Source organism: Actinomadura madurae (assembly GCF_900115095.1).
Lineage (GTDB): Bacteria > Actinomycetota > Actinomycetes > Streptosporangiales > Streptosporangiaceae > Spirillospora > Spirillospora madurae.
Map to the genome: position 1 here is coordinate 1 of NZ_FOVH01000010.1, position 113,633 is coordinate 113,633.

Genomic DNA, 113,633 nt, shown 5'->3' on the forward strand with positions numbered 1-113,633 from the left:
TTCGGGCGCGTTCTGGTGTCCATCCGCGACAACCCCGCCCGCGCCCGCGCCCTGGGCTATCCGGTGGACCGGTACCGGCTGCTGGCCTTCGTGCTGTCGGCCGGGCTGTCGGGCCTGGCCGGGGGCGTGTTCGCGGTCGGGCACGGCTTCGCCTCCCTGGAAGGGGTGTACTGGACCACCTCCGGGCAGGCGGTGATGATGGTCATCCTGGGCGGCATCGGCACCCTGTGGGGCGGCGCCATCGGCGCGGCCCTGGTCGTCCAACTCCAGGACTTTTTGGCCACCGCCGGATTCCAGGAAACCGGAATCGTCACCGGATCCATCTTCATCGTCATCGTCCTGCTGTTCCGCCGCGGCATCTGGGGCACCGCCCGCCACCTCCTGACCACCCGCCACCCACCCACACCCGACCAACCCGCACCCGAAACCAAAGAACCCGTCGACACCCCAGCCTGACCCGCGAACGCGCGGGTCAGGCCGGTCCTGATCGTGCGGTCCGGGCGCGCCGTGCGTCAGGCCGCGGGCACGGCCACCCGGATGGCGAGCAGCTCCGCCTCCCGGGCGGCCTTGCGGGCGTGCTCATGGAAGTCGGGCGCGGCGCACGCGAAGAGCGTGCGGCCGTCGGAGCCGCCGAGCGCGCAGGCGAAGACGTTGATGCCGAGGCTCAGCTCGTCGGTGATCTCGCCGCCGTCCGTCACGCGGATCAGCCGGGCGCCGAGCGCGTCCGCCACCCACAGCCCGCCGCCGGCGTCCAGGCAGGCGCCGTCCGGGGCGACCGAGACGCTGGCCAGCATCCGCTCGACGGACCGGTCGGTCGGCAGCGGCCCGAACCGGGCCCACGTGCGCCGGTTGACGAGCCGGCCGTCCCCGGTGACGTCGAACGCGCTGATGCGGTCGCCGAACGTCTCGTTCACGACCAGGACGCCGTCCGCCGTGATCGCGCTGCCGTTGGGGAACCAGAGGTCGTCCGCCACCTCGGTCACCTCGCCGCCCGGATCCACCCGGTGCAGGGCCGCCGGCTCCAGCGGCGCGCCGTTCATGAGGTCGAAGCCGAAGTTGCCGACGTACGCCCGGCCCTCGGCGTCGACGACCATGTCGTTGAGGTGGCCCGCCGCGTGCCCGCTCAGGTCCGCGTGGACGGCGAGCGAGCCGTCCGCCTCGCGCCGCAGGATCCTGCGGTCGCGCATGGAGACGATGAGCAGCCGGCCGTCCGGAAGCCAGCCCAGCCCGGACGGCTGCTCGGGGACGTCCGCCTCCACCTGGAGATCGGATCCGTCCTCGCGCACCGAGTACACCTGGTGCGTGTAGAAGTCGGAGAACCAGAGGCGCTCGTCACGCCAGCGCGGCGCCTCCAGGAAGGCGAAGTCGCTGAGCACAGTGCTCGCCTTGGTGGACATGTTGCCTCCTGCGGTTGTGGATGCCGGGACCTGGCCGCGTCACACTGAGATACCCCCGTCCACCGGCAGCACGACGCCGGTGATGTAGGAGGCCTCGGCCGAGGCGAGGAACGCCACGGCGCCGGCGATCTCCGAGGGGTCGGCGAAGCGTCCCATCGGGATCGACGCGGTGAGCCGCTCCAGCGTCTCGGCCGGGACGGAGTCGATCATGCGGGTCTGCGCGTTGGGCGAGATCGCGTTCACCGTGATGCCGAACCGCGCGAGCTCCTTGGCCGCCGTCTTGGTGAAGCCGATGATGCCGGCCTTGGCCATGGCGTAGTTGGACTGCCCGGGATTGCCCCGCAGCCCGGTGAAGGAGGTGACGTTGATGACGCGCCCGCCGCCCTGCCGCCGGAAGTGGGGGACCGCGGCGCGGGTGAACCGGAACGTTCCGCCGGCGTGGACCGCCATGACGGCCTCGTAGTCCTCGTCCGTGAGCTTCCACAGCACGCCGTCGCGCAGGATGCCCGCGTTGTTGACCAGCACGTCGATGCGGCCGGACTCCGCGACGACCCGCTCCACGACCTCGTTCACCCGCGCGGTGTCTGAGACGTCGGCGACCAGCCCCGTCGCGCCGGTCTCAGCCGCCGCGAGCTTGACCTCCTCGGCGTCGGAGTCGACGAGGTACACCGTCGCGCCCGCGTCCCGGAAGTGCTGCCCGACGGCCCGCCCGACGCCGCGGGCGGCGCCGGTCACGACGACGGTCCGGCCGGTGAAGTCGAAGGTCAGGTTCGACATCACGACGCCTCCTCCCGGACGGTCACGGCGGCGGGCAGGGGACGGGGCGGGCTACTGGTCGTCGGCATGCTGCTCCTGCTGGTGTGCGGCGAACTGCTCTCTGAGGGTCGTCTTGGAGAACTTGCCGGTCCCGGTCTTGGGGATCTCGGCGAGGATCCGGATCCGCTCGGGGATCCACCAGGAGGCCACCCGGCCGGTCAGGTGCTCCCGCAGGCCCGCCGCGTCGAGGTCGCGCCCGGGGGCGAGGACGACGCAGGCGAGGGGGCGCTCGCCCCACCGGGCGTCCGGCACGCCGATGACCGCCGCCTCCACCACGTCGGGGTGGGCCATGATCTCGTTCTCCAGGGCGCCGGAGGAGATCCACTCGCCGCCCGACTTCACCATGTCCTTGGTGCGGTCGACGATGCGGACGTAGCCGTACCGGTCGATGGTCGCGACGTCGCCGGTGCGCAGCCAGCCGTCCTCGGTGAACTGCGACTCGCCCGGATCGGCGCCGAAGTAGCGGGACGCGACCGTGGGCCCGGCCACCTGGAGCTCGCCGGGCGTCGTGCCGTCGTGGTCGACGCGGCCGCCGTCCTCGCCGACCAGCCGCAGCTCGGTGAGCGGGAGGGACGGGCCGGGAGCGGCGAGTATCGCCCGCCGGGCGCCCGCGTCGAGCCCGTCGTGCACGGTCGCGAGCCGGGCGGAGGCCACCACCGGGCTGGTCTCGGTCATGCCCCACGAGCTGCTGAGCGGGACGCCGGTCGCCTCGTGCCACTCCCGCGCGAGCGCGTCCGGTACCGGGCTGCCCCCGGACACGACCTTGCGCAGCGACGAGACGTCGACCTGCCCGATCAGCGGGAGGAGGGAGCGCCAGATCGCCGGCACCCCGGCCGTGAACGTCACGCGGTGCCCGGACATCTGGCGGGCGAGCGCCGCCGAGTTCATCGCGGGGCCCGGCAGCACGAGGTCGGCGCCGGCGAGCGCCGCGGCGTAGGGCAGGCCCCACGCGTTGACGTGGAACATCGGCACGATCGGCATCACGACGTCGCGCTCGCCGATCCCGAAGTTGTCGGTGCCGAGGATCAGCAGCGTGTGCAGGACGATCGAGCGGTGGCTGTAGAGCACGCCCTTGGGCCGCCCGGTCGTGCCCGAGGTGTAGCAGAGGCTCGCGGCGTCGTTCTCGTCGATCGCGATGGGCGGTGCCTCGCCGGGCGTCTCCGCGAGGAGCGCCTCGTAGTCGATGATCCGGGGGTCGTCCGGTACCTCCTCGGTGCCGCCGTCGTCCATCAGCACGACGTGCCGCACGGCCGGGGCCTTCTCCACCAGAGGCCACACCGTGGCGATGAGGGAGCGGTCGACGAACAGGACGCCGTCCTCGGCGTCGTTGAGGATGTAGGTCAGCTCGGCGGCGAACAGCCGGTGGTTCAGGGTGTGCAGCACCCGGCGACCGCTCGGCACCCCGAGGTAGAGCTCGACATGGCGCTGGGAGTTCCAGGCGAACGTGCCCACGCGGGCGCCGCGCGGCACGCCGAGGACGTCCAGGGCGGCGGTGAGCCGGCGCGCGCGGGCGACGACCTGCCCCCAGGTGGCGGTGGTCTCGCCGTCGGCGGTGGCGGTGACGACCCGCTTGTGCGCGAACATCCGCTCGGCGCGGCGCATGAGGACGGGGACGTCGAGAGACCGGTCCTGCATCAGACCGTGCATGGAACCTCCGGCACCGCGGCGGGAGCTGGTGCTTACTAAGCGCATAGTTAGCGTCGCGGCGGTCGCTTGTCAACAGGTGGGACGGGACGGGGAACGGCCTACTTCGCGACCAGCTTCAGCGCGAGTTCGGCGTAGAAATCACCGAGCTGCTCCGGCGAGTCGGGGCCGTCGAGCCGGTACCAGCGGACGAGGTCGATGCTCAGCGAGAGCATCGCGCGGGCGACCCGCTTGACGTCGACGTCCGCGAAGGACCCGTCGCCGACCCCGCGGGCGACCGCGTCGCGGAAGAACTCGTTGGTCCGGTGGCGCAGCTCCAGGATCTCCTCGTAGTGCTCGGCCGTCAGCCCGGTCAGCTCGATCTGGCAGACGCGCGCCGCCACGTGATGGCGGGCGTGCCAGATCGTGTACGCCGAGACGATGGCGCGCAGCCGGTCGGCCGCCCCTTCCAGGGCCAGGATGGCGGGATCCTGGACGTGCGACAGGACCCGTTCGTGGCTGACCCGGATGATCTCGAACAGGACCAGTTCCTTCGAGGGGAAGTGAACGTAGAGCGCCGCGGGGCTGAGCCCGACCCCCTCGGCGATGTCCCGCGTCGTCGTCGCGTGGAAGCCGTTGGCGGCGAAGCAGCGCACCGCCGAGGTCAACAGGTTCCGCTGCACCGTGCCGAGCTCGGCGCGCCACAGATCGGGGGAGTGGTCCTGCAGCCGGGGATCGTCCGCCAGGTCCTGTGCCGTGAACCTGGCCTGCCGTTTGGCCATCCGCGACCCTCGCCTCCTTCACGTGCCCGGCACGGTACCGATGCCGCTCGGCGGGCCCGGCGGACGCGGTCCGCGGCGGCCCCTGACGTCCGCATCCTAGCGGCTGACTATGCGCTTAGTTATAGTGGCGTGTACCGCGTTGACGGGAGAAGGTGTGAACAGGCCCAGTTTTCTCCGGCTTCTCGTCGACGGGGCGCCGCTGCCCCTCTACGACGAGGTCCTGAACCGCATGGTGGCGGAAGCCGCCTCTTCCGCCGAGGTAGCGGACCTCCAGGCGGAGCATACGCTCGCCCTCCACCTTCGCGACACGCTGGAGAAGCGGCATTCCCGCCAGGAACAGCAGCGGGCGCTGGTCGAGTGCGCGAAGGAGCTCGCGGAGGACCGCAGCGACCCCGACACGATCCTGACCCTGATCGTGAGCCAGGCGCAGCGGCTGCTCGGCTGCGACATGGCCTATCTGAGCCTGAACGACAACGAGGAACGCGTCACCTGCATGCGGGTGATGGTCGGCGCGACGTCCTCGGCCTGGAAGGACGTCCGGATCCCGTTCGGCGCCGGCGTCGGCGGCAGGGTCGCCGCCACCGGCACGCCGTTCTCGACGCCCGACTACTTCAGCGACGAGCGCCTGGCGCACGATCCGGACGTCGACGCCTCGGTCAGGGCGGAGCGGCAGGTGTCGATCGTCGGCGTGCCGCTGCGCACCGGCACCGTCATCGGGGTGCTCTTCGGGGCCAACCGCACGCCGGGGCCGTTCTCCCACGACGCCATCGCCCTGCTCGGCTCCTTCGCCGACCTCGCCGCGTCCGCGATCGACCGGGCGCGGGAGAGGTACGAGAAGGACCGGGCGCTGACCGCCCTGCGGCAGCGGACGGTCGACCAGGAGCGGGCGGTCGCGGCGCACGACCAGAGCATGGACATCGTGCTGCGCGGCGGCGGTGTCCAGGAGGTCGTGACCGCGGTGGGCGACCAGCTCGGCGGCGTGCTCGCCATCTTCGACGAGTTCCAGACGCCCGTCGCCTGGACGCCCGGGGCGCCGCCGGAGGCCCTCCAGGCGATGGCGGTCGCGGCGGGCGGCCGGCCGGGCGGCTCCTCCGGCGTCACGCGGGACGGGACGTACTGGGCCACCGGCCTCGTCGCCGGCGGCGAGAACCTCGGCACCCTGGTCTGGGCCCCGCCGGCGGCCCCCGCCGGGGTCGGCGACCTGGACCGGCGCCTGCTCGGGCGGGCGGCCGTCGTCGCCTCGCTGCTCCAGCTGTTCGGCCGCAACCTGGCCGCCGCCGAGGCCCGGGTGCGCGGCGAGCTGCTGGACGACCTGCTCACGCCCAACCCGCGCACGTACTCCTCCCTGGCCGAGCGCGCCCTGCGGATCGGCTACCAGCCGCAGAAGCGGCACGCCGTCGTCGTCGCGCACATCCGGGCGGAGAAACGGCACAGCCTCGCCTCGGTGGCGTCCGACCTCGCGGCCGCCCGCGACGGGCTGAGCACCGTGCGGGACGGTCTCGCGGTGCTGGTCATCCCCTCCGACGACCCGTCGCTCACCGGCCGCCAGATCTCGCGGTCGATGACCACGCGGCTGAGGTCGCCGGTCACCGTCGGCGCCGCGGGGCCGGTCGACGACCCGGCGGACCTGCCCGCCGCCTACGCCGAGGCGCTGGCCTGCGCCCAGGCGCTGCTCCGGCTCGAACGCACCGGCTCCGCCGCCACGGCCGACGACCTCGGCTACGCCGGTCTGCTCCTCGGCGACGGCGCGTCCGCGGCCCGGTTCGTGATGCGGACGCTGGGCCCGGTCATCCAGCACGACGAGCAGCGCTCGACCGTCCTGATGGAGACGCTGGACACCTACTTCGCCACCGGGCAGAGCCTCGTCGCGAGCGCCAAGCGGCTGCACATCCACCCGAACACCGTCACGCAGCGCCTCGACCGGGTCAAGCGCCTCCTCGGCAAGGACTGGAACAGCCCGGACCACACGCTCGAAGTGCAGCTGGCGCTCCGCCTCCACCGCCTCAGCCGCGACCTCGACGACTGACCGCGGGCGGGGGCGGCCGGTCGGTGACCGAGGCGCTTCCCCCCCGGTCAGCGGCGTGCGCCTTCGGTGCAACGATGATCTCCCCGCCCTCCGGCCGCCGGAGGGGCGGCCCAGGGGGATCGCCCGCGCGAGCTGCGGCGGCGGGCCCGGAACGCCGCGACCTTCCTCCTCAGCACGTCGTCCGTCCTCGCCGGCCCCGCGGCGAGGAACTCCTCGCCCGCCTCGGCGCGGTCGGGCTCCAGGCGCGGGGTGGTGCCGCGGTCGGCGATCCGCGCCGAGGTGATCGTGAGTTCGTAGTGGGCCCACACCATGGCGGCGTTGACCAGCCGCCGGGGGGTGGCGCGCACGAGATAGACGTCGGACAGCGCGGTGACGATCAGCAGGACGGGCGCGCCGCCGTCCAAGTTGACCGCCGTGGGGTCCGTCGGCCAGACCGCCACGCGCAGGTGCCGGTCGTCGACGGCGCGCAACTCGCCCCAGTCGGGCACGCAGACCTGGGGCGGCCCGTCCGCGCCGCAGGTGATCATGACGACGGGTCGCTGGTGGGAGGGGGAGCTGGTGATCGCAGTGACGGCGGCTGGGAGTACCCCGTGGCGTTCGATCATACGTTCGATATTACCGCAGAGGGGGGACATCGCGGCATCGGCGCGACGGTGACAGTTCTGGCGACGGCCGGCGATGCTCAGGGCACCGAAAGGTCGTGCGCGCCGCCGCGGGGCCGGTCGCCATCGGTGGTCGCCGCGGCGGTGAGGTAGTCCTGGAGTTCGCGGTGCCGGAACTGGTAGGTGGCACCGCTGACGCGCAGCAGCCTCGCCTCGCAGGCCCAGTCGAGGAAGGTCCACAGCCGCAGCGGGAGCAGGCCGCGGGCGGCCGCGACGATCAGGCCGATCATGGTGCGGGACCAGGCGATCGCGCCGAAGGCGAGGCCGAACGCCACGCCGCCGATGAGCGCGCAGGCCAGGGACGTGAGGACGTCCTGGTTCATGACGAACACCAGGAAGGCCGCGACGCCGCCGGTGAGGCCGAACGCGACCCCGATCATCGGGTTGCGGTGCAGGGCCTCGCGGGGGTGGGCCAGCTCGGCGTCCTTGCTCCAGCCGCCCGTGGCGATCTTGAAGGTGATGCCGAGCGCGACGGCCAGGGCGAACGCGCCCGCGACCCCCGCGGCAAGGGGGAGCGGGTCGGCGTGGGCGAGGCGGACCGGCGGCAGCCCGGTGAGGGCGCCGCACAGGCCGAAGCCCAGCAGGGTGAGCGGCTGGGCGCGGACCGCCTCCGGCACGGTCATGCGCTCGGCTCCCCGCCGCCCGATCGCGGTCAGCCCGATGACCGCCCCGAACACCGTGCCGCCGGTCGCGCCCGCGGCGGCGGCGAAGGCGGGACCGAAGACGTCGCCGCCGGTCAGCGCGAACCCGGTCAGTCCGCCCAGCACGCCGGCCGGGGCACCGGCGAGGGCGCCGAGCAGGCCGCCGGTCACGCGCCGCCGGTAGGGCACGCTGGTGCGCCCGCCGGCGGCGGTCGGCCACGGCGACAGGGCCAGGCCGGTCGCGGTCGCCACCCAGCCCGCCATGAGCGCCAGGGTGAGCCCCGCCTCCGGGACGGGGACGCCGAGCGGGTCGCCGGGACGGTCGAGGGCCGAGCCCGTCCAGAACGCCAGCATCGCGACGACCGCGAGGGCCGCGCAGCACAGGCCGTGCAGGGCCCGGATCCGGCGCCGGCCGCCGATCGGCCACAGCAGGTGCGGGACGATGTCGATCGCCGTCAGGCCGGACGGCGGCCGGTCCGTCTGGGCGGCCTGCCACTGGAGGTGGGCGGCCAGGCGCACGAGCCACGAACGCACCTGTTCGGGACGGTAGGGGACCCCGTGGGTGGTGCGGGGCGTCAGCCGGGTCGCCGCGGGGATGTAGGCGTCCAGGAGCCTGCGGGTGATCCGCGATGCCTCGGTGTAGGGGTCGCCGGCCGGGTCGGCGCCGAGCAGCTCGGCCGGGTCGGCGCCGGACTCCACGGCGGTCGCGGTCAGCAGCAGCCGCCACGGGGTGGCCAGGGCGGTGTGGACCGCCTTGCCCGCCGGGCCCGACAGGGCCGCGAGGATGCCGTCCCGGCCCGTCCGGTGCGGGTGGCCGTCCGGCCAGCGGGCGCGCAGGTAGGTGTCGATCTGCTCGATCGTCAGGTCGTGCAGGTGGATCCGGACCGCGCCGTCGAGCCCGGCCCGCGCCTCCGACAGCTCGGCGTGGCGGTCGGCCCGGCAGGTCACCACGGCCGCGCCGGGCCGCCGTCCGGAGAAGTCGCTGTACCGGTTGAGCTCGGTGAGCAGCCCGATCGCGCGGCGGGGCGGGCCGGTGGCGGGTTCGGGGTCCAGCTCGTCCAGCCCGTCCACGACCGGCAGCACCCGGCGGTCCCGCACCAGCCGCTCGGCGTCCCCGGACGAGAGCCCGAAGTCCTGCACCAGCTGCTCGCTCAGCCATGACTCGAACGGGGTGCCCGGGGTCCACCGGGCGGCGTTCAGGCGTACCGGCACCATCGCGCGGCCGTCCGCAGGCCCGCCGGACGTCATGAAGGACTCCAGGAGCTGCAGGACGAGCTCGATGGCGAGGACCGTCTTGCCCGCCCCCGACTCGCCCACGACGAGCAGGCGTTTCGAGGGCAGGCCGGTGAAGACGCGGCCGATCGAGGAGAGGTCGTCCGCCACCTCGGCCGCGGCTTCCCGGGGGAGCGGTCCCGTGTCCGGTCCGAAGGAGACCGGCGCGATGCTGTAGCCGCCGAGCAGGCCTTTGCGCGCTCTGTCCTCCTCGCGGACCACCCGGCGCGCCAGCAGTTCCAGGGCTTGGTCCGGCTCGGCACGGACGATGGTCCGCTCCGCCTGGACCGTCGCGCCGACCGTCACGGGCGACTCCGGCGCGGCCTCCCGCACGGCCGCCTCTTCCCGCACGGCCGCCTCTTCCCGCACGGCCGCCTCTTCCCGCGCCGCCGGTTCCTCCGGCACCGGGCCGGGGGAGGACCCGGCGAGCACGTCTCTGGCCGCCCGCCAGCGCTGGAGCTCCCCGGGGATCAGCTCGGCCGGATGGTCGCCGTTGCGGAGGCAGGCGGTGACGAACGCCTTCACGAAGTCCCAGCGGGGCAGCTTGCCGGTCTGCCGCAGGACGTGCGAGGTCGTGCTCTTGGGCAGCGCGTCGATCGTGGTCCCGTCGGAGGACACGATCTGGCCGCCGAGGGCGCGGAGCCTGCTCAGCGACGGCTCGCCCGCCCACCGCCGCAGCAGGACGAGCGACCGGACGAAGTCCGCCGTCGTGCCGTCCTCCCGCGGACCCGGAGGAGCCGGTGGACCGGACCGGTCCGTGGTCATCGGCCCGCCCTCCTCACCAGCGACCACTCGAACTCCGCCCAGCCGCGCCCTCGCCACCGGCCGCCCTCCCGGACGGTGCCCTCCAGCGTCTGCACATGGCGTGATTCCATCAGGAAGTTGCGCGCCTCGTCGACGGCGACCAGCTCGCGGCCGACCGCGATGGGGACGAACCCGTGCTTGGGGATGTAGACCCATCGGCCGCGATCCCAGTCGTAGGGATCGAACCAATGGTGGCGGACCGTTCCCGACACCCGTGTCTCCGCTCCCGTCCGGGTCAGCGTGAACGAGCCCTCCGAGCGCAGCAGGCTCATCCGGCTGACATAGAACAGCTCCGTCCCGATGAACGCGTTGATCCGGGCGTCCCAGTGGTCGTGCACCCAGGTCGAGGAGCCGTCGCGCATCTTCCTCGCCTCCCGTTCGAGCTGCCGCTCGAACCGGCGGTGGTTCTTGCGCTCGGCCCGCTGGATCGCCTTGAAGGAGCGCAGCCAGCGCAGCGACATTGTTCTGGAGGCGCCGGCGCCGTCCATGAAGTGCTCCAGGAAGTCGCCCGCGATCGGGTGGACCTGCCTGCCCTCGTCGATGATCGAGCGGAACAGCGCGACCAGTTCCGGGGCGGGCCTGTCGGTCCGCCGCCGGAAACCGCGAAGGAACATTCCTAGCGACATATCTGCTGGTAAGGCTCGTCCGGGATGTACTGCTTCCATTCGGCGCGGGTGAGGGACCGGCCCGCGCCCGCGCAGACCGTCCCGGCGGGGTCGGCGGGCACGGCGACGTCCCACAGCCGCACCTTCTTGTCGTTGCCCACGCTGGCGAGGGCGCGCCCGTCCGGGCTGTAGGCGAGAGCCGTGACCGATCCGGTATGGCCCGTCAGCGGCGGCCCGATCTGGCGGCGTGTCCGCAGGTCCCACAGCCGCACGCTCTCGTCCACCGAGCCGGTGGCGAGGACGGTGCCGTCCGGGCTGAAGGCGGTCGTGTAGACGGCGTCGGTGTGGCCGGTGAGGGCGGCTCCGCTCTCGCGGCGGCGCGCCACGTCCCACAGCCGCACGGTGCCGTCGCCCGGCGAGGTGGCGAGGGTCCCGCCGTCCGGGGAGAACGTCAGGTCGCCGGTGAGGGCTCCGCCGACCGCGTTCGGCAGCGCGCGCCCGACCTGGCGGCGGGCGGCCACATCGAAGAACCGGACGGCGCGGTCATTGCCCGCGGTGGCCAGGAGAGTGCCGTCGGGGCTGAACGACATCGTCTCGACCGAGTCGGCGCCGCCCGGGAAGGTGATGCGGGGCCCGACCTCGCGGCGGCGGGCGAGGTCCCAGAAACCGATGACATCGCCGGTGCGGAAGGCCATGAGCCGGCCGTCGGGGCTGAGCTCGACGGCCCAGCCCTCCTTGCCCGTGTCGACGGGCGGGCCGGCCTGGCGCTGGGTGGCGGTGTCCCACACCCTGATGACGCCGCCGGCGCTCACCGTGATGAGCGTCCTCCCGCCCGGCCCGAAGCCGATCTCGAACACCGTGTTCTGACCGGACGGCGGGCCGCCGGGTTCCAGGCCGTCGCCGATCTGGCGCTGGGTCGCCACGTCCCACAGCCGCGCCGCGCGGTCGGCCTCCGTCGTGCCGGGGGCGCCGGCGCCGGGACCCGGGGCGGCGAGGGTCCTGCCGTCCGGGCTGAAGGCGACGGCGGACAGGCTGGTCATCGTCGTGCCGAGCTGCCGGTGGACCCGGGCGTCCCACAGCCACACGGTGGCCTCGTCGCCGATGGCGACGAGGGTCCTCCCGTCCGGTCCGTACTCCACCGCGCGGACGGGAAGCCGCTGATCGTTCAGTGCCGGGCCCACCTGCCGGTGGGCGACGGTGTCCCACAGCCGGAGGTAGCCGTCCTCTCCGGCGGTGGCGAGCCTCGTGCCGTCCGGGCTGAAGGCCACGCTGGAGAAGGGGCGGCCCTCAGCCGGGCCGCGCAGCGCGCCGCCGATCTGCTTGCGGGTGGAGATGTTCCACAGCCGGGCGGTCTTGTCCTTGCTCACGGTCGCCAGGGTCGTCCCGTCCGGGCTGATGGACAGGTCGTCGATGCCGTCGGAGTGCCCGGTGAACGCCTTTCCGGCCTGGCGCCGCGTCGCGGTGTCCCAGAGCCGCGCGGTGCCGTCGGCCCCGGCGGTGACCAGGTGCCTCCCGTCCGGGGTGAAGGCCACCGCGCGGATGGCGTGGCCGCCGGACTTCGTGTCGGGGGTGCCGAGGGTGGGGCCGATCTGCTCGCGGGCGGCGATGTCCCACAGCCGGGTGGTGCCCTCGTAGGTCGACGTGGCGAGAGTCCTTCCGTCCGGGCTGAAGGCCATGGTCTGCGCGAAACCCAGCAGCTCGTCGGGATCCTGGGTGTTCAGCGGGCCGCCCGACGGCTTCCGCGTGGCCACGTCCCAGAACCGGACGGTCATCTCGCAGACCACGGCCAGGGTCTTCCCGTCGGGGCTGAAGGCCACGTCGAAGCCCGCGCCGCAGCCGCCCTCCGGATGGGTGACCGGGCCGCCGAGCCGCCGGCGGGTCGCGGTGTCCCACAATTGCACGGCGCCGGTGTCGCCCCTCCCGACCGCCATGACCGAGCCGCGCGGGGCGAGCGCCAGCTCCTCGTCGGGGACGCTCCCGCCGTACCCGGGCAGGACGGCCCGCGCCGGACGCGCCGCCGCGTCCAGCATCCGGTACCGGGCCTCCGGGGTCGGCGCGATCCGCCACGCCGCCACCGCGAGCAGGGCGGAGATCACCGGGTCGTCGGCGATCTCGCTCTGCGCCGCCAGCTGCCGCGACACCGCCAGGCCGCGCTGCCGGTCGGCGTTGCCCGCGGCGTCCACCGCGGCGACGGCGGCGAGCACGGCGGCCGCCGCCAGGACCGCCAGCCCCGCCATGACCATGCCGCGGCGGCGGCTCGCCCGCCTGGCGGCCGCCGCCGACGCCGCGACGAACCCCGTCACGGTGGAGCCGGGCGGCGGGAAGCTGTCGGGGTCGCGCTCCCAGCGAAGCCGCGCGTCCTCGACCGACAGCAGCCGGGCGCCCCGGTACAGGAACGCGGGGTCACGGTGGTTCTCGTCCCACCGCTCGGCGTCCTCGACCAGCCGGTCGTACACCGCCTGCGCGGTCAGGTCGGGTTCGAGCCACTGCCGCAGCGTCGGCCAGCCGGTGAGCAGCGCGTCGTGCGCGATCTCGACGCCGTCCTCGTGCAGGGTGAGCAACCGCCGGCCGGCGAACGCCGACAGCAGCGCCTCGACCCGCTCGCGCCGCTCCGCCGAGTCCGCCCCCGCGGCGGCATGGATCTCGGCCGGGGTGGCGGCGCGCCGCGCCGCCCGTCCGCCCGCCGTGATCACCGTTAACCGGCGGAACACCCTGAGCGCGGTCTTGCGGTCCTCCGGCGGCAGGTGCGCGAGGACCTGGTCGGCCGTGCGCTGCACCGAGTCGCGGACCCGGCCCGAGTCCTCATAGCCGCGGACGGTCAGCCGGCCGTTCTCGCGCCTCTCCCACGTGTTGAGCAGCGCCTGCGACAGCAGCGGCAGGGCCCCGGGCTCGTAACGGCCCTCGGCCGTGCGGCCCTCGCCCAGCTCGCTCAGGATCAGCTCCACCAGGCCGGGCTCGAGCTCCAGCCCGGCCGCCGCCGCGGGACCGGTGACGGCCAGCCGCAGATCCGACTCCGTCATCGGCTCGACGATGACCTGGCCGTCCTGGATGGCCTCGGCGAACTGCGGATAGGCCGCGCAGCGGTCCCAGTAGTCCGCGCGCACACCGACCACCACCCCGGCGCGGCGCGGCCCCTCGGCCATGGCGTGCAGCGCGCGCAAGAACACCTGCCGCTCCCGCTCGTCGGAGACCAGGGTGAACAGATCCTCGAACTGGTCGACCACCAGCACGAAACGGCCGTCCGGGGCGGCCGACTCGGAGGGCCCGGAAGGGAGGTCCCACGGGTCGTCGCGCAAGCGCTCGCCCACCGCCTCGACCGGCCCGCCGAAGGCCCGCGTCCAGGCCTCCGCCAGCGCCCGCAGCGGCGTCGCGGTCGGTGTCATCAGCAGGCGCGGCCACAGCGCCGACCCGGCGAGCGGCAACGCGCCCTCCGCCAGCGCGGGCAGCAGGCCCGCCCGCAGCAGCGACGACTTGCCGACCCCCGATGCACCCGACACCAGCAGGATCGTCCCGCGCTCCTTCAGCCGCGGCCCCAACCGGTCGACGAGATTGCGGGTCGCCTGCACGCGCCCGAAGAACACGTCGGTCCGGTCGGCCTCGAACGGCGCCAGACCTTGATATGGGCAGACATCTCTTTCATCGGGCCGCCGGGCTTCACCGTTCCTCAGCGGTACCTGGGCCACGGCACTTCCGTGATCATCATCGTCCACCTCGGCCATGCGTCTCATTCTCGCACCGCGCGCCGCCGCGTGATCAGGGTCGTCCGATTCCGTCCAGCCGCCGTCCACGGCCGGACCGGACGGGAGGGAGCGCGCGAAACCCTAGGTCATCAGGCTGCTCGGTTCACCGCGGCCGTATTGAGGCTGTCCGAATCCGCGCAATTCCGTTCGACGCCTGATCCATACCCGCGGGGCCGCGTTCGATGGACGCGGGAGACGGGACGAAGACCGGTGAAAGAAGGGGGAGTAACCCGTCCTGATCATCGGGCACGTTATCGGGACGATGAGAATATCGACGACGGGGGACCCGCCGCGCCGGAGGACGCCGCGGCTCGGTCAGGCGGGGGTGTGAGGCCGTCAGGTGCGGCGCGGGGTGACGAGGCCGGACTCGTAGGCGAAGACCACGAGCTGGGCGCGGTCCCTGGCCCGGAGCTTGGTCATCGCCCTGCTGACGTGGGTCTTCGCGGTCGTCGGGCTGATCACCATCTGCGCGGCGATCTCGTCGTTGGACAGGCCCCGGGCCACCAGCGCGGTGACCTCGCGCTCGCGGTTGGTCAACACGTCGAGGACCGCGGGCATGGGCTCGGGGCGGCGGGTGACGTACTCGCCGATCAGGCGGCGGGTGATCGCGGGGGACAGCAGCGCGTCGCCGCGGGCCGCGACCCGGACCCCCTGCACCAGGTCGGCGGGCTCGGTGTCCTTGACCATGAACCCGCAGGCGCCGGCGCGCAGCGCGTTGAAGACGTACTCGTCCAGGCCGTAGTTGGTGAGGATCACGACGTGGACGCCGCCCAGCCGCTCGTCGGCGACGATCCGCCGGGTCGCCTCGATGCCGTCCATCACCGGCATCTGGACGTCGACGAGGGCGACGTCGGGCCGGTGCTCGACGGCGAGCGCGACGCCCCGCTCGCCGTCCGCGGCCTCGGCCACCACCTCGATGTCGTCCTCGATCTCCAGCAGCGCGCGGAACCCGCCGCGGATGAGCGCCTGGTCGTCGACGAGCAGCACGCGGATCACGCCGGTCCTCCGAGAGGCAGCTCGGCGCGGACGGTGAAGCCGGACTCGGGACGCGGCTCGGCCCGCAACCGGCCGCCGAGGGCCGTGACGCGCTCGCGCATGCCGAGCAGGCCCGTGCCGGGGACGGGCGGCGCGTCCGGGTCGGCCTCGCCGTGGTCGTCGACCCGCACGACGAGGTCCTCCTGCCGGTAGTCGATGACCACCTCCGCGGCCGCCCCGCCGGCGTGCCGGGACACGTTGGTGAGCGCCTCCTGGACGATCCGGTACGCGGCCCGGTCCACCTCGGGCGGCAGCTCCCGGGGCGTGCCGGTGACCGTCACCGTGACCGGGAGGCCGGTCGAGCGGGCCCGCTCGACCAGGTCGTCCAGCCGGTCGAGGCCGCTGGCCGCGGTCTCGCCCTCGGAGCGGTCGTGGTCGCGCAGGACCTCCAGGGTCGCGCGCAGCTCGCGCATGGCGTCGCCGCTGGCCTCCTGGATGGCGACCAGCGCGGGGGGCACGTCCTCGCCCCGCCGGTGCGCCAGGTGGACGGCCACCCCCGCCTGGACCTTGATGATCGAGATGCTGTGGGTGAGGGAGTCGTGCAGCTCCCGGGCGATGCGCAGCCGCTCCTCGCCCGCGCGGCGCAGCGCCGCCTCCTCGCGGGTCCGCTCGGCCTCGGCGGCCCGCCGCTCGGCCTCCTCCAGGTACGCCTGCCGGTGCCGGGTCACCGTCGCCGCCGCCCCGGCCGCGACGAACCAGCCGACCAGCAGCGAGGTGCTCTGGAAGTTCTGCCCGGCCCCCTCGGCGCCGGGCAGGTTCACCGCGAAGCCGGTCCCGAGGAAGACCAGGCTCGCCACCGCCGCCACCAGCTGGTGTCCGGCCCAGACCGCGGCGAACACCGCCACCATCACGGGGTAGGCGACCGCCGGACCCGGCTGGAGGTGCGCCGCGACCGCGAGCATGCAGGCCGCGCTGGCGAACAGCGCCACCAGGGGCGCCCGCCGCCAGGCGACGAGCGCGAGCGACCCGGCGAGGACGCCCGCGAAGTCCGGCGCGCCCGCGTCCGGCGTGTAGAGCAGGATGGCCGACAGCAGGACGGCCATCCCCGCGGCGAGCAGACCGTCCTGGGCGAGCGGCTGCAACCGGCCAATGAACCTCATTCGTGCAGATTAGAGCCTTTTTGTGGCGGAGTCCTCCGCAGCAGGTCGTAAGAGATCAGTACTCCCGGCGAAGTAGTCGCGCGGTCCGTACTCCCCGCGTGCCAGGCGGAGATGTCTTCCCGTGCAGGACGACCGCCGGCCGGTCCGGGGCCCACGATGTCCGGCATGACGGTCAAGGAATCGGTGGCCCGGAGCGCGGCCACCCGGACGGCCCCCCGGCCGGGGCTCACCCTCGCCGCGGTGGCCGTCGTGCAGTTCATGGTGTCGCTGGACCTGTCGGTGGTGAACGTCGGCCTGCCCGAGATCGCCGCCGGGCTCGGCTTCGGCCCGGTGGGGCTGACCTGGGTGATCCACGCGTACGCGCTGACCTTCGGCGGGCTGCTCCTGCTGGGCGGCAAGGCCGCCGACCGGTACGGCCGCAAGCGGGTCCTGCTGCTCGGGCTGGGGCTGTTCGGCCTGGCGTCCTTCGCCGGAGGGTTCGCCCAGGAGCCCGGCCACCTGGTGGCCGCCCGCGCCGCGCAGGGGATCGGGGCGGCCGCGCTGGCCCCGGCCGCGCTGGCGCTGCTGGCCGCGACGTTCCCCGGGGGCCGGGAACGCGTCCGGGCGTTCGGGGTCTGGAGCGCGACGAACGCCGCCGGCGGCGCCCTCGGCGTGCTGATCGGCGGCCTGCTCACCGAGTACGCCGGCTGGCGCTGGGTGATGTTCGTCAACGTCCCGATGGCCGCCGCCGCGCTGGCCCTGGCGTGGCGGGGCGTCGCCGCCGGACCGCCGGCCGCCCGCGGGGGCCGGCCGGACGTGCTCGGCGCCGTCCTGGCGACGGCGGGCATGACCCTGCTGGTGTTCGGCGTCGTCCGCACCGACCAGCACGGATGGACGTCGCCGGTCACGCTGGCGACCCTGGCGGCCGCCGCCGCGCTGCTGGCCGCGTTCGTCATCGTCGAGCGGACCACCACCCGCGATCCGCTGATCCGGCTCGGCCTGTTCGCCAACCGCTCGGTCACCGGCGCCAACACCTACATCCTCCTGGTGGGCGCGGCGATGGCCTCGTCGTTCTACTTCATGTCCCTCTACCTGCAGCGGGTCCTCGGGACGGGGCCGTCGCTGACCGGGATCGAGTTCGTGCCGTTCGCGCTCGGCGTCGTCGCCGGATCGGTGCTGGCCGTCCGGCTCGGCTACCGGTTCCCGCCGCGGATCCTGCTGGTCATCGGCGGGCTGCTGACGGCGGCCGGGTTCGCCTGGTTCGGCATGATCGACGCCGACGGCGGCTACCTCACCGACGTCCTCGGCCCGTCGATGCTCGCGAGCGTCGGCTTCGGGCTCTGCCTGGCCCCGGTCGTCTCCACCGGCACCACGGGCGTCGCCGCCCACGAGACCGGCACCGCCTCCGCGCTGCTCAACAGCTCGCGGCAGATCGGGGCCTCGCTCGGGCTCGCCGCCCTCGGCACCGCCGCCCAGCACCGCACCGGCCGGGCCGGCACGCCCGAGGCGCTCAACGACGGCTACGCGCTCGGCATGATCCTCGGCGCCGGGCTCCTGGTCGGCGCCGTCGTCATCGCCTTCACCGTCCTGCGGCGGACGGGCCCGGCGCCGGAGCCCGAGCACCTCGCGACGGAGGTTCAGGCATGACCGTCACCCCGATCGACCTGTTCGCGTCCCTGCTCCGCCTCCGCCAGGACGGCGGGATCCACGCCGGGCCGCGGGCGTCCGACCCCGAACCGGACGGCTGGCAGCTGACGGCCGTGCACGCCAAGACCGGCGCCGACGTCCACGCCGACCACTGGGAACTGCACCCCGAAGCCGAGGAGGTCGTGTCCTGCCTCATCGGGAAGGTGCGCCTCTACCTGCGGGAGGAGGCGCCGGGGCGGCGGGACGAGGAGATCAGGCTGCCGGCCGGGACCGCCGCGATCGTCCCGCGCGGGCGGTGGCACCGCATCGCGCTGGACGTCCCCAGCACCGTCCTCACCGTCACCCTCCCGCGCGGCAGCCGGATGGAGAAGCGATGACCGCCGCACCGCAGGCAGATCCCGGCCGCGCGGCCGGACCGAGCATGGCGGGGCTGGTGCGCCCCTTCGCACCGGCGTTCGCCGCCGTCGTGATCCTGCAGGTGATCGGGGCCGTCGCGGGCCTGGCGCCGCTGCTCGCGGTCGTCGAGCTGGGGCGCGCCCTCCTGGCGCCCGGCCCGGTCGACCACGGCCACGTCCGGCTCGTCGTGGCCGCGGGCGCGGCCGGCCTGCTCGTCCGGCTGCTGTTCACGGCCGCGTCGTCCGGGATCGGGCACCTGCTCGACGGCCGGGTGCAGCTGGCGTTCCGCCGCCTGCTGGCCGCGCGGCTCGGGCAGGCCCCGATCGGCTGGTTCTCCCGGCGCCGGACCGGCGAGCTGGCGAAGGTCGTCGGGGAGGACGTGGCCGCCGTGCACCCGTTCATCGCCCACACCCCCGGCGAGCTCATCTCCGCCTTCGCGGTGCCGCTGGTGGCGCTGGCCTACCTGTTCACCGTCGACTGGCGGCTCACGCTGATCACCTTGATCCCGGTGGCGCTGGCCGTGGCGCTGGTCCCGCTCATGATGACGCCGTCCCGGCTGCGCGAGCAGCGGGAGTTCGACGCGGCCATGGCCGGGATCGCGAACTCCGTCGTCGAGTTCGTGCAGGGCATCGCGGTGGTCAAGGCGTTCGGCGGAGGCCGGCGCGCCCACGACAGGTTCCTCGCCGCCGTGGACGGTTTCGTCGACAGCTTCTTCCGGATGGTCCGCGCCCTCGCGGGGATCGCCGCCGGGATGCAGGTGGCGCTGTCGCCGCCGTTCGTGCTGCTGGTCGTGCTGATCGGCGGGACGGCCCGGATCACGAGCGGCGCCATGGCTCCGGCCGACCTGCTGCCCTTCCTGCTGCTGGGGCTCGGGCTCACCGCCCCGGTGGAGGCGCTCGGCCACGGCTTCGACGACATGCAGACGGCCCGGCGCGCGGTCGGCCGGATCCGGGACGTCCTCGCGGTGGACCCGCTCCCGGAGCCCGCCCATCCGGCCGTGCCGCGAGGCCACCGGGTGGAGCTGCGCGACGTCCGGTTCGGGTACGACGCCGATCACGAGGTGCTGCGCGGGATCGACCTGGTGCTGGAGCCGGGGACGGTCACCGCGCTCGTGGGCCCGTCGGGCGGCGGGAAGTCCACGCTAATCCAGCTGCTGCCGCGGTTCTTCGACCCGACCTGCGGCTCGGTCGTCCTCGGCGGTGCCGACCTGCGCGAGATCGCCGGCCGGGACCTCTACCGGACGGTCTCCTTCGTCTTCCAGGACGTCCGCCTGCTGCGCGCGACGGTCGCCGACAACATCGCGCTGGCGGTGCCGCACGCCGGCCTCGACGCCGTCGTCCGCGCCGCCCGGCTGGCCGGCGTCCACGACCGGATCCTCGAACTGCCGCGCGGGTACGACACCGTGATCGGCGAAGAGGCCGGGCTGTCGGGCGGCGAGGCGCAGCGGATCTCGATCGCCCGCGCGCTGCTCGCCGACACGCCCGTCCTGGTGCTCGACGAGGCGACCGCCTTCGCCGACCCGCAGACGGAACGGGCGCTGCGCCGGGCGCTGGCGTCGCTGGGGGACGACCGCACGATCCTGGTCATCGCCCATCGCCCGGAGACGGTCGCCGGCGCCGACACCGTCGTGCTGCTGGAGGACGGGGTGATCGTCGAGCGCGGCGCCCCCGCCGAGCTGCTGGCGCGGGACGGAAGGTTCGCGGCGTTCTGGCGAGACCGCCGGTCCGCGGTCGCCGATGACGACGGCATCCTGCGAGGAGACGAGCTCCGATGATCCGACTGCTGCTTCGCGTCCTCGGCCCGGAATACGCCCGGCCCGTGCGTCGCGCCCTGGCCCTGATGACGGCGACCGCGGTGCTGGAGGGGCTGTCCTACGCGCTGCTGATCCCCGTGCTGCGGGCGCTGTTCGGGAGCACGCCCGCGGACGCGCGGCCCTGGCTGGTCGCGTTCGGGGCGGCGGTCGCTGTCTACGCGGTGCTGCGCTATGTCAGCGACCTGTCGGGGTTCCGCGCCGCGACCACGCTGCTGCGCGGCACGTATCGCCGCCTCGGCGACCATCTGGCCCGGCTCCCGATCGGCTGGCACCACCCGGGACGCGTCGGGGAGGTGTCGGTCCTGGCCAGCCGCGGTGTGCTGCAGGCGATGAGCGTGATCGCGCACCTGATGGCCCCGCTCGTCTCCGCCGCCGTGACCCCGCTGACGATCGTCGTGGTGATGCTCGCCTTCAACTGGCGGATGGGACTGGCGGCGCTGCTCGGCGTTCCGGTCGTGGCGGCGATCCAGGTCCGGGCGGGACGGTCGATGGCCGCCGCCGACGCGGAGCGCGCCGAACACGACCGGGAGGCCACCGGACGGGTCATCGAGTATCTCCAGGCCCAGCCCGTCCTGCGCGCCGGCGGCCGGGCCGCCGAACGCTTCGAGCTGCTCGACGGCTCGCTGCGCGACGTCCAGCGCGCGTCCCGCCGGCTCACGCTGTCGGCGCTGCCGGGGGCCCTGGGCCTGACGCTGACGGTGCAGGCGGTGTTCACCGTGCTGCTCGTCCTCGGCGCCTACCTCGCGCTCGGCGGGGACGTCGGCGCGGCGGAGGTCCTGGCGATCCTCGTGCTCGCCGCCCGCTGCGCGGATCCGCTGCTGTCGCTGGCCGAGATCGGGGGCCGGCTGCGCGGCGCGCGGTCCGAGCTGGTCAGGCTGGACGCGGTGCTGCGCGCCGAGCCGCTGCCGGAATCCTCCGAGCCGATCGTGCCGGCGCACCACGACCTGGAGTTCGAGTCCGTCGTCTTCCGCCATGGCGACCGCACGGTTCTCGACGACGTGTCGCTGTCCGTCCCGGCGGGGCAGCGGCTCGCCATCGTGGGGCCGTCGGGTGCGGGCAAGAGCACCCTGCTCCAACTCCTGGCGCGGTTCTACGACGTGGACGGCGGCGCGGTGCGCGTCGGCGGTGCCGACGTCCGCGACATCACCACGGAGGAGCTGATGTCGCGGATCGCCATCGTCTTCCAGGACGTCTACCTCTTCGACGGCACGATCGAGGAGAACGTGCGGCTCGGACGTCCGGACGCCACCGAGGCCGAGGTGCGGGCGGCGGCGTCCGCGGCGCGGCTGGACGAGGTGGTCGAGCGGCTGCCCGGCGGATGGGCGGCGGACGTCGGCGAGGGCGGGGCCCTGCTGTCGGGCGGCGAGCGCCAGCGCGTCTCGATCGCGCGGGCGCTGCTGAAGGACGCGCCCATCGTCCTGCTGGACGAAGTGACCTCCGCGCTGGACCCGGTCAACGAGGCGGCCGTCCACGAGGGAATCGAGCAGCTCATGGCCGGCCGGACCGTCGTGATGGTGGCGCACCGGCTCCGCACCGTCCGGCGCGCCGACCGCATCGCCTTCCTGGACGGCGGCCGGATCGCCGAGGAGGGCGACCACGATGACCTGCTGCGCCGCGGCGGCCGCTACGCCGGCTTCTGGAACGTCGCCCTGTCACCGGCAACCGGGGCACCCGTGGCGCGCGACTGACCGGCTCAGACCTCGCGCAGGCGGCGGGCCACCTGCTCGGGGAGGGTGTCGGTGACGAAGGCGCCCATGCCCGACTCGGAGCCGGCGAGGTACTTCAGCTTGTCCGCGGAGCGCCGGATCGAGAAGAGCTGAAGATGCAGGTAGGCGAGGTCGTCGGGGTCGTCCACCGGCGCCTGGTGCCACGCCGAGATGTAGGGGAGGGGTTTGCCGTACAGCCGGTCGAGGCGCGTGAGCAGATCCAGATAGATCGTCGCCAGCGCGTCGCGTTCCGCGTCGTCCAGGTCGGGGATGGTCTTCACCCTGCGGCGGGGGTAGAGGTGGACCTCCAGCGGCCAGCGCGCCGCCGCCGGGACGAACGCCGCCCAGTGCTCGTTCTCGGCGACGACGCGGACGCCGGACCGGCGTTCGGCGTCGAGGACGTCGGTGTGCAGGTCGCCGCCGGTCCGCCGCCGATGGCGCGCCGCCGCCTGGAACATGCGCGCCGTGCGCGGGGTCGTGAACGGGTAGGCGTAGATCTGCCCGTGCGGATGGGACAGGGTCACGCCGATCTCCTCGCCGCGGCTCTCGAAGCAGAACACCTGCTCGACGCCCTTGACGCGGGACAGCGCCAGCGTGCGGTCCGCCCACACGTCGACCACCAGCCGCGCGTGGCTTGGCGAGAGGTCGGCGAACCTGCGGGAGTGGTCGCTGGAGAAGCAGATCACCTCGCAGCGGCCGATGGCCGGGCGGACGTCAACCAGCGGATGGTCGCCCGCCGCGCCGTCCAGGGCCGTGCTGTCCAGGGCCGTGCCGTCGAGGACCTTGCCGTCCAGGACCGCGCCGGTCGACAGGCTCGGGAAGCGGTTCTCGAAGACCACGACGTCGTAGTCGTCCGCGGCGATCTCCGTGCGGCGCCCGTCCGCGGAAGGGCACAGCGGGCACTCGTCGGCCGGGGGGAGGAAGGTGCGGTCCTGCCGGTGCGACGCCATCATGACCCACTCTTCGAGCAGCGGGTCCCAGCGCATCTGCGCGGTCGTGCTCACCGGCGGCAGCGTCCGCGTGTCGGTCCACCTCCGCCGCGCGCCGGCGCCGAGGTCGAAGTAGATCAGCTCCCGCCCGTCGGCGAGCGTCGTGGCGGTCTTGTGCGGCGTCATGCTTTCTCGTCACGGGTGGCGGCGACCGTGCGGAACCCGGCGTTCCCCATGGACGAGTCCGGTGTGTTCGAGGAGCGGGCGGCGTTGCGGTACCGGTTGCAGTAGGAGTCGTGGCAGAGATAGGAGCCGCCGCGCAGCACCCTCGTCGTGCCACGGCCGGGTCCCTGCGGGTCCTCGGTGGGCGAGGTCCGGTAGTAGGTGGGGTCGAACCAGTCAGAGCACCATTCCCAGACGTTGCCGACCGTCTGCCAGAGCCCGTAGCCGTTGGGCTCGAAGGAGCGCACCGGCGCGGTGGTCGTCCAGCCGTCCTCGGCGCTGTTGTGCACCGGGAACTCGCCCTGCCAGATGTTGGTGCGCCACACGCCGTCCGGCATCAGCTCGTCCCCCCAGGGGAACCGGGTGCCGGTGAGGCCGCCCCGGGAGGCGCACTCCCACTCGGCCTCGGTGGGCAGCCGGCGCCCGCTCCATGTGCAGTAGGCGACCGCGTCGTCCCAGCTCACGTGGACGACCGGGTGATCGTCCAGCCCGTCGAGGTCGCTGAACCGCCCGCCTGGACAACGCCAGGACGCGCCGCGGACGCCGAGCCACCAGGGCGTGCCGGCGGCCCGTCCCATCACGTCCTCGGCGGGAGCCGCGAGCGCCAGGTGGAACACGGCGGAGAAGCCGTGGGACTCCGCGTCGGTGACGTAGCCGGTGGCGTCGACGAACTCCGCGTAGGCGCTGTTGGTCACCGCTGTGGCGTCGATGGTGAACGGCTCGACGCGCACCTCGTGCACCGGGACCTCACCGTCCGCCGGATCACCGTCACCGTGGTGGTCGCCCATGAGGAACCGGCCGCCCGGTACGGAGCACTGCTCGGCGGGCGGGGGCACGGGATCCGGCCCCGGAGCGATCGGCCGGTCCCCGCGAGGCCCGTCGTGCAGGAGGGTGGGGGCGCAGCACGGCGTCTCCTGGCGGGGTCGGCCGGCCGCGCCGGTCATCGCTCGGCCTTCTGGTAGGTGGCCTCGTCCAGGCCGCTCAGCGTGGGGTCGTACGCGACCTCGCCGACGTCGTACATGGACGTCATCCAGTGGTAGAAGTTGTCGCCTCGCTCGCGGAGCACCGTGTAGAGGCGGCGCATCATGGCCGCGCGGACGCCCCGCATCTCCGGCTGCTCGTAGCGGTTCAACAGCTCGTCCGGGTCCGTCTCCAGGTCGTAGAGCTCGTTGACCGAGTCGGGGTTCACCACCAGCTTGTACCGGTCCGTGCGGAGCATCCGCTGCGGATAGGGGAAGTGGTGCCCGTGGAACTCGCACACGATGTCGTCGTCCCATTCGGCCTCCTCACCGCCGAGCAAGGGCAGCAGGCTGCGCGAGTCGACGGCCGTCTTGGGGTCGAGGCCCGCGAGGTCGAGGATCGTCGCGGTGCAGTCGAGCAGGCTCACGAACTCGTCACGGACCACGCCGCCGGGCCGGCCCGGCACCCGCAGCAGGCCCGGCGTGCGGTAGATGTCCTCGTACATCGCCGGCCCCTTGTCGTGCAGCCGGTGCGCGCCGGTGAACTCGCCGTGGTCGCAGGTGAAGAACACGGCGGTGTCGTCGGCGAGGCCGAGCCGCCGCATGGCGTCCATGACGCGGCCGATCTGCCGGTCGATGAGCGCGACGTATCCCCAGTAGACGGCGATCAGCTTGCGCGTGGTCTCGATCGGCATGGTGTCGAACGTCCAGTGGGCGCTGTAGTTCCTCTGGACCGGGGGCTTGCCCTGGAAGGTCTCCGCGACCGAGCGCGGCAGATCGATGCCGGACGGGTCGACGAGGTCGAAGTACTCGTCCGGCAGGATGTACGGCAGGTGGGGTCCGAAGAAGTGCAGGGCCAGGAAGAACGGCTTCTCCTGGTTCCGCACGTCGGCGGCGTACCGTTCGAGCGTCTCGATCGCCCGGGTGGCGAGGTAGTGCTCGAACGTCGCCTCCACGGGCTGGTGCAGCCGGGCGGCGAGCAGGTTCCCGGGGCCGCCGTTGGGCAGCGTGCCGCGGATCCGGTCGGAGATCTCGTACGGGGGCAGGTCGTGCTCGGCGAGGTAGGCCAGGTAGTCGGGATGGTCGACGGGGTTGTGCCAGCCGGGCAGGTCGGGCCCGTCGAAGCCGAAGTCGCGGGCGGTCTTCTCCGTGCCGACGTGCCACTTGCCGATCAGGCCGCAGTTATAGCCCTTCTCCCGCAGCGCCTCCGAGAAGGTGAACTGCCCGTCGGCGAGGTCCTCGATGTAGCCGACGTTGCGCTCGTGGTTGGCGAGCAGCTTGTGCCGGAACGGCGCCTGCCCGGTGAGCAGGCTGGCCCGCGCCGGGGTGCAGATCGCGGTCGGCGTGTACCACCGGTCGAAGCGGGTGCCGCTCCTCGCCAGCTCGTCCAGGACGGGTGTCGCGGCCCCCGGGTTGCCGTACGCGCCGAGGGTGTCCGCCCGGTGCTGGTCCGTCATGAGGAAGAGGATGTTCGCCGGGTTCGTCACTTGGCGCCCGCCGTGAAGAGGTCGCCCGTGTAGTAGGTCTTCGGGTCGACGGACGACTTGAGCTTGCCCGCGCCGACGAAGTAGCCGTTCATCCCCGTGAGCCACTTGCCGATGGTGCCGTCCTTGGTCATCGTGTCGAGTTCCTCGACGGACAGGACCTTGACGTTGGCGGCGTCGGCCTTCACCTGGTCGACCGGAACCTTGAGCATCTTGGCGGTGAGCTCGATCGACTCGTCCATGTGGGCCGTCCGGTACTGCATGGCCTCGCGCAGCGCCGCGATCAGCTTGGTGGCCTTGTCCTTCTCGCCGGAGACGAACTTGTTGCCCGCGACGAACGCGGTCGGGAAGGCCATCTGCGACTCGAAGTCGGAGTTCTTGGCCAGCTCGGTCAGGCCGGGGACCCGCTTCTTAATCGTCGCGATCGCCGGGTACCAGAACCCCGCGGCGTCGATCTTCTTGGACGAGAAGGCGGACACGATGGTCGAGGCGTCCATGTTGACCACCTCGATGTCCTTCCTCGTGAGGCCCGCCTTCCTGAGCGCGAGGGTGAGGATCATGTCGCCGGACGTGCCCTCGGGCACCCCGACGGTCTTGCCCCGCAGCTGCGCCAGGGACGCGGTGCCGCTCTGCGCGATCACCCGGTCGGCGTTGCCGAGGGTGTTGAGCGCGATGATCTTCGCCTGGCCGGAGGCCGGCAGCCAGAACGCGCCGGGGCCGATGTACCCGACGTCGAGGTCGCCCGTGCCGAGCGCCTGGATCTGCAGCGGGCCGTTGGTGAACACCTTCGCCTTGACATCGAGGCCGTGCTTCTCCCAGATCTTCTGGTCGTCGGCGATGGCGAGCAGGCTGGTGCCGTTGTAGTCGGCGATGTAGCCGAAGTCGACCTCCGCCTTGTCTCCACCTCCGCCGGAGCCGGAGCCGCAGGCGGTGAGCGCCAGCACGGCGGCCACGCCGAAGGCGGTCGCGGCGGGGAATCTGCGTGACAGTGACATGTCCGTCCTTGGAGATCAGGCCGTTGTCGATGACGGCATGGGGTGCTTGGAGTCGGCGGCCGTGCGGCCGTCCTGGTGGTAGACGGAGTGCCAGACGCGGTTGCGCAGCGCGGCGAACTCCGCGCTGAGCCGGAACTCCTCGGATCGCGGGTAGGGGAGGTCGACCTCGACCACGTCGTAGACGCGGCCGGGGTCGGCGGCCATCACGATGACGCGGTTGGCGAGGAAGACCGCCTCGTCGACGTCATGGGTGATGAACAGGACGGTGCGCTGCTCCTTGCTCCAGGTGTCGAGCAGCTGCTCCTGGAGCTTCACCCGGGTGAGCGCGTCGAGCGCGCCGAACGGCTCGTCCATCAGGAGGATCGAGGGGTTCACGGCGTACGCGCGGGCGATCGCGCACCGCTGCCGCATCCCGCCGGACAGCATCTTGGGCAGCGCGTCGGCGAACTGCTCCAGCCCGACCATCTCGATGAAGCGCTGGGCCCGCTCGCGGCGCTCCGCCTTCGGCACGCGCGCCGTCTTCAGCCCGAACTCGATGTTCTTGCGGACGGTCAGCCAGGGGAACAGCGCGTACTGCTGGAAGATGACGCCGCGCTCGGGTCCGGGGCCGGAGACGGCCGAGCCGTCCACGAGGGCCTGCCCCTCCGTGGGCTCCTCCAAGCCGGCGAGGATGTTGAGCAGGGTGCTCTTGCCGCAGCCGGACGGGCCCACGACGGTGACGAACTCGTTGTCCGCGATGTCGAGCGAGACGCGGTCCAGCGCGGTGAAGGAGTCCCTGCCGAGCGCGAAGGTCTTGCTGACGCCCTGGACCGAGATCTTTGCCGGGGTGGTCATCGGCGCTCCTGCCATCCGGTGAGCTTGCGTTCGGCCAGCAGGAGCACCCGGTCCATGAGCAGGCCGAGGATCCCGATGGTGATGAGCCCGACGAAGATCGTGGGCAGGTCGTAGTAGAGCTGCGCGTTCTGCATCCGGAAGCCGAGGCCCTCCTGCGCGGCGATGAGCTCGGCGGCGACCAGCGTCGCCCACGCCGAGCCGAGCCCGACCCGCATGCCGACGAGGATGAACGGGGTCGAGGCCGGCACCACCACCCGCAGGAAGATCCCGGCGTCCCCGGTGCCGAGGACGCGGGCGGCGTTGATCAGGGTGCGGTCGACGTCCACCACGCCCTGGAACGTCGAGATGACGCAGACGAGGAACGCCGCCAGGAAGATGACGAAGATCTTCGGTGTCTCGCCGATGCCCATCAGCACGATGGCGAGCGGGATAATGGCCAGCGGCGGGATGGTGCGGAAGAACTGCACCCAGGGTTCGACGAGGCCGCGGACGAAGCCGTACCACCCCATGAGGAATCCCACCGGGATCGCCAGGGCCGTCCCGAGGGCGAAACCGGCGAGGACCCGGCCCAGGCTGGCGAGGACGTCCTTCTGGAGCGTTCCGTCCGAGAGGAGCGTGCCCGCCTGCGACACCACCTCGCTCGGCGTCGGGAGGGTGAAGCCCGCCGCGGCGAGCCCCCACCACAGGGCGATGCCGAACCCGACGGACACCCCGTTCAGCAGCAGGGAGACCCCTCTTCGTCGCGGCCCCGTCCTCGCGCCGGTGCGGCCGCGGCCGCCCGCGGCGTTCGCACCGCCCCGGCTCGTCCGGGCGCTCTGGTCACTGAGCACGGCCATGGCCCACTCCTCTGTTCGCTGTCTTCCGTGCGCGCTCGATCGGCCCGGAACCGGCGGGGCCCGCCTCGGCGGCCTCCGGATAGGCCGCCAGCAGCGGCGAGCTGTGAAATAGCGCGGCGAGCGCGCCGAGCGCGCCGTCGTCGTCGGAGAGCCCGGCCCGCCGCACGACCGGCCGGGGGGCGCCGGGGAAATGCCCGGCCGCGACGGTGGCCGCGGCCTGCTCGAGCAGCGCGGGCGCCACGCGGGTGATCTCCCCGCCGATGACGACGTCCGCGGGGTTGAGGATCAGGGACGCCTCGCCCAGCACCCGGCCGACGGCGGTCCCGGCGGCGCGCAGCACCCGGTCGGCGACCGGGTCGCCCCACTCGACCGCGGCGGCCAGGCCGCCGAGGTCCTCGACCGGGAGGCCCTGCTCCCGGCAGGTCCGCAGGATGGCGGGGACGGACGCGAGGGTCTCGACGCAGCCCCGCTTGCCGCAGCGGCAGTCCAGCCCGTCCGGGTCGGCCGTGATGTGCCCCAGCTCGCCGGCCAGCCCCGACGAACCGGTGACCAGCCGCCCGCCGACCACCAGCCCTCCGCCGACGCCGTCGGAGATCCGCAGGTAGAGAAGGTCGTCGACGGACCCGTGGCCGAAGACGACCTCCGCGAGCGCGGCCAGCCGGGTGTTGTTGTCCACGATGACCGGTGCCCCGAACCGTTTGGCGAACGCCGCCTGCGCCGCCGCCTCGGGGGCGCCCGCGGCGGCCGGCTCGTGCGGCGCCGCCACGAGCACCCCCGGGCTCGGGCGGTACGGCCCGGGAACCCCGATGCCGACGCCCTGCAGCGCCCCGTAGTGCACCCCGGACTCGGCGCTGAGGCGGTCGATGAGCTGGAACGCCAGGTCGAGCCGGACCGGCCACGGGGCGTCGTCGTACCGGTGCGACCCGGACACGACGATCTCGTGGGAGGCGTCCGCGACCGCCAGGTGCACCCGCCGGTGGCCGAAGTCGACGCCCATGAACTGCCCGGAGGCGGGGTCCAGGGCGAGCCGCTCGGCCGGCCGGCCGCTGCCCTCCCGCTTGGCCGCGTCGGTGTCGACCACCACGATGGCGCCGCGCTGCAGCAGGCTGCCGGTGATCTCGGAGAGGGTGGTGCGGGACAGCCCGACGGCGAGGGCGATCTGCCCGCGGCTCATCGCGCCGTGCTCGCGCAGGACGCGCAGGACGCGCTCCTCGTGAGTGCGTCTCACCAGCGCATGCACTCCGGCCGACGTCGTCATGCGGCAACGCTGACAGCGGGCAATTTTTCCGTCAACACTCCGACAGAAAGATCCTGCGTCTCCGAACCGGCGCCGGAACCGGCCATGTCACGCGTCCAATGACCTTTCTGTCGCCTGTTCACCGACGGAATGAGTCTCTATAACGTCTCCTCCCAGCCGGGCCACTGGGGTCCTGCGCGACGAACGAGGAGTGAGTGATGACCAGCTCCGAACACGGTTTGCACCTCGGCAGGCGGTCCCTGCTGATCGGTGCCGCCGGCTCCCTCGCGGCGGCGGCACTGCCCGCGACCGCCGCCGCCGTACAGGCGTCCCCCGCGGAGTCCGTGTCCAAGCGGCGGTACCCGCCGAACTGGCCCGACCCCGAGCCCTACGGCCTCGCCGACACCCGGCAGGACCTGTGGCCACGCCGCGACAACTCCTTCGTCCTGCCGCTTGAGCTGCGCCCCCGGGACAGAGAGCGCGGCGTGGTCTGGATGCGCGACACCTACGTCAACTGCTTCGTCGTCAAGGGACGTCCCCTCTACGTCGCCACCGGGACCTCGCGCGTTCCCGGACTCGACCGGGCCGCCCCGTGGAACGACGGCATCTTCGTGTGGGTGTCACGCTCGCTGCGAGGGCCGTGGCGGCTGGTCGACACGACCAGGGTCCGGCCGGGCGCCGAGAAGGGGAAGGTGTGGTCGCCCGAGTTCGTCGGCGAGAACCGGCCCGGACGCATGGTCGTCGCACCGTGGCAGGAGTACTGGTACGACGACAGGTTCGGGAAGCGCGGCGAGGTCTGGGCGCCCGAGCTGCACTACTTCCGCGGAAGGTGGTACATCGTCGCGTGCATGGGCGACCACTCCCGCAAGGTCGGCTCGTTCATGCTGGTGAGCGAGGGCGGGATCGAAGGCCCGTACCGTCTCGTCGAGGGGAACCACGACAAGCCGTTCGGCGACTCGTTCATCGGCGGACCGAACTTCATCGAGCCCGGCGCCTACCACCACATCGACGGCGGCCTTTACGCCGAGAACGGCGACGCGTGGCTCGTCCTGCACAACGACCTCTACGCGAAGTTCCGCGACGACATGGAGGACATCGTCCCGACGACCGACCTCCCGAGGTTCCAGCAGACGCCCTACTCGCCCGAGCCGTACCTCGAAGGCGCCTACGTCTTCAAATTCCAGGGCAGGTACTACCTCCTGCACGCCGCGTGGGACCGGAGGTCGGCCAATCCCGACGGCGGCACCCGCTACGCGTACGACCCGCCCGGCCCCGGCCGCACGCAGTACCAGTACGACGTGATCGTCGCCGTCTCGGACGCCTTCGAGGGCCCCTACTCGGAGCGGTGGACCGCGGGCGTCGGCGCCGGGCACAACAACTTCTTCACCGACGCCGCCGGCCGGCCCTGGTCGACGTTCTTCCGCAACCCGAACGCCGGCTACTGGGCCGACCCGTCGCGCGTCGCCGACGCGGCCGTGCCCGGGGTCGCCCGGCTGGAATGGACCGGCCCCGAGGGCAAGCGCCTGTACGTCCAGCGCCGCGACCAGGGCCGTGCGATCGATGGTTGACGATCGCTCGCGGCCTCGGAGCCGACGCGTCCCGCGTCACCGCCTCGTCACCCGGATCCTCACGATCGCCGGCGTCCTCGCCGCCCTGACCGCCTGCTCGCTCGGCTCATCCGCGGCCGGTGACGCGGGCGGCGGGGTCGAGCCGCTCCCCGCGCTCGGCGCGCTCGGCGCCAACTACAACGAGAACCTCGACCAGCTGAACTACCGGGAGCTGCGCGAGGCGCGTGCCGGCTGGGTTCGCGGCTTCTATGCCGTGCCCGAGGCGGACGAGGTACCGCCGGCGCGGAGCGACGCCATCCGGGTGATCCGCGGTGCTCACGACCGGGGGTTCCGCACCCTGCTCAGCCTGAAGTTCCCCATGTCGGGGACCCCGTTCCCCCAGCCCGGCGGTTCGGAGATGGCAGCCGAGCTCAAGCGGCTGGACAGCGTGCTGCCGCTCGTGCTCGGGACGGTCGACGTGATCACCATCGGCAACGAGCCGTTCATCGAGAGCCTGCCGGCCCAGCGCGACGAGCGGCTCAACCGGTTCTACGAGACCGTGGCGCGCCATGTCATCGAGACCCGGGCCGAACTCTGCGGCGCGGACTGCCCCACCCACCTGTTCATGGGGGCGCTGAACCGGCTGGACCTCCCTCAGAACCGGACCCCGGCCGTCGAGCGGTACCTCGCCTTCGCGCGCGGGACGCCCGAGATCGAGGGCGTCGACCTTCATCCGCACGTTCCCGACGAGGCGCGGATCCAGGACTTCCTGGACTACACCCTGCCGCGGCTTCGCCCTGGCCAGACCTTCCTGGTCACCGAGTTCTCACTGGTCTGGTACTGGCAGAAGCACATGACCGACCGGATACCGGCCGCCTTCGCCCGTCGCTACGGCTACGCCTCCGGCACCCAGGTCTGGCAGGTCATCGGCGAAGCGATCGAACGTCCCTTCCCGGCGCGCAAGTGGAACGAACTTCTCTCCCAGAGCCCCTGGTTCGAGTCCAAGAAACACATGCTGCGGGACGAGATGGCGCGGTTCCGGAGTACCGGCCGGCTGGCCGTGGCGACATACGGCTTCCGCCAGATTCCCTCCATGACGGCCGGCTGGAGCGCGACCAAGCCGCCCTGGCTGCTCAACAGCGTGTTCGCCACGCTGACGGTGCGGCACCGCGGCCAGGCCATGTCGACGCCGGGCTACGCCTGGATCGGCGATTTCCGCCGCCTGCAGTGACCGCGGCCGTCCGCCTGTCGACGACCCGGTGACCTGACGGCCCCGGGACGGGTCAGGCGAGGTCGTAGCGGTCGAGGTTCATGATCTTGTCCCACGCGGCGACGAAGTCGCGGACGAACTCCTGCTCGGCGTCGTCGCTGGCGTAGACCTCCGCGACCGCGCGCAGCTCGGCGTTCGCCCCGAAGACGAGGTCGGCGCGGCTGGCGGTCCATCGGACGGCGCCGGAGGCGTCGCGGCCCTCGAAGACCTCGGCGTTCTCGGACGTCTGCTTCCACACCGTGCCCATGTCGAGCAGGTTCACGAAGAAGTCGTTGGTCAGCGTCCCGGGGGCGTCGGTGAAGACGCCCAGGGACGATCCCTTGTGGTTCGCGCCGAGGACGCGCAGGCCGCCGAGAAGGACCGTCATCTCTGGCACGCTCAGGGTGAGCAGGTTCGCCCGGTCGACGAGGAGGAACTCGCCCGGCAGCATGTTGCCCTTCGTGAGGTAGTTGCGGAACCCGTCGTGCGTCGGCTCCATCACCTCGAACGACTCCACGTCGGTCTGCTCCTGCGACGCGTCGGTGCGTCCCGGCGTGAAGGGCACCTCGACGTCGTGGCCCGCGTCCCTGGCGGCCTTCTCGACCGCGGCGCAGCCGCCGAGGACGATGAGGTCGGCCAGGGAGATCCGCTTGCCGCCGGTCTGCTCGGCGTTGAACTCCTCCTGGACCCGCTCCAGGGTGCGCAGCACGGTGGCCAGCGCGTCGGGGTCGTTGACCTCCCAGCTCCGCTGCGGCTCCAGCCAGATGCGGGCGCCGTTGGCGCCGCCGCGCTTGTCGGTGCCGCGGAACGACGCGGCCGACGCCCACGCGGTGATGACGAGCTGCGCGACCGACAGGCCCGAGCCGAGGAGCCGCTCCTTGAGGGCGGCGACGTCCTGGGCGTCGACGAGCTCGTGGTCCACCGGCGGGACCGGGTCCTGCCAGACCAGCGTCTCGGACGGGACCTCCGGGCCGAGGTAGCGCTGGATCGGGCCCATGTCGCGGTGGGTCAGCTTGAACCACGCGCGCGCGAAGGCGTCCGCGAACTCCTCCGGGTTGTCCTTGTAGCGGCGCGAGATCGGCTCGTAGATCGGGTCGAAGCGCAGCGACAGGTCGGTCGTCAGCATCATCGGCTGGCGCGTCAGCGACCCGTCCTCGGGGTCGGGGACGGTGCCGGCCCCGCCGCCTTCCTTCGGCCGCCACTGGTGGAGCCCGGCGGGGCTCTCGGTCAGCTCCCACTCGTATCCGAAGAGGATCTCGAAGAAGCTGTTGTCCCAGGTGGTCGGGGTGGGCGTCCAGGTGACCTCCAGGCCGCTGGTGTAGGAGTCGCGGCCCTTGCCGGTGCCGTGGGTGCTCTTCCAGCCGAGGCCCTGGTCCTCCAGCGGGGCGCCCTCGGGCTCGGGGCCGATGCTGTCGGCCGGGGCCGCGCCGTGGGTCTTGCCGAAGGTGTGGCCGCCGGCGATCAGGGCGACGGTCTCCTCGTCGTTCATCGCCATCCGGCGGAACGTCTCGCGGATGTCGCGGGCCGCCGCGATCGGGTCGGGGTTGCCGTTCGGGCCCTCCGGGTTGACGTAGATCAGGCCCATCTGCACCGCGGCCAGCGGCTTCTCCAACTCCCGGTCTCCGCTGTAGCGCTCGTCGTCGAGCCAGGCGGTCTCCGGGCCCCAGAAGACGTCCTCCTCGGCCTGCCAGGCGTCCTGGCGGCCGCCGGCGAAGCCGAACGTCGTGAAGCCCATGGACTCCAGCGCGACGTTGCCGGCGAGGATCATCAGGTCGGCCCAGGAGATCTTCCGGCCGTACTTCTGCTTGACCGGCCACAGCACGCGGCGGGCCTTGTCGAGGCTCGCGTTGTCGGGCCAGCTGTTGAGCGGCGCGAAGCGCTGCTGGCCCGCGCCGGCGCCGCCGCGGCCGTCGCTGACGCGGTAGGTGCCCGCGCTGTGCCACGCCATCCGGATGATCAGCGGTCCGTAGTGCCCGAAGTCGGCCGGCCACCAGTCCTGCGAATCGGTGAGCACGTGCGCGATGTCCCGCTTCACGGCGGGGAGGTCGAGGCTGTTGAACGCCTCGGCGTAGTCGAAGTCCGCGCCGAGGGGGTTGGCCATGGGAGGGTTCTTCGCGAGGAGCCGCAGGTTGAGCTGGTCCGGCCACCAGCCGCGGTTGCCGCCGCCCTGCGTCGGGTGCGGGGCGCGGCTGTGCACGACCGGGCAGGCGCCTTCGCCTTCGGCGGGGGTGGCGGCTTCGTTCTTCTCGGACATGTGTTCCCTCCAGGGAGCGCGGGTGAATCAGGTGTCCAGATGGTTGGAACAGGCCGGGCATCTGCCTCCAGATGACTCGGCTTCCCCGATTCGCGGCTTGTTACGCGCCACCGGAACGGACGGCCGGACGTGCCGTACCGGCCCCGCCGCCGTCGGGCGGCCACCCGTCCACACTGACCCGCTGAGTTGAATGAGTCAAGTCTGCGAAATGATCAGCTCTGTGGCCGCCGCCGGGCTCACGACCCCGTTCCGACCTTGCGGACGAAGGCCTCGGTGGAGGTCAGGACGCGGCCGGCGGCGTCCCTGACCTCCAGTTTCCGGAGGGGGCTCTCGGTCTTGGCGTCGAGCATGACCGAGTGCTGCTCGGCGTCCTCGAAGAGGTGGCCCTCGCCCCACTGGCGCAGGCTGACGAGGATGACGAAGAGGTCCCGGCCCTTCTCGGTCAGCGCGTACTCGTGATACGCGCTCCCGTCGGTGGCCGGGACGATCTCCAGGATGCCGTGCGCGACGAGTTCGCGCAGGCGCGACGACAGGATGTTCTTGGCCAGGCCGAGGTTCCTCTGGAACTCGCTGAACCTGGTGATGCCGTCGAACGCGTCCCGGACGATGAGCAGGGACCATCGGTCCCCGATGACGTCGACGGCCCGCGCGACCGGGCACTCCGCTCGCTCGTGCGTCACGCGCCGCGGCATCGGCGTCCCTCCAGGTGATGCGACGGGTCGGCCCCGACCGGATCGACCCTGACCAAGTGGTTGCAAGTATAAACCACACCCTCTATGCTCGCGGCCAAGCTGGTTTCAACTTGAAACCAGAGACGCGTGCAGTGGAGGAGGCCACGTCATGACGGCACAGGCACGGGAGAACGGCGATCCGAGGGTGAGCCCGGCGCGGGTCGCGGTCGTGCAGTTCGAACCGCGGGTCGGGGTCGAGAACCTCAAGGCCAACGCCCTGGCGGTCGAGCGGCGGCTGACGGCGGCGGCGGACGGGGGAGCCGACCTGATCGTGCTCCCCGAACTCGCGACCACCGGGTACGTCTTCGAGAGCCGAGAGGAGGCCTACGCTCACGCCGAAGCGGTGCCGGACGGGCCCACCGTGGAGATGTTCGCGCGGATCGCCGCCGCGCGGAACGTGTACATCGTCGGCTGCGTGGCCGAGCAAGACGGCGTGAAGCTCTACGACACCGCCGTGCTGGTCGGCCCGGAGGGCTACATCGGCCGGTACCGCAAGACCCACCTGTGGAACACCGAGAAGCTGTGGTTCACCCCGGGCGACGAGGGCTTCTCGGTCTTCGACACCCGGATCGGACGGATCGGGCTGCTCGTCTGCTGGGACATCTGGTTCCCGGAGACGGCGCGGATCGTCGCCCAGATGGGCGCGGACATCATCTGCATTCCCACGGGCTGGGTGTGGACGCCGCCGCCCCTGTACGACGCGAGCGGCGTGTGCATGGCGGCCTACCTGACCATCACGGCCGCGCACGCCAACAACGTGTTCATCGCCACCGCGGACCGGATCGGTGAGGAGCGCGGTGCGGGGTTCATGGGCAACTCGCTCATCGCCGGAACGAACGGGTGGCCGATCGACCGGATCGCAGGTCCGGACGAGGACACCATCATCTACGCCGACGTCGACCTGACGTCCGCGCGGACGGCCCCGATCTGGAACCAGCTGAACGACCTCCACCGGGACCGCCGCACCGACCTGTACGACCAGATGCTCGGCTACCGCGACCGCGCCCCGCTGCCGAGGTGACGTGATGGCGACCGTCCGCGGGAAGGCCGACGCCGCCGTCCCGCGAAGGACCGCCCACCTGGGCGCCGGGCTGGCCGGCGTCCTGCTGGCGGTGCTCGCCGGCTGGACGTTCACCCGGGCCGCGAGCCGCCAGGACTGGAGCGGCGACTACACCGACGCCGGCCGGCTCGCGTCATGGCTGGTCGGATCCATCAGCGAGCCGCAGTTCTACGCGGTCGCCCCGGCGGGCGCGCTGCTGCTCGCCGGGGGCCTGGCGGGCCATGTCGCCCACCGGCGATCGTGGCGGTGGCAGGGGTTCGTCCAGGCCTGCGGGACGGGCCTGTGGCCGTGGGCCGCCGGGAGCGCGCTCGCCGGCCTGCTGCTGGGCAACCTCGCCTGGGGATGGACCCTCGCGCCCGGTGGCTGGCAGCCCCTGTTCGTGCCGCTGGTCTCCGTCGCACCGGCGATCGTCGTCCTCTACGGGCCCGGATGGAGGATCGCCCTGCCGGCCACCGTCCTCGGAGCCCTGCTGACTCCGCCGATCGCGATCCTCACCGTCGGGCACGTCACGGGCCCGCTCGACCTGCCGCCCGTGGTCGGCGCGACCACGGGGATGTGGGGCGGCGCGATCATCGCGTTCTGGCTCTGCGATCGCCTCCCGTGGATGCCGGCACCCGGAGCCTGGCGGACGCACCCCGATCCCGCGCCGAGCCGCGGGCACGTGTTCCTGTGGGTGCCCCGCCGGGCGTTGGCCGACTTCTCCGAGGCGCAGTTCTTCGGCAACGAATGGGCGAGCGCGGCGCTGATCCTCGGAGCCGTCCTGTCCCATCTGCTCGATCCGTCCAGCACCGCGTACGGATCCGGCCTGTTCCCGGAGGTCCTCGCCGGCCAGGTCCTCACCGCGGTCGCGGGCGTGGTGATCTGGCGCGGGCGCTGGGAGGCGCGCGGCTTCTACCCGACCTTCGTGCCGGTCGTCTCCGTCGCGCCCGCCACCGTGCTCGCCTTCGGAGGGACGTGGCAGTCCGTCGTGCTGGGCGCGCTGGCCGGCGCGCTGGTCGCCCCGCCCGCGGCGGCGGCGATCTCGGCTCGCCTGCCGGCGGGCTTCCATCCGTTCATCGGCAACGTCGCCTCCATGACCATCTCCACGGCGCTGATCGTCGCCGTGTTCCGCCTCATCCCTGGAATCGCCTCATGACCATCGCAGAATCCGCCCGCGCCCTCCGCCGGCGGGAGACCTCCGCCCGGGAGCTGACCGAGACGGCGTTGCGCCGCGCGCGCGAGCTCGACCCCACGCTGAACGCGTTCGTCCTCATCGACGAGGAGGGGGCCCGCGCGGCGGCGCGCGAGGCCGACGAGCAACTCGCCGCGGGCGCCGACCGTGGACCGCTGCACGGCATTCCGGTGGCGGTGAAGGACCTCATCGACATGGCCGGCCTGCCGACCACCTGCGGATCGGCCACCGCGTTCGGCGGCCTAGCCGGCAAGGACGCCGAGTCCGTGCGGCGGCTGCGCGACGCCGGAGCCGTCATCATAGGAAAGACGACCCTGCACGAGTTCGCGTACGGCGCGACCGGCGACCGGTCCGCCCACGGCGCCTCGCGCAACCCGGAGGACCCCGGCCGGATGTCCGGCGGCAGCAGCGGTGGCAGCGCCGTCGCGGTCGCCGCCGGCATGGTGCCGCTGACCCTGGGCACCGACACGGCCGGGTCGATCCGGGTGCCCGCCGCGCTGTGCGGCGTCGTCGGCTTCAAGCCCGCCTACGACGCCGTTTCGAGCGAGGGCGTGTACCCGCTGGCTCCGTCCCTCGACCACGTCGGGGTCTTCGCTGCCACGTCCGAAGACGCGCTGATCGGCCACCAGGCGCTGGCCGACCGGCCCGTGCTCCCGGCCGCCGCCCTTGACCGCGTCTCCGTCGGCTGGATCCCACCCGAGTCCATCGCCGTGACGGACCGGCGGATCGAGGAGCTGACGCGACGGTTCGTGAGCCGGGCCTTCGACGTCGACGTCGTCGAGGGCTTCGCCAAGTGGGACCTGTTCGACGTCCTCTCCACCCTCCAGGGCAGGGAGGCGTTCCAGGTGCACGAGCACCACCTGGCGGCGGACGATGACCTCATCGATCCCGAGGTGCGCGCGCGACTCCACCGGGGACGCGAGATATCCGATCACCTCTACGCCGAGGCCGACGAGGTCCGCCGGGAGCTCCGGGCCGTGGTCGGCGAACTGCTGTCGGCGTTCGACCTGCTGGCCCTGCCGACCGTGCCGATCGTGGCGCCGCCTCTCGACGCGCGCAGCGTCACCGTCGACGGCACCGGCCTGGAAGTCCGCGCGGCACTGCTCTCGCTGACCAGCCCGTGGAACCTGACGGGTTCGCCGGCGATCAGCGTCCCCGCGGGCCGGCTGGACGGGCTGCCGATCGCCGTGCAGCTCGTCACGTCACCGGGCAGCGAAGGGCTGCTGTTCGCCGCGGCCCAGGCGCTCGAAGATTCGCGGCACTCGGCCGTCTGACCCGAAGGGAGTCCCATGCCATCCATCCAGGTCGACCTGCCGCTGGTCGCGGACGAGGACGCCAAGCGGGAGTTCGCACGGCGCGTCGGCGTCATCTACGGGGAGATCATGCAGGTCGGCATGGATCTGCTCACCGTCTCGATCCACGACCTCGGACGCGGAGGGGTGTGGCGCTGCCACGAGTCCGGCCCGCCCACCCCCTCCGCGCTGATCATGTGCGACATCCGGAAGGGCCGCCCGGCCGAGACCCGGGCTCTGCTGGCCCGGTCCCTCATCGACGCCTGCGTGGAGGCCTTCGACCTCGATGCCCTGTGGTTGAAAGTCGAGTTCACCCAGCACAGCGGCGACGAGATGTACCACCCGCATCTCGGCGGATTCAACAAGGACTGGCACGGCGACGAGCGTTCAACGGGCTGATGGAGGGGAGACCGGTACCCCACTTATGCAACCGATGGTTGCGCGTCACTGGCCTGCGGGTTAGGGTGATGCGCAACCAAAGGTTGCAAAGGATGGGCATGGAATACGAATCCATCGAGCGGGAGATCCACATCGAGGCCTCGCCCGAGGTGGTCTTCGAGGTGGTGAGCAGCCCCCGGCACCTGCGCGAGTGGTGGCCGGACGAGGCGGAGTTCCCGGCCGTGCCCGGGGAGGCGGGCCGAATCGGCTTCGGAGACCCGCAGAACCGCGAGTGGATGCAGTTCACGGTCGTCGAGGCCGTCCCGCCGCGGCTGTTCTCCTTCCGGTGGACCCACCGGGAGGGGGAACAGGCCGGCGCGGGGAACTCGATGCTGGTCGTCTTCGAGATCGAGGCCGCCGGGAGCGGGACGCTGCTGCGGATGACCGAGAGCGGGTTCCGCGAGCGCGGCTGGGCGGAAGCGAAGATCGCCGACGAGTACCGGGCGCACGTCGAGGGCTGGGACCTGTTCCTTCCGCGGCTGCCGGGGTATGCCGCGCAGGTCGCCGCGGGCGCATGAGCGCGGCCGTGGACGACGCGCTGTGGGCGGCGATCGGCGATCCGACCCGGCGCCGGATGCTCGACCTGCTGCTCAGCGAGGGCGGCGGGACGGCGACCAGCCTGAGCGGGCACCTGCCGGTGAGCCGCCAGGCGGTGGCGAAGCACCTGGCCGTCCTCGACCGGGCCGGCCTGGTCCACGCCACCACCGCCGGGCGCCAGCGGCGGTACCGCGTCGACCAGGCCCGGCTCGCCCGCGCGGCCGCCCAGCTGGCCGAGGTAGGCGGCGCCTGGGACGCCCGGCTCCGGCGCATCCGGCGCATCGCCGAGGCGATCCAACAGGACAAGGACACCGAGACCGGGAGCGAAGACGCTCCAGATCCTCACGACGTGCGGATCGGCGACGAGCACTGACCGGCTGGAGGAGACCATGGGCATGACCACGATCGAGAGCATTCTCATCGGCAGCGCCGACCCGCAGCGGTTGCGGGAGTGGTACGCCGATGCGCTGGGCGCGCGGCCCGACGTCGACCGCTTCCTCGGCTTCGGGCAGGTCGGCGTGCTGATCGACGGCCGCGACGACGTCGCGCCCCGCGCCGCCGAGCCTGGACGGGTCATCATCAACTACTACGTCCCCGACATCCACAAGGCCGCGCAGCGCCTTGACGACCGCGGCGCCACCTGGGTGTCCAGGGCGGAGTACCGCGACGGCGGGCTCTGGTTCGCCACCGTCGAGGACCTCGAAGGCAACTACGTGCAGCTGATCCAGACCACGCCGACGTACTGGGCGAAGAAGAAGGAGCGCGCGGGGGAGACCGCCGGCCCCATGGACCACGCCCGCGCGGCGGTCCGGCTCCCGGCGCAGGACCTCGACCGGGCCCGGCGCTGGTACTCCGAACGGCTGGGCCTGGAACCGGTCGAGGAGCGCGAGGGCGGTCTGCGCTATCTGTGCGGCGGCACCGAGTTCGTGGTCTTCGCGTCGACAGGAAAGGCGTCGGGAGACCATACGCAGATGGGCTTCACGGTGCCCGACATCGATCTGGCCGTCGAAGATCTGCGCAAGCGCGGCGTGCGATTCGAAGGCGACATCGTCGACGTGCAGGGCAACTACCCGTCCACCGGGGCGGTCGGCGAGCGAGGGACGTGGTTCCGCGACAGCGAGGGAAATCTGCTCGGCCTGGGCCAGTACATCTACGAGTAGTGCTTGTGGCGGGTGACGATTCTCCTGATCAGCCGGCCCCAGAGAATCGAGGACACCGCCAACAGCGCAAGGAAGCTGAGCAGCATCATGGGGCCGGCGCCGCCGTACAGCGGGTTCGTGCTCGCGCCTTGAACGAACCCTTCAGGTTTCTCCCAGCCTGACAGCCAGATCCCTAGATACCAGGCGAGTGGCACACAAGCGACGGCCGTGACGAACCACCCCACCACCGCGGCCAGCGTCATGAGCAGGCAACCTGCGGTGCGCTTCCCGCTCATATCAGTCGGACGTCCCCAGACCATTCCCGGTTCCCGGCCGCGGTGGTCGCCGGCTGGACGTCAGCGTGGGGGCCGGGGCCCGCCACCGCCGAGGAAGCGCTCGAGCTGGGGGAGCGGGACGGGATCGCAGGGCTTCACCGGGCCGCGTACCTGGTAGATGCTGAAGGCCACTGAGAACGCGCCCTTGGGGCCGTGGACCGAGAGCGTCCACACCAGGGTGTTTCCCGGTTTGACGCGCTCTGGGTGCACATAGAAGATCGCGCGCTTGTCCCTGTTGGGCAGGAGCCATCCGTCGTCCACCGCGGTGGTGTGGCGGTTGGTCTCCTGGTCGAGTTCGCCGCGCGGGATGTTCGAGCATCGCATGTGGACGGGTTGGAGTTCGATGTCCGCCTTGACCCCGAGCGCGGCGAGCTTCCGCTCGACACCGTCGAGCCGGCGCTGGATCACCTCGGGCGGGCCGGTGAGGTCGTCCATCGTCACCTTGATCCGGCCGTCCGGCAGCGGCTCGGCCGCGTACGCCCGGCCGCCGCCCGACCCGCCGCCGAGGGTGCCCAACGGCACGATCGCGACCGCCGCGGTGGCGACGGCCGCCGCACCCACGACGTACCGGCGCCGCGGGGCCGGGCGCGCCGGTGTCCGTGCCCTCTCCCGCAGCCGGACGCGGGCCTCCGCGACGACCTCGGGCGACGGGCCGGGACGGGCGTCGTGGTACTTCCGCAGCATCTGCATCTCGTCCATCACTGCACGTCTCCTCGTCCTACTCCGGGTCTGCTTCGAGTGCCCGGCGCAGCTTGCGCCGCGCCCGTGTGAGCCGGGAACCGACCGTCCCGGCGCGGATGCCGAGGGCCTGCGCGACCTCCTCGTAGCTCAGGTCGCCGTAGGCGACCAGCAGAAGGACGTCGCGGTCTCCCGTGCCCAGACCCGCCAGCGCCTTCTCCAGCCGGGGCTGCATCCGCTGCGCGCTGACCATCTCGGCCACCCGGTCGGCGTGGTCGTCCACGGCCGCCGCGCGTCCGAACAGCCGACGGGCACGCTTCTCGGAACGCCGATGCCGCCGGACCAGATTGGTGGCGATCCCGTATAACCACGCGCGGGCCTGCGGCCGGTCGGCGTCATAGCGGTGCCGCAACGTGAAGGCGGTCAAGAACGTCTCGGCGGCCACATCATCGGCCGGCGCGCTTCCCAGACGGGACGCGACATAGCGGTGGATCTCCCCGAAGTACCGGTCGAATATCTCCGAGAACCGTTCAGGATCATCACGCGACGCCACGATCACCGCGGCGTCGCTGGGATCCGCCGGCGCCCTGGGCGGCGCGGCGGACTGGGGAACAGTGGCGCTCATGGACCGGCACCTTCCGGGTCATCATCCTGACACCCGTTATTGCCCTCCCGCCCGATCCGTCTTCACGACGGAGGGCGATATGGCCGGAAGGGGACGAAGGCAGGCCTCAGACGCTGCGGATGACCGAGACGACTATCCCGAGCACGACGGCCTCGTCGCCGTCGATGACGTCGTAGGCGGGATTGCGCGGTTCGAGGCGGACGTGTCCGTCGCGGCGCCGGTAGACCTTCACGGTGGCCTCGTCGTCGATCATGGCGGCGACGATCTGGCCGGAGTGGGCCTCCTGCTGCCGGCGGACCACGACGATGTCGCCGTCGCAGATCGCGGCGTCGATCATCGAGTCGCCGCGCACGCGCAGGGCGAAGACGGTGCCGCTCCCGGTGACCTCGCGGGGCAGCGTCAGCGTGTCCTCGACGTGCTCCTCGGCGGAGATGGGAGTACCGGCGGCGATGTGCCCCAACACGGGCACCGTCACCGGCCCGCCGGAAGCCTCCCGTCGCGGAGCCTCCTGCAAGAACATGCGCGTGTCGATCGGCCGCGACACCGCCGTGCCGCGCCGCAGGAAGCCCTTGTCCTCCAGGCTCGCGAGGTGGCGTGACACCGACGACGATGACCGCAGGCCGACCGCGTCGCCGATCTGGCGCGTGCTCGGCGCGTACCCGTACCGGACCACCCAGTCCTGGATCATGGCCAGGATCCGCTGCTGGCGCAGGGGCAGTGCGGAGGCGTCCAGGTCCCCGAACGCGTCGAGATCACGGTAGGCGGTCACGCACGGAATTGTAGAGGTGCGACGGCGAGGATCACGGTCGGGAATCGCCCTTCAGTACACGAGGGACCGGGCCGTCGGAGCCAGCACCAGCCGCTCGGCGGGCGCGCTGAGCCGTGACTGAACCGATGCCCACGCCGCGGAGGCGGCCAGGCGCTCGTCATGGTCGCGAAGCGCGTCGGCACTCTTGACGATCGCCAGCGAGACCACCACGTTCTCGCCCTCCCGGATCGGGAGCCTGGTGAACGTGTTCTCCGAAGGCTCCGTCACCAGGCACCCGATGGGCGTCGCCCCGGTCTCGGCCATCAGCGGGTGGACGCGGTCGTCGATGAGCCGCACGACCTCGCCCGTGACCGCCCGTTCCGGGTGGTAGATGGTCACGAGGACGCGCGACCCGGGACGCTCGACCGATCCCGGACGCGGCCGCTCGGCGGCGACGGCGATGCCCCTCCCGGCACGCGCGGGCCGCAGCAGCAGGACGTCCGACGCGTCGATCATGGTCGCCGCCGCCGCGATCCCGTGGGCCTTCCACGCCTCGCCTTCGAGGTAGAACGCGGTCAGCGCCCGATGCCGCTCGGCCATGCCGGCGAACCCGCGTATCCAGACGAAGCGGTCGGAGCGGTCCTCATCGTGGAATATGCCGATGACGCTCATCCCGACGGCTTCCTGCGTCTCGACGAACTCCCGCTCGAAGAGCTCGGTCAGCTCTTCCCGGCGGCCGGGATGCAGCGTGTACTGCCTGAGTTCGACGACGGGCGAGGCGTCCTGCGGCTCGGCGGCGGAGATCGGGGCCACGAACCCTCCTATCAGCGGGCGCACCGCTCCCCGGCGCGCGGACACCGAGAGCGTGGCACCGACCGCTCCTGCGCTTCGAGTGGCAGGAAGGTCAACTTGCGCACGATTCCTGCCATAGGATGCCGTGCCATGGGCGCCGGATCCGTCGCGATCGCCGTGCTCGACGGCATGCCGCTGTTCGAGCTGACCATCGCGTTCGAGATGTTCGGCAGCCCGCGCCCCGACCTCGCCGACCCCTGGTACGACCTCCGGGTCTGCGGCATCGCGACCGGCGGCGTCCGCTCGGAGTACGGCTTCGCCGTCGAGACCCGCCACGGGCTGGACGAGCTGCCGAAGGCGGACACGGTGATCGTCCCGGCGCTGCCGTACGTCCACGTGCTCACCGATCAGCCGATCCCCTCCGAGCTGACCGACGCGCTCGCCGAAGCCTCCCGTTCGGGGGGCCGCATGGTGTCCCTGTGCACCGGCGCCTTCGCCCTGGCCGCCGCGGGCCTGCTCGACGGAAGGCGCGCCGCCACGCACTGGCTGTTCTCCGACGTCCTGGCGCGGCGCCACCCCCGGGTGCAGGTGGACGCCTCGGTCCTCTACATCGACGAGGGCGACGTGCTCACCAGTGCAGGGCGCAGCGCGGGCGTGGACCTGTGCCTGCACCTGCTCCGCTGCGACCTGGGCGCGGACGCCGCCAACCGCGTCGCCCGCCGCATGGTGCTGCCCGCCCATCGCGTCGGCGGGCAGGCGCAGTACATCGACCACGCGGTGCCCCCGTCCGGCGACGGCGGGCTCGGCCCCGTCCTGGAGTGGGCCTCCGAGCGACTCGACCACCCGTTGACCGTGGCCGACCTCGCCCGCAGGGCCGGCATGAGCCCCCGGACGTTCGCCCGGCGGTTCGTGGCGACGACCGGCACCACGCCCCTGCAGTGGCTCCTGGGCCAGCGCCTCGTCCACGCGCGCAGGCTGCTGGAATCCACCGACCTTCCGGTCGAGCAGGTGAGCAGGCGCAGCGGCTTCGGCTCCGCCGCCAACATGCGGCGCCACTTCACCGCGCACGTGGGCGTCCCCCCGACCGACTACCGCACCACCTTCCGTGCCGAACACGCGCCGGACGACCGAGCGCGATCCGGGCGCTGATCCGGGATCAGCGCCCGGGCCCGCGATCTAGCGAAGCGGAGGAACGGCTCGCTGGGCGAGGCCCAAGGCGTACTCGGGCCACCAGACGCCGGCCGCCGGATCGACCACGCCGTACTCGGGGTCCTCCGGGCCGGCGGTGCCGCGCGTGCACTGGCCGTCGGACTCGCCGGGACGCTTGATCCAGAGGAAGGCGTCGACCAGGGGATCACCGGTGCGGGTCGAGGGACGGGCGCCGAGGCCGCGGCCCGGCGGGTTGCACCAGACCTGGGGGTCGGTGTACTTGTCCGCCGGAGGCGTCCACGGCCCCTGGCCGTTGCGGCTGGTGTCCAGGACGAAATGCGTGAGCGCGCGCGAGTTGTCCGGGACGCCGGCCAGGTCGGCGTCGGAGCAGCCGGCCGCGCCCGTCTTCTGGCGGAAGCGCAGGCACTTGGACAGCCGGGTCCCGTACGAGACCAACTCCTCGGTCGAGCGATAGTTGGAGACGTTCAGCGCGAAGCCGTCGGCCTTGGCGATACCGCCCTTGAGCAGGCGACTGGCCATGCCCAGCTGAGCGCGAGGTTCGCCGTATCCGGCGTCATAATCGTTAAGCGGCTGCCAGTCCGAATGCCCGGAATCCACATACACACCGGTGCGCGGCAGCCGCTGCAGGGTGCGGATCGCGTAGTTGACCTCGCGGAAGCGCTCGTCGACCAGGGCGGGGTCCTCCGGCGTCCCGGTGGTGCCGCCGCCGCCCTCGTTGCACCACGGCTCGCTGGACAGCAGTGCCAGCCCGTCGGGCTCGACGATCACCACGGCCCGGCCGCCGCCGATCCCCTTGGCGAAGGCGTCGATCCAGGCGCGGTAGGCGGCCTCGGACGGAGCGCCGCCCGCCGAGTACTGCGAGCAGTCCCGGCCCGGGACGTAGTACGCCACCAGCGTCGGGACGGCATGCTGCCCGGCCGCACCGGCCATCGTCCGCCGCACCGCCGTACGCACCTCGGCGGGCGTGCCGCCGGTGAACCAGATCGCCTGCGAGACCTTCGACAGGGCCCGCATGTGCGCCGCGTCGGCGTCGCGCCCCGCGGCCGTCCAGATGTCGGCCTGCCGCCCCGCGTTGGTCGTGGGCTCGACGTAGAACCTGGCCTTCCCGGCCAGCGGATCGTCGTGTCCTAACGCCTGCGCCGGCGGCGCAAGCACCGCGACGAGGCCCGCCGTAGCGGCGGCGAGCATCCCGATGCGTCGTCTCATCCGGTACTCCAGAGTCTCGGGGTGGTGGAGGAGACGCGCCCAAGACGTGCCCGCCCCTGCCGAGCACGGCATGGGAGCGCTCCCATGCCCCGGAGTCTGATGACCTCCCAACGATCCGTCAAGACCCAGACCAGTCAGGTTTTCGGGGTGTTGCGGGTGCCGGTGGAGGCTTGGAGGTAGCTGGTTACCAGGGCTTCCATTTCGGTGGGGTCCATTACGTCCTCGATTCGGGCGAAGCCGTTCGGGGCTCGGCGTTCGACCTCCTCGATGACCTGTTCGGGACCGCCCAGGCGGTTGCGGTGGACGATCTGGGCGGTGGCGGGGAGGCGGTCGTCCTGGTAGGCGCGCAGGGCTTCGGCGGGGTCCGTGCGGGTCGCCAGGTGGGTGCTCAGGTTCACCGCGTCCAGGATGGCCTGGCCTGCGCCGTTCGAGCCCATCGGGTACATGGGGTGGGCGGCGTCGCCCAGGAGGGTGACGCGGCCTCGCGTCCAGTGGGGGAGGGGGTCGCGGTCGCACATCGGGAACTCGAAGCGGTCCCGGGTGGCCTCGATCATGGCGGCGTGGTCGAAGTGGTCGTGCGTGAAGAGCTTGATGTGCTCGGCCAGGTCCGCCGGGTCGGCCGGACGCGCCCAGTCCTGCTCGCTGGGCGGCGGGTCGCCGGGACGGCCGGTGACGACGCCGATGGCCCAGTTGGTCAGTTTGGTGCCCGGAGTCGTCCCCGGTGCGATCGGGTAGACGACGAGTTTGGCGGAGTTGCCGCCGGCGATCACCATGGTCCGGCCGGTGCCGAATTCGGGCCATTCGGTGGCGCCGCGCCACAGCATCATGCCGCCCCAGCGCGGCGGGCCCTCGTCCGGGAACAGGGTCGACCGGACGGTCGAGTGGATGCCGTCGGCGCCCACCAGGACGTCCGCGCGGGTTCGCGAGCCGTCGGCGAAACGGGCGGTCACCGCTTCGGCGTCCTGCTCGAAGCCGACCAGGTGGTGGCCGGTGCGCACGGCGTCGGCGCCGAGCCGTTCGACTACGGCGCGGTGGAGCATGCCCTGCAGCCGGCCGCGATGCACGCTGATCTGCGGGTGGTCGAACCCGGCGGCCAGTCCGCAGGGGCGGCGCATGATCTCCTGGCCCAGGCGGTGGGTGTAGACGAGTTCGCCGGTGCGGACCCCGATCTCGTCCAGGCGGTCCAGGAGGTCCAACGCGGCCAGTTCCTTGGTCGCGAACGGCAGCACGTTGATCCCCACGCCGAGCTCGCGGATCTGCTCGCCGCGCTCGTAGACCACGCAGCGGACGCCTTCGGCGTGCAGGCGCAAGGCGGTGAACAGCCCGCCGATCCCCGCTCCCACAATCGCGACGTTCACGGTTGCCTTCCTCATTCAGAGAGGGTGCAGGTTGCCGACCCGGTTTGTCGTTACGTGTGAGCGCACTCGCCTTTAGCCTGCGCGCACTGTTGGCGGAATTCGCGCGGGGAAAGGCCGTAGGCGCTGCGGAAGGCCTGGCTGAAATGCGAGGGGCTGGTGAATCCCCACCGGGCCGCGATCGCGTTGATCGGACGGGCGGCGAGCCGCGGGTCGGCCAGGTCGCGGCGGCACCGCTCCAGGCGGCGCTCGCGGATCCAGCCGGCCACGGTGTGCCCGTCCTGCTGGAACAGCCTGTGCAGGTAGCGCAGGGAGATGTGGTGCGCCTCCGCGACCGCTCCCGGGGTCAGGTCCGCATCGCCCAGGTTCGCCTGGATGAAGGCGTGGATCTCGGCCGTCAGCGCTCGCTGCCGTGTATGGGACGGCAGGTGGACGTCGAGCGCGTTGGCCAGCGCCGCGGTCAGCACGTCGAGGGCGAGTGTCGAGAGCCGGGCGGCGTCCGCTGGGCCGAGTTCGTCCATGCGCAGGGCGAGCTGCCGGAGGAACTGCGAGGACAGCGCACCGACGCCCCGGTCGCCCGGGATGCCGACCGTGGTCAGTTGCCGCAGATCCCGTTCAGGCAAGGGGAGCGATGTGCGAGGGAACCGCAGAAGCAGCACCCGGCTCTCCGGCACGTCCGGCAGGAACGAGGCCAGGTAGGGGAGCGAGGTGTCGTAGAACATCAGGTCCCCGACCTTGAGCTCCACGCACCGGCCGTCCTGCTCCTTGAAACCGCCGCCTTTGACGAAGCAGCCCAGCTTGTACATTCCAGGGTCGGTCTGGCGGATGAGCTTGGGCGTGCGGTGAATGGAGTGCGGCATCGTGGTGATCAGCGTCGCCTGCACGGGACCGAAGTCGCTGACGCCGACCTGAGCTTGAAATCGGGGCTCCAACCGCGGATCGCAGCGTAAGTCGTAGGGCGCCCATAACTTCCCGTTGAGCTCGTGCCAGAAGGCGAACCGCTCCTCCGCCGGGACGTCGGCGGTGCTGATCACATCCATGACCCACCACAGTGTCGGCGCGGGGTCAGACCAGCATCGCCCGGCCGACTCTCGAACGCAACTCGGCCGGGTCCGTCCGGTCAGCGGAAGTCGAGCAGGCGGGTCAAGCCCTCCAGCAGGTCGTCGGTGGCGGTGGCCAGGGAGAGGCGGACCCAGCCTTCCCCCTGCGGCCCGAAGGTGGTGCCGGGGGCCACCGCGACGTGCCGCTCCTGGAGGAGGCGGATGGCCCAGTCCGAAACGTCGCCGCCGGTGAGGGAGGAGACGTCCGCCCAGAGGTAGAAGGCCCCCTCCGGCCGGAGGTAGGGCAGGCCCGCCTTGTCGAGGACGGCCGTCGCGGCGTCGCGGCGTTCGAGGTAGGCGTCGCGGGCGGCCGCGACCTGGTCCTGGGGGCCGGTCAGCGCGGCGAGCGCCCCGTACTGGGCGGGGGCGTTGACGCAGGCGACGAGCGGCTCCTGGAGCTTGGCGCAGACGGCGGCGAGGGCGGGCGGGACGACGAGATAGCCGACGCGCATGCCCGTCATCGCGTAGGTCTTGGAGAAGCTGAAGGCGCCGAGCACGCGGCCGTCGGTGTCGAACGCGCCTGGGCTGACGTGCGGGGCCCCGAACGTGATCGCCTCGTAGCACTCGTCCGAGACGAGCCAGAGGTCGTGGCGGCGGGCGAGCTCCACGAGGCGCCGGACGTCGGCCTCGGGGAGGACGGCGCCCAGCGGGTTGGACGGGGAGTTCAGGATGATGGCGCGGGTCCGGGGCGTGACCAGCGCGTCGAGGGCGTCGACGTCGGGGAGGAAACCGCGCTCGGGGCGCAGCCCGTACCGGACGGGGACGGCCTGGAGGAGCTGGACGACCATCGCGAAGTTGGGCCAGCCGGGGTCGGGGATGAGCACCTCGTCGCCCGCGGAGAGCACGGAGGACAGGGCCAGGTGCAGTGCCTGCATCCCGCCCGCGGTGATGACGACCTGCTCGGTCGGGACCTGGACGCCGTTGCGCTCGGCGAGCTTGGCGGACAGCGCCTCGCGCAGTTCGCCGACTCCGGCGTTCGGGACGTACCGGGTGCGGCCCTGCGCGTACGCCTCCTCCGCGGCGGCGAGGACGTGCGGCGGGGTCGGGAAGCTCGGCTCGCCGACGTGCAGGCCGATGACCGGGTCCGCCAGGCGCCACGCCATGTCCATGATCGCGCGGATGCCGGAGCGGGGCATCCGCTCGGCGTTGGGGGCGATGGACGGCATCAGGCCTCCTTGAGGGCGGGGAGCAGGGTGAGGGCGGTCCCGCCGTGCAGGGCGGCCCTCTCGGACGGGGACAGACCGGGCAGCGTGCGGTCGGCGAGCCGCAGCAGCTCGGCGGGGCCGGGGACGTCCCTGGTCCAGGGGTAGTCCGAGGCCCACAGCATGCGGTCCGCGCCGTAGGCGCCGGCGAGCGCCCGGACCACGGGGAACAGGTCGGTGTACGGCGGTGCCTGGCGCGACAGCGCGTACTGCCCGGAGAACATCAGGTAGGTGTGCGGGTGCCGGGCCAGGCCGAGGACGGTCTCCGCCACGGGCGGCGGGAAGGGGTCGTCGAACGCGGGCCGGCCGTGCTCGTCCACGCGCATGTCGTGCGGTGCGAAGCCCAGGTGGTTGAGGACGATCCGCAGGCCGCCGACCGTGCCGGGCAGCTCGCGGAGCAGGGGGAGCTGCGCGGGCGGCAGGTAGCTCCACAGCGGCAGGCCGCGGTCGGCCAGCTCGCGCAGGACGGGCAGCATCGGCGACTCGGCGAGCGGGCGGGACGGGTCGCCGAGCCACTGCGTGCGCAGGCCCGAGAAGCCCCGGTCGAGGCGGGCGCGGAGCGTCTCGACCGGGTCCCCGGGGCCGCGCCCCTGGGTCGCGCGGTCGGCGACGGCGATGGCGGCGAACCGTCCGGGGTGGGCGGCGACCGTCTCCGCGACGTAGTCGTCCTCCGGGCCGAGCGGGACGAGGACCGCCTTGTCGATGCCGGCCTCGGCCATGACGGTGAGCAGGTCCTCGGCGGGCGCGTCCCGGCCGGCGGGCGCGAGGGCGTCGACGGCCCGCGGGTGGACGGAGGCGGGGCGGAAGACGTGCAGGTGGGCGTCGACGATCATGAGCGGGCCTCCGCGACCTGGGCGGCGACCCGGGCGGCCCGTTCGGCGATCAGCGGGACGTCGTCCTCGGACGGCGCCGCCGGGACCAGGTCGGAGCCGAGGCCGACCGCGGCGGCGCCCGCGTCCAGCCAGGCGCCGGCGGCGTCGTGGCGGATGCCTCCGGTCGGGACGAAGGCGGTGCCCCGGAACGGCCCGTGCAGCGCGCGCATGAACGGGACGCCCAGCGGTCCCGCCGGGAACAGCTTGATGAGGCGGGCGCCGGCGTCCAGGGCGGTCGCGACCTCGGTGGCCGTGCCCGCGCCCGGCAGCGGTTCCAGGCCCGCCGCGAGGACGGCCCGGATGAGCGGCGCGTCGGTGTGCGGGCTGACGCAGTAGCGGGCGCCGTGCTCGGCGGCCTGCCGCACCTGGTCCGGCGTGCGGACGGTCCCGGCGCCGAGGAGCGCGTCGCCGGGGAGGGCGGCGCGCAGGTCGCGGAGGGCGGCGGGCGCGCCGGGATGGTCGAAGGTGATCTCCATGGCGGTCAGCCCGGCGCCGTACAGGACCCGCCCGACCGGCACGGCGCGGCGGTGGTCGGCCAGCCGCAGGATCGCGACGGCGCCCGCCGCGCGGATCCCGTCGAGCACGTCGCTCATCGCAGGATCCTCCGCGCCGGGGCGCCGCGGCGGGCGAGGTCGGCGGGACGGATCGTGCAGGCGTCCCCGGGCAGGGTGTGCTGGAACGCGCCCGCCCAGGCGGCCTTGTCCACGGCCGTCGCGAGGTCGTCGCCGGTCAGCAGGGACGCGATCAGCACGCCGAAGGCGGCGTCGCCCGCGCCGAAGGGGTCCACCGCGTCGGCCTCGTAGGTCGGGCTCGCGACCTCGCCCCCGGAGGTGACCGCGGCGACGCCGGTCGCCACGCGCCGCCCGGTGAGCCGGGCGGTCTCGCGCAGCACCACGGTGTCGCAGCCGAACTCCTCGATCGCCCGGTGGGCGAGCGCCACCCGGCCCGCGTCCGGGTCCGCGGAGGGGAGCAGCCGCAGGAGGTCCTGGTGCCCGGCGAGCAGGACGTCCACGGACGGCAGCAGGCGGCGCAGGACGGGGACGGCCTGCTCCCACGTCCACAGCTTGGAGCGGTGATTGACGTCGAACGCGGTGCGCGCGCCGGCGGCGCGGGCCGCGGCGAGGAGCGCCTCGGCCGCGGCGGCGGGTCCGGCGCCGAGCGCGCAGGTGATGCCGCTGCACACGACGGCGCCGGCGCCCGCGACGGCGTCCGTCCAGCCGAAGGTGTCCGCGGTCAGCCGCGTCATCGCGGTGCCGGAGCGGTCGTAGAGCACCTCGGACGGCCGGGGGTGCGCGCCGTGCTCGACGAAGTAGAGCGGCGCGCGGGCGGCGCCGTCCCAGTCGACGTGCGGGACGACGCCGTGCGCGCGGGCGTGCGCGGCGATCCGGCGGCCGAGCGGGTTGTCGGCGAGGCGGGTCAGCCAGGTCGCGGGCAGGCCGAGCCCGGCGGCGCCGATCAGCGCGTTCATCTCCGCGCCGCCGACGTGGACGCGCAGGTCGCCCGCCTGGTCCAGGCGCTCGTGCCCCGGCGCGGACAGCCGGATGAGCGACTCGCCGAGCCCGACGACGCGCGGCGGCGGAGGGCTCGCAGAGGCGGGACGGGAGGGAGCGGGTTCATTCACGGGTGGACCTCGGGACGAACAGGGCCGCGGCGGCGAGGATGACGACGCCCCGGATCAGGTCGGACGCGGTGGCGGGGAACTGCAGCAGCGTGAACGAGCTCTCCACGAGGGCGAGCAGGGCCACGCCGCCGAGCGTCCCGGCGAGGCTGGCGCGTCCGCCGAGCAGCGACGCGCCGCCGACCACGACGACGGTGATGGCGGACAGCTCCAGGCCCTGCCCCGCGCTGGGCGAGCCGATGGTGGCGCGGGCGGCGAGCATGACGCCGGCCGCCGCGGCGAGGGTCCCGGCGAGGACGAACGCGAGGACGAGCGTGCGGCGGACGGGCACCCCCGCGGACCGGGCGGCCGCCGCGTCCCCGCCGACGGCGTGCACGTGCCGTCCGAACCGGGTGCGGTGCAGCAGCACGGCGACGATCAGCGCGGCCACCGCGAGGACGGCGAGGGCGAGCGGGAACGGCCCGAAGCGGCGCATCCCGACGTCCGCGAGGGCCCGGGTGACCTGCCCGGACGGCGTCGTGCTGATCATGAACGCGACGCCCTGGATCAGGTAGAACGTGGACAGCGTGACCACGAACGCCGGGATTCGGGTGTTCGCGACGATCAGCCCGTGCACGGCGCCGATCGCGGCGCCGAGCACCAGCATGCCGATGATCGTCGGGATCGTGCGGATCGGGTAGCCGTCGATGAGCATCGCCGTGAGCAGCGCGGACAGCGTGGCCGTCGAGCCGACCGACAGGTCGATCCCGCCGGTGAGGACGACCATGTGCTGGCCGAGCGCGACCAGTCCGAGCACGACGGTCGCGGTGAGCACGTTGGCGATGTTGGCGGCCGTCCAGAACCCGCCGGGGTCGGCGACGGTCAGCCCGGCGACGATGAGCGCGACGATCGTCCAGGCGGCGAGCCCGGTCCGGGCCGCACCCGACAGCGCCGTCCCCAGCCGCTCCCGAGCAGGAGCGCCCGGCGCCATGACCGCAGTCATCGGGCCACCTCCTGTGTGCCGAGGGCCAGATGCATGATGCGCTCCTCGCTGATCTCGTCTCCGGTCAGTTCGCCGGCTACCCGGCCGCCGCGGCACACGAGCACCCGGTGGGCGAGGCCGGTCACCTCGGGCAGCTCGCTGGAGGCGAACACGACGGCGAGGCCCTCGGCGGCGAGCCCGGCGACGATCCGGTAGATCTCCGCCTTGGCGCCGATGTCGATGCCGCGGGTCGGCTCGTCCAGCAGCAGTACCCGGGGGCGGGTGCGCAGCCACTTCGCGAGGACGATCTTCTGCTGGTTGCCGCCGGACAGCTGCCCGGTCGGCTGCTCGGGGCCCGACACGCGGATCCCGAACCGCTCGCGCTCGGCCTCGAACGCCTCCCGCTCGCGGGCGGACGACAGCCAGCCGCCGGGCGACACGGCCGCGATGCTGGACAGCGTCGTGTTGGCGCGGACGGGCAGGTCGAGCACCAGCCCCTCCGTCTTGCGCTCCTCGGGGACGAGCACCACCCCGGCCCGCATCGCCGCGTGCAGCGAGGCGCGGACGGGGGTCCCGCCGACGCTCATCGTCCCGGCGGCGCGGGGCTGGACGCAGGCGAGCGTCCGGAGCAGGCGGCTGCGGCCCGAGCCGAGCAGCCCGGCGACGCCGACGATCTCGCCCGCCCGCACCGACAGGTCGAGCCCCGGCCCGGCCGCGCCCGGCCCCGCGGGCAGCAGGCCGCGGACGCTCAGCACCTCGCCGTCGCCCGGTTCGGACAGGGCGGGGAAGACGGCGTCGACGTCCCGCCCGACCATCTCGCGGACGATCCGGTCGACCGGGTACTCCGCCGCCGGCCCGGTGGAGACGAGCCGCCCGTCGCGCAGCACGGTGACGTCGTCGGCGAGGGCCCGCACCTCCTCCAGCCGGTGCGTGATGTAGATGATCGCGACGCCGTCCGCGGCGAGCTCGCGGACGACGGCGTGCAGCGCGTCCAGCCCGCCGCCGGACAGCAGCGCGGACGGCTCGTCCAGCAGCAGCACGCGGCTGCCCCGCACCAGCGCCCGCGCGATCTCGACGAGCTGCTGCGTCGCGGCGGACAGGGTGCCCGCCCGCGCGCGCGGGTCGAGGTCGCCGAGCCCGGCGCGGCGCAGCGCGGCGCGGACGGTGTCGCGCTGCCGGTCGCGGTTCAGCAGCCCGCGCCGGCTGACCTCCTGGCCGAGCATGACGTTGTCGAGGACGGACAGCTCCGGCAGGACGGTCAGCTCCTGGTACACCGCCGTCACGCCCTGCGCGAGCGCGTCGCGGGGGTCGTGCAGCCGGACCGGCGTGCCGCCGATCCTCAGCTCGCCCGCGTCGGGCGGGTGGTTCCCGGTCAGGATGCGCACGAGCGTGGACTTCCCCGCGCCGTTCTCGCCGAGCAGGGCGTGGACCCGCCCGGCGCGGCAGACGAGGTCCACGCCGTCCAGCGCCGTGACGCCGGGGAACCGCTTGACCAGGCCGCGCGCCTCCAGCGCCGGGGCCGTGGAATCAGGTCTCGTCATCGTTCCGCCTCCCTTCAGCAGAGCTTGAGCTTCTTGAGCAGGTCCGCCGGGAGGGCGGAGGGGACGGCGAGGTCGTCGCTGCACTCAGGGCGCACGTACCGCGCGATCTGCTCGTCGGTGAACACGGCGGCGTCCACGTTGACCTGGCTCGCGACCTTCTTGCCTGCGAGGACGTCCAGCGCCGTGTCGAGGCACTGGGCGCTCTGCTCGGGCGGGAAGGCGCTCAGCGCGAACGGCACGTTCTTGCCCTGGACGGCCTTGAGGAAGGCGTTCGTCACGTCACCGGTCAGCGGCGGCACGGGCTTGCCCGCCTGGCTGTACGCCTCGTACACGCCGAGGTCGGTGATGGCCGAGTCCGACCAGATCGCCTTCAGGTCGGGGTGGCGGGCGAGGAGCTGCGCCGCGACGGTCTTGGCCTTGGTGGCCGACCAGTCGGTGTTCTGCTTGGCGACGACCTGGATCCCCGGGTACTTGCTCGCGAAGATCTTCTCGGCCTGCTTCTTCGGCAGCTCGGCCGTCGGCACGCCCGCGATGCCGGACAGCATCGCGATCTTGCCCCGGCCGCCGATCCGCCGCGCGATCCACTCGGCCCACAGCGTGCCCTGCAGCTCGTAGTCGCGGGTGACGGTGCTGACCGCGCCGGACCCCGGGGCGAGCCGTCCCGAGCACACCACGACGGGGATGCCCTGGCTCGCGGCGGCCCGCACCTGCCCGGTGATCGCGTCCCCCATCGGCACCACCACGAGCGCGTCGGGACGCTGCGCGACGAGCTGCTGGACGTTGTCGACCTGCTTGTTCACGTCCCCGTTCGCGGACGCGTAGAGGACCTTCGCGCCGCGCTGCTTCGCGCGGTACTTGAACGCCTCCTCGTTGGTGGTGGCCCACGCGTTCGTCGGCCCCTGCGCGGCGAACGCGATCCGGTAGCCCTTCTTCGGACGGTCCTTGGCGAAGCGGCCGGTGTCGATCTGGCAGACCTGCGTCCCCGCGACCGGGGTCAGGCCCGGCAGGCCGATCGCCTCGCCGGCCTCGCGCCAGCTCTGCGCGTACTGCTGCCGGAACGCCTCGGCGACGGACCCGCCGCAGTCGGCGGCGGCGCCGAGGCCGGTGCCCGGCGACTCCCGCTCGGTGCTGCAGCCGGCCAGCACGAGCGCGCCCGCGGCGACCGCCGCCACGGCGGCCCTGGGGAGACGGAACGGCACGGGGGCGACCTCCTCGAAGCGGAGACGGAGGGTGCTGCGGCGGCGCGTGCCGGACGGTCCGGTCCGGCGGCGCCCCGGGGCGCTCATCGGGTGCCCGCCGGGGCCGGTCCGCGCTGGCGCAGCCACGTGGCCAGCAGGATCGCCGCGCCCTGGACGGCGAGCTGCCCGCCCGTCCCGGCGCCGAGCTGGATCATCCAGACGATCAGCACCGCGAGCAGCGCCACGCCGAGGACGGTGTGCCCGATGTGGCCCTTCCCGCCGCTCAGCGCGACGCCGCCGATGACGGCCGCGGCCAGCGAGTTGAGGTCCAGGCTGCGCGACAGCTGGGCGTCGACGTGCCCGGCGTAGCCCGCGCTGATCAGCCCGGCCAGGACCGCGAGCAGCGCGCTGGCGACGTAGCCGGCGGCGATGACCCGTCCGGTGCGGATGCCCGACAGCCGCGCGGCCCGCGGGTTCGCCCCGGTCGCGTACAGCCGCCGCCCGGCGCTCGTGCGGGCGAGCACGACGGCCGCGGCCGCGGCGATCGCGGCGAACACCCACAGCGGCGTCGGGACGCCGACGACGCGGCCCGACCCGAGCGTCTGCACCGCCCGCGGGATGTCGCCCGCCGCCGCGCCCCGCGTCCACGCCGTGATGCCGCCCTGGACGAGGACGAACACCGCGAACGTCGCGACGAACGGCGGGACGCCGCGCAGCACGACCAGGCCCGCGTTCACCGCGCCGATCGCGATCCCGGCCACCGCGGCGAGCAGGAGCGCGGCGGGCAGCTTCCCGCCGTCCCCGTCGGTCTGCGTCGCGACGATGACGGTGGTCAGCCCCATCACCGCGCCGACCGACAGGTCGATGCCGCGGCCGAGCAGGACGACCGTCTGGCCGACCGCGGTCACGCCGATCAGGCCCGCCTGGAACAGCACGAGGCGCAGGTTCGCCTCGGAATAGAAGCCGGGGGTCAGCAGGGCGGCGGCGACCAGCACCAGCGCCAGGCCGCTCAGCGGCATCAGCGTGCCGGCCGGGGCGAACCGCGCGGCCCGTCCGGCGGTCAGGGTCGTCATGGACCCTCTCCTCTCTCGCGTCCCCCGACGTGTACTTCCTCTCGGCCACTCGCGGCGCAGAAGGCGGCGGCGACGCCCGCGTACAGGTCGACCGCGCGGCGCAGCGCGCCGATCGAGACCCACTCGTCGGCGCCGTGCGCCCGGCGCAGCAGCCCCGGCCCGAACGCGGGCAGCACCGGAACGTTCCAGGCCGGTTGCAGGAATGCCGCGTCGGTCGTGCCGGGGAACATCGCGTCCGGCGGCGTCCGGCCGAGCACCGTCCGGCACGCGGCGCGCACCGCCTCCGGCAGCGGGCCGGACGGGTCCGACACCGTCCCGGGCAGGTAGCCCTGCTCGTCGAACTCGACCTCCAGGTTCGCGCCGGTGCGCGCCGCCACCTCGGCGACGAGCTCGGTGACCGGCACCCGGACGTCGTCGCGGCCCGTCCCGGGCAGGAGCCTCACCTCGGTGTCGACGCCAATCCGCCCCGGCAGCACGCCGAACCCGACGCCGCCCCGGAACGCCAGCGCGGTGTTCACGGTCGTCGTCCACCCCTGGATGCCGTACGGGTCCTCCGGGGACGGGATGGACAGCCCGGCCAGTGCCACCGCCGCGTGCGCCGCGTCCACCCCGGCGTTCCGGATGCCCTCCGTTCCGGACAGGCTGGAGTGGCCCTGCCGCCCGTACGCGACGGCCCGGAGCCGCGCGATGCCGCGGCTGCCGAGGTGGAGCGTGTCGTAGTCGTCCTCCAGACCGCCGGGCTCGCCGATGAGGACGGCGTCGGCGCCGAGGTCCCGGCCCTCCTCGGCGAGGTACTGGGCTCCGTGGTAGGCGCCGTCCTCCTCGTCGGCGGTGAACAGCAGCGACAGGCGCCCCGAGCGGAGCGCGCCGCCGCGCGCCAGGTTCCGCGCGGCGAGCACCATGGCGGCCAGCGCGCCCTTCATGTCCGCCGAGCCGAGCCCGTACAGGCGGTCGCCGGAGATCTCGGCGCCGAGCGGGTCCACCGACCAGGCCGCGTCGCCGATCGGCTTGGTGTCCATGTGGCCGCACAGGACGAGGTGCCGTCCGCCCGGACCGAAGTCGAGGGTGAAGAGCAGGTTGGGGCGGGTGCTGGAACGCTCCAGCACGGTCGGTGCGGGCAGTCCGGCGTCCACCGCCAGCTCCGTCAGCGCCCCGGCGACCGCACGCTCGTCCCCACCCGGGTTCGGGCTCGGGATCCGGATCAGCGCCCGCGCCATCTCCACGACGTCCCCGCCGGCATCGGGCCGGACGGTCACTTGTAGCGCTCCGCCCAGTCGTTGCCCTGCCAGGTCTTGAGGGCGACGGGCTCCAGGCGGAACAGCCAGCGCGGCTTGTCCAGCGTCGGCTCCAGGTAGCGGGGACCGTTCTCGCCCAGGTAGCGGACGCTCATCCGTTCGGCGATCGGCAGCCACTCCCCGTCCAGGCAGGGCTCCTCCACGAGGTGCGCCCGGCACTGCGCCACGACCTTGCGCTGCGTCCCCGCCTCGTCCACGGTGATCGCGCAGTGCCCGTCCTCCGCGAGGTAGCGGCCCCAGGCGGAGCGCTCCCGCGGGACGACCCAGAACGACGAGCCGTCCCACTCGTGCCAGCAGGGCACCACGTACGGCCAGCCGTTCTCGTCCAGGCAGGCGAGCCGGGCGATCTGGCCCTCGGCGAGGAAGGCCGCGACCTCGTCCGCGGCCAGCTTCCCGACGGCGCCGCGCCAGCCCTCGCCGGCGCCGGACGGCGCGGGGGCAGTCTCGCTCATGAGACCTCCTTGGTGTCGTGTCCTGCGGTTCGGTGGCCCAGCCGCGCGGACAGCTCCGCGACGGCCTCCAGGGCCAGCTCGGCGATGGCGGGCAGGTCCTCCCGCGGGAACCGGTAGGCCGGCGCCGACACCGACAGCGCCGCGACGGCCGTCCCGGTGTGGTCGAACACGGGGACGGCCACGCACCGGACGCCGTCCTCGTTCTCGATCTCGTCCACGGCGTAGCCGCGCCGCCGGGTGACCGCGAGTTCGGCGGCGAGCGCGTCCGCGTCGGTGATGGTGTTGGGCGTGCGCGCGGTCAGCGGCCCGTCCAGGACGGCGCGGACGGTGGCCTCGTCGGCGTGCGCGAGCAGCGCCTTCCCTATTCCGGTCGAGTAGAGCGGGTTCACGCTGCCGACGACCGCCGCGGGCCGCACCGCCTGCGGGCTGTCGCTCTTGGCGATGTACAGCACCTGCAGCCCCTGCCGGAGGCCGAGGTAGCAGGTCTCGCGCGTCCGCTCGGTGAGCCCGCGCATAAGGTCCTCGGCCCGCTCGCGGACGTCCAGCCGGTCGAGGAAGCGCTGCCCCCACACGGCCGCGCGCGGCCCGAGCTCGTACCGTCCGGCCGCGTCGGTGCGCAGCAGCTCGCTCCCGCAGAGCACGTCGAGCAGGCGGAGCACCGTCCCGCGCGGGACCCCGCTGGCCTCCACGAGGTCGGTCAGGCGCCGCGGCCCGGCCTCGGCGACGAGGTCGACGAGGGCCAGCCCCTTGACGAGCGCCTTGGCCGTGCCCGTCGCCTCCCGCACCACTTTGGACTCGACGTCCATTCCCGTTCTGGACATAGCGCCCATTCCTAGCAGGCCGCCTCTGACCTGGCAATAGCCGCCGGAGGGTGCGCGGGCTGGAAGGATGATCGGCATGGAGGATTCCGACGAGGTCTACCGCCGGCGTACCGCCCGCGTGCTGCTGGTGGACGACGCCGACCGCGTCCTGCTGTTCCGCTGGCCGAAGGTCGCCGGCCGGCCCGAGGCGGGCCACTGCTGGATCACTCCGGGCGGAGGCGTCGAGCAGGGCGAGACGCTGCGCGCGGCCGCGGCCCGCGAGCTGCGCGAGGAGACCGGCCTGGTCGTCACTCCCGACGACCTCGGGCCCCGGATCGCCCTCACCTCCGGCTACGCGGACCTCGGCTGGGCCGAGGGCCTGTTCCGGGACGACTTCTTCCTGCTCCGCACGGCCGCATACGACATCGACACCGCGGGGTTCACCCCGATCGAACGCGAGCACGTCGGCGCCCACCGCTGGTGGACGCTCAAGGAACTGGCGAGCGCGGAGGAAGAGTCGGTCTACCCGCTCAAGCTCGCGGACCTCCTCACCGACCTCCTCGCGGGCCGCGTGCCCACCGCCCCGATCCGCCTCCCCTGGCACCACTGACCCCCGCGGGGCCGCCAGCCGGACGTGAGCATCCTGCGCGACCAGTTGTCGATTCCCGACGGCCAGACCATCGTGGGCGGTGTCGCGCTCGGGTATGCCGACCCCGACCATGTGCTCAGCACCCAGCGCACGACCCGCGAGCCGGTGGAGGCGATCGTTGACGACGAAGCCCCCGGTCGCACGCGGTCCAAGACGCGGCACGTGACGAAAGGGAACCAAGTTGCCGAGCTCTGAAGCGCTCGCTTTCGACGTGTACGGAACCCTCGTCGACCCCATCGGGATCGCGAAGGACCTGGAGGAACGGCTGTCCTCCGCCGATGCGTCCAAGGCCGCCACAATCTGGCGGCAGAAACAACTCGACATCAGTTTCCGCCTCACCGCCATGGGACGGTACGAGGACTTCACCTGGTGCACGCGCAAAGCGCTGGACCACGCGCTCGCCGTCCTCGACATCGAATTGGAGGACAGCGACAAGGAAACGCTGATCGCGCGCTACAACGACCTCGAACCGTTCCCCGACGCGGCTCCGGCGCTGGAAGCCCTCCTCGAACAAGGGCACGTCCTGGCCGTCCTGTCCAACGGCGCGCCGGCGATGCTCGACGCGATCCTTGAATCCACCGGACTGCGACGGTACTTCGCCGAGGTCATCAGCGTCGACGAGGTACGGGCGTACAAACCGTCACCCCGCACCTACCGTCATGCGGCCGAACGCCTCGACCGGGCGCCATCGCGGGTGCGCCTGGTGTCGAGCAATCCGTTCGACATCATCGGCGCCGAGTCGGCCGGACTCCGCGCGGCCTGGGTCGACCGCTCAGGCGGCACGTTCGAACCGGACGGCAGCCCACCGGACATCGTGATCCGCTCCCTCGCCGACCTCCCCGCCGCGCTCGCCGATCACCGCGAGTGAGCCGAGCGGTAACGCGAGGGCGCGATCCCGTAGAGGTCGACGAACGCCTGGCGCAGCGTCTCGGCGGATCCGAATCCGCAGCGCCGCGCCACGCTCGTGAGCGGGTGCGTCGTCGTCGCCAGCAGGTGGGCGGCCGCCTCGGTGCGGGCCTGCCGCACGTACCGTCCCGGCGTGCGGCCGAGGTGCTCCAGGAACAGCCGGGTGAGGTGGCGCTGGCTGACCCCCGCCAGCGGAGCCAGGGCGGCGGTGCTCAGGTCGCCGTCGAGGTTGCTCGCGACGTGGTCGGTGATCCGCCGGACGAGGCTGTGCTCGGGCGGCGGCGCGGTCGCGACGAACATGCTCATCTGCGCCTGGTTGCCCGGTCGCTGCAGGTAGGTCACCACCAACCGCGCCACACCGCGGGCCAGATCCGGCCCGTGGTCCTCCTCGATGAACGCGAGCGTCAGGTCGAGCGCGCTGGTGACGCCGGCCGAGGTCGCGACGTCGCCGTCACGGATGTAGATCGGCTCGGGGTCGAAGGTGACCTTCGGATACGACTTGGCGATCTTGTCGACCCACATCCAGTGCGTGGCGGCGTGCCTGCCGTCGAGCAGGCCGGCCGCGGCCAGCACGGCGGAGCCGGTGCACACCGACGCGACCCGCCGGCTCTCCTTGGCCAGCCGGCGCACGTGCCCGACGAACCGCGGGTCGGCCGCGGCCTCCTGGTAGCCCAGCCCGCCCGACACGATCAGCGTGTCCAGCGGGCCCCTGAGCCGTTCGAGCGACTCCTGCCCGTGCAGCGTCATCCCGTCGGTGCAGGTGATCGGCCCGCCTCCCGGGGTGGCCAGGCGCACCCGGTAAGGCGGGTTCGCGCCCCAGTTCGCTTCGATCAGCGTCGATGTGACGCAGGCGATGTCCAGCAGCTGCGCCCGGTCGTATCCGACGACCACCATCAGCCGTTCGTCCACACGCAGACTCTACGTCGAAAGACGAGGATGCCAAGTTTCCGGACATCGTCCTTACATTTCGTTGCCGCAGGCGAACCGGCTCCCGAAAAGTGAAGGCATCGACTCCCTGCTGACTCCGGCGGGTATTCCGATCATCGAAGGAGCATTCCGATGTCCGAGCTACGCGTTCACAACCTCGCGATCTCGATCGATGGCTTCGCGACCGGCGAGGGGCAGGCCCCGGACGCTCCGTTCGGGCACGCTGGCGAGCGCCTGCACGAGTGGATGTTCGCCACCCGGTTCTGGTACGAGATGGGCGGCGGCCGGGGCGGCAGCGTCGGTGCCGACAACGCCTTCGCCGTGATGCACGGCCACGACATCGGCGCCGAGATCATGGGCGCCGGCAAGTTCGGCCCGCCGAACTGGCAGGACGACCCCGACTACAAGGGCGCCTGGGGCCCCAACCCGCCGTTCCACACGCCGGTCTTCGTCCTCACCCACCGGCCCCGTTCCTCCATCGAGATGGAAGGCGGCACCACCTTCCACTTCCTGAACGCCTCACCCGCCGAGGCCCTCAAAGTGGCCCAGGAGGCCGCGGATGGCAAGGACGTGCGCCTGGGCGGAGGGCCCTCGGTGGTCCGCGACTTCCTCACCGAGGGGCTGGTCGACCACATGCACGTGGTCCAGGTCCCGATCCTGCTCGGCCGGGGCGTCCGGCTCTGGGACGGCCTGGAGTCGCTGGAGGAGGCCTACGACATCGAGGCCGCCTCCACGCCAAGCGGCGTCATCCACCTGACCTTCACTGCCAAGGGCCGCTGACCATGGACACCTTCATCAAAGAGGTGGCGTCGTTGGTCGGCAGCATCGACGACGAATACGAGATCACGAAGCGGGTCGCGGCCCGATTGTCGGGCCTGTTGGCCGGCGACTACCGGCTTCCCCCGGAATTCACCCTGCCCTTGGACGATCACCACGCCAACTACCCGCTCTACATCGCCCCCGACGACAGCTGGTCAATGGTGTGCGTCGTCTGGAACGTAGGCCAACGCACACCCGTGCACGGGCACGAGACCTGGGGTGTCGCCGGAATCTACGCGGGCGCCGAACACGAACTCCGCTACGTCAAGCCCGCGGCGTCCGAGCCGAGCAAGGCTTTGACGCCGGCCGGTGAGCACGTCTGGGAACGCGGCCAGGTCACCGTGTGCTGCACGACCGACGACGACGTCCACGCCGTAACGGCCGTCGGTGACGAGCCCACCATCGGAATCCACGTCTACGGAGCCAACATCGGCACCCTAAACCGCCCGATGTACAACCCAGCCACCGGAGAAGTCCAATGGTTCGTCTCCGGCTGGGACACCCCGCCCGGTACCTAGACGGGCCAGTTCGGTGCGCTCATCACGACATCCGGCGATCCCGAAGAATTCGGGTGGCTGGTTGTGGCGCTTTTCGGAGTCTGGTCAGTACTACGCCTTGGACCAAGTCGTTTTGCAGGGGGCCGAAGTGCCGGGAGTCGTAGCTGTCCTCTGCGTCTCCGACGACGAAGACGTGGCCGGGAGGGACGGGGACGCCGCCTGGTGCGGTGTCGCCGGGGAGGGCCACGACGCGTTTCAGCACCAGGGACGGACCGTTGCGGGAGCCGGTCGGGTTCAGGGCCTCCGGCAGGCGGACGAGCACGACGACGTCCTTCGCCAGGGCGCGTGGCCCGCGGCGAGCGACCAGGACCCGGTCGCCGTGGTGGAACGTCGGGTGCATGCTGCCTCCCCGAACCGTGACGATGAGGAGGGTGATCCTGGCGGCGATGACGCAGCCGCTCGCCGCCGCCAGGATCACCAGTAGCACGGCCATCTGTCTCCGTTCGTTCCCACGGTCGCGGCGGCCGGCGAGGTCGGTCGGTCCGCATGCCTTTCAGATTTGTGTGCGGTGCGGGTCGTCGCCCGCGTCGGGGTGGCGGCTCAGTGCCTCAGCACTTGCCGTTGAACTGCGCATAACACCCGTCTGCGGGGTTGCTGCTTCTCGGGCAGGTCCGGAACCAGAAGGTGCTGTTGCCCACGAGGCAGCAGTTCCAGTCGCTGCAACGATCGGTGCAGCGGTTGACCTGGCACGTCTTGTAGGCCCAGGCGTCCGTCTCCGGGAGGATCAGCGACAGCGCCTTGTCAGCGAGCCGCTCGATGCCTTTGATCATGGCTTTCTTCCTTTCCGTCGAATGTGCCGAGCAATGCGGACCGACCGTTATCGTTCTCCGGGTTTGGGAATGTCGCGTCGCCGTAGCCTTCGGCCTGCAGGGCGAAAAGCCGGGCGTACAGGCCGTCCGCCCGGCAGAGGTGAGCATGGGTGCCCTGTTCCGCGATCCGGCCGTCCGCGAGGGCGACGATCAGGTCCGCCTCGCGCACCACGTTGAGCCGGTGCGAGACGAGCAGGGTCGTGCGCCCGGCGCGATGCTCGTCCAGCCGCCGGTGCATCCGGTGCTCGGCCTCGGCGTCCAGTCCGGCGCTGGGCTCGTCCAGGATGAGCAGGTCGTGGTCGTCCCGCAGCAGCGCGCGGGCGAGGGCGACCCGCTGCCACTGGCCGCCGGACAGCACGACGCCGGCCTCCGGATCATCGCCGTCCTCCGCCTGGAAGGCGCGGCTGAGCAGCGTGTCGTAACCGCGCGGCATCGCCTGGATCTGTTCATGGACGCCGGCGATGCGGGCCGCCCGCTCGATCCGGGGCCGCTCGCGGAGCGCGGGGGGATCACCGACTCCGATGTTCTCGGCGGCGGTGAGGTCGTAGGTCATGAAGTCCTGGAACAGCGCGCCGATCCGCCGGCGCAGTTCGGCCACCGGCACCTGGCGGATGTCGACGCCGTCCCAGAGGATCGCACCCCGGGTCGGGTCGTAGAACCGGCACAGCAGTTTGATGAGCGTGCTCTTTCCCGCGCCGTTCAATCCCACGAGCGCGACCGAGGCGCCCGCCGGAACGGTCAGGCTGACCCCGCGCAGAATCCACGGATGCGCGTCGTCATAGCGGAACCACACGTCCCGCAATTCGAGGCCCGAACGCAAGGGCGTCAACCGGGAACCGGCCGGCGGGTCGGGAAAGTCGTCCGGAGCACCGACGACCTCAAGGTGATGCCCCAACGACAGCAGCGCCTGGTGAGCGGCGCCGATGCCGCTGACCAGCGCGGCCAGCGCCGCCTGCACCCCCGCCACCGCGGCGGCGAACGCCGACACGTCACCCACGCTGAGCCGTCCGTGGGACGCGGCGCGCACCGCCCAGAGAAGCCCGGCTCCGGCGATGACGCCCCCGGCCAGAGCCAATACCGCCTGGACGAGTGCGGTCCGTTTGTCCAGCCGGCGCTCGCCGTCCTGGATCCTGGTCAATGTGCCCAGCAGGCGTTCCCGCAGAAAGGATTGCAGGCTGAAAAGACGCACTTCCTTCGCGGCGCGCACGTCCGTGATCAGCGACTTGTAGAACAGGTATCGCCGATTGGCAGGTGAGAGCACCATCATCATTCCCACCTGCTGCCTGGACAGCAGGATCTGGGCCATCAGCGCCGGGAACGCCGCGCCCACCAGGACCACCGCCATGACGGGACTGAGGACGTACAGGGTCACGAGCAGGCTCAGCAGCGTCAGGACGCTGCGTCCGACGTCGAACAACCCCGTCGTGGCAGGAGTGAGCGCGGAGCCGGTGGCCAGCGAGGCCATGCGCAGCCGGTCCAGGAACCGCGGGTCCTCGAACCGGGCCAGCCCGGAGAACGAGGAGACGGCACTGTAGAGGCGGTCCTGGACGTGCCGGTCCACCCGCCGCACCAGTTCGGTGTCCATGTAGGCCGACAGGTTCGGCACGACCGCGGTCACCAGGCCGATCGCCACCAGCGCCGCGGCCCACCACAGTGCCGACGCGGCCGGACGCCCGGACGCGACGGAGTCGAGAACGGCCTTGGTGGACCACGCGGTGCCGGCGGGCAGCAGGCCCGTGACGACGGTGACCGCCAGCAGGCCCAGATACATCCACGGGCCGGCGCGCAGGCACAGCACCGACGCGGCGGCGAGCCGTCCCAGACCGGCGGCAAGGCCCTTCCAGGGGACGGTGACCGGGCGCATCGCACGCCGAAGCCCGGGAGGCGCCCACCGCGCTCGGTTCACTTCAGCTCCGTGCCGAGCCGGCGGTGACCGTGGCGTCCGCATTGGCGATCGTGGGGTCCGCCCGGACGATCCGGCCTGAGACGTTCACCTCAAGGAACGTCGGGAACATCGTGACGTCCAGCAGCTCCGCCAGGGCCGCGGCGTCCGCCCCCGTGACGGCCATCGCCTCGCCCGGCAACAGGTCCAGCAGCTCTTCGGCGTCCTTTCCCGTCCCGGTGACCACCGCGAGCGCGGCGTCGGTCCCGAGGGCTCCGAAGGCCGGTGCCTGCTCGTGGCACGGGGCGCATCCGGCGCTGAAGAAGCCGATCGACCACGACCGCCCGACCATGGACCTCGAAGACAGCCCCACCTTTCCGGTGGTGGTCACAGAGAACTCGGGAAAGCGGCGGTTTTCAAACCGTTCCAGATAGCCCGTGTCCCCCAGCTTCTCGGCGAAAGAGAGCATGGCGAAACGGGTGGAGTGATCCCGCAGGCGGCGGAGCACCGCGAAGGTCATCAGCATGTCCAGAATGCAGAGAGTCCCGACCAGCAGGACTCCCGCTACGACGTAGGGCATCGTGAGGAACCTCACCATCTCGACCGAGCGGACGTTGACGTGCCGGCACCCCGGAACGGGTGGGAGCACCGCGAGCCTCGCCGCCGGGGACGATCAGAGGGGCGGGGCGGACATCGACCGGCGGCACCATTCGGCCCGCACGACGAAACCCCCTCACCACTCCGGATGCTCTTTGCTGACACGTGTCGAAGGGACGGATTCGTGACGTCAGGCGGGAATGCGCCTTCCGTTTTACGGAAGTGTCAGATCTGTTCCAATTGAGCGTGCTCTCGGGGGTGACATGAACGAGATCTAAGCATTGACCGGCTTCAGATCGGCTTCAGGACGGCTTCCCGATCCGTGCCTCGGAATACAAAAAACTCTTGCGTCATCCCCGGTCGGTTCGGGGCGATTCTCCGTCACGCCGGCTGCGGGGGAGCAGCCCCTCTCCGGCCTGCCGGGCGGCGCGGACGGACGCGTCCAGAGCCTCCTGGATCCGCCGCGCCTCCGACGTCATGGCCGCGACCTGTTCGTCGGCGAGGCGGTCGCGGACGGTGCGCGCCAGCAGCTCGCGATACTCGTCATCGCGGCCGGTCAGCTCCTGCACGGTCATCCACTCGGCATAGGCGGCATCGGCGACACGGGTGCGCTGGGCATAGGCCTCCAGTGCGACGACGCGCTCGGTCACCGAGGCCAGAGCGGTGTTCAGCGCCTGCTGCCGTTCTCGCAGCACCGCGGTGACCGAACCGGTCAGACGTTCGGGGTCGATCGCACGCTGGGCGGCGCGCAGCTCGGTGATGGTGCGCAGCGTCCGGGCGATCTCCCATTCCTGGTCGGGAAGCGCGACGGCGTTGCGGATGTCGTCCAGCAGCCCGGTGCCGTTCACCGTCGATCGCCGAACGACCGCCACGGCGGTCTGCGCACGCAGGAGCAGACTTCTGGACTGCTCGTCGAGGTCGTCGCCGCGCAGGTACCGCCCGTGCGCCTCGCGTGCGAGCCGCTGCGCCTTCGCCCGGCCGCCGCGGACCGTCCAGGCACGCCGGGGTTCCGGCGGCGAGGCCTCGGCGGGCTCCAGGACATCCGGGTGAGCGGCCAGATGCGCGCGTACGTCCGCGGGCAGCTCGGGATCGAACACCGGCTGCGGCATGGCCGGTTCCCGCCTCGCCGGAGGGCCGTGCCCCTCGCCTCCCTGATCATCATCCTTCCGCACATCGCCGTCCCGCCGGTACGCCTCCACGAGGTCGCCGGGCACGGCCTGGGCGAACTCCTCCTCACCCACCACCGCGCCGAACCACCTGCCTTCGGCGCGGACGGCCCCGTCCCGCAGCAGGCGGATCCGGCAACGCGCCGGTACCGAGCCGTGCAGGACGTCGAACCAGGGCGCCCCCGCGCTGCTCGGTGCCCGCGTGACGCGGGCCAGACCGACGCGCTGCTCCTGGGGGAGTCCCGGAACGCCGTAGGCGACGACGTGATCTCCCGGCCGCATATCCGCGAAACCAAGATCGATCAGCAGGTCTCCGTCCTCGCCCGACTCGGCGATGACCGGACGGTAGGTGAACGAGAAGGGCGTCTTGGAGACCTCAAGCCGTTCGCCCCGTGCGCTGTAGTGAATGCGCAGGGCTTCGGCGACCACCGTCCCGTCCCGGACGACGCGGGCGCGGGCGTGGCGGCGCAGCTCTCCCGACAGCGGCTCGGCCCGGGCGATGGTGAACCCGCTCCCGCGGATCACGTCCTTGATCTCCGCGGTGCCCAGTGCCTCCTCCCGCAGCGGATCGTGGCCGTACCCGGGGACGGAGAGCCGGTCGCCATCGACGCGGTCGCCGCGCGCAAGCCGGATGTACGTCTCGGCGACGTCGCCGGCGATGGCCTGTGCGCACCCCAGCGACAGCACGCACCCGACCTGGCCTTCCCCGCCCGCCTTGAGCCGGGTGACGAACTCCAGCTCCGGGTTCTCACACAGCAGCGCCGCCACGCGCAGGTCTTCGGCGATCACCCGGCTGTCGCGGATCAGACGCGCCCGAGCACCCACGACGAGGACTCCGTCCCGCACCACAGCGGTCACCATGCCGCTCATCCAGGCGTAGTCCCCGGTTATCTCCAAAGTGGCCAGCCGGACCTCTCCGTCGGTGTCCGCGACCGGAGCCATGCGGGCGCCGAGCGGCCCGCCGATGAACGGAAGCACCGCGTGCCGCCCATCGGCCTCGGCTCCCGAGGCCGCCCGAAGGGCCCGGGCGGCGAACCCTGCCGCGGTCCGCCGCCATCGCCGCGTCACATACTCGGCCCTTCGGTCCACGCGGACTCCGTCCAGATGCCGCCGTGCCATGAGGTCGCACCGCCTGCCGGCGGTCGGCTCCCCATGGTTCCACGAACGGCCGCGCGGGAGCCGGCGTCAGGGAGCGATGCCCACGCCGTCGATCCGGCTCCACGCACGCTCCTGCGCGGCGGTCATGGCCGGCCAGTGAAGGCCACCAGGCCGAGGACGGATCTGCGTGGCCAACGGGGCAGGACGGAAGTTCGCGTCGTAAAAGCACCCTCCGCCATAGACCGTGTCGAACGCTTTACACGAACGCGCGATCGAAACAGAAGTGGGCTTCTTGCCGGTACGTGCCCATGTGTCAAGCGCGGCAAGGGAGTTGGCGTACTCGGCATTGCTCAACGTGCTGTGCTCGGTCTCAGTCGTAAAGGTCTGGACGAGATTCTCGCCTCGTCCGGCCGCCCGGACGGTGGACCGGTAGGCCGCCTCATGCTCCACGAAGACCTGCGGGTCATTGATCGCGTGCAGGGTGAGGACGGGAAGAGGGATCCGACCGGTGAGGTCGCTGTCATAGGAGAGGTCGCGACGCGCGGTGGGATCGGCCGAGAACCGCGCCACACCAGCGTTGAGCGCCTTGTCGTCATGCGAGCCGTCGTACCTGACCCCACGGTTGCTGAACGGATTCCGGCCACCCAGCCGATTGGACACGATGTCCTGCACCAGGAAGGCCGCGTACAGCATGTTCGTGGCCAGCGACTCTTCCGGAATGCGGGTGACGGCAAGAATGTCGTCCAGATTGCGCTGCTGGCGCGAGGTCCTGTCCGCGGGCGCGGAATCGATGCCAGTGCACTCCTGAAGCCGTCCGTGCACCTCATCCGGCGTCAACGTCGAATCTGCGGGCAGCCCTTGCCACAACGGATATTGCGGCTCGCTAGGGCGGGGCAGGTTGCGGCAGTAGTACTGGTACACCATCCGCAGGTCCACGCGCGTGTCATAACCGCGGGAGCCCCCGGCCACGAACCCGTTGGTCAACAGTACCCCGTCATAAGCCCCGCGCTTCCCGTAAGTCTCGGCGACCTTCGCGGCAACATTGCCACCCCAAGACTGACCATGGAGATAGGTACGGCGAGGACGGCTGAAGTGCCCGACGAAGAGACGCCGCATGTTCTCCGTATCAGCAGCGGCCATCCTGACCCCATAACCGCCTCGCCGGTACGAGCTACCGGCCCAGGCGTACCCCTGCTCAACCATGACGGCCCAGCGTTCAAGGTCCTCAGCGGTGGTGGACTCGTCATAGGAGAAATCGGGCCCACCATGGGCGTGGACGACAAGGGAGCCATTCCAGCGCCTAGGAACGGCCACCGTGTAGTAAGCGCCGTTGCCGTCCCGACCCGCGTAGCACCTGGCCTTCCCCTCCAAGCCACCCGGGCAGGCCGCAGCAACAGGCTTCCCAACGCCGGCCGGAGAGGCAGGCGCGGCCCCAAGCGTCCCCACAAGCCCGACGAGCAGCACCCCCAGCGTCACCGAACGACGCCCCAGAAGGCGGGAACTGGCAACAGCAGTATTCAAGGAATCGCTCCTTCAGACGCTGGCTACTCTCACGTGCTTCAGCAGACACTGGCGAAGCCGCCAGGCCGAACCCCTGCACCCGGCGACGGCCGACACTCTCCACCGCACGGCCTGGCCCCACCTTGGCCAGCAACGAAACCCACAACAAGACCAAACCCGGCAACGTATGCTTTCCCTGACAGAAAACCACCCCGCCCGAGCGCATATGGCCGTGAATCCCGGCGGTCCCGGACACGACCCATGCTGGCCAGACGTACTGCTGGCTTGCCTCCGCTCCCATGCCGGCTCCAAGCCGCATGCAGGGCATGGGAGTTGTCGTGGCACCGCCGGAGCCGCTCACGCTGCGAGAGGGCTCCGCAGCTCGTCAGAGAACGGCGGCCGATCCCCGTTGTCCGGGACGGTTGCGGTGAGCAGGGCAAGATGCCTGTGTTACATCGAGCTAGCCAAATTCATTCATGGATGACTCGGTTATGACGAGACGTGGCCGATCGAAAAGATGATCCGCTTTCTCGTAATGATTTAACGGCAATACCGACATGATCGAGGAAAGCTGGCGCGCCGGCGTTGACCTCGTGTTCAGATGAATGCGCAGGATAGGACCTTTCGAACTCGCGGAAGGACGACATGAGGCATCGGGTGATTCGCGCCATGGCGGCGATAGGAATGGTCGCGGTGGTCGTGGCGGCCGGACGTTCTTCGGCGGCAGACCGGCGTCCTGGCTCGGTACTGGTCCACGAGGCGTTCACCGCGGCTGCCGCGGACGCCCGCTTCGTGGGATACGGTGCCGCATGCCTGACGGGTGCTCCGCGCGGTGGGAAGGTCGCGGAAGCCGCGAACCATCCGCTCGGCGGCTGTCACCCGGATCCGGCCGGCCCTGTCCCACCAACGGGTGCGGCGCCGCACGGCTATCTCCAACTCACCGATGCCCATGTCGAAGAGACCGGCGCCGTGCTCTTCGACTCACCGGTTCCGACGCAGGACGGTCTGGAGGTGACCTTCGAGCAGTGGCAGTACGGCAACACCACGCGGACGCCCGCCGACGGGATCTCCTTCTTCCTCACTGACGGCGCCCAACGGCTCACCACGCCGGGCGCGTTCGGTGGAAGCCTCGGTTACGCCCAGAAACTGCCGGACGCCAGGCCGGGCGCCCATTTCGTCCCCGGCGTCGCCGGCGGTTACCTCGGCATCGGACTCGACGTGCTAGGCGACTACTTCGGCGACGGAGAAAAGCGCGGAAATGGCTGCCGTCGGCGTTCCCCGGCCGGGACCTCGTTTCAGCCGCCTCCTCCCGGACCCAACATCGTGACCGCCCGCGGTCCAGGGAACGGCGTCAACGGATACTGCGTCCTCGCCGCCACGATGAGAAAGAAGACCTCCCCCGGGCCCTGGCGGTCGGCACTGCCGGGCCGACTCCACGGCGAGTTGGCGACCATGCCCGCCAACGTCACGCCGACGCGGGCCGAAGCCCTGCTCGAACCGGTCAAACGGATCATCCGCATCGCGATGGCCCGCAAGCCGGCCCCGATGGTGACGGTCGACATCGATTTTCAGGACGGATACGGCTTCCGCCAGGTCTTGCGCTTCCCCGCCCCCGAGCCCATCCCGAACACCGTCAGGTTCGGATTCGCCGCGTCCACAGGACCACTCACCGACGTGCACCTCATCCGCCAGGTCACCGTACGTTCCTGGGAGCCTCCGCAATCTTGAGGTTCGCCTCCCCCATTCCCATACAGTGCCCAGATACTAAAGACTTGTGCGCTCCGTAGTAATGACAGGCCCGGCCGCAGCCCGGCACCCTTAGCAAGAAGCTCACTCCAGGCAATCAACCGTGCTGCCCGGGGCGCAGTCCGCCTAGGAGAGATGGGGAGAACAGTCATGTCGATGCGGAATCTGGGAGCCGTGGCAGCTTTGGCTGCAGTAGCGTTGCTTGGTACGGCACCTGCGGAGGCCGGCGCACTCGCGAAACAGGAGACTCCATGGCGGAAAGCCCCTATCTTCGGGCCTTCCTGCCCTGCCTGGAACGTCTGTATCTGGACGGAACCTAACTATGGCAACCAAGGCGTGCGCTTCTCTGCCAGAACTACGGTTTACCCGTGTCAGGGCGTACGATTCGAGGGCACAGGCTTCCAGAACCAAATGTTGTCATTCAAGAACTACACTTCCGGTTACATCTCATTCTGGAACCGATACGCCGACGGGTCCTATAACTACGGGCGGCTCGGCACCTTCGCGCCGGGCCCGGGGAATGAGATCTACGACTTCACAAATGGTCGCCTGGCAGATGCATTCGTCTACGACCCCCGCGGCGACTGCAAGATCCTCACGCTCGACCATATCGCCGACGTAGGCGCGACGCGGTCAACAGTGGTCCTCAAGGTTGACTCTGGCGGTGGGACCGCCAGGGCGGTCGCCTAGCCTCAACCGTTCCGAGGTGTGTCGAGCCGTTTCGCCGCCCTACCTCTGTTCAGAGCCCGCGCCTGCTTGGTGCGCCGCGATGCTGGTCACCGGTCGGCCGTCCCGCCCCAGGCACACCTCAGCGGCGGGTGTCGCGGACAGAGTGCCTGGTCGGCGATCTTCCCGACGGCTCCGAGTTCACGCACGGCAGTGGTCTGGTCACGGGACCATGCGGCTGGCCCATCTACCGATTCCGCCACGCCGAACTCCACGATCACCGTGTAGCCCACCGCGTCCGGTGAAGACCTTCGAGTCCCTGGCCAACGCGGGCCGAGCCCCTATTGACCGCCGTCCGAGCAATGCGGGATCGGCTCCATCTTTTCTGTCAGACTTCCGCAGCGCCCACGGCCTCTCGACACCTGCGAGTTCCGTCAGTAGCGTGCGAACCGCTGGCAGGCCCGCTGAGATGAGCCCGGCCCGGTGGCTTGAGTTCGTGTCCTTTCCGGGCGATGATGATCGGGTCCTCGCGACGGCCGCGACAATACTGTGGTGGGTTATGGACGTGATCGACACCGCCGAGGTCCTGGTGGGGGAGCGTTTCGCCTTTTGGCGTGAGGTGCACTCGAAGCTTTGGGCGCCTTTTGACCTGCGCTGCGAACCGGCGTTGGAGAAAGGGTTTCGGGGTCAGGTCGATGTTTGCGCCTTCGACCCTGTGCAGGCGACGCTGATCACCACGATGCCGCACTCGATCCATCGTACGCCCAACCTCATTCGCCAATCAAATCCCGAGATATTCGCGCTGGGCTGCATCGTGCGTGGTGGCGTCATGGCAACGCAGGACGGCCACTGCGCAAATCTAGGGGTCGGGGACCTAAAGCTGTGGGACCCCTCACAGTCGTATGTGGGCGAGTTCGCCCCGGACGTACCGCTGAGCCAGGTGCTCCTCCTGCGATTCCCGCGATCCCTACTGCCGCTGTCGCCCCGCGACCTGCGGTGGCTGAGCACGGTTCGCATCCCGGGTGCTAAAGGTGTCGGGGCGCTGTCGTCACAGTTCATGCTCCAGCTCGCTCGGCACATGCACGAGCTCAGCCCAGCCGATGCCGCCCGGTTGTCCACTCTGACCTTGGATGTGCTGACCGTAGCGCTGGCAACCGCGCTGGACACTGAGACGGTCGCGCCGTCCCATACCAGGCGGCAAGCGCTGATGGCCCAAATCCACGCCTTCATCCGCGCGAACCTGGGCGACGCGGATCTGACCCCAGGCGCGATCGCCGCGGCGCATCACATCTCCCTGCGCTATCTGAACAAGCTGTTCCACGAAGAGGGGCACACCGTTGCCGGCTGGATCCGCCAGCGCCGTCTGGAACGATGCCGCTGCGACCTCGCCGAGCCCCATCTGGCCACCCGCCCGATCAACGAGATCGCGGCCCGGTGGGGGTTCACCAACCCTGCGCATTTCAGTCAGGCGTTCCGCAGCGCCTACGGCCTGTCACCGCGCGAGTTCCGTCAACAGTGCGCGGCGGACACAACCTGAAACCGTGCAGGAGACACTCGGTTTCCTCGATCACCCTCGCCTCCGCGCCCGGCCACAGCAGGCAGGCGCCAAGAGTCCTACCGCCCCGCGCAGCGGTTGGAGGGCGATGTAGTTCGTGAGGTTGCGGAACCGTGCAGGTGGTCGAGCCGGCCGTTGATCGCCTCGGCGGGGCCGTTGCTGATGCCGGGGTTCTTCGCTGGTAGATGCACCAGGTCGCCTCGACCTCGACATGCGCGTCGTCGGCGAACAGCGCGGTGGGCCGAGCGGTCTGCTTGTCGGTGAGCAGCCCGGCACCGGTGTGCAGGGTCCTGCGCGCGGAGTAGAGCGGGTCGTTCTTCCTGCCGCGGTGGCCGTGGATCGCCAACTGGACCCGGTGGCGGCACCGGTCCGACGCATCGCCGTCCAGGCGCACGATGTGGAAGGGATCCATGACCGCTGTCACGTCGGGGAGCTCTTCGGATGCCGAAGAGCCGGGCGGATGTCCTGGCGCCGCCGTGCGCTGCTACCGGTACACCGGTAGCAGCGCACGGTCACCGCGAGCGTCGTCGGCCCCCAGCCCAGCGGCGCGTGGGTAATCGGGGCAGGTCAGGGCAGGTGAAGGTGGCGTCAGACAAGTCGAGGTCCACCAATCTGGAAGACCTCGACGTCCATGGCGGGACGGCGATGCACAAACGCAGCCGGAGGCCCGACCTGGTGTCACCGTCGCAGTGGCTTCTTCGCCTACCCCCTCAGATCGGTCAACGGCGCACCCGATAGCGCAGGTGAAGCACCCGGTTGCCTTGGATCACCACGTCTGGATCCTCCAACAGGTGCTGCCCGCCGATGGAGCCGAAGTAGCGCTTGCCGGACCCGAACACGACGGGCGCAACGTCCATGCGCACCTCGTCGACCAGCCCGGCGGCAAGCATCTGCCCTCCGACGTCGCCGGCGGCGACCTCGACAGTGCGGTCACCCGCGAGCTCCCGCGCCTTGGCCGCGGCCGCCTTGATGCCGTCGACGAAGTGAAAGGGCGCCTGGGGGTCCCAGCCCTCGGGCGCCGGCCGGTGTGTCACGATGACCGCGTGGTCGACCCCGCTGGGAGGTGTCCCGTCCCAGCCGTCGGTGATGTCGAAGACGTGGCGGCCGGCGATGGTCACTGCGATCTCGTCCCAGTACGGCCGGGTGTGGTCGTAGGACGCCTGCGACACCTTCACGACGCCACTGTCGTCCAACGGCACGTCACCGCTGACCAGCCACTCGAAGATCGGGCCGGGATCGTCGTTCTCCGCCGCGATGAAACCATCCACCGAGACCGACGCGCTCATGACAACTTTTCCCATGGGTTCCTCCTCTGTTCGGAGGTCCGAGTCTTGTGCGGAGCGAGTGCTCGTTCTTGTACGAAATCAATCGGCCGGCAGGGGCCATCCGTCCAAGGCGTGCCCGGGGTAATCGCGCAGGAACCGCCGCCGGACCTCGACGTACCGGGTCGGCGTGAGACCCGTGAACTCCCGGAACTCGCGCCCGAAGTGGGCCTGGTCGAAGTAGCCCGCGTCAGCGGCGACCTCGCTCCAGTCGATCGGGGCAGCGACGTCGATCGCCAACACGGTGGAACTGAAGCGATAGCTGCGAGCCAGCCTCTTTGGCGTGACGCCGACGATGGCTTTGAACCGCTTCGCCAGATAGGTACTGCTGACGCGGGCCGCCACGCCAAGGTCGCTGATCGGCACGGTCCCGCCGGTCGCCGCGATGGCGCTGCTCACCTGACGGACAAGGTCGAGACCGTCGATCGTGCGCAATCGTCGCACCAGTTCGTCCTCGAGCAACGCGAGTAGGTCCTGCGGTGAGTCCGCCACGGCCAGTCGGTCTCGTAGCTCACCGGTCGCGCGTTGGCTCCGGATCTGATCCAACGTCGCCGGTCGGTCGCACAACTCGGCCGCGGGCATCGGAAGAAACGGCGCCAGACCCCACGGCTTGAAGTGGACACCAACGGACTGCGTCGGCGTCGGATAGCCGAACTCCCACGCGCGGGTGGGAATGACGACCGCGCAGCCGTCGGCGTACTCCGCCGCCTCGTCGGCGGAGCCGGCGCGGATGAGGAACGGCGCCCCGAGATTGACGATCAGCAACGGCGCCGGCGCCGCCGGCAGCAGCAACCTGGAGTACGGCGGCGCGCCCTCCAGGTAGTACAGGTCGTCGATCAGCCCGTCCAGCGGCGGACGCGGCACTCTGGACACATACTGCACACCCCCATCATCGCCGACGGCCCGCCTAGCGCCGCGCGCCGAAATGGTCCGGCCGCGCCGACGCCGGCATGGAGCCGACGCCGTCCCTGACGGACACCCCGGCGGATCTCAGGCCCAACCAAACGCCACTTTGTGAAGAGCCGCTAAAAGCCAATGCACACTGAGTCTTTGTAAAGGAAACGAGGTGTCGAATGCTGGCGGCTGTGAGGAGGCCATGTCGCAGGTGATAAAGCACTGGAGCGCTATCGGCGATTTCTTGATTAAATCAGAGTAAGTCATCGAGGTAGATCGGAAAGTGAGGTACTCGAAGCACTCACGGCTGCCTTTGAGGCTGAGGGTATCGGGGTGTGGAGAGAAGTTGCCGGAGACGCCGCTCGGTTGATCTCGGAGCGAAGGTGAAGACCTCCGATGGCTCGATGATCTCGTGCATGCCGACGAGAATGCCAGGTAGGCGTGGGTGACCATGGCCAGGCTGATGTGCCGGTACCAGTCGGTGGCTTGCGGACCTCCTACACCAGCACTCGATCCAATCGAACACCGCCGCCCCAGCATCCGGGGCAGGGAGCGCTCGGCCGGGTGCGTCCGGACGGCCTTCTGGGCCCGGCCTCCCCCTGGTTGGGGCGAAGACTTGCGGTCAGGCTAGCCGCCGCAAGTGCTATCCACCGCGGTCTGGCGGTGCCGGCTACCGGTGCTGTTTCTTCCTTTCATTCGTCTTCCTGGGCGGTTTCCATGACCTGCTTGACAGTTGTGGGATCGCTCCACTTGCGGTCCTTGGCGTATGCTCGGGCGGCCTCACGTACGTCTGCGGCGTCCTTCGCGTTCTTGTGGGGTCCGCAGATCGCGGCCTTGGTGACGCGGGTCAGGGCACGTCCCTCGAACCAGATGCGCATGAGCTCGGGCAGGCGGCGGACGGCCGGCGCGCCCAGTCCCAGAACGGCGATCACGATGGCGACCAGTAATGCGATCTTGAAGGCCAGGACGGTGTCGCCGGTCGTCTCCATGATCGTGATGGCCGCGCCGGCGGGCGCGCTTGCCAGGGCCGCGATGGCGGCGGTCGGCCGCTTCATCGCCGCCCGCCCATGTCGCGGCCTGCGAGGCAGGCTAGTGAGTACGGACGCATGGCCGCTCCTTGGGTTGGGTCGGGACTCCCGCTCCCGACCGGGGCTGAGGCGGCTCACTGAACTCGTACTGCGATTTTTCCTGCGATATCGCGTCGCTCTGTGCTTCGACGTCTAGCCTGGTCAGTCCATACTGTCGCCCGAATTCCGACGACATCGCATAGGCGCGGAGGCGGGACCCGTTGACCGAGACTTCTCGTCCACGAGGGGATCGACTGCGTGCCGAGCTCGCTCGTCTTCGGGCTGCCGCGGGGGACCCCAAGCTCGCGACCCTGGCCCGTATGGCCAGCGACTCGAAGGGGGGCAAGAAGTGGCCATCGGTGATCGACGGCTGGTTCAAGGGCCCGTCGGTGCCCGGTGCCGACTCCACTGCTTCTTTTCTTCGCATGGTCGAGCAACTGCGGACGAAGGTGGGCGAGGACGCCGACTACCGGGCTCTGACCGAGGCTGAGTGGACACACCTGCTGACGCAGGCCCAGCAGGAGAGCAAGAAGCGGCAGACGGGGCGTCCTCCGGCCGACCGGAGGCCAGTCACCGAGACGCCGATGACGCTGCCGGTGAGACCGACCGCCTTCACCGGCCGCCAGGACATGCTTCAGAACCTGCTCGGCCGGCTCGATCCCGACCGGTCGCCGCATGACATGGTCGTCGTCTCCACGGTAGCGGGCATGGGCGGTGTCGGAAAGTCGGCTCTCGCCATTCACGCCGCTCACGAGGCCCGCGATCGCCGCTGGTTTCCTGGCGGGCTCCTTCACCTCAACCTGCACGGTTACGACCCACGGCACGGACCCGCCGACGCCGAGACCGTTGTCGACCGCCTGCTGACAGATCTCGGCATCAAGACCCGAGACCTTCCGCCCGACCTGGACGGCAAGCACAGGCTTTGGCAACAGACTCTGGCCCGGCTCGCCGATCAGCACCGCCCGGTGCTGGTCTTGCTGGACAACGTCGCCTCATCCAGCCAAGTGATGCCGTTGCGTCCGCCAACTCCGCACCGGATGCTCGTCACGTCCCGGCAGAAGCTTTCGGATCTACGTGCCTACCGGATCGAGCTTCCCCCAATGGCAGAACCGGAGGCAGTGCAGCTGCTGGACGCCGCCCTGCGCGTGACCAACGACAGCGACGACCGCGTACAGCGCGACCTGCAAGCCAGTCGGGACGACGATGACGGGCAGGCACATCGGATCGCCGCACTGTGCGGATACCTGCCCCTGGCACTCTGGATCGTCGCCGGACTGCTCAGTGACGAACCCCTGCGTCCGCTGGCCGACCTGGCCGACGAACTCCAGGAAGCGCACACTCGGCTGGACGCGCTCGGCTATCCCGGCATCGACGAGGAAGGCCGCCCCCTGGCCGTGCGAGCGGCGATGGATCTGTCCTACCGGCGATTAGATCCCCAGCAGCAGCGCGCCTTTCGGCTGATGGCATTCGCTCCCGGCCATGACATCTCGACTGACAGCGCCACCGCCCTGCTGGACGGCGACCGGTTCGACGCCCGCCGCCTACTCGCCGACCTGGCCCGCGGACATCTGCTGGAGGCTCCCGCTTTCGACCGATGGAGCATGCATGACCTCATCCGTCTCTACGGCGCCGAACACAGCGCCGCACACTCCGCCGCCGACCACCGCGACCAGGCACTCGCACGCCTCATTCAGCACTACTTGCGCCTGACGCGAGAGCGCGACGCCCGCCTGACAGCACCCGTCACTTCCAGCAGCGATCCGGAACCGAGGTCCAGCGCTTTCGCCGACCTGGACATCGAGTACCTCAACCTTACGGCGACCGCGTTCAGCGCCGTCGACGACCACTACGACCAAGTCCGCGATCTCGCCCTCTACCTGGGCGCCTATCTCAAAGCCCGCCGCCAGTTCGGCATCTGGATCGACCTCAGCGAGCGGATCCTCCAAGCCACCCGCGACCGCAAAGACCGCGCTGCGGAGAGCAAGGTTTTGTGCGCCTTGGGTGTGGCGTTGGAGGGCGCACGTCGCTACCCCGAGGCGGTCGAGGCGCATCGGCGGGATCTGCGCCTGTCCCGTGAGCTGGCCGACCACGCTGGGGAGAGGACCGCGCTCAACAATCTGGGCAGCGCCCTCCGAGGCGCGAGGCGACTACATGAAGGCATAGAGGCAACCCGAGAAGCACTCAACCTCAGCCGCTCGCAGGGCGACACCGATGGCGAGGTCAGGGCGCTGATCAACGGGGCCGGCATTCAAGACGAGGCCCGCCGTTTCGACGACGCGGCCCGCAGCCTCCGCCGCGCGTTGACCATCATCCGCTCTGCGAACGGCGACCTGGAAGCCGAGATGGTCGCATTGAGCACGCTCGGCATCGTCCTGCAGCGCACCGAACAGTTCGAGGAATCCATCGACGTCCTCAACGAAGCGATCACCGCATGCCGGCGTCTCGGGGACCGCCATGGCGAGGCTGCCAACCTGTCCCACCTCGGTATCGCCCTCGGACGAACGGGCGAGACCGAGACCGCGATCACCACGTATCGGAAGGCGATCGCGATCACCCGCGACATCGACGATCCGCACAGCGAGGCGCAGAACCTCACCAATCTCGGCATCTGCCTGGACGTCGCCGGGCGTCCCGAGGAAGCCGTCCCCGTGCTCCGGCGAGCTATCGCCCTTTACGAGGAATCAGGTGATCCGCACGAACAGGCAATGGTGCTGGACGCTCTCGGCAATGCGCTCGAAGCAGCGGGACGGCCAGAAGAATCATTGGCCACGCTGACTCGCGCCGTCGCCGCGTTCCAAGCCCTGAACGACCAGTACCAGGAAGCCACGTCTCTGACCAACCTGTCGGCGGTCCAAGCCGGACTCGATCGCTATTCGGACGCCATCGATACTTGCAAACAGGCAATCACCATCTTTCAGGTTCTGGACGACCTGGACAGCGAGGTGCAGGCCCGAAGGAACCTACGGATCATCAAGAAGCTCGCCAAACGCGAGAGAAAAGGCCTCGTCAGGCGCCGCTGGTTCGGTTCGTGAGCCCAGCAGGTGGGCGTGGATTCCACGATCGCCCGGGCATACCAGCACGCCGCCGACCGCTCGCCGCGGTTCCGGTCAGGGGTGGGCGGGCGGTTCGGGCAGGGATGTGGTGAGGCGACTCACCACGAGGGGGCGCCTGCTGTCGCCCGGGTTCAGCAGGCGCAGCGCGTGCTGGTGGATCTCTGTGTCGTAGGGGACACGTTCGCTGTAGCGGAGGGCGAACTCCGGGTCGGTGCTGGTGAGGACCGCCTCCCTGACGGCGACCTCCAGGTGGGCGCGCCATTCCATGATCCCGGGGGCCTCGGAGAACGGGAGGAGGGGGCCCCGGTAGAAGCGGAGCGCGGTCGTCGTGTCGCCGCGTTCCAAGGCGCGCAACACGTCCACGGCGTCGCACGAGACGGGCGAGGTCAGGGTGTACCGGCGGTTGGCGATGCCGCCGCCGAGCGCGTGGCGCAGGTGGGACACCTCCGCCTTGAAGGTGGAGGTGCTGATGGGGCGGTCGCCGTAGACGGCTTCGCGCAACCGGCCGGGTGTGAAGCCGTCCGGCTCCAGCGCCAGCAGGGTCAGGATCTCCAACTGGCGAGGACGGAGCGACAGGGGCGTCCCGGCACGTTCGGCACCGCCCGTGCCGAGGCAGTGCACGCGGACGCGCGGACCGCGGGCCGGGAGCCGGCCGGCGCGGAGTTCGGCCTCGATCCTGGACACCAGGCTGCGGACCATGGTCATGGCCAGGGGGTGCGAGCGATCCCACGTGGTGGAGATGTCGACGACGCCGAGGATGCGCCCGTCCGGGGCGCGGACGGGGGCGCAGTAGCAGACCCAGTCGTGCAGCGTCGCGACCAGGTGCTCGGCGGAGAACACGGTGCTGGGGCGGCCGGTGTGCAGCGCCAGGGACAGGGCGTTGGTGCCCATGGCCTGCTCGTCCCAGCAGCCTCCCGGCGCGAAGTTGACGCGCTCCGCCCGGCGGCGCATGGTCCGGCCGCCGCACGTCCACAGGATCGTGCCGGACTCGTCGGTGATGGCGGTGACGAACCCGGCGTCTTCGGCGATGCTGCGGAACTCGCCGGCGAGTTCGGTGAGGGGCCCGCGCAGCGGCGACCCGGTCCAGCGGTCGAGGGCCTCGCCGCCGGCCGAGGCGGGGGCGCTGTCGCGTTCGGGATCGACGCTCACCAGCGAACGCCGCCAGGACTCGGTGATCTCCGCACGCAGCGCTCCGGCGGAGGCATGGGACGACCCCGCACCCGTGCTGAGCCGGGGCACCCAGTGGGACCATTCCTCCACCAGGGCGCTTCGCCGTAGCCGGAGGCTGTCGTGTTCTGACATGGATTCGCCTGTAATGGGTCGGACGAGTACCCCATTATCGGCCCTCAGGCGGCGGGGCGCCCCGTCCGATCGGACAGGTGCCGGGGCGGGGGTATCCGGTCTAGCTTGGCAGCAGGTGTGACGAACGCGATATCGGCAGGAGCCAGCTCGTAGTATTCGAGACACGGTGCGTTGCAGGCACCAGGTCGCGGTCGGCCCGGGAGGGTGACATGTCGCTGATGGCAGACCTGACGATCGTTCACGGCGAGCCGGGCACGGGATGGAGGTGCGATGCGGGCCCCTGCGGGCCGCCGGATCTCGCGGGCGGCCGGCCGGCCGCGCCGCTCACCAAGTTCCACGTCCCCGAGATCGTCTTCGGCCTGGGCTCGTTGGCCGAACTCGGCCACTGCGCGCTGCGGCTGGGCGGGCGCAGGCCGTTCCTGGTCACCGACCCGGGACTGATGGAGACGGGCTGGGTGGACGAGGCGGTCGGCCACCTGCGCCGCGCGGGGCTGCGGCCCGTGCTGTGGCACGACGTCACGCCGAACCCGAAGGACCACGAGGTCGAGGCGGGGTTCCGGCGGTACGCCGAAAGCGGCGCCGATGTGATCATCGGGCTGGGCGGCGGGTCCTGCATCGACGCCGCCAAGGGCGTCGCGATCCTGTCGGGCAACGGCGGCCGGATCCTCGACTACGAGGGCGTGGACCGGGTCGTCCAGCCGATTCCGCCCTCGGTGATGGTGCCGTCCACCTCCGGGACGGGCGCCGACGTGTCGCAGTTCGCCGTCATCACCGACACCGCGGAGCACGTCAAGCTGACGATCGTCAGCCGGACCCTGGTGCCGGAGACGTCGCTGGTCGACCCCAGGCTGCTGACCACCATGCCGGACTGGCTGAACGCGGCGACCGGCCTGGACGCCCTGACCCATGCCGTCGAGGCGTTCGTGTCGAGGGCGCACAATCCGCTGTCCGACAATCACGCCCTGCACGCGGTCAAGCTCATCATAGACAACCTCACGCGCACCCACCTGAAGCCCGGGGATGTGGATGCCAGGGTCGCCATGGCGCAGGCGTCGCTGGAGGCCGGGATGGCCTTCACGAACGCGATCCTCGGCGCGACGCACGCGATGAGCCACCAGGTCGGCGGCCTGCTGGACGCGCCGCACGGGGTGGTCAACGGCGTGCTCCTGCCCCACGTCATCCGGGTCAACGCCGAGGCGCGGCCGGAGCGGTTCGTGTCGCTGGCCGAGGCGGCGGGGATCGCCGCGCAGGGCATACCGCCAAACGAGGCGGCACTGCGGTTCGCCGATCGGGTCCGCGCGCTGGCCGACGAGCTGGGCGTCCCGAAGGGGCTCGCCAGCCTCGGCGTCGCCGCGAGCGACGTCCCCCGCCTGGCGCGCACCACCCTGAAGGACGCCTGCATGGCCACCAACCCGCGGGACCTGGACGTCCACGACGTCCAGGCACTGTTCAGCCAGGCACTGTGAGGCGATGCGGATGAGCGCCCCGGACCCCGCGCACGACCTCGGTGTCCTCACGGGCCTGCGCTCGGGCAAGCACTCCTTCTATCCGGCCTACGTGCGGTCCAACGAGCGGCTGGAGCACACGGTCGCGGCCCTGGACAGCATCTCCCGCGCCCTGGTGCGCACCGCGGAGGGGCCGCGCGCCCTCGTCGAGGCGGTCGTCCGGGCCGCGGCCGAGCATCTGCAGGCGCACTGGCTACTGCTGGTCGTGGCGGACGGCGCGTTGCGCGCCGCCCGGCCGAGGTTCCTGCTGTACGCGGACGACGTGCTGATCGACGACGAGGCGTTGCTGCCCGCCGAGCCGCGGGAGCACCTGGCGGTGCTGCGGTCCCGGCCGTGGGAGGCCATGTCCGCCGACCCGGACGGCGTCTGGGTCCGGGCCCCGATGGCACTGGACGACGAGCCGGTCGGCGCGATCGCCGCGCGTCCCGGCCCGGGCGTGGAAATGGCCGACACCGACCTGGCGATCCTGCGCGTGCTGGCCAACCAGGCGGCGGTGGCACTGCACAACTCCTATCTGTTCCACGCGGCGACGATGCTGCGGGGGCGGACGGAGGAGCTGTCGGAGGCGGCGGAGCGGCAGGCCCGGGACCTGGCCGCGCGCAACGCCGAGCTGGCCGCGACGCAGGAGCTCCTGTTCGGCGCGATGCAGCGCCAGGCCCTGGACGACGAGCGGCACCGGATCGCACGGGAACTACACGACAGCGTCACCCAGTACGTGCTCAGCGCGGGAATGATCGTCGAGGTGTGCCGGGCGGAGCTGGCGGCTCAGGGCGGGCCGGCCGCCGCGATCGCCGGGCGGCTGGCCGAAGCAAAGGACCTGAACCGGCAGGCGGTAGAGCAGTTGCGGGCCTCGATCTACGCCCTGCACCACACGTCTGAGGAGCCGGCGGGGCCCCTGCCGGTGATGCTGGAACGGCTGTCGACCGTGCACCTTCCGACCGACCTGGACGTGCGGGTGCGGACGGAGGGCGGCGCGGTGCCGCTCCCGCCGCATGCCGAGCAGTCCATTCTGCGGCTGGTCGGGGAGGCGTTGTTCAACTCGGCCGCGCACGGCAAGGCGAACCGGGCGCTGGTCCGGCTGCGCTACCGGCCGACCGGGGTGACGGTGAGCGTGTCCGACGACGGAAGCGGCGACCCGGCCCAGCTCCGCCGTGCACTGGTGGTGTCGCGGGCCGGAGACCTCTCGGGTCGCCACCGAGGGCTGACGAACATGGCCGTCCGGGCGGAGGAGATGGGCGGCCGGCTGTCCATCGGACGGTCGGGGATGGGAGGCGTCATGGTACGGGTGGAGATCCCGCTGCCGGTGCTATCCGCAGGGGAAGGCCGCACATGATCGGTGAGCTGGGGACGGAGACCGGGGCCGGAGCCGGCGCCGGGGAGGGCGCGGGAACCGTGCGGATCGTGCTGGTCGACGACCACGCGATCGTCCGGCACGGGCTGCGCTCGATTCTGGAGCGCGAGGCGGACCTGGAGGTGGTGGGGGAGGCGAGCACGGCCGCGGAGGCGCTCGTGGTCGTCGAGCGGACCCGCCCCACGATCGTCCTGCTGGACCTGAAGCTGTCCACGGGGGCCGACACCGAGGGCATGGAGCTGTGCGCGCGGCTGACCGGGAGCCATCCGGGGCTCGCGGTGCTGGTGCTCACCACCTTCCTGGACGACTCGCTGGTGGTGGAGGCGGTGCGGCACGGCGCCCGAGGCTACGTGGTGAAGGACGTGGACACCACCGAGCTGCTGCGCTCCATCCGCGCCGTGGCCCGCGACGAGTGCGCCTTCGACTCGCACTCGTCCGCGGCGATGATGCGGTCGATGCGCATGGTCTCCGAGCAGCCGAAGTTCACCGAGCGGGAGCTGACGGTGCTCCAGTTCCTCGCGCGTGGCCTGAGCAACCGGGACATCGGCATGGAGATGTACATCTCGGAGACGACCGTGAAGTTCCACCTCCGCAACATCATGCGGAAGATGGAGGCGAGCAGCCGCGCGGAGGTCGTCTACGAGGCCACCAAGATGGGCCTCATCTAGGTGCCGGTGTCGATGACGAGCCAGCCCCCGTGGTGGTCGTCGACGCGGAAGGGGTGCCCGCCGGCGCGGCCGAGGCCGGTGAGGGCGGCGCGGTCGACGACCCGCACGTGCCCGTAGGCGGCGGTGGGCTCCTCCTCGTAGGGGACGGCCACCACGACCCGCCGCCGGGCGAGCCGCAGCGCCTCCCGCACGACGGCGCCGCCCTGCGCGGCGTCCATGTGCTCCAGCAGGTGGATGGCGGTGACGGTGTCGACACAGCCGTCCGGCAACGGGACGCGTACGGCTTCGCAGGTCAGCGTGTCCAGCGGTGTTCCGCGCGCGGCCGCGACCGCGCGCAGCAGCCGCATGGTGCCGGCGGACAGGTCCGAGGCGATGACGTGGCCGCCGGCGCGTTCGGCGAGCATGAGCGGCAGGAACCCGAAGCAGGACCCCACGTCGAGCACCGGGCCCGGCGGGACGAGGTCCAGGGCGCGGCGGTACACGGGCGCGAAGCCGGCGATCGACGAGCACGCGGTGGCCCCGGCCGGGCGCCGGTCCTGCCTGATCCGCGCCAGCGTGTTGGCGTAGAACGTGCACCAGGCGCTCAGCGGGCCGTCCACGCAGCTGCGCACCACCCCGGTGAAGAGCCGCTCGAACACGTCGAGGCCCGACACCCAGCCGGGTGCGAACAGCTCCCTCGCGAGGAGCCCGGCCAGGTCGTTGTCGAGCTGCTCGGGACGCAGCCAGTGGTCGAGCTGGATGCGGCGGGCGCCGCGGTGCAGGCGGAAGTGCTCGGTCCGGATCACGGGGGTGCGGCCCGGTGCGGTGCGCGGCTGAGCGGCGGGCGCGCAGTGCCCGCTCGCGGCTGTCCGGGGTCGGGGAGGGGCGACCCGGACGACTCGGACGAGGTGATCGGTGTACCGGCCGGGCGGGTGCGGCGCGAGCGGGTCGAGCCGGTGCGCCGCCGCGGCGATGAGCTGGGCGGGGTCCATCACGACGGCGCCGTCCCGGCGGCGCGGAAGCGGGACGTCATCGTCCCGCCGCCCCCTCCGCGAGCCGGTGGGACGTCCGCTCCAGCGCGGAGAGGTCCGCCACCACGTGCACCCGGTCGCAGTGCTCGGCGTAGAGCGGCAGGTCGCAGGCGCCCAGCCGCCAGGAGTACCGGGGCTCGGGGGTGATCCAGATCGTCTCCCGGACCCTCCGCGTGATCTCGGCGAACGTGCCGAGCGCCGGGTCATTGCCGTTTCCCCTGCCGTCGCCCAGGACGAGGAGGGTGGTGTGCCGCCCGAGCGCGGGGGCGTGTTCGGCCAGCATCATCTCGAAGGTCCCTCCGTAGTCGGAGTGCGCGCCGGTGTCGAGCAGGCCCCCCTCCGGCAGCCCGTCGAAGACCAGCCCGAGTGCGCGTTCGAGGGGGTGCTCGGCGAAAAGTTCGGTGATCTCCACTGGTTCGTCCACGAAGGCGAACGACCGGACCTGCCCGAACAGCGCCTGCAGGCCGTGCACCATGTGCAGCGTGAACCTCGCGGTCGCCCGCACCGACAGCGAGACGTCGGCGAGGACCAGCAGGCGCGGCCGGTCGTCGGCGCGGGTCACGGTGGCGGGGCGGAACGGCACCCCGTCGTAGCGCATGTTGCCGCGCATCGTGCGGGCGGGATGGATGCGGCCGCTTGGGGCGCCGCGCCTGCGGCCGGTGGGGGCGCCGCGCAGGGACCGGCCGACGCGGCGCAGCGCCTCCTCCAGCCGCGTCCGCTCGCCCTCGTCGACGGCCTCGGCGCGGGCGCGCTCGGCGATCCGGGCCGACTCCACGGCCACCTGCTCCAGTTCGGCCAGCCGGTCCAGGTACCGCTTCAGCAGTTCCGGCAGGTGGTCGATGATGCCCGCCGGTGGCCGCGGCGACGCGCCGGGGGCCGGGTCGCCGGAGGTGTCGGGCGGTCCGGGGACGTCGTGCGGGGCGACGGCCAGTTCCATGTCGATCCGGCGCCGGGTATCGGGTGCGAGCCGCCCAGGGACTCCCGCCCCGTGCAGGCGCTCGATCTGCAACTGGACCGGCTGCATGGCGCCCGGCCCGGCGGCACCGTCCGGGGACAGGACGATCTCGTCGGTCAGCGACGTCATGTCCACCTTGTTCGCCTCTTGGTGCAGGTTGTAGCGCTGGGCGAGGTCGCGCTGGTGGAAAAGGTCCCGGATGTCGGCGGGCTTGCCGTGGCTGTGCCCCTGCCGGGGCGTCTGGGACGGCTCGTCGGAGACGGCGAAGGATTCGAGTTCGCCTTCGTCGGTGAGGTCGGCGTGCTCATGCCCGTGTCCGTGTCCGTCCGCGTCCCCGCTCAGCGGGCGCAGGGAGAAGAACGCCGAGAACAGCTCGTCGAACAGCGCCTCGTCGCGGCGGTCCTTGACCAGGGTGATGCGCAGGGCCTCGCGCAGCGTCTCCCTCCCGCCGAGCACGCCGGGCTGGGCGGCGGCGAGCATGGCGTCGGCCCCCTCCGAGACGGAGACGCGCATCCCGTAGAGCCGGAGCGCCCGCACGAAGCGGTGGACAGCGGCCTCCATCCCGTCCTCCCGGTCAGCCGTCGCGGCGGCGGGTGAGGGCGGCGAACGCGCGAGCGCCCTGGCCGGCTCCCGGGGCGGGGCGGCCGGCGGGTCCCCGGCCGGGCGCCCCGTAGTAGCCCTCGTCGTGACGGTGGGGCAGGTCCTTGGCGGCGCGGACCGCCCGGCCGTCGCTCTCGTCGTCGGGTGGTGCATGACCGTTGCCGGAGTGTCCGTGCCCGTGTCCGTGCCCGTGCCCGTGGCCATGTCCGTGGCCGGGTTCGGGAAGGGTGCGGTTCGGGTCGACGAGGCGCGGTAGGACGTCGAGGGCCTGGCGCAGGTCGCGCTCGTACTTCAGCACGACGCCGGCCGTGTCCGCGAGCACCCGCGGGTCGAGTTCCTCGACGCCGAGCACGGCGAGTGTGCGGGCCCAGTCCACGGTCTCGGAGATCCCGGGGTTCTTGCGGAGCCGCAGCTCGCGCAGCCCCCGGACGACCTGGACGAGATGCCGGGCGGCGGCCTCGGGCAGACCGGTCCGCTTGGAGCGCAGGATCTCCAGCTCCCGCTCGGCGGCGGGGTAGTCGAGGAACAGGTGCAGGCAGCGGCGTTTGAGGGCCGCCGACAGGTCGCGCGTGTTGTTGGACGTCAGCACCACGTACGGCGGAACCCGCGCGGTGAACGTGCCGATCTCCGGCACCGACACCTGGTACTCGGCCAGGCACTCCAGCAGCACCGCCTCCAGCGCCTCGTCCGCCCGGTCCATCTCGTCGATCAGCAGCACCGCGGGCTCGGCGCCGCGGATCGCCTCCAGGACCGGGCGCGGCGACAGGAACCGCTCGGAGAAGAACACCTCGTCCTGCGCCTCGATCCGCCGCACCGCCGCGGCCAGGTCCGGGGCGTCGGCGGTGAGGTGGCCGATCTTGTCGCGCAGCATCTGCGTGTACAGGAGTTGCTTGCCGTAGTCCCAGTCGTACAGCGCGCGGCTCTCGTCCTGTCCCTCGTAGCACTGCAGGCGCAGCAGGCGGCGTCCGGTCACGGCCGCGAGCGCCTTGGCCAGCTCGGTCTTGCCGACCCCCGCCGGCCCTTCCAGCAGGACCGGCTTGCCCAGGCGGGTCAGCAGGAACACGGTGGTGGCGAGGCGGCGGTCGGTGATGTAGCCGCGGTCGGCGAACCGGTCGGCGACCTCGTCGACCGAGCCGAACTCGTGCCGCGTCGTGTCGGGAGCCGGTGCAGTGTCGGGAGCCGGTGCGGTGTCGTCGGGAAGCCGGGGCGTGTCGGGCACGGTTCCTCCGTCCGGGAAGGGCAGGCGAGGTCGGGACTGCGAACTGCTGGGAAGGCCCGGGAGGGCGAGGACGTGCCACGGCCCTCCCGGGGGAGGCTCAGGTGAGCAGATCGTCCAGGTCACCGGTCATGCAGTGCTCGACGACGGGGCGGACCGTCTCGAACGTGCACTCCTTGGCGTTGCCGGGGGTGCAGGCGTCGCCGAGGACGTGGTTGGTGATCCGATCGATGTCGGCGGCGTCGCCCCTGACCTCCTTGGCCCTTTCGTAGAACTTGGTCGGGCCCTTGCCCAGCCGGTTCTTGCTGTAGGTGTCCTGCTTGACGTCCGTGAACTTCTCGGGGATGCCGACGTCGCGCAGCAGCCGGATGCCCTCGGCGACCGCCGCCTCCGCGGCCCGCACCTTGGTCATGCCGCGGGTGTCGACGCCCATCGCCTCGGCGATGTCGGCGAACCGCTCGTACTGCGTGGGCATGTTGAACGCCCACACACGGGGGAGGGCGATGGCGTTGTTCAGCCCGTGGTGGATGTCGTAGAACGCGCTGACCGCGTGCGAGATGGAGTGGATGATCCCCAGACCGCCGGAGTTGAACGCCTGCGCCGCGATGTACTGCGCGTACATCATCCCCTCGCGGCCGGCGAGGTCCTGGCCGTTCCAGACCGCCTGCCGCAGGTGCCTGGCCGTCAGCTTGATCGCGTGCAGCGCGTTGCCCAGCGACGGCTGGAAGTCCAGCCGGGACACGTACGGTTCGGACGCGTGCGCGAGGACGTCGAACCCGCACTGCGCGGTGTAGTCCAGCGGGCAGTCGTAGTAGAGCACCGGGTCGTCGATCGCCAGCGTCGCCACGCAGGCGTCATCGAACGCCACGTACTTGTGCGGGTTGTCGGGGTCGGTGGTGGTGTCGGTGATGACGTAGGCCCAGGACGTCTCCGACCCCGTCCCGGCCGTGGTGGACACCGCGATGTGCGGCGGGTTCTGCGGGTTCTCCGACTTGTTGAAGCCCTCGAACTCGTTGATGTTGCGGCCGTCGTGGGCCACCGAGACGCGGGCACCCTTGCAGGCGTCGTGCGAGGACCCGCCGCCGATCGACACGAACGAGTCGCACTTGTTCTCCTGGTACAGCGTCACGGCGTCCATGACGTTGTAGTCCTTGGGGTTCGACTCGACCTCGTCGTACACCACGACCTCGAGCCCGTGGTACTTCATCGACTCGACGATCTTGTGCACGGTGTCGCTGCCGCGCAGCCCCGTGGTCATCACCAGCGTTCGCCGGAAACCCAGCTTCTTGGCCTCCGGGCCGATCAGCTCGTGCGCGCCCGGCCCGAGCATGGCACGGGGGAACGGGTGGAACTCCTTGATGGGGAACGGCTTGAGAAGCTCCTCGACTTGCATGATGAGACGTTCCTTTCCACGGGGTGGGCTGTGTCCGATTCACCTTCCGGGACGCGGAACGGCGCCGGTACCGGCCGGCCGGACGGGAAGCGGGCGCGGACGGAGGGGCCGGCCCCCGCCCGGATGGACGGCTACCGGCCGGTAATCGCCAGCGGGGCAGGGGCACCTGTCCGACCGGAGGGGCCGGGGACGGCCGAAAGTACGGCGAGACGGGCCGGCGCCCGCTCCTAACGTCGAGTCCCGACCGCCGAAAGCGCCGGCCGACCGGCCGGCCCACCCACCGGAGGAGATCCGATGCGAGACATCAGCGACAGCGAGCAGCCGCGCGACGACGGTGCCGGTGGCGCCGAGGCCGTTCCCGACCTCCTCGACGAGGAGCTCCTCGTCGAGGAGGTCTCCATCGACGGCATGTGCGGCGTCTACTGAGGTGCCCGCGATGACGGCCCCCTTCGACGCGGCCCGGCCCTACTTCGACGCGGCCCGGCCCTACCGGCTGAGCCCGTCGGTCGCACTGCGCCCCGAGCCGTTCGGGGCGCTCGCGTACCACTTCGGAAACCGGCGGCTGTCGTTCCTGAAGGCCCCCGGACTGGTCGAGCTGGTCCGGAACCTGGATCGGTACCCCACTGCCGGTGACGCCCTCGCGGGTGTCCCCGGTGACCGGCGCGACGTCTTCCAGCGCGCGCTCGGCTCGCTGGCAGCGGCCGACATGATCGTCCCCCGTTGAGGGGCCACCGATGGGAGTGCGGTGATGTCCACCCTTCACGACCTTCCGCGCACCGAACGCGTCCCCGCCCTGGCGGAGCAGTTCAAGGGCGGTCTGGACGCCCCGATCTGCTTGACCTGGGAGTGGACGTACGCGTGCAACCTGTCCTGCGCGCACTGCCTGTCATCGTCCGGGAGGCGTGACCCCCGGGAACTGTCCACCGCGGAGCTCGAGGCAGTCATCGACGAGCTGGAGCGGATGCAGGTCTTCTACGTCAACGTCGGCGGCGGTGAACCCACCGTCCGCCCCGACTTCTGGCACCTGCTTGACTACGCGGTCGCCCACCGGGTCGGCGTGAAGTTCTCCACCAACGGGGTGCGGCTCGGCCCCGAGCGCGCGCGGCGCCTGGCCGCCACCGACTACGTGGACGTGCAGATCTCCCTGGACGGGGCGACCCGCGACGTGAACGACGCGGTGCGCGGCCCCGGCTCCTACGACATGGCGGTACGAGCCATGGAGAACCTCGCCGCCGCCGGGTTCGCCGACTTCAAGATCTCGGTGGTGATGACGCGACGGAACGTTCCGCAGCTCGACGACCTGCGCGCCCTCGCCGACCGGTACGGGGCGCAGCTGCGGATCACCCGGCTCCGGCCGTCCGGCCGCGGCGCGGATGTGTGGGACGAGCTGCACCCCACAGCCGAGCAGCAGCGCCGGATCCATGCCTGGCTGCTCGACCACGGCGAACGGGTGCTCACCGGGGACTCGTTCTTCCACCTCAACGCGCTCGGCACACCGGTGCCGGGGCTGAACCTGTGCGGCGCGGGACGGGTGGTCTGCCTCATCGACCCGGTCGGTGACGTGTACGCCTGCCCGTTCGCCATCCACGACGCGTTCATGGCGGGCAACGTCCGCTCGCCCGGCGGGTTCCAGCGGGTGTGGCGCGAGTCGGCGCTGTTCGCGGACCTGCGCCGACCTTCGTCGGGGGGAGCGTGCGCCGGTTGCTCGGCGTACGACGCGTGCCAGGGCGGATGCATGGCCGCGAAGTTCTTCACCGGCCTGCCGCTGGACGGCCCCGATCCCGAGTGCGTCAAGGGCCACGGCGAGGCCGCCCTGCGGTTCGTCGATCCGGCGGCCGCACCGCGCCAGGGCAACGACCATTCGCGCCGCACTGTCGCCCTCGGCATGCCCGCCGTCCGGGCCGCGCCCCGCCCCTGCGACGAGAGCCCCCTGGCCGGGATGGGGCCTTCATGACAGGCCACCACCGGCGAACGGCACCCGGCCCGCGACCAGACGAAACGGAAGGACGGTCATGAGCGGTTGGTTCGAGACCGTGGCGCACGCGCAGCGGCTGGCCGAAAAACGCCTACCGAGATCGGTGTACGGCGCGTTGCTCGCCGGTTCGGAGAAAGGCGTCTCCTACGACGACAACACCGCCGCGTTCGCCGAACTGGGGTTCGCGCCGCACGTGGCGGGCCTGTCCGGGGAGCGAGACCAGGGCACGACGGTCATGGGCGAGGAGATCTCACTGCCCGTGATCATCTCCCCGACCGGGGTGCAGGCCGTGCACCCCGATGGAGAAGTGGCGGTGGCGCGGGCGGCGGCGGCGCGGGGCACCGCGATGGGGCTCAGTTCGTTCGCGAGCAAGCCGCTGGAGGAGGTGGTGGCGGCCAACCCCCGCACGTTCTTCCAGATCTACTGGATGGGCGGCAAGGACGCGATGGAACACCGGATCGCGCGCGCCCGCGAAGCCGGGGCCAAGGGCCTGATCGTCACGCTCGACTGGTCCTTCTCCCACGGCCGGGACCGGGGAAGCCCCCGCATCCCCGAGCGGCTGACCCTCCGGGAGATGGCGCGGTTCGCGCCCGAGGCCCTCGCGCGGCCGCGCTGGCTGCTCGGCTTCCTGCGAGCCCGGGGTCTGCCCGACCTGACGACGCCCAACGTCGCCGGCCCCGGCCTGGAGGCGCCCACGTTCTTGGGTGCGTACGGGGAGTGGATGCAGAGCCCGCCGCCCACGTGGGACGACGTGCGGTGGCTGCGCGACCTGTGGGACGGGCCGTTCATGCTCAAGGGCGTGTGCCGGTTGGACGACGCCCTGCGCGCGGTCGACGCCGGGGTCACCGCCATCTCGGTGTCCAACCACGGCGGGAACAACCTCGACTCCACCCCCGCGCCGATCCGCGCGCTGCCGGCCATCGCCGGCGCGGTGGGCGACTCGGTGGAGGTGCTGCTGGACGGCGGCGTCCGGCGGGGCGGCGACGTGGTCAAGGCACTGGCGCTCGGCGCCCGCGCGGTGATGATCGGCCGCGCGTACCTGTGGGGCCTGGGCGCCGGCGGGCAGGCCGGGGTGGAGAACGTCCTGGACATCCTGCGCGGCGGTATCGACTCGGCGCTGCTCGGCCTCGGCCGCTCCTCGGTCAGCGAGCTGACCAGGGACGATGTGGTGGTTCCGCCGGGTTTCACGCGCACCCTCGGGACCGCGGTGTCCGCGCCGCGGCCCTTCGAGCCGACCCCATGACCTCCCGGCTCGCTCGTGCCTGCGGACGGGGGATTCACGGCATGAGGTCTCCGACGAGCCCGCGGCCTCCGCGGGATGCGCGCCTGCCGGACGGCTTCGCGGTCGAACTCACTCCCAACGTGCACCGCTCGCGGGATGGGCGGCTGATGCTGGGCGGTTCGCCGCCGCGCCTGCTGCGCCTCGGGGACGGGGCGGTGCGCCTGCTGGCGAGCAGCCGGTTCAAGGTGACCGATCGGACGAGCGCCGCGCTCGCCCGGCGGCTGCTGGACGCCGACGTCGTCAACCCGCGCCCGCCCGCCGTCACGGTCCGTGACACCACGATCGTGATCCCCGTGCGTGACCGCGGCGACCGGCTCGACCGGCTGCTGGCGGCCCTGCGCGCCGATGCCGAGACCTCCCGCCTGCCGATCCTGGTGGTGGACGACGGCTCCGACGACCCGGGGGCGGTGGCCCGCGTCGCCGGACGCCACGGCACCCGGCTTCTCGTGCATCCGCGCAACATGGGTCCCGCGGCGGCCCGCAACACCGGGCTGCGTGAGGCACGGACCTCGTTCGTGGCGTGCTGCGACTCCGACATCGTCCCCGAACCCGGCTGGCTCGCCCCCCTCCTGGCGCAGTTCACCGATCCGATGGTGGCCCTTGCGGCACCTCGGGTGTGCGCGCTGCCCGTGGCGGCCCCGCGCCCGCTGGACCGGTACGAGCGGGTCCGCTCGCCCCTGGACATGGGTGGGCGGGAGGGACCGGTCGTGCCGTTGACCGCGGTGCCGTACGTACCGACCGCCACCGTCGTGCTCCGGCGCGATGCCGTCGGCGGCGGCTTCGACCCCGCGATGCGGGTCGGCGAGGACGTCGACCTGTGCCAGCGGTTGCACGAGGCGGGCTGGCGGCTGCGCTACGTTCCCGCGTCCCGCGTCCGGCACGCCCACCGCACGGACCTGCGGTCCTGGCTCGCCCAGCGGGTCGGATACGGCACCGGCGCCGCCGACCTCGCGCTGCGGCATCCCGGGCGGGTTCCTCCGCTGTACGCGTCGCCGTGGACACTGGCCGCCTGCGCGCTGCTGTTGCGCGGCAGGCCGGGCCCGGCCGCCGCCGGCCTCGTGCTGACGGGTGTGGCGGCGGTCCGGCTGGCGCGGCGGATGCCCGACGCCGACACCCCGGTCAAAGCCGGGGTGCTGCTGTCGCTGGCCGCACTGCGCGGCACCGGCGAGCAACTGCTGCGCTGCGCCGTCCGGCACCACTGGCCGATCGCCGTCGCCGTCGCCGCCGCGAATCGCCGGGCTCGCTATGTGCTGGCCGCCGCCGCCCTCGCCGAGGGCCTGGCCGACCATCGCCGCTCCGGCACCGATCTCGGGGTGGTCACCTACCTGGCCGTCCACCGCCTCGACGACCTCGCCTACGGATGGGGTGCGTGGACGGGGGCCGCGCGGAGGGGCACCGCCGCGCCCCTGCTGCCCCGCCTCGCACTGCGCCGGAAGGCTCCGGACGGAGGATCCCGCATGTCGCGCGACTGAACGCCGCCGGCGGCCAACGACTGCCCGGTCCCGCCATCGTCGCCCGGTGCGGGACCGGGCGTACCGCCAGTATCTGCCCACCTCGCCGCCGGTTGGGCTCTGCAATCCGTAGGTTGACGGATGGTCCTGGGCAGCTCCCGCTCGTAGCGTCGTCTATGTCAACGGAGCCGGCGGCGCCCCTGGCCGGGACCGGCTGAGGCAGCCTACGGCCCTACTCTGAAAGAGAACCGGTTATGACCACCTCACACCTGATCAGCAGTTGCTCGACCGCACAGCGCCCCGGCACCGCCGCTGGTGACGCGGCGGCGGTCACCGGCATCGTCCCGCTTCCGTGGGCCGATTCCACATGCCACGCCCGAACCGCCCACGAGCTGCGCACCCCCATGGCGGCACTGCGGCTTCGACTGGAAGAAGCGCTGCTGCACCCCGCCGAAGTCGACTGGCGGACCGCAGCCGCGGAGGCGCTGAAGGCCGCTGACCGGCTTGAGGCCGTCATCACCGACCTCCTCCGGCTCACCGAGATAGCCAGCCGCGATGCCGAACGTTCGGCTTTCTCGTTTCCTCCCTGCCCGTCATTGGCCGCCGACCGTGTAGGTGCTTGACAACAACATCCCTAGCACGGCGGCTCGGCGCATCGACGGCCGTTTGGTACCTCCCCGACCGCACTGGCTTGACGAGCGAGCGCCCATAGATGCGCCGAAGGGGCGTCGCTCTTCCAGGCGGCCGGGGAGGGGCTCACGTCACCCCGTCACCTCGGCCCCCGTCGGCAACGGCGGTTCCGCCTCGATGCGGCTGGTCTCCTCGTCGGCCAGCAGCCGGGAGCGCAAGAGGAAGCGCACGCCCTCTGGGGCTTCCAGGGAGAAACCGCTGCCCCGGCCAGGGACCACGTCGATGGTGAGGTAGGTGTGCGACCAGTACGCGTACTGGTCCGCGCTCATCCAGAAGGGGGTGTCGCCGGCCACATGACCGAGCAGGACGTCGGAGGCGCCGACCATGAACTCCCCGCGCGGGTAGCACATGGGGGCACTGCCGTCGCAGCAGCCGCCGGACTGGTGGAACATCACCGGTCCGTGCCGCCCGGCCAGCCGCCGCACCAGGTCCTCGGCGGCCGGCGTCAACTCGACGCGCCTGGTGCGGGCGCCCATCAGAAGAAGCCGAGCTTCTGCGTGGAGTAGCTGACCAGCAGGTTCTTGGTCTGCTGGTAGTGGTCGAGCATCATCTTGTGGGTCTCGCGCCCGATGCCGGACTTCTTGTAACCGCCGAAGGCGGCGTGCGCGGGGTAGGCGTGATAGTTGTTCACCCAGACCCGGCCCGCCTTGATCTCGCGGCCGAGGCGGTAGGCGGTGTTGCCGTCCCGCGTCCACACGCCGGCCCCGAGGCCGTACAGCGTGTCATTGGCGATCTTCAGGGCCTCGTCGACCGAGTCGAACGTGGTGACCGAGACGACCGGACCGAAGATCTCCTCCTGGAAGACGCGCATGTTGTTGGTGCCGCGGAAGATGGTCGGCTCGACGTAGTAGCCGCCCTCGAGCCCGGGAACGGCACGGGGGCCGCCGCCGGTGAGGAGCTCGGCGCCCTCCTGCCGGCCGATGTCGATGTAGGAGAGGATCTTCTCGTACTGGTCGTTGGACGCCTGCGCCCCGATCATGATCGCCGGGTCCAGCGGGTCGCCGCTGACGATGGCCTCGGTGCGCGCCACGCAGCGGGCGATGAACTCCTCGTAGATCGAGGAGTGGACGAGCGCCCGGGACGGGCATGTGCAGACCTCGCCCTGGTTGAGCGCGAACATCACGAAGCCCTCGACCGCCTTGTCGAGGTAGTCGTCGTCGGCCGCGAGCACGTCGTCGAGGAAGATGTTGGGGCTCTTGCCGCCGAGCTCCAGAGTGACCGGGATGATGTTCTGGGACGCGTACTGCATGATGAGCCGGCCGGTGGTGGTCTCGCCGGTGAAGGCGACCTTGGCGACGCGGGGGCTGGTGGCCAGCGGCTTGCCCGCCTCGACGCCGAACCCGTTGACCACGTTCAGCACGCCGGGCGGGAACAGGTCGGCGATCAGCTCGATCACCAGCAGCAGGCTGGCCGGAGTCTGCTCGGCGGGCTTGATGACCACGCAGTTGCCGGCGGCCAGCGCCGGGGCGAGCTTCCAGGCGGCCATCAGGATCGGGAAGTTCCACGGGATGATCTGTCCGACCACCCCGAGCGGCTCGTGGAAGTGGTACGCGACGGTGTCGGCGTCGATCTCGCCGACGCCGCCCTCCTGGGCGCGCACCGCTGCCGCGAAGTAGCGGAAGTGGTCCACGGCCAGGGGCAGGTCGGCGGCGAGCGTCTCCCGGACGGCCTTGCCGTTCTCCCATGTCTCGGCGACCGCGAGCCGCTCCAGGTTCTCCTCGATCCGGTCCGCGACCTTGTTGAGGAGGCCGGCGCGTTCCGCGGCGGAGGTGCGGCCCCACCGGTCGGCCGCGGCGTGGGCGGCCTCCAGTGCCAGCTCGATGTCGGCCGAGGAGGAGCGGGCGACCTCGCAGAATTCCTTCCCGGTGACCGGCGACGGGTTGGCGAAGTACTCGCCCTCCACCGGGGCGACCCAGTCGCCGCCGATGAAGTTGTCATAGCGCGGGGCGAAGCTGACGATGCTGCCGTCTGTTCCTGGCTGTGCGTACACCATGGCGGTCCTCCTCGATGGGGTGAGAGCGACGGCAACGCCGTCGGATGCGGTTCACTCTGACCCGCCGAGGTTGGCGGAAGGTTGGTCCGTGCTCCTTCCTGAACCAACCTCCCGCCAACCCTCTCCCGCCAGGCTGACCACCTGCCCTGCCTTGCCGCGCCCGTCTCCGGCTGCCGCACAGGGGGCGTCAGCACCCGCAACCATGGAAGGAATCCGGATGTCCTTGTCGCCCGATCCGCATGCATTCCCCGGCACGTCGCTCGCCGCATCGGACGATGCGGCCCCTGGTGGGCAGGAGCGGACGGCTGCTGATCGTCTGGCGTTCTGGGCGTGGCAGGCCGGACGACTGGACTGGGCGACCGGGTGGGACGAGGTGCTGGACTGGTCGGACGCGCCGTTCGCCCGCTGGTTCACCGGCGGGAGGCTGAACGTCGCGTACAACTGCGTCGACCGGCATGTGGAGGCCGGACACGGTGACCAGGTCGCGTTCCACTGGGAAGGAGAACCGGGCGACCTCCGGACCATCACCTATGCGGACCTCAAGCGCGAGGTGTGCAAGACGGCCAACGCACTGCTCTCTTTGGGACTGACCACCGGTGACCGGGTCGCGATCCAGCTGCCGATGATTCCCGAGGCGGTCTTCGCCATGCTGGCCTGCGCCCGCCTAGGGCTACCGCACAGTGTGGTGTTCGGCGGTTTCTCCCCGGGGTCCCTCCAGTCACGCATCGAAGATGCCGAGGCCAGGCTGCTGATCACATCGGATGGACAATACCGCCGGGGCAGGGCGGAGCCCATGAAGGCGAACGCCGACATCGCCGTCAGGGACACGTCCAGTATCGAGCACGTCCTGGTGGTCGCGCGCACCGGAAGCGACGTCTCCTGGACCGAGGGCCGTGATCTGTGGTGGCACGACGTGGTGGACGCCCAGCCGGACGAGCACGCCTCGGAGGCGTTCGACTCCGAGCACCCGCTGTTCATCCTCTACACCTCCGGGACGACGGATAAGCCGAAGGGCATCCTGCATACCTCTGGCGGCTACCTCGTCCAGGCCGCCTACACCCACCGCACCGTCTTCGATCTCGCCCCTGAGAAAGACGTCTACTGGTGCACCGCCGACATCGGATGGATCACCGGGCACTCCTATCTCGTGTACGGGCCGCTCGCCAACCGCGCCACGTCGGTGATGTACGAGGGCACGCCCAACACCCCGCACGAAGGGCGGCATTTCGAGATCATCGAGAAGTACGGGGTCACCGTCTACTACACCGCCCCCACGCTCATTCGCACCTTCATGAAGTGGGGTGAGCACATCCCCGCCCGCTACGACCTCGGCTCGATCCGGGTTCTCGGCAGCGTCGGCGAACCGATCAACCCCGAGGCGTGGCGCTGGTATCGGGAGCACGTCGGCGGTGATCGGGTGCCGATCGCCGACACCTGGTGGCAGACCGAGACGGGCGCGATCATGATCGCGCCCTTGCCCGGCGGGGCCGCGGCCAAGCCGGGCTCGGCGCGGACTCCGCTACCGGGGATCTCCGCAAAGGTGGTGGACGACCGTGGCAGGGAGGTCGGCAGGGGCTACAGCGGCTACCTCGTGCTCGACCAGCCGTGGCCGTCCATGCTGCGCGGCGTGTGGGGCGACGAGCAGCGGTACCGGGAGACGTACTGGTCCCGGTTCGCCCGCCAGGGCTACTACTTCGCCGGCGACGGCGCCCGCTACGACGAGGACGGGGACATCTGGCTGCTCGGCCGGGTCGACGACGTCATGAACGTCTCCGGCCACCGGATCTCCACCGCCGAGGTCGAGTCGGCGCTCGTCTCCCACCCGGCAGTGGCCGAGTCCGCGGTGGTCGGAGCGTCGGACGCGACAACCGGCCAGGCGATCGTCGCCTTCGTCATCCTGCGCGCCGGCGCCACCGCGGGCGGGACGGCGCGCGAGGACACGGTCACGCGGCTGCGGGAACATGTGGCACGGGAGATCGGCCCCATCGCCAAGCCCCGCCAGATCATCGTGATTCCGGAACTGCCCAAGACCCGGTCCGGGAAGATCATGCGCCGCCTGTTGCGCGACGTCGTCGAGAATCGCGAGGTCGGCGATGTCACTTCCCTCGCCGACTCCTCCGTCATGGACTCGATCAATGCGGGGCTCGGCAACGGATCATTCCAGGCCGGTGCAGACGGCACTCCATCGGCGTAGTGACATTTCCGATCCACCGCACCGACCGCGGATCGCGCCGCCGCGAGCACCACGGCGGCGCACAGATGAACTGGAAGGCGTACACCGCTGATGCGACTCGTCCTCATCGGCCCGCCCGGAGCGGGCAAGGGCACCCAGGCGGCAAGGTTGAGCCGAAGGCTCGGCGTCCCGCACATCTCCACCGGCGATCTGTTCCGCGACCACCTGACCCTCGGGACGCCTCTCGGGCGGCTGGCCGGGAAGTACCTCGAGACGGGCGAACTCGTCCCCGATCACGTCACCGCGGACATGGTGCGCCGGCGGCTGGTGCGCCCGGACGCGCGGCGGGGCTTTCTCCTCGACGGATTTCCCCGCACCGTACGGCAGGCGGGCGAGCTCTCGGCCATGCTGGCCGCCGAGGACGGTGACCTGGACGCGGTGGTCGAGTTCACGGCCCCCGAGGACGTCGTGGTCGAGCGGTTGCTGAACCGGGGCCGCGCCGATGACACAGAGGAGGTCATCCGGCTACGGCAGCGGACGTATCGCGAGCGGACGGCGCCGCTCCTCAGCCGATACGCCGACATCCTGGTGACGATCAACGCCATCGGAACCGTGGACGAGATCGCCCGCCGAGTGGTAGAGGCGCTGTCGGACGCGCGGGCGGCGAAGCGGGCCCCCTAGGAATCCGCCGCACTGATCCCCGCAGCCGGTCACATCATCAGCAGCATCACGCACATGCCTACGGCCATCAGCTTGCCGCAGGTACGTGCCTTGTCCGGTCCGCCCACCGCGTGGCCGGTTCCGGGCATCGGCGCATGGTCCGCCTGGACAGGACGGCGGCCGCCGGGCCAGACGGTGTATGCGCAGAAGTAGAGCAGAAAGGCGCCTGTGAGCAGCGGCATTCCGCTGGAGTGTTCTGCCGCGCTCATGTGCATCTGGTGCGTCTGCCCGTGGTGCGTGGACGGGGACGGAATCGCCGCGGCCGGCATGACCAGGCCCATGTACACCATGGAGAGGTGACTGACGACGTCGTGCAGGTGGCGGCCTCGGCGTCTGGCGCCCCGGAATCCCGCAGCGCCCAACCTGGCCAGTGACGCCAGCGCCGCGGCACCGAACAAGATGACCCAGAGTGGCGCGGGAATGGCCATGCCCAGGCCAAACGGCAGGGCCATCACTGCTGCGCCCAGGCCCATCAGCGCGTCGGACGCGTAGGACAGGGTGTCCCGGTCGCAGGGAGCAGGAGCCGGCGACCGGGAGCGCAGCCGGCTCAGGCTGTTCAGTCCGGCGCTGCCCATGAGCACGACCACCGCACAGGCGATGACAGGTGGGGCGTTCATCATCGTGAGCTCCGATTCCTGGTGCCGGCCGGTGCGGCGGTTTCTCCCCTTCACGGAGGACGAGTTCGGCTCGGGCCGGCTCCCAGGGCGAATGACATGTGTCTCGCGTTCAGCGATTCGCCGTGCGCAGGCAGGCCGTGAGCAATGGCCGGGCCGGGTGAGGCGCGCCGCCCAGCGCTGCCACCGCGCGTTCCAGCACCTCCACATCGTGGGGGGCGTGATCGGCGTAGCGCAGCACCGCCTGCGGCTCGGGGCGGTCCAGCAGCGCCTCGCGTAGCGCGACGGCCAGGTAGTGACCGTGTTCGACCAGCGCGGGCGCGTCGGTGCCGGGCAGCAGGTCGCCGCCGTAGACCTCGGTCGCCGCGGCCACGTCCCCGGCACGTAGATGCTCCAGCAGCTCGTTCGCGTCGCACCGCACCGGCAGCTGGAGTCGGTATGGACGGGACCCGATCCGGCCGCCGAGGATGGATCGCAGGTGGGATACCTCTGCTTTGAGAGTCGTCCGGCTTGTTCTGCCATGTCCATACACTCGGGCGTGCAGCATGTCCAAAGAGAGCCCCCGGTTGTTCAGCGCCAGCACCGCCAGGATCTCCGTCTGACGATGGGTCAGCCGCAGGAGATTCCCGCCGAGCCATGCTTCGGCCCGGCCGAGCAGCCTCAGCCGCAGCAAGCCTTCGGGCGTGCCCTCCTGTTCCCGGTCGGTGCCCGTGAGGTGCGTCGCGGCGGCGGGGATCTCTCGCTCCAGGACGCCGGCCAGCGCGCGGGCGGTGGCCAGCCCCATCGGGTGGGCCCGCTCCCACGTGGTGGACAGGTCCAGCACGCCCAACTGCGCGCCGGTCCCCGGGTGGTGTACCGGTGCGGCCCAGCACGCCCAGCCGTGCACGGCGCCGGCGTAGTGTTCGGCGGAGTACACCGTCGCAGCCCTGCCGGTCCGCAGCGCCAGGTCCAGCGCGTTGGTCCCGACGCTGGACTCGTCCCAGCGGCCGCCGGGCACGAAGTTCACCCGCTCGGCCCGGCGGCGCATGATCCGGTCGGCGTACGTCCACAGGATGCGCGCGTGCGGATCGGTCACCGCCACGACCAGGTCGCCGTCCCCGGCTGCGCGGCGCAATTCCGGCTCCAGCCGTCGCACGGCATCCCGCAGCGGGCTCTCCTCCCACACCGCCGCCGTCTCGTCCGGGTCCGCCAAGGGCGCGGCGTCCACGCTCGGCGCCAGGTGATCGGCTGACCGTTTCCAGCTCGCTGCGATCTCGGCTCGCACTCCGGTCCGCGCGGCTCCCCGGGTCCGCTGGCCTTGCAGATAGGCCGCCCAGGCACGTTCCAGCCACAAGCGTCGTTCTCGCGAATCCGTACTGGACGGCATCGGTGCCTCCGGTGTCAGCGGAAACCACTCCCTCATCGGCACCGGCCGGCGTGCGGTCCTCGATCGGCCGCACGCCGGCCGGATGTGTCAGTGGTCGATCTGGTCGGTCGGCGGACTCAGCCGGCGGGAGTGCCGGACGCGCTGGGCGCCTCGGTGAGAGACGGCAGCGGCTCGTCCGACATGAACCTGCGCAGGACGTTCTCGGTCATGCGGGACACGTTGTTGTCGCAGCCGTTCTCCAGGAGTGAGCCGCACCAGGCGATCGAGCTTGACGAGAACACTCCGCCGCCGTTCTTGGTGGTGAAATAGACGATGTCGGCGCGAACGTTGGGATCCATGGACCCGCCCACCATCGGGATGTTGAAGAGGATCTCCTCGACCACGCGCGGATAGTTGTCGGAATGGCCCTCGCTGTAGGCCAGCAGGAGGGTATGGGGAGGTGTCCCCAGCGAGAGGTCGTAGCGGTCCAGTTCGCTGCCGGCCGCGCCCCCGCCGACCAGTCCGAAGTCGCCGATCTTCTCGTTCGGGCCGATGCCGTCCATGATGAAGTTCGCGCGCGGGTCGCGGGCGTCGGGCATCTGGACGTAGTAGGACGACTCGTCGAATCCCTCGGCGGTGAATCCAGTGCCGAAGTTCTTCTGCGGGGTGCGTGCCCGTCCACGCCACAGGCCGGAGCGCTGACCGTTGGTCTGCAGATGGTACTCACCCGGGCTCGCCTGCCAGGCGCGCGAACCGTATTCGGCCTTGCGCACCTCCATCAGGTGCTTCTTCTCCGGGTGCCAGTTGGCGATCCAGTAGAACCCGTTCGCTCCGAGGTACATGCCCCGGCCGCCGGCGGCCAGGTAGGTCTCCCAGGCGTCGAGCATTTCGCCCGAGTAGTACTCCGGGTGCGAGCCGGTCATGACCACCTGGTAGCGGCCGAGCAGGTCCGCTCCCTGGTCGTGGAGTTCGCGGTCGGTGGCGACGTCGAACTCGATGCCGATCGCGCCGAGCCAGGCCCCCAGATGCAGGTCCGCCGGGAACTGCCAGGGGCCGCCCGAGGCGGTGCGGAACTTGGGCCGCAGGTTGACGATCGGCCGCAGAGCGGAGGAGTAGTGGACGCCGCTGCCGTCGGTGTGGGTGTCGTAGGTGGAGCGTCCGAACTCGGGATGCTCGTGCAGCCAGAAGTCGAGCTCGTCGATGACGGCGGTGCGCCCGAAGATCGACTGGGCGATCTGGATGTCGTTGAAGTGCTCGTTGGCGTAGGCGAGGTAGCTGGTGGTCGGGATGAGCAGCAGCGCCTTCGCCGTTGCCCGGCCTCGCGGCGGAAGCACGAAGAACGGAATCCAGTCCTCCGACTCTCCCTGCAGCAGCCGCAGGGCGTAAATGCCCGAACGGAAGTCGTCCGGTACCCGCCAGGCGAAGTCGGTGTCCCAGCCGCAGTCCTCCAGGTCGTCGTCATGGAAATGGATGGCGCCGTACTCGCCCGGGGCGTGCGTGAAGTTCTCCTCGACGCCGCGCCAGTTCCACCCGGTCACCGCCCGGGCGGGAAAGTTCACGCACTCACCGTGCAGGCCGTGCGGGCCCCGGTCAGCGACCCTGTCGCCGATGATGCCGTCCGGTCCGATGCCTTCGGCGAAGTCCCAGGAGGCCAGCAGCCCCTCGCGCGGGGGTGCGCCCCCACGAGTGATGGCCTCCAACTCGTCCTCGCGCAGCACCCGGTTCCACACCTTGGGCGAGTCGACCTTGCCGTTGTAATGCGAATCGACCCGAGGCGACCCCTCCGTCACCGGGCATCCGCCGATCATGAACGCGCCGCGGCCGTTCGCGACCCGCGCGGTCAGCCGGACATCGGTGTCCCCCTCGCCGCTGATGGGCACGACCGGCGACAGCAGGCTGTTCACCGAGTTGACGACGGAACGGACGTAGACGGTCGCGCGCTGGTCCGCGGGGTCGTAACCGACGGCGATCGAGTACCAGCAGGAGCGATGCAACGGTGAGCGCGTCTCGACGACCGTCGTCTTGGTGCCGTCGCCGATCAGGAGGCACGGCCTCCCGTGCCTGATGCCCAGGGCATAGCCGGTATTGGACTCCTTCACATAGCGGCCGAACACTATCTGGTCGTCGTTCTCCGGCGTGGTCGGGCACACGAACGCGTGCAATGTGAAGGGTCCGTCCAGAGCGAGCTTTCCCTGGTCGTGGACCACCACGTAGGATCCCGGGTCGGTCGGTTGGAACCGCGCCGGATAGGTCCCGTTGATCGGGACTTCGAGGACCTCGTCGAAGCCGGGTCCGGCCGGATTGGTGTCACCGTTGACGAGCCGGACGACATCGGCGCGGTAGGTACCGGTTCGGACGCTGCTGACCTTGAACTCGATCGTCTCTCCCGGCGCGACGGACAGCCGGTCCGCGTAACCGTGGATCGCGGTCTCCTTCATTTCCTCCATCTCACTCGCCCTTCAGGTCGCGCACCCGCCGGAGGAAGATCCCGTGCAGAACGGCCTCCTCGGTGGGAAAGGTCTCGTCATCAAGGATCTTGGCGGGCTGACCGCGCACACCCGACAGCACGCCGATCCGGTATTCGGCCCACGGCCTGGTCATCACCCCGATGTACTTGCCGGCCTGTGGCTGGCGCCGGAAGTACTGCAGGACCCGTTCGAGGTCATCAGAGTGCTGACCGAGGGGCCTCTTGCAGTGCTCTTCGATGAGCTCATCGGTGATGAGCGAGCGGATCATCCGACGGTGCTTCGCGCTCCAGTCCTCGTAAACCTGCAGCTGCTTGTCCACCAGCCGGTCTTCGTTGGCGGCCATCACCCCTCCTTTCGTTGGGGTCAGCCTCCACACCGCGGCGGCGCGAGTCCATACGTCAATCGACCTATAGGGCCGCGCCGGAAGCGATGGACGCCGTGGGCGACCTGCGCGCGAGGGCGCACCGGCCGCCCGCCGAACGGGCCGATCGGCAGACGGGCCACTCGACCGGCGGACGCGAAGTCGGAATTACGGCTCGCCCATGAGCAGCAGATCGCCGTCCACCGCCACGGCCGCGAGCTGGGCACGCGTCAGGCAGCCGAGCTTGTCGAGAATGTGCTCCACGTGCGTGGAAACTGTTCTCGGACTGATGTACAACCGCTTGCCTATCTGCGGATTGGAGAGACCGCCGGCGATCAGGTGCAGGATCTGTGCCTCACGCACGGTGAGCCCATGAGGCCATGGCACGGTCCGCTCGGTGATGAGCGTTATCCCGCCACGGCAAGGGGTGATCTCCACCCGATGGCAGCGTCCTTCGACATCCGGCCACAGGTATCGCCGGGTGGCAGGAAGCCTGGCATATCGGGGAAGCATGCCCCGCACCGGGCCGCCTTCGGAAAGAAGGGGACCGGCGGATCGGCCGGGCACCTCGGTCACCTCGCCCTCCCTTGACATCAGCAACGCGTGTGCGTCCGAAGGGAGCCGCTCCACGCCCACCTGGACGCTGCGGAGCATGTCGCACACGATCGCCAGCAGCGGACGAAACCGCTCGATCAGCTCGCGGCATTCGTCGGTGGCATCTCCGGGGGAGGACCAGCTCATGTGCAGAGAGCCGGTGTAGCGTCCATCCAGCAGTCGCAGGCACATGGTGGTGCCCTCGTGGAACCCGGCAGGAATCAGGAATTCCTGGGCTGAAACGGTCTCGGCGAAGGTGAGGTTCCAGTCGCGAGCCAGATCCACCCAGCGAAGCGCGCTGGACGTCTTTGTGTGGAGAATTCGAAAGGCCGGATTACTGTCGATGAACGCATCATTCATGTGCCTCTGCACATCGTCGTCGTAGCCCTCGCTGGCGAGGGTCACGTGGCGATGCGTTCCCGACACCGCGTCCCAGGCGGACAGCGCATAGCCCGAGCACGCCACGAGAGCCCGCATGACGTTCGCCACCTCGGCGGCGCTGGAGCGCATCTCGTCGTGCACATCGCTGGACGGGCTGCCGTGCCGCGAAGCCATCGCGGGGAGCAAAGCCTCGATACGCATCGCATCCCCCAGAGCTGTCCATGCCTGCCGGCCGGGCACAGAAACCGGCCGCTGGGCCGTGACGCCGTTGTCCGCGGGGCCTTCGGCGGGACTCTAGCGCCGTCACAAGACCAAGTCCACAGGTCAGCGACATTCCCGGCCCAGAATTAGATTCTAGAATCATCCACTTCTCGACGAGGACGGGCGCCACCTCGTTCCCGCCTTCTCCCGCCGGAGCCGGCATCGGTCGATTGACGTATGGACTTCCACCGCGGCGCTATGGAGGCTGAGCCGCAACGGAGAAGGGGCGGTGACCAGCGGCGGGCGACCTGGTGAACGGGCATCGGAACGGTGCGCCCGCCCGCGATGTACTCAGCGCCTCGGTGCCACGAACACGCCGATGACGCTTTGCGCCATTCACCGAATTGTCCCGCGGGCCTCGATGACGCGGCCACGGCGGGCGGCCTCCTTCGGTTCCCTTCCGTACTTTCGAGGAGCTCTGGCATGACCATTCGCACTCCATCCGGCACCAGCACCATGCGTCATCCGCTCGATCCGCTGTCGACGGAGGAGATCACCCGCACGGTCGGCATCCTGCGCGCGGACAAGGCCGCCGCCGAGACCTTCCGTTTCGTGGCGGTCTATCTGAACGAGCCGGACAAGGCGCGTCTTGCCGCAGCGCCGTCGGAAGTGCCACGTGAGGCGTTCGCGGTGCTCATCGACCGCGCCGACGGCTCCGCCTACGAGGCGGTCGTGAACCTGGACGTCGCCGCTGTCACCACCTGGACGCCGCTGCCGGCGGGGACACAACCAGCGATCATGCTGGACGAGTTCGAGGAATGCGAAACCCGGTGCAAGGCCGATCCGCGCGTGATCGAGGCCCTCGCGGTCCGGGGAGTGAGGGACCTCGACCTGGTGTGCGTCGAGCCCTGGTCGGCGGGGTACTACGGTGAGGACGCCGAGGGCCGGCGGCTCATGCGGGCTCTCGTGTACACCCGGCTCGACCCCGACGACAACCCGTACGCCCACCCGCTGGAGCAACTGGTCGTCGTGTACGACCTCAACGCCGGCCAGGTCGTACGCGTCGAGGACGGCGGCGTGATCCCGGTGCCGCGGGAGCGCGGTGACTACCTGCCCCGGCGGATCGGGCCGGAGCGCACCGACCTCAAGCCGATCTCGATCACCCAGCCCGAGGGCCCATCGTTCGAGGTGGTCGGCAACCACGTGCGCTGGGCCAACTGGTCGTTCCGCGTGGGCTTCACGCCACGGGAGGGCCTGGTGCTTCACCAGTTGGCGTTCCGTGACGGCGAGAAGGAGCGGCCCGTCCTGCATCGGGCTTCATTGGTGGAGATGGTCGTTCCCTACGGTGACCCTTCGCCCGTCCAGTACCGCAAGAACGCCTTCGACGCCGGTGAGTACAACATCGGCGCCTTGGCCAACTCCCTCGCTCTGGGCTGCGACTGCCTGGGAGCGATCCACTACTTCGACGCGGTCGTCAACGACAGCCATGGCAATCCGCTCACCATCCGCAACGCCGTGTGCATGCACGAGGAGGACGACTCCATCCAGTGGAAGCACTACGACTTCCGCACCGACCGGACCGAGGTCCGCCGGTCGCGGCGGCTGGTCATCTCCTTCATCGCCACCGTCGCCAACTACGAGTACGGCTTCTACTGGCATCTCTATCTGGACGGCACGATCGAGTTCCTGGTCAAGGCGACCGGGATTCTGTCCACCGCCGGCCAGCCCGCAGGGGAGAAGTCCCCCTACGGCCAGACCCTCAACAACGACGGCCTGTACGCGCCGATCCACCAGCACATCTTCAACGTGCGGCTGGACTTCGCCCTCGATGGTCCGCGCAACGCCGTCTACGAGGTCGACACGCACGTCCCCGCGGACAACCCGACGGGCAGCTGCTTCTACACCGTCGACCGGCTCCTGGAGCGAGAACAGGGCGCCATCCGCAAGGCCGACGCCGCGCGGCACCGGTTCTGGAAGGTGGTCAACCACGACCGTCGCAATGTGGTCGGTGAGCCCGTCGCCTACCGCCTCATCCCCACCGACGCCATCACCCTGGCCGCGGTCCCCGACGCCCACGTGAGCGAACGCGCGGCCTTCGCCACGGCCAACCTGTGGGTGACCCCCTTCGACCCCGCCGAACGCTTTCCCGCCGGGGACTACCCCAACCAGAGCGTCGGCGGGGACGGCCTGCCCGCCTGGACGAGCGCCGACCGCGGAATCACCGACGAGGACATCGTGGTCTGGTACACGTTCGGCATGCACCATGTGGTGCGGCTGGAGGACTGGCCGGTGATGCCGCGCCAGCACGTCGGATTCATCCTCCAGCCGTTCGGGTTCTTCGACCAGAACCCCACCCTGGACCTCCCTCGGCCTGAGCTTTCAAGGACTCATCTCGATCAGAAGGAGGTATGCGATGGCACGGGCCGATGACGGGACCGGCGGATCGCACAAGAACATGGTGTTCGGTGTGCTCTTCGGTATCGGACTTGTGGTAGCACTTCTCCCGCCCATCTACATATGGGCGGGAGAGCAGCACTCGAATCTCCTCGGACTGCCGCTGTCCGTCCTGTACATGTTCGGTGTGAGCGGTTATGTCACGGCGGTCTGCGCCGCCCTGTACGTCGTCGAGCTCGCCCGAGGGGAGCTGGACTGATGGTCATCACGTTCGGCACCCTCACCGCCTTCTTCGGGCTCATCGTCATGGTCCTGTACATCACGCAGCGCCGCTCGACCAACGCGACGTTCAGCGGGTACGCGGTCGGCGACCGGTCGTTCGATTCGATGTACGTCGCGATGTCCTACGTCAACTCCTGGTGGCCCGGCGCCACCTTCGTGGCCTTCTTCGGCATGGGCGCCGCACTCGGCGTCATCGGGCTCTACGCTCTGGTCTACACACTGATCGGTGTCACGGCCATGTACTTCCTGGCCCGCCGCGCCTGGCGCTGGGGCAGCCGGTTCGACCTGCGCACACAGCCCGACATGATCGGGCTCAGATTCGGCGGGCGCGCTCCGAAGATCCTCGCGAGCCTCATCGGGGTGGTGGCCCTGTACCCGTGGGTCGTGCTCGGCTTCCAGGCGATGGGCGCCGTCGTCTCCTGGGCCTCGCTCGGACGGCTCTCGACGGGTGAGGCCGTCGTGATCGGCGTGATGATCATCGCGGTCCGCCAGATCTGGACCGTGCAGATGGGCATGCGCGGCCTGATCATCACCGACCTCTTCCAGGGCTTCGTCGCCTACCTCGGCGCGGCCGCCATCTGCGTCGGCCTCCTGCTGTTCTACTTCGACGGGTTCGGCGCGATACGCGAGCTGCCCAGCGCCAACCTGAGCCTGCCCGGATTCGATGCGCCGGTCGGCGGCCTCTACTACATGAGCATCGTCGCGGCCGGCGTCATCGGGAGCCTCTGCTGGCCGATGATCTTCGTGCGCATCTACACGGCGAAGGGAGTCCGGGCGGTCAAGAAGGGCACGCTGTGGACGATGGTCATATCCATCGTGTTCTACGGTTCGCTGCTGCTGGTCGCCCTCGCGGCCACCAAGATCCCGGCCGTCGCGGCCGCACCGCAGGACGGCTGGTTCCTGATCACCCGGTCGGCGGGCGGCACGTGGCTGCTCGCGGCGGGGATCCTGGTGGTGTTCGCGGCCAGCATGGGTTTCGTCGACGGGATGATCCAGGCCATCGGCACCCAGGTGGCCAACGACATCATCGGGGGAACGAGACCGCTGTCGGACAAGCAGCAGATCGTCATCGCCAAGCTCGCCATGGCGGCCTTCGCGGTCGGCGGCGCGGTCGTCGCGTATTTCACGTACAACTACGCGCATCTGGTCAACTTCGCACAGATCGCCTATCAGGCCATCATCCAGCTCGCGGTACCCCTGTTCCTCGGGATGTTCTGGCGCCGCGGCAACAAGTTCGGGGCCACCGCCGGCCTCGTCGTCGGCTTCGGCGCCGCGGTCGTCCTGACCATCCCCTACGCCGATCAGGGCGGCGCCGTTCCCTGGCTGGCCGGCCTGGGCAGCGGCCTCGTCGCGCTCGCCCTGAACCTGATCGTCTACGTCGCCTGCGCCTACCTGATCCCGAGCAGTGAGGAGGAACAGGCCAGGGTCGACGCGCTGTTCGAGATGACGCGGGCCGGGACGGATGTCGAGGTGTCCGCCCCGCCTCTGGAGCCAGACCCCGCATAGCCGGGCTTGCCGGCCGCCCGCCCCCTCCCCGGATCGTGGCCCTCACCAGAGCCACCGCCCAGGGAGGGGCTGCGGCTTACCGCACGCCGAGCCGGTCGCCGTGCGAGCCTCACTCTGGCACCCCCGGCTCCGGCTCGCCCATCAGCAGCAGGTCGTCGTTCACCGCCATCGCCGCGAGTTGGGCACGCGACAGGCATCCGAGTTTGTCGAGAATGTGTTCCACATGCGTGGACACCGTTCTCGGGCTGACGTACAGCCGCTTGCCTATCTGAGGATTTGAGAGGCCACGTGCAATCAGGTGAAGGATCTGTGCTTCACGGAAGGTGAGGCAATGAGGCCATGGCACGATCTGCTCAGTGACGAGCGCCGCACCGCCCCTGCACGGGATGATTTCAATGCGGTGGCACCGCCCGGTCGCATCGGCCCACAGGTAGCGCCGAGGAACCCGGGGCAAAGTGTGCCCGGAGAGGATTTTCCGCAACGCGCCGCCGTCACAGAGGAATGTCCCCAGGGACCGTCCCGGTAGCTCGGCAGCCTTGCCTTTTCCTGAGATCACCAATGCGTGCGCGTCCGGGGGGAGTTGTGCGATGCCCGCCTCGGCGCTCCGGAGCATGTCGCAGACGAGCGCCAGGAGTGGACGAAATCGGTAGATCAACTCGATATTCTCGTCGGTGGCCTCCCGCGCCGATGACCAGCTCACGTGCAGAGCACCGGTGTAGCGTCCATCCGGCAGGCGCAGGCACATGGTCGTACCTTCGTGGAACCCTGCCGGAATCAGGAGCTCTTCAGCCGAGTACGTCGTGTCGAACCTGACGTTCCAGTCGCGTTCGAGGTCGATCCATCGGAGCGGGCCGGACGTCTTGGTGTGGAAGATCGGAAAGGCCGGATTGCTGTCGACATACGCGTCGTTCAAGTGACTCATGGTCCGGTCGTCGTAGCCGCGATTGACCAGGGTCACATGCTGGTGCGTCCCTGACATCGCGTCCCATGCGGCCAGCGCATACGCCGCGCATGGCACGAGCGACTCGAGCACGTGCGTCGCGGCGGCGGCGCTGAGACGCGCCTCGTCGTGAGTGCCGCCGGACGGGTTGTCATGTTGTGGAACCTGCGCGGGAAGCAGGGCTTCGATCTGCATCGCCGACCCCCAGAGCCGTCCATGCCCGCGGCCGCCCACACGTGCCGACGAACCGTGACGCCGGCGTCCGCGGACCGGTAGTGAAGACATTACCGCCACCGCACACCAAATCCACAGACAGGGCGACCGCTGACCTGCTGAAACATCCGGATGGTCGGTTCCGTGGCGAGCCGACGGGCCGAGGTCGACGGCGGGCGGGCTCCGCCTTTCCGCTCTGGCTCGGAGCGCCTCCCAGACTTGCCCTGGATCCCCGCCTCGCATACACGGCATGTGCAAATTTGCACATGCCGTGCAAAATCGAGTCGAATGGGGAGGCGAGTGGTTGCGGACGGTCGAGGCGGGCGCTGAAGCCAGCGGGACGGCGATGGCGGCGACGTCCTGTTCACCACCCTGCCGCCGCTCGGCATGCCAGGCGAGACCCCGTCCGCGCCGCGATGCGCGGTGCCCGCACCCGTGAGAAGGACCGCGATGAGATACGAGCCCACCCCCGCCGACCGCGCGCCGATGCCCACCGGCTACGCGGTCGAGCCGCGTTACCTGAAGTACCGGGAGACCGACGAGGCCAAGCCCTACGCCGAGTACTTCCAGATCTCGACCCGTCCGGTTCAGGAACACGTTGTCCACGCGCTGGTCGGCGGGATGGCGCCGCAGGAGTGTGGATACGGCGTCGACGAGGTCGCCGACCGGCTCGCACGCCCCGGCTACGAGCCGCTGGAGACCGGCTGGACCCGGCTCCCCGGCGGGGTGGTGATGGTCGCCGTCCACACGCCGATGCCGGAGGTCACCGCGGCCATGTGGGATTGGTGGTTCGGCTGGCACGGCCGCGAGAGTGCCCGCTACAAGCTCTGGCACCCCGACGCCCACCAGTACTGCGCCCTCGCTCAGGACCGCAGCTC

Annotated in this window: 101 protein-coding genes and 1 pseudogene (1 of these 102 running past the window's edge); 40 read left to right on the top strand and 62 right to left on the bottom strand. The window is 71.2% G+C overall.

The genetic code is table 11. The features are described from left to right. Positions 1-456 (top strand): branched-chain amino acid ABC transporter permease (locus tag BM339_RS25935; RefSeq protein ID WP_143118289.1); only part of this gene is annotated, 456 nt, incomplete at its 5' end. A gap of 56 nt (positions 457-512) precedes the next feature. On the opposite strand, the gene BM339_RS25940 is transcribed toward BM339_RS25935, so the two are convergent. The 4 genes from BM339_RS25940 to BM339_RS25955 all read right to left on the bottom strand — a co-directional run bounded on the left by BM339_RS25940 (position 513) and on the right by BM339_RS25955 (position 4,618). Further along, positions 513-1,397, bottom strand: coding sequence for an SMP-30/gluconolactonase/LRE family protein (locus BM339_RS25940; RefSeq protein WP_021598505.1), 885 nt, complete (start codon positions 1,395-1,397; stop codon positions 513-515). Positions 1,398-1,436: 39 nt separating this feature from the next. Continuing rightward, positions 1,437-2,174: an SDR family NAD(P)-dependent oxidoreductase gene (locus BM339_RS25945; protein WP_075022508.1), complete on the bottom strand. Its 738-nt coding sequence runs from the start codon at positions 2,172-2,174 to the stop codon at positions 1,437-1,439. A gap of 51 nt (positions 2,175-2,225) precedes the next feature. Continuing rightward, complete coding sequence (locus BM339_RS25950) at positions 2,226-3,860, bottom strand: long-chain fatty acid--CoA ligase (RefSeq protein ID WP_021598503.1); 1,635 nt, start codon at positions 3,858-3,860, stop codon at positions 2,226-2,228. Positions 3,861-3,958: 98 nt separating this feature from the next. Then, entirely contained in the window at positions 3,959-4,618 is a 660-nt protein-coding gene (locus tag BM339_RS25955; RefSeq protein ID WP_021598502.1) for a TetR/AcrR family transcriptional regulator, read from the bottom strand. A gap of 154 nt (positions 4,619-4,772) precedes the next feature. Here BM339_RS25955 and BM339_RS25960 point away from each other — a divergent pair, with 154 nt between their 5' ends. Next, positions 4,773-6,644, top strand: coding sequence for a helix-turn-helix domain-containing protein (locus tag BM339_RS25960; protein WP_021598501.1), 1,872 nt, complete (start codon positions 4,773-4,775; stop codon positions 6,642-6,644). Between the two features lie 47 nt (positions 6,645-6,691). Here the strand turns inward: BM339_RS25960 and BM339_RS25965 are convergent, their stop codons facing one another. The 6 genes from BM339_RS25965 to BM339_RS25990 all read right to left on the bottom strand — a co-directional run bounded on the left by BM339_RS25965 (position 6,692) and on the right by BM339_RS25990 (position 16,503). Further along, on the bottom strand, positions 6,692-7,249 hold the full coding sequence (locus BM339_RS25965; RefSeq protein ID WP_021598500.1) for a hypothetical protein: 558 nt from the start codon (positions 7,247-7,249) through the stop codon (positions 6,692-6,694). 77 nt (positions 7,250-7,326) lie between these two features. Then, complete coding sequence (locus tag BM339_RS25970; RefSeq protein ID WP_075022509.1) at positions 7,327-9,984, bottom strand: NACHT domain-containing protein; 2,658 nt, start codon at positions 9,982-9,984, stop codon at positions 7,327-7,329. Then, on the bottom strand, positions 9,981-10,637 hold the full coding sequence (locus BM339_RS25975) for a hypothetical protein (RefSeq protein ID WP_021598884.1): 657 nt from the start codon (positions 10,635-10,637) through the stop codon (positions 9,981-9,983). The genes BM339_RS25970 and BM339_RS25975 overlap by 4 nt, the downstream gene beginning before the upstream one ends. A 2-nt stretch (positions 10,638-10,639) precedes the next feature. Continuing rightward, positions 10,640-14,356 carry an nSTAND1 domain-containing NTPase gene (locus BM339_RS25980; protein ID WP_337959929.1) on the bottom strand — a complete coding sequence of 1,239 codons (3,717 nt, stop codon included), beginning with the start codon at positions 14,354-14,356 and terminating at the stop codon, positions 10,640-10,642. Positions 14,357-14,704: 348 nt separating this feature from the next. Then, positions 14,705-15,364 (bottom strand): response regulator, encoded by a 660-nt coding sequence (locus BM339_RS25985; RefSeq protein WP_021598886.1) that lies wholly within the window; start codon positions 15,362-15,364, stop codon positions 14,705-14,707. Further along, positions 15,361-16,503 (bottom strand): sensor histidine kinase, encoded by a 1,143-nt coding sequence (locus BM339_RS25990; protein ID WP_021598887.1) that lies wholly within the window; start codon positions 16,501-16,503, stop codon positions 15,361-15,363. Before BM339_RS25990 ends, BM339_RS25985 begins: the two co-directional genes overlap by 4 nt. Positions 16,504-16,668: 165 nt before the next feature. Here BM339_RS25990 and BM339_RS25995 point away from each other — a divergent pair, with 165 nt between their 5' ends. Genes BM339_RS25995 through BM339_RS26010 form a run of 4 tightly spaced genes read left to right on the top strand, consistent with a single transcriptional unit; the run spans position 16,669 to position 22,026 of the window. Then, the gene (locus tag BM339_RS25995) at positions 16,669-18,129 is read left to right on the top strand and encodes an MFS transporter (RefSeq protein WP_143118595.1); all 1,461 of its coding nucleotides are present in this window, start codon (positions 16,669-16,671) and stop codon (positions 18,127-18,129) included. Continuing rightward, the gene (locus BM339_RS26000) at positions 18,126-18,506 is read left to right on the top strand and encodes a cupin domain-containing protein (RefSeq protein ID WP_021594139.1); all 381 of its coding nucleotides are present in this window, start codon (positions 18,126-18,128) and stop codon (positions 18,504-18,506) included. The genes BM339_RS25995 and BM339_RS26000 overlap by 4 nt, the downstream gene beginning before the upstream one ends. After that, a complete protein-coding gene (locus BM339_RS26005; RefSeq protein WP_083597917.1) occupies positions 18,503-20,299 on the top strand; it encodes an ABC transporter ATP-binding protein in 1,797 nt (598 codons plus the stop codon). The genes BM339_RS26000 and BM339_RS26005 overlap by 4 nt, the downstream gene beginning before the upstream one ends. Next, positions 20,296-22,026 (top strand): ABC transporter ATP-binding protein, encoded by a 1,731-nt coding sequence (locus BM339_RS26010; RefSeq protein ID WP_075022511.1) that lies wholly within the window; start codon positions 20,296-20,298, stop codon positions 22,024-22,026. The genes BM339_RS26005 and BM339_RS26010 overlap by 4 nt, the downstream gene beginning before the upstream one ends. Before the next feature lie 5 nt (positions 22,027-22,031). On the opposite strand, the gene galT is transcribed toward BM339_RS26010, so the two are convergent. Genes galT through BM339_RS26045 form a run of 7 tightly spaced genes read right to left on the bottom strand, consistent with a single transcriptional unit; the run spans position 22,032 to position 29,531 of the window. Further along, the gene (gene galT / locus BM339_RS26015; protein ID WP_075022512.1) at positions 22,032-23,159 is read right to left on the bottom strand and encodes a galactose-1-phosphate uridylyltransferase; all 1,128 of its coding nucleotides are present in this window, start codon (positions 23,157-23,159) and stop codon (positions 22,032-22,034) included. Continuing rightward, positions 23,156-24,139, bottom strand: a complete 984-nt coding sequence (locus tag BM339_RS26020) for a formylglycine-generating enzyme family protein (RefSeq protein ID WP_083597919.1) — start codon at positions 24,137-24,139, stop codon at positions 23,156-23,158. Before BM339_RS26020 ends, galT begins: the two co-directional genes overlap by 4 nt. Further along, entirely contained in the window at positions 24,136-25,641 is a 1,506-nt protein-coding gene (locus tag BM339_RS26025; protein ID WP_021594144.1) for a sulfatase family protein, read from the bottom strand. Before BM339_RS26025 ends, BM339_RS26020 begins: the two co-directional genes overlap by 4 nt. Next, the gene (locus tag BM339_RS26030) at positions 25,638-26,633 is read right to left on the bottom strand and encodes an aliphatic sulfonate ABC transporter substrate-binding protein (RefSeq protein WP_075022513.1); all 996 of its coding nucleotides are present in this window, start codon (positions 26,631-26,633) and stop codon (positions 25,638-25,640) included. The genes BM339_RS26025 and BM339_RS26030 overlap by 4 nt, the downstream gene beginning before the upstream one ends. 15 nt (positions 26,634-26,648) lie before the next feature. Then, a complete protein-coding gene (locus tag BM339_RS26035; RefSeq protein WP_021594146.1) occupies positions 26,649-27,467 on the bottom strand; it encodes an ABC transporter ATP-binding protein in 819 nt (272 codons plus the stop codon). Further along, a complete protein-coding gene (locus BM339_RS26040) occupies positions 27,464-28,303 on the bottom strand; it encodes an ABC transporter permease (RefSeq protein ID WP_021594147.1) in 840 nt (279 codons plus the stop codon). The genes BM339_RS26035 and BM339_RS26040 overlap by 4 nt, the downstream gene beginning before the upstream one ends. Further along, entirely contained in the window at positions 28,287-29,531 is a 1,245-nt protein-coding gene (locus BM339_RS26045; RefSeq protein WP_218163757.1) for an ROK family transcriptional regulator, read from the bottom strand. Before BM339_RS26045 ends, BM339_RS26040 begins: the two co-directional genes overlap by 17 nt. Positions 29,532-29,758: 227 nt before the next feature. On the opposite strand from BM339_RS26045, the gene BM339_RS26050 reads away from it, so the two are divergent. Both BM339_RS26050 and BM339_RS26055 read left to right on the top strand, forming a co-directional pair. Then, on the top strand, positions 29,759-31,108 hold the full coding sequence (locus BM339_RS26050; RefSeq protein WP_021594149.1) for a family 43 glycosylhydrolase: 1,350 nt from the start codon (positions 29,759-29,761) through the stop codon (positions 31,106-31,108). Further along, entirely contained in the window at positions 31,101-32,318 is a 1,218-nt protein-coding gene (locus BM339_RS26055; protein WP_083597922.1) for a hypothetical protein, read from the top strand. The genes BM339_RS26050 and BM339_RS26055 overlap by 8 nt, the downstream gene beginning before the upstream one ends. A 52-nt stretch (positions 32,319-32,370) precedes the next feature. Here the strand turns inward: BM339_RS26055 and katG are convergent, their stop codons facing one another. Further along, positions 32,371-34,590: a catalase/peroxidase HPI gene (katG, locus tag BM339_RS26060; RefSeq protein ID WP_075022514.1), complete on the bottom strand. Its 2,220-nt coding sequence runs from the start codon at positions 34,588-34,590 to the stop codon at positions 32,371-32,373. A gap of 236 nt (positions 34,591-34,826) precedes the next feature. Next, positions 34,827-35,270, bottom strand: coding sequence for a winged helix-turn-helix transcriptional regulator (locus tag BM339_RS26065; RefSeq protein WP_256255459.1), 444 nt, complete (start codon positions 35,268-35,270; stop codon positions 34,827-34,829). Positions 35,271-35,430: 160 nt separating this feature from the next. Between BM339_RS26065 and BM339_RS26070 the strand changes: the two genes are divergently transcribed. The 7 genes from BM339_RS26070 to BM339_RS51695 all read left to right on the top strand — a co-directional run bounded on the left by BM339_RS26070 (position 35,431) and on the right by BM339_RS51695 (position 40,979). Further along, positions 35,431-36,342, top strand: coding sequence for a nitrilase family protein (locus BM339_RS26070; RefSeq protein ID WP_021594153.1), 912 nt, complete (start codon positions 35,431-35,433; stop codon positions 36,340-36,342). Positions 36,343-36,346: 4 nt separating this feature from the next. Then, entirely contained in the window at positions 36,347-37,516 is a 1,170-nt protein-coding gene (locus BM339_RS26075) for a hypothetical protein (protein ID WP_143118596.1), read from the top strand. Beyond that, positions 37,513-38,826, top strand: coding sequence for an amidase (locus BM339_RS26080; protein WP_075022516.1), 1,314 nt, complete (start codon positions 37,513-37,515; stop codon positions 38,824-38,826). The genes BM339_RS26075 and BM339_RS26080 overlap by 4 nt, the downstream gene beginning before the upstream one ends. A 15-nt stretch (positions 38,827-38,841) precedes the next feature. After that, the gene (locus BM339_RS26085) at positions 38,842-39,243 is read left to right on the top strand and encodes a hypothetical protein (RefSeq protein WP_021594156.1); all 402 of its coding nucleotides are present in this window, start codon (positions 38,842-38,844) and stop codon (positions 39,241-39,243) included. A 98-nt stretch (positions 39,244-39,341) separates the two neighbouring features. Beyond that, positions 39,342-39,800 (top strand): SRPBCC domain-containing protein, encoded by a 459-nt coding sequence (locus tag BM339_RS26090; RefSeq protein WP_021594157.1) that lies wholly within the window; start codon positions 39,342-39,344, stop codon positions 39,798-39,800. Then, a complete protein-coding gene (locus tag BM339_RS26095) occupies positions 39,797-40,192 on the top strand; it encodes an ArsR/SmtB family transcription factor (protein WP_021594158.1) in 396 nt (131 codons plus the stop codon). Before BM339_RS26090 ends, BM339_RS26095 begins: the two co-directional genes overlap by 4 nt. Positions 40,193-40,214: 22 nt before the next feature. Then, complete coding sequence (locus tag BM339_RS51695) at positions 40,215-40,979, top strand: VOC family protein (RefSeq protein ID WP_256255460.1); 765 nt, start codon at positions 40,215-40,217, stop codon at positions 40,977-40,979. On the opposite strand, the gene BM339_RS26105 is transcribed toward BM339_RS51695, so the two are convergent. From BM339_RS26105 to BM339_RS26125, 5 genes are all read right to left on the bottom strand, one after another. Next, complete coding sequence (locus BM339_RS26105) at positions 40,970-41,254, bottom strand: hypothetical protein (protein WP_021594160.1); 285 nt, start codon at positions 41,252-41,254, stop codon at positions 40,970-40,972. The two genes, BM339_RS51695 and BM339_RS26105, sit on opposite strands and share 10 nt — an antisense overlap. Before the next feature lie 60 nt (positions 41,255-41,314). Then, positions 41,315-41,992, bottom strand: a complete 678-nt coding sequence (locus BM339_RS26110; protein WP_075022517.1) for a hypothetical protein — start codon at positions 41,990-41,992, stop codon at positions 41,315-41,317. 19 nt (positions 41,993-42,011) lie between these two features. After that, the gene (locus tag BM339_RS26115; RefSeq protein ID WP_021594162.1) at positions 42,012-42,596 is read right to left on the bottom strand and encodes an RNA polymerase sigma factor; all 585 of its coding nucleotides are present in this window, start codon (positions 42,594-42,596) and stop codon (positions 42,012-42,014) included. 106 nt (positions 42,597-42,702) lie between these two features. Next, positions 42,703-43,374: a transcriptional repressor LexA gene (lexA, locus tag BM339_RS26120; protein WP_218163770.1), complete on the bottom strand. Its 672-nt coding sequence runs from the start codon at positions 43,372-43,374 to the stop codon at positions 42,703-42,705. Positions 43,375-43,416: 42 nt separating this feature from the next. After that, a complete protein-coding gene (locus tag BM339_RS26125; RefSeq protein ID WP_075022518.1) occupies positions 43,417-44,157 on the bottom strand; it encodes an NIPSNAP family protein in 741 nt (246 codons plus the stop codon). 129 nt (positions 44,158-44,286) lie between these two features. Between BM339_RS26125 and BM339_RS26130 the strand changes: the two genes are divergently transcribed. Next, on the top strand, positions 44,287-45,285 hold the full coding sequence (locus BM339_RS26130; protein WP_075022519.1) for a helix-turn-helix domain-containing protein: 999 nt from the start codon (positions 44,287-44,289) through the stop codon (positions 45,283-45,285). A gap of 27 nt (positions 45,286-45,312) precedes the next feature. On the opposite strand, the gene BM339_RS26135 is transcribed toward BM339_RS26130, so the two are convergent. The 14 genes from BM339_RS26135 to BM339_RS26200 all read right to left on the bottom strand — a co-directional run bounded on the left by BM339_RS26135 (position 45,313) and on the right by BM339_RS26200 (position 59,980). After that, complete coding sequence (locus BM339_RS26135) at positions 45,313-46,512, bottom strand: glycoside hydrolase family 6 protein (protein WP_083597927.1); 1,200 nt, start codon at positions 46,510-46,512, stop codon at positions 45,313-45,315. A 134-nt stretch (positions 46,513-46,646) separates the two neighbouring features. Beyond that, the gene (locus tag BM339_RS26140; protein ID WP_143118597.1) at positions 46,647-47,870 is read right to left on the bottom strand and encodes a flavin-dependent oxidoreductase; all 1,224 of its coding nucleotides are present in this window, start codon (positions 47,868-47,870) and stop codon (positions 46,647-46,649) included. A 50-nt stretch (positions 47,871-47,920) separates the two neighbouring features. After that, positions 47,921-48,907 carry a helix-turn-helix domain-containing protein gene (locus tag BM339_RS26145; protein WP_075022522.1) on the bottom strand — a complete coding sequence of 329 codons (987 nt, stop codon included), beginning with the start codon at positions 48,905-48,907 and terminating at the stop codon, positions 47,921-47,923. A gap of 80 nt (positions 48,908-48,987) precedes the next feature. Next, a complete protein-coding gene (locus tag BM339_RS26150) occupies positions 48,988-50,133 on the bottom strand; it encodes a pyridoxal phosphate-dependent aminotransferase (RefSeq protein WP_075022523.1) in 1,146 nt (381 codons plus the stop codon). Continuing rightward, entirely contained in the window at positions 50,133-51,002 is an 870-nt protein-coding gene (locus BM339_RS26155; RefSeq protein ID WP_075022524.1) for an amidohydrolase family protein, read from the bottom strand. Before BM339_RS26155 ends, BM339_RS26150 begins: the two co-directional genes overlap by 1 nt. Next, positions 50,999-51,634 carry a bifunctional 4-hydroxy-2-oxoglutarate aldolase/2-dehydro-3-deoxy-phosphogluconate aldolase gene (locus tag BM339_RS26160; protein WP_021594171.1) on the bottom strand — a complete coding sequence of 212 codons (636 nt, stop codon included), beginning with the start codon at positions 51,632-51,634 and terminating at the stop codon, positions 50,999-51,001. The genes BM339_RS26155 and BM339_RS26160 overlap by 4 nt, the downstream gene beginning before the upstream one ends. Then, entirely contained in the window at positions 51,631-52,662 is a 1,032-nt protein-coding gene (locus BM339_RS26165; protein ID WP_024935028.1) for a sugar kinase, read from the bottom strand. Before BM339_RS26165 ends, BM339_RS26160 begins: the two co-directional genes overlap by 4 nt. Further along, a complete protein-coding gene (locus BM339_RS26170; RefSeq protein WP_081842541.1) occupies positions 52,655-53,641 on the bottom strand; it encodes an ABC transporter permease in 987 nt (328 codons plus the stop codon). The genes BM339_RS26165 and BM339_RS26170 overlap by 8 nt, the downstream gene beginning before the upstream one ends. Beyond that, on the bottom strand, positions 53,638-55,161 hold the full coding sequence (locus BM339_RS26175) for a sugar ABC transporter ATP-binding protein (RefSeq protein ID WP_075022525.1): 1,524 nt from the start codon (positions 55,159-55,161) through the stop codon (positions 53,638-53,640). The genes BM339_RS26170 and BM339_RS26175 overlap by 4 nt, the downstream gene beginning before the upstream one ends. Before the next feature lie 14 nt (positions 55,162-55,175). Then, positions 55,176-56,486 (bottom strand): substrate-binding domain-containing protein, encoded by a 1,311-nt coding sequence (locus BM339_RS26180; protein WP_075022526.1) that lies wholly within the window; start codon positions 56,484-56,486, stop codon positions 55,176-55,178. Further along, on the bottom strand, positions 56,444-57,412 hold the full coding sequence (locus tag BM339_RS26185) for an ABC transporter permease (RefSeq protein WP_075022527.1): 969 nt from the start codon (positions 57,410-57,412) through the stop codon (positions 56,444-56,446). Before BM339_RS26185 ends, BM339_RS26180 begins: the two co-directional genes overlap by 43 nt. After that, positions 57,409-58,668, bottom strand: a complete 1,260-nt coding sequence (locus tag BM339_RS26190; RefSeq protein WP_075022528.1) for a M20 family metallopeptidase — start codon at positions 58,666-58,668, stop codon at positions 57,409-57,411. Before BM339_RS26190 ends, BM339_RS26185 begins: the two co-directional genes overlap by 4 nt. After that, a complete protein-coding gene (locus BM339_RS26195) occupies positions 58,665-59,159 on the bottom strand; it encodes a pyridoxamine 5'-phosphate oxidase family protein (RefSeq protein WP_075022529.1) in 495 nt (164 codons plus the stop codon). The genes BM339_RS26190 and BM339_RS26195 overlap by 4 nt, the downstream gene beginning before the upstream one ends. Further along, positions 59,156-59,980 carry an IclR family transcriptional regulator gene (locus BM339_RS26200; RefSeq protein ID WP_177287782.1) on the bottom strand — a complete coding sequence of 275 codons (825 nt, stop codon included), beginning with the start codon at positions 59,978-59,980 and terminating at the stop codon, positions 59,156-59,158. The genes BM339_RS26195 and BM339_RS26200 overlap by 4 nt, the downstream gene beginning before the upstream one ends. Positions 59,981-60,056: 76 nt before the next feature. On the opposite strand from BM339_RS26200, the gene BM339_RS26205 reads away from it, so the two are divergent. Genes BM339_RS26205 through BM339_RS26215 form a run of 3 tightly spaced genes read left to right on the top strand, consistent with a single transcriptional unit; the run spans position 60,057 to position 61,476 of the window. After that, positions 60,057-60,569, top strand: coding sequence for an NUDIX hydrolase (locus BM339_RS26205; RefSeq protein WP_021592250.1), 513 nt, complete (start codon positions 60,057-60,059; stop codon positions 60,567-60,569). A gap of 24 nt (positions 60,570-60,593) precedes the next feature. Next, positions 60,594-60,803: a nitroreductase family protein gene (locus BM339_RS26210; RefSeq protein ID WP_075022531.1), complete on the top strand. Its 210-nt coding sequence runs from the start codon at positions 60,594-60,596 to the stop codon at positions 60,801-60,803. Beyond that, the gene (locus BM339_RS26215; RefSeq protein WP_075022532.1) at positions 60,790-61,476 is read left to right on the top strand and encodes a haloacid dehalogenase type II; all 687 of its coding nucleotides are present in this window, start codon (positions 60,790-60,792) and stop codon (positions 61,474-61,476) included. The genes BM339_RS26210 and BM339_RS26215 overlap by 14 nt, the downstream gene beginning before the upstream one ends. Here the strand turns inward: BM339_RS26215 and BM339_RS26220 are convergent. After that, positions 61,464-62,423, bottom strand: coding sequence for a GlxA family transcriptional regulator (locus BM339_RS26220; protein WP_075022533.1), 960 nt, complete (start codon positions 62,421-62,423; stop codon positions 61,464-61,466). The genes BM339_RS26215 and BM339_RS26220 overlap by 13 nt on opposite strands. Positions 62,424-62,573: 150 nt before the next feature. On the opposite strand from BM339_RS26220, the gene BM339_RS26225 reads away from it, so the two are divergent. Together BM339_RS26225 and BM339_RS26230 are read left to right on the top strand one after the other, a co-directional pair. Further along, a complete protein-coding gene (locus BM339_RS26225; RefSeq protein ID WP_075022534.1) occupies positions 62,574-63,221 on the top strand; it encodes a dihydrofolate reductase family protein in 648 nt (215 codons plus the stop codon). A 2-nt stretch (positions 63,222-63,223) separates the two neighbouring features. Next, the gene (locus BM339_RS26230) at positions 63,224-63,778 is read left to right on the top strand and encodes a cysteine dioxygenase family protein (RefSeq protein WP_075022535.1); all 555 of its coding nucleotides are present in this window, start codon (positions 63,224-63,226) and stop codon (positions 63,776-63,778) included. Between the two features lie 22 nt (positions 63,779-63,800). On the opposite strand, the gene BM339_RS26235 is transcribed toward BM339_RS26230, so the two are convergent. The 6 genes from BM339_RS26235 to BM339_RS26260 form a co-directional block, all read right to left on the bottom strand. Then, a complete protein-coding gene (locus tag BM339_RS26235) occupies positions 63,801-64,250 on the bottom strand; it encodes a S26 family signal peptidase (protein ID WP_075022536.1) in 450 nt (149 codons plus the stop codon). Between the two features lie 115 nt (positions 64,251-64,365). Then, on the bottom strand, positions 64,366-64,587 hold the full coding sequence (locus tag BM339_RS26240; protein WP_021592243.1) for a hypothetical protein: 222 nt from the start codon (positions 64,585-64,587) through the stop codon (positions 64,366-64,368). Continuing rightward, positions 64,559-66,532, bottom strand: coding sequence for an ABC transporter ATP-binding protein (locus BM339_RS26245; protein WP_256255461.1), 1,974 nt, complete (start codon positions 66,530-66,532; stop codon positions 64,559-64,561). The genes BM339_RS26240 and BM339_RS26245 overlap by 29 nt, the downstream gene beginning before the upstream one ends. Before the next feature lies 1 nt (position 66,533). Further along, on the bottom strand, positions 66,534-67,088 hold the full coding sequence (locus BM339_RS26250) for a hypothetical protein (protein WP_143118598.1): 555 nt from the start codon (positions 67,086-67,088) through the stop codon (positions 66,534-66,536). Between the two features lie 367 nt (positions 67,089-67,455). Beyond that, on the bottom strand, positions 67,456-69,360 hold the full coding sequence (locus BM339_RS26255) for a hypothetical protein (protein WP_143118599.1): 1,905 nt from the start codon (positions 69,358-69,360) through the stop codon (positions 67,456-67,458). 96 nt (positions 69,361-69,456) lie between these two features. Continuing rightward, positions 69,457-70,845: a DUF6351 family protein gene (locus tag BM339_RS26260; protein ID WP_337959930.1), complete on the bottom strand. Its 1,389-nt coding sequence runs from the start codon at positions 70,843-70,845 to the stop codon at positions 69,457-69,459. A 708-nt stretch (positions 70,846-71,553) separates the two neighbouring features. On the opposite strand from BM339_RS26260, the gene BM339_RS26265 reads away from it, so the two are divergent. The 3 genes from BM339_RS26265 (at position 71,554) to BM339_RS26275 (ending at position 74,818) form a co-directional block, all read left to right on the top strand. Beyond that, positions 71,554-72,597, top strand: coding sequence for an L-type lectin family protein (locus BM339_RS26265; protein WP_143118600.1), 1,044 nt, complete (start codon positions 71,554-71,556; stop codon positions 72,595-72,597). Positions 72,598-72,771: 174 nt separating this feature from the next. Then, the gene (locus tag BM339_RS52515; protein WP_337959931.1) at positions 72,772-73,305 is read left to right on the top strand and encodes a peptidase inhibitor family I36 protein; all 534 of its coding nucleotides are present in this window, start codon (positions 72,772-72,774) and stop codon (positions 73,303-73,305) included. A gap of 535 nt (positions 73,306-73,840) precedes the next feature. Then, positions 73,841-74,818: a helix-turn-helix domain-containing protein gene (locus BM339_RS26275; protein WP_075022711.1), complete on the top strand. Its 978-nt coding sequence runs from the start codon at positions 73,841-73,843 to the stop codon at positions 74,816-74,818. Positions 74,819-74,940: 122 nt separating this feature from the next. Here the strand turns inward: BM339_RS26275 and BM339_RS26280 are convergent. The 4 genes and pseudogenes from BM339_RS26280 to BM339_RS26295 all read right to left on the bottom strand — a co-directional run. Next, positions 74,941-75,287: pseudogene (locus tag BM339_RS26280) on the bottom strand (transposase); the annotation flags it as partial. Positions 75,288-75,555: 268 nt separating this feature from the next. Next, positions 75,556-76,122: a dihydrofolate reductase family protein gene (locus BM339_RS26285; protein ID WP_218163758.1), complete on the bottom strand. Its 567-nt coding sequence runs from the start codon at positions 76,120-76,122 to the stop codon at positions 75,556-75,558. Between the two features lie 78 nt (positions 76,123-76,200). Continuing rightward, complete coding sequence (locus tag BM339_RS26290; protein WP_075022543.1) at positions 76,201-77,040, bottom strand: helix-turn-helix domain-containing protein; 840 nt, start codon at positions 77,038-77,040, stop codon at positions 76,201-76,203. Positions 77,041-77,744: 704 nt separating this feature from the next. Then, a complete protein-coding gene (locus BM339_RS26295) occupies positions 77,745-78,107 on the bottom strand; it encodes a hypothetical protein (RefSeq protein WP_075022544.1) in 363 nt (120 codons plus the stop codon). A 332-nt stretch (positions 78,108-78,439) separates the two neighbouring features. On the opposite strand from BM339_RS26295, the gene BM339_RS26300 reads away from it, so the two are divergent. After that, positions 78,440-81,151: a tetratricopeptide repeat protein gene (locus BM339_RS26300; RefSeq protein ID WP_075022545.1), complete on the top strand. Its 2,712-nt coding sequence runs from the start codon at positions 78,440-78,442 to the stop codon at positions 81,149-81,151. A 75-nt stretch (positions 81,152-81,226) separates the two neighbouring features. Here BM339_RS26300 and BM339_RS26305 read toward each other — a convergent pair whose 3' ends face one another. After that, positions 81,227-82,474, bottom strand: a complete 1,248-nt coding sequence (locus BM339_RS26305) for a helix-turn-helix domain-containing protein (RefSeq protein ID WP_075022546.1) — start codon at positions 82,472-82,474, stop codon at positions 81,227-81,229. Positions 82,475-82,683: 209 nt separating this feature from the next. Between BM339_RS26305 and BM339_RS26310 the strand changes: the two genes are divergently transcribed. From BM339_RS26310 to BM339_RS26320, 3 genes are read left to right on the top strand one after another with little or no spacing between them, the layout of a single operon-like run. Next, the gene (locus BM339_RS26310) at positions 82,684-83,940 is read left to right on the top strand and encodes an iron-containing alcohol dehydrogenase (RefSeq protein ID WP_075022547.1); all 1,257 of its coding nucleotides are present in this window, start codon (positions 82,684-82,686) and stop codon (positions 83,938-83,940) included. 10 nt (positions 83,941-83,950) lie between these two features. Next, positions 83,951-85,312, top strand: a complete 1,362-nt coding sequence (locus BM339_RS26315; protein ID WP_075022712.1) for a MadS family sensor histidine kinase — start codon at positions 83,951-83,953, stop codon at positions 85,310-85,312. Then, on the top strand, positions 85,309-85,998 hold the full coding sequence (locus BM339_RS26320; protein ID WP_075022548.1) for a MadR family response regulator transcription factor: 690 nt from the start codon (positions 85,309-85,311) through the stop codon (positions 85,996-85,998). Before BM339_RS26315 ends, BM339_RS26320 begins: the two co-directional genes overlap by 4 nt. Here BM339_RS26320 and mftM read toward each other — a convergent pair. From mftM to mdo, 4 genes are all read right to left on the bottom strand, one after another. Then, complete coding sequence (gene mftM, locus BM339_RS26325; protein ID WP_075022713.1) at positions 85,995-86,969, bottom strand: mycofactocin oligosaccharide methyltransferase MftM; 975 nt, start codon at positions 86,967-86,969, stop codon at positions 85,995-85,997. The two genes, BM339_RS26320 and mftM, sit on opposite strands and share 4 nt — an antisense overlap. 37 nt (positions 86,970-87,006) lie before the next feature. Beyond that, positions 87,007-88,524 carry a VWA domain-containing protein gene (locus BM339_RS26330; RefSeq protein ID WP_075022549.1) on the bottom strand — a complete coding sequence of 506 codons (1,518 nt, stop codon included), beginning with the start codon at positions 88,522-88,524 and terminating at the stop codon, positions 87,007-87,009. A gap of 13 nt (positions 88,525-88,537) precedes the next feature. Further along, a complete protein-coding gene (locus BM339_RS26335) occupies positions 88,538-89,782 on the bottom strand; it encodes an AAA family ATPase (RefSeq protein WP_075022550.1) in 1,245 nt (414 codons plus the stop codon). Positions 89,783-89,879: 97 nt separating this feature from the next. Next, on the bottom strand, positions 89,880-91,172 hold the full coding sequence (gene mdo, locus BM339_RS26340; protein WP_075022551.1) for an NDMA-dependent methanol dehydrogenase: 1,293 nt from the start codon (positions 91,170-91,172) through the stop codon (positions 89,880-89,882). Between the two features lie 294 nt (positions 91,173-91,466). Here mdo and mftA point away from each other — a divergent pair, with 294 nt between their 5' ends. From mftA to BM339_RS26370, 6 genes are all read left to right on the top strand, one after another. Next, positions 91,467-91,598, top strand: a complete 132-nt coding sequence (mftA, locus tag BM339_RS26345) for a mycofactocin precursor MftA (protein WP_075022552.1) — start codon at positions 91,467-91,469, stop codon at positions 91,596-91,598. 10 nt (positions 91,599-91,608) lie between these two features. Next, positions 91,609-91,896, top strand: coding sequence for a mycofactocin biosynthesis chaperone MftB (gene mftB / locus BM339_RS26350; RefSeq protein WP_075022714.1), 288 nt, complete (start codon positions 91,609-91,611; stop codon positions 91,894-91,896). 24 nt (positions 91,897-91,920) lie between these two features. Further along, positions 91,921-93,126: a mycofactocin radical SAM maturase gene (mftC, locus tag BM339_RS26355; RefSeq protein ID WP_075022715.1), complete on the top strand. Its 1,206-nt coding sequence runs from the start codon at positions 91,921-91,923 to the stop codon at positions 93,124-93,126. Positions 93,127-93,184: 58 nt separating this feature from the next. Next, positions 93,185-94,390 carry a pre-mycofactocin synthase MftD gene (gene mftD, locus BM339_RS26360; RefSeq protein WP_075022553.1) on the top strand — a complete coding sequence of 402 codons (1,206 nt, stop codon included), beginning with the start codon at positions 93,185-93,187 and terminating at the stop codon, positions 94,388-94,390. Between the two features lie 41 nt (positions 94,391-94,431). Further along, positions 94,432-95,901: a mycofactocin biosynthesis glycosyltransferase MftF gene (gene mftF, locus BM339_RS26365; protein ID WP_075022554.1), complete on the top strand. Its 1,470-nt coding sequence runs from the start codon at positions 94,432-94,434 to the stop codon at positions 95,899-95,901. A 233-nt stretch (positions 95,902-96,134) separates the two neighbouring features. Further along, positions 96,135-96,503 carry a histidine kinase dimerization/phospho-acceptor domain-containing protein gene (locus tag BM339_RS26370; protein ID WP_075022555.1) on the top strand — a complete coding sequence of 123 codons (369 nt, stop codon included), beginning with the start codon at positions 96,135-96,137 and terminating at the stop codon, positions 96,501-96,503. 138 nt (positions 96,504-96,641) lie between these two features. Here the strand turns inward: BM339_RS26370 and BM339_RS26375 are convergent, their stop codons facing one another. Continuing rightward, positions 96,642-97,046 carry a DUF779 domain-containing protein gene (locus tag BM339_RS26375; RefSeq protein WP_075022556.1) on the bottom strand — a complete coding sequence of 135 codons (405 nt, stop codon included), beginning with the start codon at positions 97,044-97,046 and terminating at the stop codon, positions 96,642-96,644. Then, positions 97,046-98,563 (bottom strand): acetaldehyde dehydrogenase ExaC, encoded by a 1,518-nt coding sequence (exaC, locus tag BM339_RS26380; RefSeq protein WP_075022557.1) that lies wholly within the window; start codon positions 98,561-98,563, stop codon positions 97,046-97,048. Before exaC ends, BM339_RS26375 begins: the two co-directional genes overlap by 1 nt. Before the next feature lie 217 nt (positions 98,564-98,780). On the opposite strand from exaC, the gene acs reads away from it, so the two are divergent. Together acs and BM339_RS26390 are read left to right on the top strand one after the other, a co-directional pair. After that, entirely contained in the window at positions 98,781-100,757 is a 1,977-nt protein-coding gene (acs, locus tag BM339_RS26385) for an acetate--CoA ligase (protein WP_075022558.1), read from the top strand. Positions 100,758-100,847: 90 nt separating this feature from the next. Then, entirely contained in the window at positions 100,848-101,417 is a 570-nt protein-coding gene (locus BM339_RS26390) for an adenylate kinase (protein ID WP_111829892.1), read from the top strand. A gap of 29 nt (positions 101,418-101,446) precedes the next feature. Here the strand turns inward: BM339_RS26390 and BM339_RS26395 are convergent, their stop codons facing one another. The 5 genes from BM339_RS26395 to BM339_RS26415 all read right to left on the bottom strand — a co-directional run bounded on the left by BM339_RS26395 (position 101,447) and on the right by BM339_RS26415 (position 107,393). Beyond that, on the bottom strand, positions 101,447-102,127 hold the full coding sequence (locus BM339_RS26395; protein WP_218163760.1) for a DUF5134 domain-containing protein: 681 nt from the start codon (positions 102,125-102,127) through the stop codon (positions 101,447-101,449). A 55-nt stretch (positions 102,128-102,182) separates the two neighbouring features. Next, entirely contained in the window at positions 102,183-103,277 is a 1,095-nt protein-coding gene (locus BM339_RS26400; protein ID WP_218163761.1) for a helix-turn-helix domain-containing protein, read from the bottom strand. Positions 103,278-103,552: 275 nt separating this feature from the next. After that, positions 103,553-105,853 (bottom strand): N,N-dimethylformamidase beta subunit family domain-containing protein, encoded by a 2,301-nt coding sequence (locus tag BM339_RS26405; protein ID WP_075022716.1) that lies wholly within the window; start codon positions 105,851-105,853, stop codon positions 103,553-103,555. Between the two features lie 10 nt (positions 105,854-105,863). Further along, positions 105,864-106,226: a N,N-dimethylformamidase alpha subunit family protein gene (locus tag BM339_RS26410; RefSeq protein WP_075022562.1), complete on the bottom strand. Its 363-nt coding sequence runs from the start codon at positions 106,224-106,226 to the stop codon at positions 105,864-105,866. Between the two features lie 186 nt (positions 106,227-106,412). Further along, a complete protein-coding gene (locus tag BM339_RS26415; RefSeq protein ID WP_256255462.1) occupies positions 106,413-107,393 on the bottom strand; it encodes a helix-turn-helix transcriptional regulator in 981 nt (326 codons plus the stop codon). A 510-nt stretch (positions 107,394-107,903) separates the two neighbouring features. Between BM339_RS26415 and BM339_RS26420 the strand changes: the two genes are divergently transcribed. Genes BM339_RS26420 through BM339_RS26430 form a run of 3 tightly spaced genes read left to right on the top strand, consistent with a single transcriptional unit; the run spans position 107,904 to position 111,602 of the window. After that, positions 107,904-109,850 carry a primary-amine oxidase gene (locus BM339_RS26420; protein WP_075022564.1) on the top strand — a complete coding sequence of 649 codons (1,947 nt, stop codon included), beginning with the start codon at positions 107,904-107,906 and terminating at the stop codon, positions 109,848-109,850. Continuing rightward, positions 109,834-110,073, top strand: a complete 240-nt coding sequence (locus BM339_RS26425; RefSeq protein ID WP_075022565.1) for a hypothetical protein — start codon at positions 109,834-109,836, stop codon at positions 110,071-110,073. Before BM339_RS26420 ends, BM339_RS26425 begins: the two co-directional genes overlap by 17 nt. After that, positions 110,073-111,602: a sodium:solute symporter family protein gene (locus BM339_RS26430; RefSeq protein WP_075022566.1), complete on the top strand. Its 1,530-nt coding sequence runs from the start codon at positions 110,073-110,075 to the stop codon at positions 111,600-111,602. Before BM339_RS26425 ends, BM339_RS26430 begins: the two co-directional genes overlap by 1 nt. Before the next feature lie 109 nt (positions 111,603-111,711). Here the strand turns inward: BM339_RS26430 and BM339_RS51705 are convergent, their stop codons facing one another. Beyond that, positions 111,712-112,737 (bottom strand): helix-turn-helix transcriptional regulator, encoded by a 1,026-nt coding sequence (locus tag BM339_RS51705; RefSeq protein WP_075022567.1) that lies wholly within the window; start codon positions 112,735-112,737, stop codon positions 111,712-111,714. Positions 112,738-113,205: 468 nt separating this feature from the next. Here BM339_RS51705 and BM339_RS50090 point away from each other — a divergent pair, with 468 nt between their 5' ends. Beyond that, on the top strand, positions 113,206-113,633 hold the 5' portion of the coding sequence (locus BM339_RS50090; protein WP_177287785.1) for a DAPG hydrolase family protein. 487 nt of this gene lie beyond the right edge of the window; only the first 428 of its 915 coding nucleotides appear in the window; the start codon lies at positions 113,206-113,208; its stop codon lies beyond the right edge, outside the window.

What these genes read in the sequence shown, in the direction of transcription:
- BM339_RS25940 (WP_021598505.1), bottom strand. Translation starts at nt 1,397, where the DNA reads ATGTCCACCAAGGCGAGCACTGTGCTCAGCGACTTCGCCTTCCTGGAG.
- BM339_RS25945 (WP_075022508.1), bottom strand. Translation starts at nt 2,174, where the DNA reads ATGTCGAACCTGACCTTCGACTTCACCGGCCGGACCGTCGTCGTGACC.
- BM339_RS25950 (WP_021598503.1), bottom strand. Translation starts at nt 3,860, where the DNA reads ATGCACGGTCTGATGCAGGACCGGTCTCTCGACGTCCCCGTCCTCATG.
- BM339_RS25955 (WP_021598502.1), bottom strand. Translation starts at nt 4,618, where the DNA reads ATGGCCAAACGGCAGGCCAGGTTCACGGCACAGGACCTGGCGGACGAT.
- BM339_RS25965 (WP_021598500.1), bottom strand. Translation starts at nt 7,249, where the DNA reads ATGATCGAACGCCACGGGGTACTCCCAGCCGCCGTCACTGCGATCACC.
- BM339_RS25970 (WP_075022509.1), bottom strand. Translation starts at nt 9,984, where the DNA reads ATGACCACGGACCGGTCCGGTCCACCGGCTCCTCCGGGTCCGCGGGAG.
- BM339_RS25975 (WP_021598884.1), bottom strand. Translation starts at nt 10,637, where the DNA reads ATGTTCCTTCGCGGTTTCCGGCGGCGGACCGACAGGCCCGCCCCGGAA.
- BM339_RS25980 (WP_337959929.1), bottom strand. Translation starts at nt 14,356, where the DNA reads ATGAGACGCATGGCCGAGGTGGACGATGATGATCACGGAAGTGCCGTG.
- BM339_RS25990 (WP_021598887.1), bottom strand. Translation starts at nt 16,503, where the DNA reads ATGAGGTTCATTGGCCGGTTGCAGCCGCTCGCCCAGGACGGTCTGCTC.
- BM339_RS25995 (WP_143118595.1), top strand. Translation starts at nt 16,669, where the DNA reads ATGACGGTCAAGGAATCGGTGGCCCGGAGCGCGGCCACCCGGACGGCC.
- BM339_RS26000 (WP_021594139.1), top strand. Translation starts at nt 18,126, where the DNA reads ATGACCGTCACCCCGATCGACCTGTTCGCGTCCCTGCTCCGCCTCCGC.
- BM339_RS26005 (WP_083597917.1), top strand. Translation starts at nt 18,503, where the DNA reads ATGACCGCCGCACCGCAGGCAGATCCCGGCCGCGCGGCCGGACCGAGC.
- BM339_RS26010 (WP_075022511.1), top strand. Translation starts at nt 20,296, where the DNA reads ATGATCCGACTGCTGCTTCGCGTCCTCGGCCCGGAATACGCCCGGCCC.
- galT (WP_075022512.1), bottom strand. Translation starts at nt 23,159, where the DNA reads ATGACGCCGCACAAGACCGCCACGACGCTCGCCGACGGGCGGGAGCTG.
- BM339_RS26020 (WP_083597919.1), bottom strand. Translation starts at nt 24,139, where the DNA reads ATGACCGGCGCGGCCGGCCGACCCCGCCAGGAGACGCCGTGCTGCGCC.
- BM339_RS26030 (WP_075022513.1), bottom strand. Translation starts at nt 26,633, where the DNA reads ATGTCACTGTCACGCAGATTCCCCGCCGCGACCGCCTTCGGCGTGGCC.
- BM339_RS26035 (WP_021594146.1), bottom strand. Translation starts at nt 27,467, where the DNA reads ATGACCACCCCGGCAAAGATCTCGGTCCAGGGCGTCAGCAAGACCTTC.
- BM339_RS26040 (WP_021594147.1), bottom strand. Translation starts at nt 28,303, where the DNA reads ATGGCCGTGCTCAGTGACCAGAGCGCCCGGACGAGCCGGGGCGGTGCG.
- BM339_RS26050 (WP_021594149.1), top strand. Translation starts at nt 29,759, where the DNA reads ATGACCAGCTCCGAACACGGTTTGCACCTCGGCAGGCGGTCCCTGCTG.
- BM339_RS26055 (WP_083597922.1), top strand. Translation starts at nt 31,101, where the DNA reads ATGGTTGACGATCGCTCGCGGCCTCGGAGCCGACGCGTCCCGCGTCAC.
- katG (WP_075022514.1), bottom strand. Translation starts at nt 34,590, where the DNA reads ATGTCCGAGAAGAACGAAGCCGCCACCCCCGCCGAAGGCGAAGGCGCC.
- BM339_RS26070 (WP_021594153.1), top strand. Translation starts at nt 35,431, where the DNA reads ATGACGGCACAGGCACGGGAGAACGGCGATCCGAGGGTGAGCCCGGCG.
- BM339_RS26075 (WP_143118596.1), top strand. Translation starts at nt 36,347, where the DNA reads ATGGCGACCGTCCGCGGGAAGGCCGACGCCGCCGTCCCGCGAAGGACC.
- BM339_RS26080 (WP_075022516.1), top strand. Translation starts at nt 37,513, where the DNA reads ATGACCATCGCAGAATCCGCCCGCGCCCTCCGCCGGCGGGAGACCTCC.
- BM339_RS26085 (WP_021594156.1), top strand. Translation starts at nt 38,842, where the DNA reads ATGCCATCCATCCAGGTCGACCTGCCGCTGGTCGCGGACGAGGACGCC.
- BM339_RS26090 (WP_021594157.1), top strand. Translation starts at nt 39,342, where the DNA reads ATGGAATACGAATCCATCGAGCGGGAGATCCACATCGAGGCCTCGCCC.
- BM339_RS26095 (WP_021594158.1), top strand. Translation starts at nt 39,797, where the DNA reads ATGAGCGCGGCCGTGGACGACGCGCTGTGGGCGGCGATCGGCGATCCG.
- BM339_RS51695 (WP_256255460.1), top strand. Translation starts at nt 40,215, where the DNA reads ATGACCACGATCGAGAGCATTCTCATCGGCAGCGCCGACCCGCAGCGG.
- BM339_RS26105 (WP_021594160.1), bottom strand. Translation starts at nt 41,254, where the DNA reads ATGAGCGGGAAGCGCACCGCAGGTTGCCTGCTCATGACGCTGGCCGCG.
- BM339_RS26110 (WP_075022517.1), bottom strand. Translation starts at nt 41,992, where the DNA reads ATGGACGAGATGCAGATGCTGCGGAAGTACCACGACGCCCGTCCCGGC.
- BM339_RS26115 (WP_021594162.1), bottom strand. Translation starts at nt 42,596, where the DNA reads ATGAGCGCCACTGTTCCCCAGTCCGCCGCGCCGCCCAGGGCGCCGGCG.
- BM339_RS26130 (WP_075022519.1), top strand. Translation starts at nt 44,287, where the DNA reads ATGGGCGCCGGATCCGTCGCGATCGCCGTGCTCGACGGCATGCCGCTG.
- BM339_RS26135 (WP_083597927.1), bottom strand. Translation starts at nt 46,512, where the DNA reads ATGAGACGACGCATCGGGATGCTCGCCGCCGCTACGGCGGGCCTCGTC.
- BM339_RS26145 (WP_075022522.1), bottom strand. Translation starts at nt 48,907, where the DNA reads ATGGATGTGATCAGCACCGCCGACGTCCCGGCGGAGGAGCGGTTCGCC.
- BM339_RS26150 (WP_075022523.1), bottom strand. Translation starts at nt 50,133, where the DNA reads ATGCCGTCCATCGCCCCCAACGCCGAGCGGATGCCCCGCTCCGGCATC.
- BM339_RS26155 (WP_075022524.1), bottom strand. Translation starts at nt 51,002, where the DNA reads ATGATCGTCGACGCCCACCTGCACGTCTTCCGCCCCGCCTCCGTCCAC.
- BM339_RS26160 (WP_021594171.1), bottom strand. Translation starts at nt 51,634, where the DNA reads ATGAGCGACGTGCTCGACGGGATCCGCGCGGCGGGCGCCGTCGCGATC.
- BM339_RS26170 (WP_081842541.1), bottom strand. Translation starts at nt 53,641, where the DNA reads ATGACTGCGGTCATGGCGCCGGGCGCTCCTGCTCGGGAGCGGCTGGGG.
- BM339_RS26175 (WP_075022525.1), bottom strand. Translation starts at nt 55,161, where the DNA reads ATGACGAGACCTGATTCCACGGCCCCGGCGCTGGAGGCGCGCGGCCTG.
- BM339_RS26185 (WP_075022527.1), bottom strand. Translation starts at nt 57,412, where the DNA reads ATGACGACCCTGACCGCCGGACGGGCCGCGCGGTTCGCCCCGGCCGGC.
- BM339_RS26195 (WP_075022529.1), bottom strand. Translation starts at nt 59,159, where the DNA reads ATGAGCGAGACTGCCCCCGCGCCGTCCGGCGCCGGCGAGGGCTGGCGC.
- BM339_RS26200 (WP_177287782.1), bottom strand. Translation starts at nt 59,980, where the DNA reads ATGTCCAGAACGGGAATGGACGTCGAGTCCAAAGTGGTGCGGGAGGCG.
- BM339_RS26205 (WP_021592250.1), top strand. Translation starts at nt 60,057, where the DNA reads ATGGAGGATTCCGACGAGGTCTACCGCCGGCGTACCGCCCGCGTGCTG.
- BM339_RS26225 (WP_075022534.1), top strand. Translation starts at nt 62,574, where the DNA reads ATGTCCGAGCTACGCGTTCACAACCTCGCGATCTCGATCGATGGCTTC.
- BM339_RS26230 (WP_075022535.1), top strand. Translation starts at nt 63,224, where the DNA reads ATGGACACCTTCATCAAAGAGGTGGCGTCGTTGGTCGGCAGCATCGAC.
- BM339_RS26235 (WP_075022536.1), bottom strand. Translation starts at nt 64,250, where the DNA reads ATGGCCGTGCTACTGGTGATCCTGGCGGCGGCGAGCGGCTGCGTCATC.
- BM339_RS26240 (WP_021592243.1), bottom strand. Translation starts at nt 64,587, where the DNA reads ATGATCAAAGGCATCGAGCGGCTCGCTGACAAGGCGCTGTCGCTGATC.
- BM339_RS26250 (WP_143118598.1), bottom strand. Translation starts at nt 67,088, where the DNA reads ATGCCCTACGTCGTAGCGGGAGTCCTGCTGGTCGGGACTCTCTGCATT.
- BM339_RS26265 (WP_143118600.1), top strand. Translation starts at nt 71,554, where the DNA reads ATGGTCGCGGTGGTCGTGGCGGCCGGACGTTCTTCGGCGGCAGACCGG.
- BM339_RS52515 (WP_337959931.1), top strand. Translation starts at nt 72,772, where the DNA reads ATGCGGAATCTGGGAGCCGTGGCAGCTTTGGCTGCAGTAGCGTTGCTT.
- BM339_RS26275 (WP_075022711.1), top strand. Translation starts at nt 73,841, where the DNA reads ATGGACGTGATCGACACCGCCGAGGTCCTGGTGGGGGAGCGTTTCGCC.
- BM339_RS26285 (WP_218163758.1), bottom strand. Translation starts at nt 76,122, where the DNA reads ATGAGCGCGTCGGTCTCGGTGGATGGTTTCATCGCGGCGGAGAACGAC.
- BM339_RS26295 (WP_075022544.1), bottom strand. Translation starts at nt 78,107, where the DNA reads ATGAAGCGGCCGACCGCCGCCATCGCGGCCCTGGCAAGCGCGCCCGCC.
- BM339_RS26300 (WP_075022545.1), top strand. Translation starts at nt 78,440, where the DNA reads ATGGCCAGCGACTCGAAGGGGGGCAAGAAGTGGCCATCGGTGATCGAC.
- BM339_RS26305 (WP_075022546.1), bottom strand. Translation starts at nt 82,474, where the DNA reads ATGTCAGAACACGACAGCCTCCGGCTACGGCGAAGCGCCCTGGTGGAG.
- BM339_RS26310 (WP_075022547.1), top strand. Translation starts at nt 82,684, where the DNA reads ATGTCGCTGATGGCAGACCTGACGATCGTTCACGGCGAGCCGGGCACG.
- BM339_RS26315 (WP_075022712.1), top strand. Translation starts at nt 83,951, where the DNA reads ATGAGCGCCCCGGACCCCGCGCACGACCTCGGTGTCCTCACGGGCCTG.
- BM339_RS26320 (WP_075022548.1), top strand. Translation starts at nt 85,309, where the DNA reads ATGATCGGTGAGCTGGGGACGGAGACCGGGGCCGGAGCCGGCGCCGGG.
- mftM (WP_075022713.1), bottom strand. Translation starts at nt 86,969, where the DNA reads ATGGACCCCGCCCAGCTCATCGCCGCGGCGGCGCACCGGCTCGACCCG.
- BM339_RS26330 (WP_075022549.1), bottom strand. Translation starts at nt 88,524, where the DNA reads ATGGAGGCCGCTGTCCACCGCTTCGTGCGGGCGCTCCGGCTCTACGGG.
- mdo (WP_075022551.1), bottom strand. Translation starts at nt 91,172, where the DNA reads ATGCAAGTCGAGGAGCTTCTCAAGCCGTTCCCCATCAAGGAGTTCCAC.
- mftA (WP_075022552.1), top strand. Translation starts at nt 91,467, where the DNA reads ATGCGAGACATCAGCGACAGCGAGCAGCCGCGCGACGACGGTGCCGGT.
- mftB (WP_075022714.1), top strand. Translation starts at nt 91,609, where the DNA reads ATGACGGCCCCCTTCGACGCGGCCCGGCCCTACTTCGACGCGGCCCGG.
- mftC (WP_075022715.1), top strand. Translation starts at nt 91,921, where the DNA reads ATGTCCACCCTTCACGACCTTCCGCGCACCGAACGCGTCCCCGCCCTG.
- mftD (WP_075022553.1), top strand. Translation starts at nt 93,185, where the DNA reads ATGAGCGGTTGGTTCGAGACCGTGGCGCACGCGCAGCGGCTGGCCGAA.
- mftF (WP_075022554.1), top strand. Translation starts at nt 94,432, where the DNA reads ATGAGGTCTCCGACGAGCCCGCGGCCTCCGCGGGATGCGCGCCTGCCG.
- BM339_RS26370 (WP_075022555.1), top strand. Translation starts at nt 96,135, where the DNA reads ATGACCACCTCACACCTGATCAGCAGTTGCTCGACCGCACAGCGCCCC.
- BM339_RS26375 (WP_075022556.1), bottom strand. Translation starts at nt 97,046, where the DNA reads ATGGGCGCCCGCACCAGGCGCGTCGAGTTGACGCCGGCCGCCGAGGAC.
- exaC (WP_075022557.1), bottom strand. Translation starts at nt 98,563, where the DNA reads ATGGTGTACGCACAGCCAGGAACAGACGGCAGCATCGTCAGCTTCGCC.
- acs (WP_075022558.1), top strand. Translation starts at nt 98,781, where the DNA reads ATGTCCTTGTCGCCCGATCCGCATGCATTCCCCGGCACGTCGCTCGCC.
- BM339_RS26390 (WP_111829892.1), top strand. Translation starts at nt 100,848, where the DNA reads ATGCGACTCGTCCTCATCGGCCCGCCCGGAGCGGGCAAGGGCACCCAG.
- BM339_RS26405 (WP_075022716.1), bottom strand. Translation starts at nt 105,853, where the DNA reads ATGAAGGAGACCGCGATCCACGGTTACGCGGACCGGCTGTCCGTCGCG.
- BM339_RS26410 (WP_075022562.1), bottom strand. Translation starts at nt 106,226, where the DNA reads ATGGCCGCCAACGAAGACCGGCTGGTGGACAAGCAGCTGCAGGTTTAC.
- BM339_RS26415 (WP_256255462.1), bottom strand. Translation starts at nt 107,393, where the DNA reads ATGGCTTCGCGGCACGGCAGCCCGTCCAGCGATGTGCACGACGAGATG.
- BM339_RS26420 (WP_075022564.1), top strand. Translation starts at nt 107,904, where the DNA reads ATGACCATTCGCACTCCATCCGGCACCAGCACCATGCGTCATCCGCTC.
- BM339_RS26425 (WP_075022565.1), top strand. Translation starts at nt 109,834, where the DNA reads ATGGCACGGGCCGATGACGGGACCGGCGGATCGCACAAGAACATGGTG.
- BM339_RS26430 (WP_075022566.1), top strand. Translation starts at nt 110,073, where the DNA reads ATGGTCATCACGTTCGGCACCCTCACCGCCTTCTTCGGGCTCATCGTC.
- BM339_RS51705 (WP_075022567.1), bottom strand. Translation starts at nt 112,737, where the DNA reads ATGCAGATCGAAGCCCTGCTTCCCGCGCAGGTTCCACAACATGACAAC.